Genomic DNA, 115,343 nt, shown 5'->3' with positions numbered 1-115,343 from the left:
TTCAATAACAGGGCTTGTTTTCTTTCTTTCCCTTACAAATTTCACGTGTTTTTTCTGTCTGTCAATTTTATATTCCATTAAGTTGTTGAATCTTGGCTTTCCGCTCTAAAAAATTCTGTATCTCCGTCACACTTTTGAGTACAATTCTTCGGTTAAATTCTACTCATAAATGATGAGCTAAAATGTTTGAAATCAATCCTATTAAAAACCGTCTGCAGGATGTGTCTGAACGCACAAATATCCTGAGGGGGTATCTTTGACTATGACGCTAGAAAAGAGCGTCTAGAAGAAGTAAACGCAGAATTAGAACAACCGGATGTATGGAACGAACCTGAGCGTGCTCAAGCGCTAGGTAAAGAACGTTCTGCATTGGAAGCAGTAGTAGAAACGATCGACCAACTTGACCAAGGTGTTGAGGATGTTGAGGGTCTATTAGAGCTTGCGGTTGAAGAAGAAGACCAAGAAACGTTTGACGAAATCGAACCAGAATTAGCAGAGCTAGAAGCTAAGCTAGAAAAACTCGAATTCCGTCGTATGTTTGCTGGCGATCACGACGCATCAGATTGCTACATCGATTTACAGTCAGGCTCGGGCGGTACAGAAGCTCAAGATTGGACTTCAATGATGTTGCGTATGTACTTACGTTGGGCAGATTCGAAAGGCTTCAAGACTGAAGTGATCGAAGTGTCTGATGGTGATGTTGCTGGCCTTAAAGGCGCAACGGTACGTATTTCTGGTGAATACGCTTATGGTTGGTTACGTACAGAGACAGGTGTTCACCGTCTAGTTCGTAAGTCACCATTTGATTCAAGTGGCCGTCGTCATACTTCATTTGCATCTGCGTTTATCTACCCAGAGATTGATGACAACATTACGATCGATATTAATCCTTCTGACTTACGTATTGACGTATACCGTGCCTCTGGTGCTGGTGGTCAACACGTAAACACCACGGAATCGGCGGTACGTATTACTCACGTTCCAACCAACACCGTGGTTCAATGTCAGAATGACCGTTCGCAGCATAAGAACAAAGACCAAGCGATGAAGCAGCTACGTGCTAAGCTTTTTGAACTTGAGATTCAAAAACAAAATGCTGAAAAACAAGCGAGCGAAGAAACGAAATCAGACATTGGTTGGGGCAGTCAAATCCGCTCTTACGTACTGGATGATTCTCGTATCAAAGATTTGCGCACCGGCATCGAAAATCGCAATACTCAAGCGGTTCTTGACGGTGACTTAGACAAGTTTATTGAAGCTAGCCTGAAATCAGGTCTGTAAGCTTCACCAACTATTAAGCTTTACCAATAATATTGGTAAAAATGCCTATATTTTCAAAAATATAGCTGTCCAAATTATAAAAGCAAGGTACATCTCTAATGACTGATGCTGTTCAAAACGAAAACGCACAAGAAGCTTCTTCACGTGAAGAGAACAAACTAATCGCTGAGCGCCGTAGCAAGCTGGATCACATCCGCTTGAACTGCAAAGCGAACGGTCACCCAAATGATTTCCGTCGCGAGCACCTAGCTGGCGATCTTCAAGCGGAATTCGGTGAGAAGACTAAGGAAGAGCTAGAAGAGCTTAACCACATCGTTGCGATCGCTGGTCGTATTATGGCGAAGCGTGGTCCATTCCTTGCGATTCAAGAAACTTCTGGTCGTATCCAAGCATACGCAGCGAAAGACGTTCAAAAAGTACTGAAAGAGAAGTACCAAGGCCTAGATATCGGTGACATCATCGGTGTTAAAGGTGCGCTTCACAAATCAGGTAAAGGCGATCTTTACGTGAACATGGAAGAGTTTGAACTGCTAACGAAAGCACTTCGTCCTCTGCCAGAGAAGTTCCATGGTCTAACTGACCAAGAGATGCGTTACCGTCAGCGTTACGTTGACCTAATCGTGAACGAAGACTCTCGTAACACATTCATCGTGCGTTCTAAGCTTGTGTCTTCAATCCGTAACTTCATGAGCTCAAAAGGCTACCTAGAAGTTGAAACGCCAATGATGCACGTGATCCCAGGTGGTGCAACAGCACGTCCTTTTATCACTCATCACAACGCACTAGACATCGACATGTACCTACGTGTTGCACCTGAGCTTTACCTTAAGCGTCTAGTGGTTGGTGGTTTTGACCGTGTATTCGAGATCAACCGTAACTTCCGTAACGAAGGTCTTTCTCCACGTCATAACCCAGAATTCACAATGATGGAATTCTACCAAGCGTACTCTGACTACAAAGATCTAATGGATCTAACGGAAGAGATGCTAAGCACAGCAGCGATGGACGTTCTTGGTTCTACTTCTATGCCTTACGGTGATGAAACGGTTGAGTTTGGTGGCACTTACGCTCGCATGAGCATGTTCGATGCAATCAAACACTACACGCCTGAAAATGCAAACATTCAAGCTCTGAGTGAAGATGATCTTCAAAACAGAGAATTGATGGTTAAAATTGCAGAAGAAGTGGGTCTGTACGTTGAGACATTCTGGACTTGTGGTCAGCTTCTTGAAGAGATCTTTGGTGAAACGGCTGAGCCTCAGCTAATTCAACCAACGTTCATCACGGGTTACCCAGCGGATATTTCTCCACTGGCTCGTCGTAGCGACAGCAACCCATTCTTCACAGACCGCTTTGAGTTCTTCATCGGTGGCCGTGAGGTAGCGAACGGTTTCTCTGAGCTTAACGATGCACAAGATCAAGATGAGCGTTTCAAAGCACAAGTTAACGCAAAAGACGCGGGTGATGACGAAGCGATGTACTACGATGCAGACTACATTACTGCACTAGAGCACGGCCTACCGCCAACTGCGGGTCAAGGTATCGGTATCGACCGTCTAGCTATGCTATTTACAAACACGCACACAATCCGTGACGTGATCTTGTTCCCGGCAATGCGTCCACAAGCGTAATTTTCGCTTACGGTTCGTCACAGATCATTTAATTGAAAAGCCACCTTCGGGTGGCTTTTTCTGTTTTATGACTTTAAAACCTTGCCTGTACCGCACTCTTGATTCGAAAAATCACTATTTCTGACATAGTCTTACTATTGAGACAAAAAATCTAAGATAGTCTCACTATTATACGTCTCGGCGCTGAATACGATCTCGTGGCATTTTGTCGAATTATCAGCATTAAACCTCGTATTAGTCTGATTTAAATAAAAATAGAATAAGGAAGAAGGATGGGAACTCAATTTAAGATGGATTCCTTACCAGGTTCTCTTATCGTCGTTGGTGGTGCGTACGAACCCTGGTTATCAGTGTTAGAACAAGTGGGTTGGCAGTGTACCCAGTGTGCAGATTTACGAAAAGCAGATGCCTTGATTGCTGACATTGGCCCATGTATTGGCATTGTGGATCTTAGCCATGATGAGTTTAGTCTCAATGGCATTGCTAACCTCGTGAGTAACAACAAACAGGTGAGGTGGCTCGCTTTTATCCGTGAATCGCAATTAAGCTCCGATACGATCTGCCAATTTATCGTTAACTTCTGTATCGACTTTTTCACGGCACCAATTCCTGACACTCAACTGCTCAGTACTATTGGTCATCAACTGGGCATGCTCAAGCTTGAGCAGAAAGTATGGCCAAATTACGGCATCAATAACAATATGGGCTTACTGGGCGACTCAGTAGCTGTGAAGCGCTTGAGAGACCAAGTAAAGCGTATTGGGCCGACAGATGTCAGTATTCTTATCTACGGAGAGAGTGGAGCCGGTAAAGAGACCATCGCACGTTCCATTCATCAAAACTCTTCACGATCGCAAAAACCATTTTTGACGGTCAATTGCCGTGCTTTGTCTGAAATGAGAATAGAGTCAGAGGTGTTTGGTATCTCTGCATTGGAAGGTGCTGCACCTTGCATGTTGCAAGAAGCCGATGGCGGAACCATCTTGCTTAACGATGTATTGGCAATGCCACGCAATCAACAACTGAACCTTTTACGCTTTTTACAAGAAGGCAAGATAGATACGGTGGAAGGACCTAAATCTATCGATGTGCGTATTTTGGCGGCGAACTCATCTGATATCGAAAAAGCCTTGATTGAGGGAGACTTCAATGAAGAGCTCTATCATTACATCAATGTACTGCGTATCCATGTTCCAAGTTTGAAAGAGCGTGTTAGTGATATTTCGGTTCTAGCGAATCACTTTTTACGAGAATACTCAAAAGAGTTTAACGCTCAAGCGAAAAGCTTTTCAGACGATGCTATCCGCTCGATGAATCGCTATCATTGGCCTGGTAACGTGCGCGAACTGATGAATCAGATCAAACGTGTTGTGTTGATGTCGGATACGGTGATCATTGAAGATCACCAACTCGATTTACCAAAACAGAATGATGAACGCCGCAGCTTGAAAAGCATTCGTGAGCGTTCCGAGCGCGACGCGTTACTGGTTGTCTTGGAATCTTACGGTGGGCAAGTTTCGTTGGCAGCTAAGGAACTCGGAGTATCACGAGCAACCATGTACCGTTTGCTGAACAAACACAGCCTGATTTCTGAAGGTGTTATTTAGATCTCTCAATCTCAATGACTCTGTTGGTTGGTACAAATTCAAGAGCCACGTCATCATGCGTGGCTTTTTTTTTGTATTCGTAAGTCGTCATTTGGCCGCTAGATCGCGAGTTAATTGCTGAGTCGTTCTTTAATATCTGAATTGCTAAGAGAGATATGCTGTGATTTTATATAATTATAGTGAATATGTTATATTTAAATGAATATGCAACTGATATTTCAGGTGAATGCATTGTTTTAAAAGTGTAAATCAATTAGCGGTTGAATTATATACTCACTTGGTTAGACTTTAACCGTGAAAGCAATGCTTTAACAAAGACTTAATTGCTTTTATATCCCATTTTTTTTTGGATTTTTTAGTTAGTTTGGAGGCGCAAATGAAACATTTCGATTTTATACAGCATATTTGCGCGTCGTTTGATCCGTGTACTGACATGGTGGCTGCTATGCCACAAATATCAGCCATGGCCGATCGAAACACCCAAGATAAACCTAACTAATAGATCCGTACCCTTATTTGGCTGCGGAAAAATAGCAGCTAAGTGAGAAGCCCTCATACTATCTAACACGCTATTTTTCCTCAGTTTATTCAACAACTGGAGAGTTATTATGCGTCACTCAGTCTATTTAAAACTAGCAACAGTCCTTATCCGTGCAGATCTTCGTCGTGAAGAACGTGAATGGCAACGAAAAGTTCGTCGAAGTTCATATGACCTACCTTGGTACAATACTCACTTATTGAGAGATATTGGCCTTGAAGCCGATGGTCGACCAATTGGTTTTTCTGAACCAGAAGTTGTCACTATTGAACGTCGAGTGCGTCATCTTCGCCGTGTCTTAAGTGCGCGAATACCGACGTAATCTGCGGGGTTGATAGCACCTTTCAACCCCCATTATGAGTAACAGTGATAGTTATGGCGTCGAAAGTACAAACTTTTGAACTAGAACTGGCCAAAAAAGAGAAGCACTTGCTTCTCTTTTTTGCTTTTTTAAGCCGTTATGTATGACTTTTTAAGTCGTTATCTAGCAAAGGAAAAGAGTTCTACTACTCTTTATAGAGCAAGGGAGGACGGCTATGCAAAAGCATCAATTAGACATGTGGTTACATGGAGAGCATAAAGACTCTTATCAAACACCGAAAGTGTACGTTATTGGTTGTTCTGATATCTCAGAATATTTACTAGCCGTAGAGTACAAGCATAAATTGGAGCCTGTTAAACAAGATGGCGAGCCGCTTCATTTTGGATCCTTGGATCAAGTGAAAGAGGAGTTACTTCGACTTGGTTTTGAAAAGGCCTATCTTCGTTTACACAACGCGTATGATGAGTTTGGTAATGAGCCAAGTCAAAGCTACTGTGATATTGAGCTGGCGCTCAAACCTCATTAGAGAGCGTTTGTAGCTAGAGGTTAATTCTAGTTACAGGCTGTTTGTAACATACTGATAGTTTTGTCTATCTATGCTAGATAAAAAGCTCTATGCGTAATGTGTCGTAAGCAGCTTATGAGTGAACTGAGTCCGTAAGTAAAAACCACGAGGTTTAGTCTTGATGGGTTTACCACTAGAACCATAAGCTTCCGTTAACACACGACTGTTTGCCGCTTTTGGGCGCAAATGCAGTGCTTCTCCATGCCTCGCAGTGATCTGTTCTACATTACCTAACACAATCAACTCCATCAGCTCTTCCCAGTCTCTTTTCAGGATCTCGTCTTCAGCCTTGCTTGGTGCCCATAGTAATGGCGACCCGACATGTCTTTCTGCCAACGGGATCTCTCGCTCGCCTTCAACAGGGATCCACAATACTTTAGACAATTTATTTCTAACGTGGCTAGTTTCCCATGTTATGCCTTGCACACCTATGAGCGGGGCGACACAAACAAACGTGGTTTCGAGAGGTTTTCCAGAATAACCAATCGGGATGCTTTTAAGCTCGATGCCTAGTTTGGCAAAGTCTTGTTCTGGCTTACTGCCAGCTGGCGCACCCAAATGCCATTCCAATAACTGCCCAACCCAACCTTTATCACGCTTAAGGTCGTTTGGTATTGCCATCTCGGCTTCATCGGCTAGCTCTTTAAAGGTCATTCCGGCAATAGCATACGCTCTGTCTAACAGCTCTTGTTGAGTTTGTGGTTCTGGTTTCATAATAAAAGGCATGATCAAAAAAACGATTTTACCAGAAGTTATCACCATATGACGACTGGTTAAGAAATGATCTCCTTATTAATAAAGGGATCAAACTCATGGTTATCCACAGGACATAAAGGTAATTAATTGAAATATTAATTTAGTGTATAAATGAACAGGGGTTTGTGGTGGATAAAATGCTTGCTAAATGGGGGGTAAAATGAATCTTTGCCTTGTCAGTGTGGATAAACACCGGAGTGGTTGATCTTTAACCACGCTCTGTTTTTAAAAGATCTTTTGTTTTTCAATGGTTCTTTAAATTGTAATTATATTGATTAATTCATTGATTTTAAATGATTTAAATCTGTTGGTTTTGATTTGTTACTTTAAGTGTTGATGAATCTATGGATTAAAAAAAACGATTGCGGGGAATTCTTCACATAGTTATTCACAGAAAAGGTGAATAAATGTGGTCTATGTCTCACTATTGTGTGGGTAACTAGAATTTGAGCAAAACTTATCCATATTCCTAGTTAATATTCATAAATATAGCGCTTATCACGTCACTAAGTTTGCTCCGATTGGGGATATGTGGAAAAATCAGAGTAATTAAAAATTTTGGATAGAGGTTGGCCAGTGATAGATGGCGATGGTTACCGATTAAATGTTGGTATTGTAATCTGTAACAACCATGGTCAGGTCTTCTGGGCTAAACGATACGGGCAACATTCATGGCAATTCCCTCAAGGGGGAATCGATGAAGGTGAAACTCCGGAACAGGCAATGTACCGCGAGTTGTATGAAGAGGTTGGCCTTACTAAAAAGGATGTAAAGATCGTCGCGACAAGTCGTCATTGGTTACGCTATAAGCTACCCAAACGACTGGTTCGGTGGGATTCTAAACCTGTCTGTATTGGACAAAAGCAGAAGTGGTTCCTTTTGCGCTTAGATTGCGATGAATCGCATATCAATATGCAGCGTGGAAGTACACCTGAGTTTGATGGTTGGCGTTGGGTGAGTTACTGGTACCCAGTTCGACAAGTTGTTTCTTTCAAGCGAGATGTTTACCGTCGAGCGATGAAAGAATTCGCATCTTTAGCAATGCCGTTTAAAGAGCGAAAAACAAAAGGAAAACGCAAATTGCGTAGAGGTTAAAGCATGCTCAGTCAACTAAGGGAAATAGTTGAACACGTATCAAGAGTTGAAGATGTGTCGACGGCTCTTGATATTTTAGTTAAAGAGACATGCAGTGCGATGCAGACGGAATGTTGCACCGTGTATTTGGCAAATAATGATATGCAGCGTCTTGAGTTGATGGCAACTCAAGGCCTGATCTTCAAAGGTAATAGTATTCACATTGGTTTTGACGAAGGCTTGGTTGGCCTTGTTAAGAGAAGTGCTGAACCTATCAACCTTGCACAAGCGTCTGCTCACCCTGCTTATAAGTTTTTTCCAGAGCTTGGAGAGAAGGTTTATCACTCTTTTCTAGGCACTCCGATTATCCATCGCAAGCAAGTGCTTGGCGTTTTGGTTATTCAACAAAAGTCCCCTCGTTTATTCAGTGAGATGGAAGAGTCTTTCCTTGTCACTCTCTCTGCACAGCTTGCGGTTATTGTGGCGCATGCCCAAACCCAAGGTCATTGGTTATTAGAACAACAAAAGTTGCCTGCGACGAAAGGTATCGCTGCGTCATCTGGCGTTGCGATTGGTGATTTGTGGTGGGACAACACGCAGCCTGAATTAACCGATGTTTATCCTGCATCTACGCTTAATGTTGAAAGAGAACATGAGTTGCTGGCAGTCGCCGTCGAGAATGCTCTCAATGACTTTAAGCGAATGCGCAAGCGCTTGGACAGCGAAATCAATAAAGACGCGTTGGCGATCTTTGACCTGTTTACTCACTTACTCAACGATCCCATGTTGCGCAAGGATCTTAAAAGCCAAATTCAGAAAGGCGATAAAGCCGATTGGGCATTAAGGCAAGTTGTTGAGAGTTACTCTAACCGTTTTGCTCGTATGTCTGATGTTTATCTTCGAGAGAGAGCGCAAGACATCCGAGAACTCGGACAAAGGCTGCTGTATTTCCTTCATAACTCTGAGCATGAACTCCGCACATTAGATAAGCCTATTATTCTGGTAGTCCGTGAATTAACGGCCTCTGTTTTAGCGTCGATTCCAAAAGAAAAGCTGTTGGCTGTCATTTCCTTAGAGGGGGCGGCGAACTCTCACGCGGCGATCTTATCTCGTGCTCTTGGCATTCCTTCTGTCATGGGAGTTAATCTCAACCTTGCTCAAGCGAATGGCAAGCAAGCCATTGTTGATGGGTATAGCGGTGAGATCTTTATTGAGCCGACTCAAAACTTACTCAGTGAATACCAAGGGCTGATTTTAGAAGAAGGCGAGCTCTCTTCTATGGTCAACCGAGAATTATACTTACCCGCAAAAACACAAGATGATCTACAGGTAGAGATTCTGCTTAATGCGGGTTTGAGTGCTGATACCAATATTGCGATTAACCAAGGGGTGGATGGCGTAGGCCTGTATCGAACAGAAATCTCTTTCTTATTACAACAAAGGTTCCCGTCAGAAGACGAACAGTTCAAGCAGTATCGTTCTGTGCTCGCGAGCTATCCGGAGAAGCAAGTTGTAATGCGTACACTCGATATAGGCGGTGATAAGGCGTTACCTTACTTCCCTATTGAGGAGGACAATCCGTTCCTTGGCTGGCGTGGTATTCGTTTTACACTCGATCACCCCGATATATTTATTATCCAGTTGCGTGCGATGTTACGTGCGAGTTGTGATAGTCAGAATTTGAGTATCTTGTTGCCGATGATCTCTAGCACTCAAGAACTGGATGATACAGTTCAACTCATCGAGCAAGCCTACGATGAAGTGTATGAGCTAGACAGTCGAGTTCGTATGCCGCGTATCGGTATCATGATTGAAGTGCCATCAATGCTTTACCTTCTTCCGCTTATTGCGGATAAAGTTGATTTCGTTTCGGTGGGCACCAATGACTTAACACAATATTTATTGGCGGTTGACCGGAACAATTCCCGCGTCTCTGATGTCTATGAATCCATGCACCCTGCAGTGATCATGGCATTGAAACACATCCATGATACTTGTAAGCAATATCAATTGCCTGTGTGTATATGTGGAGAGCTCGCGGGTGATCCAATGGGCGCATTGCTCTTGATTGGGCTAGGGTATGAGACGTTAAGTATGAATACCTCAAATGTCGCAAGGACTAAATATTTGATACGCCAGTCTAACCTGAGTGAATTGCAGGATTTAGCAAATAAGGCACTTTCAAAACCGTATGGTCGTGACATCTATAGTATGATGCTCAACTATTTCGAAGAGCATGAATTTACAGGCTTCATTCGAGCTGGTAAAAAATAGGATTTGACGTGTCATATGAACTAATAGGCTTGTTAGCAGGCCTTGGTGCTGTTGTTGGTGTTTTAGCGGGTTTGCTCGGCATTGGTGGTGGCTTACTAGTGGTTCCTGCCTTGCTATTTTTGCTTCCTAAAGCGGGTATTCCTCAAGAATTTGCTATGCAAATGGCATTGGCTACTTCGCTATCAACCATTATTGTTACGTCAGGATCATCTGCGATTAACCACTTAAAACTGGGGAACGTAGAGATATTTGTCGTCAAGTGGTTGATGCCGGGTGTGGTAGTGGGTGGTTTCCTGGGTTCTTTTGTAGCCGACGTTATTCCTGCTCAATATCTACCGAAAGTGTTTGGTGCGATCGTATTGGTGTTAGCGTTACAAATGCTATTGTCGATTCGTTCTACGAGTCAGAAAACGATGCCGAGCTCTGGGAAAACCATATTATGTGGTGGTGGTATTGGCTTGGTCTCAAGCTTAGCTGGTATTGGTGGTGGATCTTTATCTGTGCCTTTCCTTAATCATCATGGTGTGGAAATGCGTAAGGCCGTGGGTTCATCTTCGGTGTGCGGCTTTGTTATCGCTATTTCAGGAATGCTAGGGTTTATTTGGCATGGTTCATCTGTAGATGATCTTCCTGCGTATAGTTTGGGTTATGTTTATCTACCGGCTTTAGTCGCAATATCTTGTACTTCAGTTCTGACCACGCGAATTGGCGCTAAACTGGCCACTCAACTACCAACCCCCGTATTGAAGAAGTTCTTTGCGGTATTTTTAATGTTTATAGCGGCCACTATGCTGCTGTAGTGTCTTTTCTGTTAGCTATTGAGCTAACCGTTATTCAATTTAGATAGAGAGCCAAGTATGTCTCAGGGTTTTATCGAATTCCCAAATATCGATCCTGTTCTTATTGAACTAGGACCAATTTCAGTTCGTTGGTACGGCTTAATGTACCTTGTTGGTTTTATGTTTGCTCTTTGGCTAGCAAATCGCCGAGCTGATCAACCTGATAGCGGATGGACTCGAGAGCAAGTATCAGACCTATTATTTGCCGGCTTTCTAGGTGTCGTGCTTGGTGGTCGTATTGGCTACGTACTTTTCTATAACTTTGATCTTTTCTTAGCTGATCCGCTTTACCTATTTAAGGTGTGGACCGGTGGTATGTCTTTCCACGGTGGTTTACTTGGTGTGATCACCGCAATGTTTTGGTATGCCAAAAAGAACGGTCGTACCTTCTTTGGTGTCGCAGACATGATTGCACCATTAGTCCCATTTGGTTTAGGTATGGGGCGTTTAGGTAACTTCATGAACAGCGAACTATGGGGACGTGTCACTGATGTGCCATGGGCAATCGTGTTCCCGAATGGTGGTCCACTTCCGCGTCATCCATCTCAGCTTTATGAAATGGCGCTTGAAGGTATTGTGCTGTTCTTCATCTTAAACTGGTTTATCAAAAAGCCACGTCCTCTTGGTTCTGTATCAGGGTTATTCCTGGCAGGGTATGGTACATTCCGCTTCTTAGTTGAATACGTACGTGAACCTGATGCTCACCTAGGCTTGTTCGGTGGATTTATTTCTATGGGACAAATTCTGTCATTGCCGATGGTTATTATCGGTGTGCTGGTGATGGTTTGGGCATACAAGCGTGGTCACTACAAAGACGAATTACCACAACAAACGAAGTAAGGAATTGGTGTGAAACAGTATTTAGAACTCTGTCAGCGTATTGTTGACGAAGGTGTTTGGATTGAAAATGAACGAACAGGCAAGCGCTGCCTAACTGTGATCAATGCGGACCTTGAGTATGATGTTGGCAATAACCAATTCCCACTGGTAACAACACGTAAGAGCTTCTGGAAAGCGGCTGTTGCTGAACTGCTTGGCTATATTCGCGGTTACGATAATGCTGAAGACTTTCGCAAACTAGGGACTAAAACCTGGGATGCGAACTCTAACTTGAATGAAGCGTGGTTGAACAACCCTTATCGTAAGGGCGAAGACGACATGGGCCGTGTTTATGGTGTTCAAGGACGTGCATGGGCAAAGCCGGATGGTGGTCATATCGACCAACTGAAGAAGATTGTTGATGATTTAACGAACGGTATTGATGACCGCGGCGAGATCTTAAACTTTTACAATCCAGGTGAGTTCCATATGGGTTGTTTGCGTCCGTGTATGTACAGTCACCATTTCTCTTTGCTTGGTGACACTCTGTACCTAAATAGCACCCAGCGCTCTTGTGACGTGCCATTAGGCCTGAACTTCAACATGGTTCAAGTTTATGTGTTCCTAGCTATCATGGCGCAAATCACAGGCAAGAAAGCAGGTGTGGCTTACCATAAGATTGTTAACGGTCATATCTACGAAGACCAATTAGCGCCAATGCGTGACATCCAGTTGAAGCGTGAGCCCCTAGCGGCAGCGACATTCCATATTAACCCTGAGATTAAGTCTCTTGAAGACTTAGAAACATGGGTAACGATGGACGACTTCTGGATTGAAGGTTACGAATGCCACGAAGCGATTAAGTACCCGTTCTCCGTGTAATCTAATTTGCTTTGTTTGATTGAAAGGCTGCCTCTGTGCAGTCTTTTTATTTAGTAATGCTTAGCTTGCTTACTATTTGTAAAACCAATAGTCTTGGGTGATTATCTCTAACCACTGAACCATTATGACTCGCTCGCATTGCTTTATACTGCAACACGACTTTCCTATTTCTTTCTACCCTGACAAAAATCAGTTAGTGATTGATAGTGAAGAGATTCATTTAGAACCATTGCAAGCAAGATTGCTCAGCTATTTTATCGAAAATCGTGGGTTAGTGGTTAGCACGCAACAGATAGCTGCCGATGTGTGGCAAAGGACTCAAGTGTCTGACAATTTAGTCAGACAGGTCATCAGTTTGCTGCGCTGTCAGCTTCAGGATAAATCACGTCCATATAGCATCATTCAGACTATTCCTAAGCAAGGTTACCTGTTCGATATAGAAGTGACTCAGCCGAGCGTCGAATCCACTCCCGTTGAGGACGCCTCCCAACCTAAAGCTCTTGTTGCTAAGTCCAAAAAGAAAACCATCGCCCTGATTACAACTGCAGTCTTCTCGGTTGGCTTGATAGCAACTTGGGTATGGCAAACCAAAGTATCAACTAATGATACTGTCGGTATTGCCTCTTATCAAAGTGATGTAATTCCCGTTTATATCCATGATATTACGCTCGATTCTACGAATGAATATGAGATGTCAGAAAGCGTATACAACTATCTTTTCTATGGATTGAATTCGGCTAAAAATTTATCGGGTTACCACTTCTCTCAGCTTTCGAAACATAGCAAGCAATCACTTGCCAATAATGGTGTCGAACTCAAAGGTTGGCTCAAGAAAAAGGGCGGTGACTATGTACTGAGCGTGCTTATACAAAATAACCGCCAGCCTAATCAAAGTCAGAAAGTGGAAAAGAGATTTAGCCAAGATAACTTCTTCGATGCCATTGGGGATGTGATTCTTGAGATCAAAGCCATTATTGTACCAATGACCTCAGAATACGGCCTGGCAAACCATCGAGTGACTTCTATTGATAACTACGCTGATTGGAGTGTTATCTCAGAGGGAATATCGCTTTTTTACCAAGGTAAAGGTGGTCAGCCATTTGCGGACATTGCACTTCAACTGGGTGCGATTCAACAGCAAGGAAGAGACAATTATCTGGTCAATGCTTTACTGTCGTATTCGCAATCTCTGGCTTATTTGCAAAGTCATCAGCAGGAAGATCGCGAACAAGCATTACAATTAGCAAAGCAAGCATTTGAGATGAATCCGCGTTGTGATATCGCCAACCTTACATTAGGTCTTGCACTGTTAATCAACCAACATGCCAATCAAGCTTTCCCTTACCTCTCTTATGCAGCTGAAAGTACACCGAGCCCAATCAGCTTTTATTTGCTTAGTGTGGCTGACAAGCTATCGGATAATCCCAAGGGCTCGCAATACAACTATCAACGCTATACCGAAGTGAAAAAAGAGCATAGCGGCCAACTGTTTGATCTGATTGAATCTTTATAAAAAACAAACCTTTCCTAAACCTCGAAATACGCTTTGAAGCGAAGGTGTTGAGGAATCGCTGATAGCAACGGTATTGTCGTAATATTTCCTTGTGCCAACTGGTTTCCTACATGTTTGATTATTGTTTGGAATCAGACTCGATTGCCTTGCATCAAGCGTAGAAACATCGACTTCCACATACTGTTAACCAAATCATTAATTATTTGGGGTACACACATGTTGAAGAAGTTTGCTTTTCAGATCATTCCAATTCAGATCTTCTTATTCGTCTTTTGGTTCAAAAATGGCTTTATCGATAAAGTGATGGGCGTTGTACTTGGCTTTGTCACGCCAGATACCGCTTATGCTGGAGATACCTGGGCAGGTTGGAAAGGTTATATTGTAGGAACTTGGGACAAGAGCCAAATCGGTCATGCTCTACTGAGTCCAACATTCGATTTTATGTTCCCGATTCTGATTGCTTTGCAATGTGTTCCGTTTTTACTGGTTATTCGCTCGGTACTTGCCGGTGAGTTTATGGTTGGAAAAGAACGTCCATGGTTACTCTATGCTGCCTTTACCTCTCTGTTTGTGACCAGTTGTATGGCTTTCACGCAAACCATCACAGGCGCAAGCGACGGACAATATTTATGGCAATTTATCGGCTTTGGTATGGTTGCCATCATGTACCTTCGTAACGAGCAGGGTAAGTAAGCGGTCTTTAAATAATTGTTGAAGATGCGGATAATCGGGATGTGAGATACAGGGCACGAAGAGCTTATATAAGATAATGTTGAAAGCGATGCCTTTCGTTACTCTATTGGTATCACTTCGTATCTGTTTTTGCTCTTCGCCACTCGTTTACTCGCCCCCCTCATCTGTTTTGATGCCTGCTTTTAGAAAAGAAAAAGCCCGCAACCTAGGTTGCGGGCTTTACTATAAGCGATGTGTCTTGCTAGCGGTTAAGCTATCGAATTATTTAGCTATTAAGCCGTAAGTGCTAACACGGTACCAGGCAGTACAAGGAATACCGCAACAAGGTAACCAGCCACTACAGCTTTGTTTTTCACTGCCATGTCAGAAATAATATCAGATGCTTTCACAGGAAGTTCACGTAGGAACGGAATACCAAAGATGAATACCGTTGCCATGATGTTGAACACCAAGTGTACTAGAGCAATCTGTAGGGCGAATACTGCAAACTCACCAGATACTGCTGTTGCTGCTAATAGAGCGGTAATACAAGTACCGATGTTTGCACCCAAAGTGAAAGGATAAACGTCACGTACTTTTAGAACGCCAGAGCCTACTAGTGGAACCATCAAGCTTGTTGTTGTAGAAGAAGACTGAACAAGGATAGTAACGATAGAGCCAGAAGCGATACCGTGAATAGGACCACGACCGATTGCGTTCTTTAGAATCTCACGAGCACGACCAACCATTAGGCTCTTCATTAGCTTGCCCATTACAGTGATAGCTACGAAGATTGTTGCGATACCAAGAACGATAAGCATGATACCGCCTACAGTGTCGCCAAACGTTGATAGTGGCTCTTTAATCGCACTGACTACAGGTTTAGTGATTGGTTTGATGAAGTTTAGACCCCCCATACTCATATCACCTGTTGCTAGCATCGGTGATACTAACCAGTGAGAAATTTTCTCTAGAATACCAAATGCCATCTCTAATGGTAGGAAGATAGCGACAGCCAATAGGTTAAAGAAGTCGTGAATAGTCGCACTTGCGAAGGCACGCTTGAACTCTACTTTACAACGGACATGACCAAGGCTAACTAGCGTATTGGTTACGGTTGTACCAATGTTGGCACCCATGATCATTGGAATTGCTAGCTCAACAGGTAAACCACCTGCCACAAGGCCAACGATAATTGAAGTAACTGTACTTGATGATTGAATAAGTGCTGTTGCCACTAAGCCGATCATTAAGCCTGCAACTGGGTGTGAAGCAAATTCAAAAAGAACTTTTGCTTGTTCGCCTGTTGCCCATTTGAAGCCTGTACCTACCATTGAAACTGAAAGTAATAGTAGGTAAAGCATGAATGCCAAGTTAGCCCAGCGTAGCCAACGAGTAGAGCTCGAAATAGGCGCTGCTACAGTAGTAGCTTGGTTCATAATGTTTTCTCCATTGGACCGTTTAAGTCTGAGTGTGGTCTGTTTGTTTAATCTGAGCGTGATGTTAGAGGGGAAATATTTCAGTAATATTACATTTTGGTGTAGGTAAGACTTTTTTGTGATGATTTGCTGTTTAAATATTTTAATAGCAAATGTTGGTGATTTAAGTGACTGTTTTAGATGATCTTTATTGGTGATTTTAATGAGTGATATAGATCTTAAAAGTTAGAAAAAAATTGAAAATAATCGCCTTAATATTACATTATGAAATTACACACTTCGATAAAATAAGTGGTAATGGGTGTTTAGGTTAGGTTTTTCCGAGTTTGTTGAGTGGGAGTGTCATATTTGGTATAACAGGGTATCGACTCTTTCATTACGGCACATCTATGTCGCACCTCAACTATAACCACCTTTATTACTTCTGGATGGTTTGCAAACAAGGTTCTGTCACTAAAGCTGCAGAAGCTCTATTTTTAACACCACAAACGGTAACAGGTCAGATAAAAGCGTTAGAAGAGCGTATGGATGGCAAGTTAACTAAGCGGAATGGGCGCAGCGTTGAGCCGACTGAGCTGGGTCAGTTGGTATTTAAGTATTCAGACCGTATGTTTGGTTTGAGTTATGAAATGCTGGATATTGTGAATTACAGCCAACATTCAAATATTTTGTTTGATGTTGGCGTTGCGGATGCTCTGTCCAAAAGGCTCGTCAGCAAAGTTCTGATGTCGACCATCCCTTCAGATAACAGTATTCATTTACGCTGCTTTGAATCTACCCATGAAATGCTTTTGGAACAACTCTCTCAACATAAGCTTGATATGATCTTATCTGATTGTCCTGTTGATTCTAGCCAAAGCCCAGGCTTGTTTAGTAAAAAACTAGGCGAGAGTGGTATGAGTTTTTTCTGTTCAGGCAGTGTCGAAGACGTGAGTTTCCCCGCTGTATTAGAAGAAAGAAAACTGTTAATCCCGGGCAGCCGAACTTCTATGGGGCGTAAAGTTCTGCAATGGTTCGATAGACAAGGGCTTAAGCCTGATATTTTAGGTGAGTTTGATGATGCTGCATTGATGAAAGCCTTTGCTCGTTATCATCATGACGCCATTTTCTTAGCTCCCACACTCTATATGTCTGAAGTTGAAGAAGACACATCACTACAGTTGTTGGGTGGTATTGAAGAGTTAAAAGAGGAGTACTACGTCATATTTGCTGAGAGGATGATCCAACATCCAGCAGTAAAAAATGTATGTGACGCAGATTTTAGCAAATTGTTCGAGTGAGATTGTTTGTTAATGAATTGATATCGATTATCATAACCCTACCATATGCCGGAAATACTGATAGCCCGTAGTTGGCGTAAAGGTTGTAGGGAGCCAAACTATGAACTTAAAAGAGATGGAGAAGAACTCAGCACAAGCTGTGATTCTACTCAAAGCCATGGCCAACGAGCGTCGCTTACAGATCTTGTGCCTATTACATGGTACTGAGCTGTCGGTTGGGGAGTTGTGTGGTAAGTTGGAACTGAGTCAGTCTGCTTTATCTCAACACCTTGCGTGGTTGAGAAGAGATGGTTTGGTCGAAACTCGTAAAGAGGCTCAGACGGTGTATTACACATTGAGCAGTGAAGAAGTAAAAGCGATGATTAACCTACTGCATGGTATGTACTGCAAGTAGCTTGTTGCTGGTGGATTAGCTCATTTCCCATCAGAAATAAGGCCGGCACAAGGAAGTGTCGCTATTTATTAGTGAGAGTTAGACAATTATTAGTAAGACTTAGAAAAGTATTCGCCAAATTTTAGATATAAAAAAACCGGCCAAGGCCGGTTTTTACGTTTTGCGTTGTAATCAAATTTCTATTAAAGAGCTTTGATTGCAGCAGCGAAACGAGACTTATGACGTGCAGCTTTATTCTTATGAATAAGGCCTTTAGTCGCCATGCGGTCTAGAAGAGGTGTAACTTCTACAAGAGCAGCAGTTGCAGCTTCTTTATTGCCAGCTTCAATAGCTGCAATAGTTTTTTTCATGTAAGTGCGCATCATAGAACGACGGCTAGCATTGTGCTGGCGACGTTTCTCAGCTTGGATAGCGCGCTTCTTAGCAGATTTACTGTTTGCCAAGGGTCTAACTCCCAAAAACTTAGTTCGGTGACAATTTAAGGGCGAGGACTATCCCTCTTTAACTCTTAATTGTCAAATGATTTGTGCAAAAACCAATCGTAGCCAAAACAAATTTTGGTATGGAAAGGTTATCGCGGTTAAGATGGCGGGGATTCTAACAGCATTTTTAGACCAATGCTAATAATTATGCTTCTAAGGATAGGATAGTCTTTATCCTTGCTTGAAAGTAATCAACCAGTGTCAGAGGTTTTTGTGAGTAAACGACTATTAAAGTCAGGCCTGATTGTCAGTGCAATGACTTTTGTTTCCCGTGTGTTAGGGCTAGTACGTGATGTAGTAGTCGCAAATTTGATGGGGGCAGGAGCGAGTGCCGACGTATTTTTCTTCGCGAATAAAATTCCTAATTTTTTACGTCGACTTTTTGCCGAAGGCGCTTTTTCTCAAGCCTTTGTGCCGGTATTGACGGAATATCACGCCGCAGGTGATAAAGATAAAACTCGAGACTTGATAGCAAAGGTGTCCGGTACACTTGGGGTGTTGGTTTCCATTGTGACGGTGCTTGGGGTATTAGGCTCTGGAGTTATCACCGCAATGTTTGGCGCGGGGTGGTTTATCGACTGGCTTAATGATGGCCCATCAGCACCAAAATTTGAGCTTGCGAGCTTTATGCTCAAAATTACCTTTCCCTATTTGTGGTTTATTACCTTTGTTGCTTTGTCTGGTGCGATTCTCAATACATTAGGTAAGTTTGCTGTTTCTTCTTTTACGCCTGTGTTTTTGAACGTGATGATTATCGGCGCAGCATGGTTTATTTCTCCTAATTTGGAACAACCTGAAATTGGCTTAGCCATCGGTGTGTTTCTTGGGGGATTAGTCCAATTTCTTTTCCAAATGCCATTTTTGATAAAAGCGGGTGTATTGGTTAAGCCGAAGTGGGGTTGGAGAGATCCTGGCGTAGTTAAGATCCGCACCTTGATGATCCCAGCTTTGTTCGGTGTATCAGTTAGCCAAATCAACTTATTATTCGACACATTTATCGCCAGTTTCCTAGCGACCGGTTCAATCAGTTGGTTGTATTACTCAGACCGATTACTCGAATTCCCATTGGGGCTGTTCGGGATTGCGATTGCAACCGTGATTCTTCCAGCTTTATCCCGTAAACACGTCGATGCTCAAAATGAAGGTTTCTCCCAAACGATGGACTGGGGCGTACGCATGGTTTTGCTTCTAGGTATTCCTGCTATGTTGGGTCTCATCGTTTTAGCTAAGCCAATGTTGATGGTGTTGTTCATGCGTGGTGAGTTTTCCCCGCATGATGTGCATCAAGCGTCAATGTCGCTGGTGGCTTACGCGTCAGGTTTGCTTAACTTTATGCTAATCAAGGTATTGGCTCCGGGCTATTACTCTCGCCAAGATACCAAAACACCCGTTAAGTACGGCATTATCGCCATGGTCACCAATATGGTGTTCAACGCGATCTTTGCGTATTTCTATGGCTATGTCGGCTTGGCGATAGCGACAGCATTGTCCGCTTTCGTGAATATGGCGTTGTTATATCGTGGATTGCATCTTGCGGGTGTGTATCAATTATCTAAGACAACCTTGTTGTTTAGTGCCAAGTTGATTATCTCGGGTGTGGTGATGGTTGCGGCTATTTTATGGCAGTTGGATAATATGCAACAGTGGCTTGAATGGGGTTTCAGCCAGAGAGCTCTTACATTAACAGGCTTGATTGGACTTGGTGGCTTTGTTTATATTGTTTCGATACTGGTTTTAGGTATCCGAGTAAAACATTTAAAAGCAGCGACAGATTAATACTGATTAGTATATAATCCGTCGGTTTCACACAATAAATGATGTAAATAACAGGTTTTAGCTGATCATAATGGAACTGATCCGAGGTATACACAATATTAAAGCGCAGCATCATGGCTGTGTATTAACCATAGGTAACTTTGATGGTGTTCATTTAGGACATCAAGAGGTTCTGAGTCAGGTTTCTAAACAAGCTGCAGCACTAGGGCTCCCTTCTGTTGTCATGACGTTTGAGCCGCAGCCTATGGAGTTGTTTGCCCGAGGTAGAGCTCCGGCACGTTTAACTCGCTTACGAGATAAGTACGTGCAACTGAGCAAGCTAGATATCAGTCGCTTGTTGTGTGTTAATTTTAATCAGTATTTTGCCAGTTTATCCGCAGAAGCATTCATTAAGGATCTTCTGGTTGATAAGCTTGGTGTGAAGTTCTTAGTGGTTGGTGACGATTTTTGTTTTGGCAAAGGTCGTACCGGCAATTTTACCATGCTCAAACAAGCGGGTGAAAAATATGGTTTTGAGGTGGTCAGCACCCAAAGCTATTGCTTAAACCAATTACGAGTAAGCAGTACTGAGATACGAAATGCATTAGCGGTCGATGATTTGGCTGCCAGTGCTACCATGTTAGGGCGTGACTACAGTATTAGTGGTCGAGTGTCCCATGGTCGAAAACTAGGGAGAACTATCGGTTTCCCTACCGCTAACATTCCATTAAAGCGTTGTGTTTCTCCTGTGTCGGGAGTGTATGTTGTTGAAGCATTGGATATCGACGGTGTTCCTGTCGGTGGCGTTGCTAATATTGGACAACGACCAACGGTTAATGGCGTAAGGCAGCAATTAGAAGTGCACTTTTTTGACTTTAAAGCCAATTTATATGGTAAACAGTTAGAAGTACGACTTTTACACAAACTGCGCGACGAGATAAAATTTGAATCGTTCGACGCATTAAAGAATCAAATAGAATTGGATGCTGAAGCCGCAAGGGTGTGGCTGCTTCAGCTAAAGAATTAGTCGGATGATTCCACCGATTAACATAATGTCTAACTTCGCCCAATATAACGGAATTAAGAATCGATGAGTGATTATAAAGATACCCTGAACTTACCAGAAACAGGGTTCCCAATGCGCGGCAATCTGGCAAATCGTGAACCAGAAATGCTGAAGCGTTGGTACAAAGAAGATCTTTACGGCGAGATCCGTAAAGCAAAGAAAGGCAAAAAATCTTTCGTACTGCATGATGGCCCTCCATACGCGAATGGCGATATTCACATTGGTCACGCACTGAATAAGATTCTTAAAGACATTATTATCAAATCAAAGACCCTTTCTGGCTTTGATGCGCCGTACATCCCTGGTTGGGACTGTCACGGCCTTCCAATCGAGCTAATGGTTGAGAAGAAGAAAGGTAAGCCTGGTCAGAAGATTTCAGCAGCTGAATTCCGCGAAGAGTGTCGTAAGTACGCTGCGGGCCAAGTTGAAGGTCAAAAAGAGAGCTTCAAACGTCTTGGTATCATGGGCGAGTGGGATAAACCTTACCGCACTATGGATTTTGGCACGGAAGCGAACATCATTCGCTCTCTAGGTAAAATCGCAGACAAAGGCCACCTTCTTAAAGGTTTCAAACCTGTTCACTGGTGTACTGACTGTGGTTCTGCTCTGGCTGAAGCTGAAGTTGAATATAAAGATAAAGTTTCTCCATCTATCGATGTGAAATTTTCTGCAGCTGACGAAGCGGCTCTTCTAGAGAAATTTACTCTAGCTGAAGGCCACGCTGGTCAAGGCGAAATCTCTATCGTTATCTGGACAACAACACCATGGACTCTGCCGGCGAACCGCGCAGTATGTCTACGTGATGACCTTGAATACGTACTTATCCAAGTTGAAGCGAATGGCGAACAGCCAGCTCAACGTATCGTTGTTGCTTCTGAACTAGCAAAAGACGTTATGGATCGTGCAGGTATCGAGCACTTCCATAACCTTGGTTTTGCTACCGGTGCTGATCTTGAGCTTTCTCAGTTCAACCACCCGTTCTACGACTTTACTGTTCCTGCCGTTCTTGGCGATCACGTAACAACTGATTCTGGTACAGGTGTGGTTCACACTGCGCCTGGTCACGGTCAAGAGGATTTCGTGGTTGGTAAGAAATACAACCTAGAAATCGCTAACCCAGTAGGTTCAAATGGCGTTTACCTGCCAGATACTGAGCTATTCGCTGGTCAGCATGTATTCAAAGCGAACGATTCTGTTTTAGAAGTTCTAAAAGAGAAAGGTGCACTATTGCATCACCATGCTTACGAGCACAGCTACCCACACTGTTGGAGACACAAAACTCCAATCATCTTCCGTGCAACACCACAATGGTTCATCTCTATGGATCAAGCTGGCTTACGTGCGAAAGCACTAGAGTCAATCAAGAGTGTTGAGTGGTTGCCTGAATGGGGTCAAAGCCGTATCGAAGGTATGGTTGAAGGTCGTCCTGAGTGGTGTATCTCTCGTCAACGTACTTGGGGTGTACCTATTGCCTTATTCGTTCACAAAGAAACGTCAGAACTTCATCCAGAAAGCCCAGCTCTTATTGAAAAAGTAGCGAAGCTTGTTGAAGAGAAAGGCATTCAAGCTTGGTGGGATCTTGACGCTGCTGAACTTATGGGTGCAGAAGACGCTGATAAGTACGAAAAAGTTATGGATACGCTAGACGTATGGTTCGACTCAGGTGTAACGCACTTCTCTGTTGTGGATTCTCGTGAAGAGTACAACTTCCCGAATGAAGAAAGAACGCACAGTGCTGATCTGTACCTTGAAGGTTCTGACCAACACCGTGGCTGGTTCCAGTCTTCTTTGATTTCATCTATCGCGATGAAAGACGAAGCACCATACAAGCAAGTGCTAACGCACGGTTTCGTGGTTGACGGTAACGGCCGTAAGATGTCTAAATCTATCGGTAACGTTGTTGCTCCTAAAGATGTAACCAATAAGCTAGGCGCAGATATTCTACGTCTATGGGTTGCTTCTACGGATTACACTAACGAAGTTGCGGTTTCTGACGAGATCCTTAAGCGTTCTGCTGATGCATACCGTCGTATTCGTAACACGGCTCGTTTCTTCCTAGCGAACTTGAACGGTTTCAATCCTGAAACTGACCTAGTGCCTGCTGAAGAAATGGTAGCACTTGATCGCTGGGCTGTTGGCCGTGCTCAAGCTGCACAAGAAGAGATTGTTAAAGCATACGGTGAGTACAACACTCACGGTGTGACTCAACGTCTAATGCAGTTCTGTTCTATCGAAATGGGTTCTTTCTACCTAGATGTCATTAAAGACCGTCAGTACACAGCGAAGCAGGGCAGCCATGCTCAACGTAGCTGTCAAACGGCGCTTTACTACATTGTTGAAGCTCTCGTTCGTTGGATGGCGCCTATCATGTCGTTCACTGCAGATGAAATCTGGAACGAGATGCCAAGCTCTTTACCAACTGGAGAGCAGCGCGACACGTTTGTATTCACAGGCGAGTGGTTCGAAGGCCTATTTGGTCTTGCTGATGACGAAGAGCTAAGCAACGAATTCTGGACTGAAATCCAGTCAGTTCGTGGCGCAGTGAACAAGCTTCTTGAAGATGCTCGTAAAGAGAAAACGATCGGTGGCGGACTGCAAGCTGAAGTGACTCTATACGCTGACGACGCGTTAGCGGCTAAAATCAACAAGCTAGAAGATGAGCTACGTTTCGTACTTATCACATCAACTGCTGTTGTTAAGCCACTAAGCGAGAAATCTGACGTTGCTCAAGCGACAGACGTTGCAGGTCTATTCGTTGAAGTTGCAGCAACTGAAGCTGAGAAGTGTGACCGTTGCTGGCACCACACTCCAGATGTAGGCACAATTGAAGGTCACGAGAAAATTTGTGGTCGTTGTGTGTCGAACATCGACGGTGAAGGCGAAGTGCGTAAGTTCGCATAACGACTCAGAGAAAGACTGAACTTTTTGTAAAAATCATAGCCCCAGTATCAACTGGGGTTATTTTTAATTATAGGAAATGTGTTTAATCGAGTTGAGTGCTCATCCTCCCTTAACAAGGATGATTAAATGGGTACCGGCTTCGTAAATACTAGGAATAGAAATGAGTGAAGTTTCGTTAAAACAATCTGGCGTGCGTTGGTTATGGTTGGCTCTGCTGGTTTTCGTTGCAGATATCGGCATCAAACTTTTCGTCATGGACAACATGGGTTATGGCTGGGCAAATCGCATTGAGGTGCTGCCATTCTTTAACTTTTTGTATGTTCATAACTACGGCGCAGCATTTAGCTTCTTGAGTGACCAAAGTGGTTGGCAGCGTTGGTTGTTTACTGGTATCGCCTTTGCGGTAACGGGGATGCTGACTTACTGGATGAGTAAGTTACCTGCAGCTGAGAAGTGGAATAACATTGCTTACGCGATCATTATTGGTGGCGCTGTCGGTAACGTATTTGACCGAGTAGTACACGGCTTTGTTGTCGATTACTTAGATTTCTACTGGGGTACTTACCATTGGCCTGCGTTTAACTTAGCCGATATGGGAATCTGTATTGGTGCAGCGATGATCATCCTAGATGGTTTTCGTAAGAAAGACGAAAGCAAATAGCTTACTCTGAAGTGACGAGGTCTGAAGTTAGTCGACCTGAAGTCAGTAGTTCTGAAGTGAACTACTTTGAAATAGATGGCCTTAAAGTCAGTCTATGACTCACAGATTAGAATAGCCCTAAGCGCTGTCGGTTGATTCCGACGGCGCTTTTTTTTATGCTGCTCTTAATAAGGGAGCAAAACAGAATGCCCCCTCAAATAATAAAGAAATCTAAGGAAAGTAACGTGGCAGCAATTAAAAATGATTCAGCAGTAACTCTACATTTTACGATTAAAATGCAGGATGGTTCAGTTGCCGATAGCACGGAAAATATGGGCAAACCTGCAAAGTTCGTCATGGGTGATGGCAGCCTAAGTGAGAACTTTGAGCAATGCTTAATAGGGCTTGAGGCAGGCACTGAAAAATCGATTGAATTGAAAGCACAAGATGCCTTTGGTATGCCAAACCCTGATCACATCCATCATATGGATCGTGCAAAATTTGTTGGTGATTCTGAAGTGGAAGTTGGCACTATCATGGCATTCTCAAGCCCTGATGGTATGGAGATTCCTGGTATTATCACTGAGATTGCTGGTGATTCAGTGACCGTTGATTTTAACCACCCACTAGCCGGCCAAGACGTTACGTTTGACGTCAACATCTTAGCTGTGGACTAACTATTTTAGCGGTGGATTAACTATCTTAGCGTTAGAATAGCTATCTTGACGTCAGAATAGCTATCTGACGGTAGAATAACATCGCCTTACAGCTGTGATGTAACCCAGAGCTTCACTGTCTAGACGCTTCACTGTAGAATGCGAACCTCGCTGACAGCGAACTCTATAGAAACAACCTTAGTACCGCGGTAAATGATGAGCAATGAAATGAAAATAATGTTAGCTAACCCTCGTGGCTTTTGTGCAGGTGTCGATCGTGCGATCAGCATCGTAGAGCGCGCTCTTGAACTGTATCAGCCACCGATTTATGTTCGCCATGAAGTGGTGCATAACCGCTTTGTTGTTGAAGGGCTAAAGCAACGTGGTGCTATTTTTGTCGAAGAGTTAAGTGAAGTACCAGACGATAACATCGTGATTTTCTCGGCTCACGGTGTTTCTCAAGCGGTTCGTAAAGAAGCGAAAGAGCGCGAGTTAACGGTATTTGATGCGACGTGTCCTTTGGTGACTAAAGTTCATATGGAGGTAGCTCGTGCGAGCCGCAAACATATGGAAGTGGTACTGATTGGTCACGCTGGTCACCCTGAGGTTGAAGGCACTATGGGTCAGTACGCTAGCCAAACAGGTGGTATGTACTTGGTTGAAAGGCCTGAAGACGTACAGAGTCTAGTGGTGAACGATCCAAGTAATTTGCACTATGTTAGCCAAACAACACTATCCGTTGATGAGACGGCGGATGTAATTGAAGAATTACGTCGAGTGTTCCCTGATATTCAAGGTCCACGTAAAGACGATATTTGCTACGCGACTCAAAACCGTCAGGACGCAATTCGCGAAATGGCAAGTGAGGTTGATGTTGTGATTGTTGTAGGTTCTAAGAACTCATCTAATTCAACACGCTTAAAAGAGTTGGCTGAAAAGCTAGGCACACCAGGTTATCTAACGGATTGCCCAGAAGACATTAAGACTGAATGGGTTGAAGGTAAACAGAAAATTGGTGTGACTGCGGGTGCTTCTGCTCCTGAAGAGCTAGTAAATCAAATCTTAGATCGTATTCGTGAGTTAGGCGCAACTGAGGTTGAAGAAATTCAAGGTCGTGAAGAGAACATGTTCTTCGAAGTACCGAAAGAGCTACAGATTAAGCAAGTCGACTAATCACTATTGATTTGTGACAAGATCGATTCGTAAACACTATCGATTCGTAAACACTATCGATTTGCAAAAAGTAAAAAGCCAACGTTGATGCGTTGGCTTTTTTGATCGCGCTTTAGAACAAGGCGTCGAATTTCTAACAGGTTACTGGAGACCGAGCTGCTCTTTTAAGGCTTTTAGATAGCGACGACTGACAGGCACTTCAAAACCGGTCAGCGTGATGATCTCCGCTAACCCATTCTCTAACAGTTTGATCTCTTGGATCGATTTTATGTTGATCAAGTATTGTCGATGACAGCGGATTAAGTCGGTTTTTTCTTCCAAGATCTTTAGGGTTAACTGCGATGTTGCTGTTTGTGATGAGCTACGAACATGAACACCACTGATATCGGAATAAGCACACTCGACCGTTTGGCTTGCCATGATCACAATACGGTTATGGCCGATGCACGGGATTTGCTCCAAGTGACAGGGAGCAATCGCAGAGATATCTTGTTCCGGTGTTTTCTGGTTTTGTTTTATGACCTTGTTAAGACGACAAACACTCTTATTTAATCGACAGGGTTCAACTGGCTTAAGTAGGTAGTCAAAAGCATTATCCTCAAACGCTTGGATCGCATATTGGTCGTAGGCGGTCACGAATACCACGTAAGGCATCGTGTCTGGGTCAAGCATGCTTAGCAGTTCAATCCCGGTCACCTGAGGCATTTGAATATCCAAGTACACCACATCAGGTTTGAGTAGATTGATCTGTTTAAGTCCTTCAATCGCGTTGCTTGCTTGGCCAATCACTTCCACTTCTCCAGTTTCAGTGAGTAGTTCAATCAACTCTTCGCGAGCAAAAAGCTCATCGTCGACAACTAATGCTTTTAACATCCTACAATCTTCATGTTGATTCTATCCTTGCTGGATTCTTAGTTAGCTTCTTAAAATTATCTTGTAATAGGAATGATAAAGCTCATTCGAGTAAATTGCTGTGGTTGAGATTCTATTTTTAGTGCGGAATCTTGTCCAAAGAAATTAGTGAGTCGTTTATCAACAATCTCCATTCCCAAACCTGCATGGTCTTGAGACGGTTTCTGGTAAGTCCCTGCGTTATCTTCTACAACTAACTTGAATCCACCCTCGAAAGCTTCGCTATAGATCTTCACTTGGCCGGCTTCGAGCATATTTGAAATACCATGCTTGATGGCGTTCTCAACCAATGGTTGCAGGGTAAAGCTTGGCAGTTGAGCCTCATACAGTTGCGGGTCGATGTCCCATTCGATTTCTAATCGGTCAGTAAAGCGCGCTTTCTCTATGGTTAAGTAAGCATTCACATGTGCCAACTCATCTTTAAGTTTCACGGTGTTGATGTTCTGCTTTAGGTTACTTCTGAAGAAGTGAGATAGATGCTGAATCAACTCTCGTGCTTTATCTGGATCGCGACGTGTTACCGCACTGATGGTGTTAAGTGCATTGAACAAAAAGTGTGGGTTCACCTGTGCGTGCAGCAGCTTTATTTCAGCTTGGGTGAGTAGTGTTTGCTGCAGCTGATAGTTGCTGAACAGGATCTGGCTCGACAGCAGTTGAGCGATACCTTCACCCATCGACATATTGATGGTCGAGAATAGCTTCATTTTAGGCTCATACAGCTTGATGGTTCCTACTACTTCATTACCCGCGCGCAATGGAATAATCAGCGCAGAACCCAATTTACAATCTTGTGATAGGGAGCATTGGTATGGATTCTCTTTGCCATCGAGGTAGATGATGTCGTTCTGTTCCATCGAGGTAAGCGTGCTCTGTGATGAAATAGGCGTATTAGGAATATGGTGTTCATCGCCGATGCCGACGAAAGCGAGAATTTTTTCTCGGTCGGTTATCGCCACTGCGCCAACGTTGGTTTCTTCGTAAATTATCCGCACTATTTTTTGCGCGTTATCCGAATTGAATCCGCCATGCAAAATACCCACCGAACGCTCGGCGATGGTCAATGCGCGACGTGAGAAAGTCGCTGAATACTTCTCGAAGATGGTTTTTCGGTCTTGGATGATGCTCATGAACAGCGCTGCACCCACTGAGTTCGCGATGATCATTGGCGCGGCTATATCGGAGACTAGCGCATAGGACTGCTCAAATGGTTTTGCGACCGCTAGCAGAATCAGCATTTGAATGATTTCTGCAAAAAGGGTCACCGAGAACACAACCAATGGATTAAATAACTGGCTGGCTTTGTTCTTTCTGACGAGGTAAACGTGCAATAGACCACCAATCAAGCCTTCGGCCGTGGTTGATATTGCACAAGCTAAGTCAGTGAAGCCACCCAAAGAGTAACGATGGATACCGCCAGTAAAGCCGACGGCAAAGCCGACAACAGGACCGCCAAACAGGCCGCCCATCACGGCACCCATTGCTCGAGTGTTAGCTATTGCGTCGTTAATCTGCAATCCAAAATAGGTGCCCATAATACAGAACAGGGAAAATAGAACGTAACAGCTGACTTTATGACTTAAGCGCGAAGAGATGTTCAACAAAGGGAGAATTAGCGGGGTTTTACTTAGCATGTAAGCAATCACTAAGTAGACACAGGTTTGTTGCAGCAGAGAGAGAATGAGTTCCATATTTTCACCTATTGAGACGCTGGTTAAGTGTAAAGCTCATTGCGTGGTAACGGTAGCTTTGCTTGTGTTTTCATTGGGTATATCGAGTGGTTATTGCTTCTCAAGGCTGAGGTATCAATATTGATGTACTAATGTTGATGTACCCATGTTGAGATACAGTAAAGCCCATCACAGTGGATGGGCTTTAGTCTTATTTTCCAGGAATCACTGAGTGATTACCGGAGCAAGCGAAGTGTGTTTGGCTTGTTCTTTTGTCTTTCTATGAAGACGTGTCTCTTGCTATCAAGAGTCTGAAAGAACTAGGCGGTTTTGGTTACACCTTTTGCTTCTTTTTTTTCTTCTTCATCAGCAAGGTCGATATCGCCTTTGCCTTTTGAAATTTTGATAACGTAAGCCGCAACACCGAATGCACTCACCACACCGATGATGGTTGAAAGTTGCATTGGCAGACCGAAGCCCAGTTGGCTATTGTTCAGGATGAATGTGATACACACAGACGTCATGAAGATAGCTGGAACCGTGGTTACCCAGTGCAATTTATTGTGACGAAGTAGGTAAGCCGAAGCTGTCCATAGCATCATTACTGCTGTTGATTGGTTAGCAAAACCGAAGTAACGCCAGATGATACCGAAATCGACTTGAGTCAGAATGCCACCAAGAACGAACAATGGGAGAGCCATCAGTAGGCGGTTACGCAGTGTTTTCTGTTCCATGTTGAAGTATTCAGCAAGGATAAGACGGCTTGAACGGAATGCAGTGTCGCCAGAAGTGATAGGTAAGATAACCACGCCAAGGAAAGCAAGGATACCGCCAAATACACCCAGTAGGCCAAATGAAGCGCTGTAAACTACGTTACCAGGGCCACCGTTTGCAATCGCGTCAGATAGAGACTCAACTGAACCGAAGAATGACAGAGCAAGTGCACACCAAATTAGGGCGATGATGCCTTCACCAATCATTGCACCGTAGAATACGAAGCGACCGTTCTTTTCGTTTTCCATACAACGAGCCATCAGTGGTGACTGAGTTGCATGGAAGCCAGAGATAGCACCACAAGCGATAGTGATAAATAGAGCAGGCCAAAGCGGTAAGTCGTTAGGGTTCATGTTAGTGAACATGTCTTTCATCTCGAAGCCACCCATGATTTGGTGCTCGTCAGATAGACCAATCGCAGTGATTAGGCCAACAGACATAAAGATAAGCAGAGCACCGAACAGTGGGTAGAAACGACCAATAATTTTATCGACAGGGACAATCGTTGCGACGATGTAGTAGGCAAAAATGATAACAACCATGGTCGTTGTAGACATTACGAAATCAGTTTGGTCGTTCACTAGGGTAGTGATCATGCCTGCTGGAGCAGAAACGAATACCACACCAACCAGAAGCAATAGAACAATGGCAAAGATGTTCATAAAGTGTTTTGCGCCATTGCCTAGGTAACGTCCAGTGATGGTAGGAACTGAAGCGCCACCATTACGGATAGATAACATACCTGAGAAGTAGTCGTGTACTGCACCTGCGAAGATACAACCTAGCACGATCCAAAGCATTGCTGCTGGGCCGTAAAGCGCACCCATGATTGGGCCGAAGATTGGACCTACACCTGCAATGTTAAGCAGTTGAACTAGGTAAACCTTTGGCGTCGACATTGGAACAAAGTCCACGCCATCTTGCTTGGTATGGGCTGGTGTTTGACGCTTTTCATTGATACCGAAAATCTTTTCGATAAAGGCACCGTAAATAAAGTAGCCACCAATGAGTGCTGCAACACAGGTAAGAAACCACATCATAATTTGTTATCCCTGAATGTATTAATTAAGTCAGGGTGTATATTAAAGGAGTCGATGAGAAGAAACTTCCGCTATCAGAGTGAGTGGTCGAATAGTCAATTAAGTGGTGTTATAACTGATTGAGTGGTTTGTCATCTTTACGGAGTGGTTGATTCTTTGTATCGAACGGCTTATTTACCGAGTAGACAGGTTGATTGACCTAGCAGAGAGGTGGATAGAAGCTGTGAGCAGTAGGTTGCTGCTCTTGAGTGGTCTGTATCAGTCTCAAGCGGAGAACATGAGACAATGAGTGGACATCGACAAGCGTTCAGCGGAGAATCACCACAAAGGCAGCGCTTCGTCAGGAAGTGGTGAAGTAACAATATAAAGGATTGAAATGAAAAAAATAATAACACTATTCGCCGTAGCATTTAGCCTTGCAGGATGCAGCGCTAATGTTCAAGATTTAGCAGCAGAAGGTAACTGGCAAGAGATCGGTTATCGTGATGGTATTAAAGGTAACACTCAGCGTTCGTATTCAGATATGACCGAGCTTGGTGCTGTTGATCAAGCCAGTTACACAGAAGGCTACCACCTAGGTGTGACTGAATATTGTAATCCTAACCATGCTTATCAGATCGGCTTATCTGGACAGGTGTATGAAGGCGTATGTTCTGGTACGGAAGACGCTCAACGTTTCCGTATGGAATGGCAACGCGGTTGGGATGAGTTCTCAAACGACTATTAAGCTCACGCTAGCGATTTAAAAACTAAAACATAAAAAGACCAGTACCGAATGTGTACTGGTCTTTTTGTATGAAGTGAAAGTGATGGCCTAAATTCTAAATTCTAAATTCTAAATTAGAAGCTAAAAAAGTGAATCTAGATTACTGGTTATTCTCGACCGCTTTTCTCAAGAAACCATTTTGTTGATCAAGTTGAGCTTTCGCTAGTTCTAAATCCAGCCCTGTCAGAATCATCAAAATAGACAGCTTCACATCATAATTGGTGGTTTTAAGTGTCGAAACAGCAAGGGCTTTGTCGCATTCAGTTGCTTGGATAACGATACGAGCAGCACGAGCAACCAGCTTTTCATTGGTCGCTTTCACATCGACCATTAAGTTCTGATAACTTTTACCAATGCGAATCATGCTCGCAGTCGTTAGCATGTTGAGTACTAATTTTTGCGCGGTACCTGATTTTAATCGTGTTGAGCCGGTCAATGCTTCTGGGCCAACCACTGGACTTATCGCAATCTGAGCGATCTCTGCGATCGGAGAGCCTGGATTACAAGACAGCGCAACCGTCACCGCACCAATCTGATTAGCATAGTTGAGTGCACCTATTACGTAAGGTGTGCGACCACTGGCTGCGATGCCAACCACAACATCATTCTCTGAAAATTGAATCGCTTTCAGATCTTCAATACCGAGAGTCAGTGAGTCTTCTGCTCCCTCTTTGGCTTTCAAAATTGCTTCTGGTCCGCCTGCAATTAGGCCGATAACCATTTTGTCTGAAACACCAAAAGTTGGAGGACATTCTGAGGCATCTAACACGCCCAGTCGACCACTGGTGCCTGCGCCTATGTAAATCAGTCGGCCACCGTTTTGAAAGGCGTGAGCGATCTTATCAACGGCTTGAGCGATTTGTGGCAGCTCCACTTCGATCGCCAATGGAACTTGCTTGTCTTGTTGATTAATCTTTTCGACCACTTCGAGAGAGGTGAGTAGATCAATATCCATAGTGTCAGGGTTTCTCCCCTCCGAAACGAGGTGCGAGAGGGCTGATATGAGAGCATCGTTACTCATAATGATCCTTAAATGGTGATTCTAAAATGATGGTTCTAAAATTGTTTAGACAGCACTGCAAAGTCAGTATTGTTACTAAGATCACAGGGCTACTAAGTTAGTCCGCACGATAAAGAACGCCTAGAGAGGCTGCTCTACTTGCGCCAGTTACTTCTGGTAAATTGCTTGGCAGTTGATGTATGTGCCGTTGAGCAAGCCACGCAAAGGCCATGGCTTCCATATAGTCGGCATCAACGCCTTTGCTGGTGGTTGATTCAACCTCCCAGCTAGGAAGAAGCTCAGATAGTCTCTTCATCAATAGTGGGTTTCTCGTTCCACCCCCGCACACGTACAGCGCTGGCTGATTACCTAAGCGATAAGTTTCTACTTCATTGGCTATCGTTAATGCGGTGTATTCACAAAGCGTGCGCTGAACATCTTCTGCCGCAAGATCTTTAAATTCTGTTAACTGTTGCTCTAGCCAAGGTAGGTTGAACAGTTCTCTACCAGTACTTTTCGGTGGCATTTGAGATAGATAAGATTCATCTAACAGTTGTTTGAGCAAGCCATGGTTTAGTTGGCCTTTAAGTGCGAATTGCGCATCGCGGTCAAACTGCTCGCCAGTGTGTTTATCAACCCAAGCATCCATCAACATATTGCCCGGGCCTGTATCGTAGCCAAGTGTTGGTTGATTCGGTCTCAGCACTGAAATGTTAGAGATACCACCAATATTCAAGACCACGACAGAGCTGTCTTGCGGGTGAAAAATAGTATGGTGGAAGGCGGGTACTAGAGGAGCCCCTTGTCCGCCTAGTGCCATGTCTTTACGTCGAAAATCAGCGACTGTTTGAATCTGTGTTTTAGCGGCAATGATATTGGCATCACCCAACTGCATGGTAAATGGCGAATCACCCGTTGGCTGGTGGAACACCGTTTGGCCATGATTACCAATTGCAGTTACAGAAGATGCCGGAGTACCTGACTTTTGGATAAGTTGTAGAACCGCATCAGCAAACAGGTGGCCAAGCTGGTGGTCGAGTTCGCCAATGGCAATCAAATCGGTTTTCTGACCAATACAAACCTCAAGTAGGCGAGTTTTGATCTCGTTAGGCATCGGGAACTCATCATGAGCCAGTAATGTAATGCTCTCGTCTTCAATCGAGACCAATGCTGTATCAACGCCATCCATACTCGTCCCCGACATCACACCTATATATAACTCTGACTTCATTGTTCAGTTCCTAAATTAAGCGGGTGGATTTTTTGGCGAGCGATAACTTCTGCGCCATCCAAAGCATTACCTTGTATATTTAAGCTGCGATCTTGGATCGGTTGGGAAAGTTTAGTGCGGTAGTTCTGTCCTAAACTCCCTAAAAACATAATAGGTAAGCTGTTACTTTCTGAGCATGCTCGTGTAAGTGATTCTATGTGAGCAGCCCCTTGTTTAAAAATATTGTTGGCTGTTGGGCAGCTATGTTCTATGTCGACGAGCTTTCGTGCAAATAGAGCATAATCGGTTGCGTTAGCTTCGCCGATCCACTTTAGAATTTGGCTACGTTCGTTACCCGTTGTTCTCGTTACAAGCTGGCTCGTTTGAGACGATTGTTTTTGGTCAAACTCAGCGAGAGTTTGTTGAACCGCTCGAAACCCAAGCCAAGCGCCACCACCTTGATCGCCGACCGGAAAGCCCCAGCCACCAAATTGATGAGTTTTTTGTTGATTGTCTAATTGAATGGCAACTGAACCAGTACCAATTGCTATGCAGTTAACACCTTGCCCTACATTGGCACCAAATACAGATACTTCTGCATCGGTCGTCACATATAGGTGCGGGCAGTGGGCTAACGCGGATTGTAGTTTAGCTTTTAAATCCATATTTCCCGCACCAGCAACGCCAATCACAATATAGCACTGCTGTGATTTTATCTGGTTAACACTCAACATTTCATCAATATAATGAGTAAGTTGAGTTATCGCAGCTTCCCCATATAAGGTCAATGAAGTCGCAGCTAGAGTTCGCTCTTCAATGACACCTAATGTTGGCGTTATTTGCTTCAGTCTAATGGCGGTTTTTGTACCTCCGCCATCGACTGCTAAAGTATGGGTAATCATGGGTTAAACCGTTTGTAGTTTATTAACTTCTTGAGTTTGCTTGTTGCCTGATAGGCACACTATTAAGGATACCAAGGTGCCAATACAAAGTTGATAAGGGAAAGCCAATCGAATACCAACCCAATCAGTATTAATTACCCCCATCACACTATCCCAAACATAAGCTTGCATCAGCAGTGTGGTTAAGAAACCAGCCATTAGAGCCAGAGCTACTGAGGTTTCGTTACCGCGGTCTGTGAATATAGCGGTGAAGTAGACACCTAATAATCCTGTGTAGGCAAATACCATCACACTCAAAGCAAACGACAACAATGGCATGTCAGTGTACTGCTGCCAGTAGTAACACAGGATGCCCATGCTACCCAGAGCGACTGCTGCTACAGCCATACCAACGCGTCCTGCTTTTACGTAATGGAAGTCATCTTGTACTCCTTTACGAGCTTCTAACCAAGGCTTGTATATATCTTGAATAGCAACCGAAGACATTGAGTTCAAGCCAGAGTTTAGTGTCGAAAGGGCAGCTGCAACCACGCCAACGGTGACTAAGCCACGAAGACCTGCTGGCATTTCATTAAGTACGTAATACATGAAAATAGTGACGTTTTCGCCATTAAAGTTTTGTACTACTTCTTTGCTTTCAAAGCCCATCAGTTCAGGTCTTTGATAGAAGACATACAGCAATAAGCCGATTGACATAAATACGAGAACAACTGGAATCGAGAATATGATCGAGTTAATCATCGCCTTGGAACCTTGCTTCGCATCTTTACAGGTCAGGACACGTTGCGTCATGTCTTGATCAAGACCAAAGGCACCAATGTTTAATAATACAAAGCCAGTAATACATGCCCAGAAACTAAATGTGCCGGCAGGGCTAAAGTCTAGAGTAAAGTCTAACAATGTAAGCTTAGAAGGTAGCCCTTCACCAGGGTTCATTAACACTTGGGCTATTTGGTTAAAGTCTGCTGGGATTTGGCCTAACAAATAGATGATAACGGCAATGGCTGCACCAACATAAACTACAAGTTGAATAAGGTCGCTCCAGATAACCGAACGAATACCGCCCATGTAAGTGTAAGCAAGGCCAACAGCAACGAGGATCACAACAGAAGTTACAACGCTGCTAGGATCGATGTTGGTAAATAGAATCATAGATACCGCAATGGCAGCCATGTATAGGCGAGCGCCTGATGCAAACACTCTGCCGACTAAATACATGACACCTGCACGCTGTTTGGTCTTTTCACCAAAACGTACTTTTAGTAGTTCATAAACGGTAGAGACTTTGTTTTTGTAGAAGCGAGGTATCAACACCAATGCCACAAAAATGGCACCAATGATGCCGCCAATGTTGGTCGCTAGATAAGTGAGATCGCCACGGTAACTAGATTCTGGTCCACCTAAAAACGTCGCTGCTGATTGTGAAGTCGCCAGTACCGAGATAGCAACGACCCACATTGGCATCGAATTACCGCCTAAGAAATAGTCTTTGGTACTTGTGATTTTTGTTCGGCTGAAGTGCCAGCCTGTATACACGATGATAGCGAAATATATCGCGAATACCGCCCAGTCCAGCGAAGTAAATAGTGAATTCATAGCAGCTCCGTAGCATGAATAGAGTTGAGGGTGTTTATTATTATTTTTCCAGAATGTCAGTTTGAATAATGAGTTTCAAAATCTATTCCTTGGTGGAATAGTGAACAATGATTTTCTTTGACAGTGCTCCCAGAAGGGGGTGTTAGCTATTCCATACAACAGAATACAAAGGAATAATTATTCCAATGAAAATACAAAACTCGTTATGATAGCGAGGAGCTCGCAGAGGGAAGAATATTTAGTGAAAGGCATAGCGAAAGTAAAAGCGTTATTACCAAAGCTCTCCCCATCTGACACGCTGGTGGCTCGTTACGTATTGGATCATCCGCAACAGGTTAAGCAACTGTCTTCTCCTGAGTTGGCCAAAGCGGTGGGAGTAAGCCAGTCTACGATCGTAAAGTTTAGTCAGAAGCTCGGTTATAAAGGGTTTTCTGAAATGAAAATGAAACTCTACCAGAGTGATATGACTTATCAGCCAGTATCCCAGCGAGGAATACATGGCACTATCACCAGAAAAGATCCGCCTGAAATGGTGATGGATAAACTTCTTGCAAGTAAAACACAATCGCTTGAACGTACCGTGTTATTAAATGAGGGCGAACATTTAAGTAATGCCGCTGATTTACTGCACTTGGCGAATAAAGTACAGATTTTTGGGGTGGGTGCATCGTCTTTAGTTGCAAAAGATCTAGCCTATAAACTGATGAAGATCGGCCATGCAGTTAGCGCAGAGCAAGATGCACATATTCAAATCGCCAACGCGGCTTCTCTTTCTGAAAATGATGTGTTGGTTGCGATTTCTTATTCAGGAAAAACCAGAGAAGTGGTGAAAGTTGCTCAGTTGGCGAGATCGAAAAAGGCAAAGGTGATAGTTATTAGTCAGCTATTACCTTCGGTTTTGGACAAATACGCTGACATTAAACTGATCTCTTCGGCTGACGAAGATCATATTCGTAGTTCATCTATTACTGCTCGAGATAGTCAGCTTTTTATTACTGACTTGTTGTTCATTGCTTTAACTCAGCAAGAAGAGCAAGCCGACCAATTAATCGAACAAAGCAAATCTGCAGTAGCGGAATTTAAGCAATAAAAGGAAATCGTATGGGACCGTTGTGGGTTGATGTTGCAGGCTATGAACTGACAGCTGAAGACAGAGAAATTTTAGAGCATCCAACTGTTGGTGGCCTCATCTTATTTGCTAGAAATTACCACGATAGCAAACAATTATCTGCGTTAAACAAAGAGATCCGTAAAGTTGCAAAACGCCCAATTCTCATCGGTGTTGACCAAGAGGGTGGTCGAGTGCAGCGCTTTCGTGACGGTTTTTCAATTATCCCAGCCGCTCAGGAATTTGCGACAAAGAATAATGGTGAACAATTAGCAGAACAAGCAGGCTGGTTGATGGCGGCGGAGCTGATTGCCCATGATATCGACCTGAGTTTTGCGCCAGTATTAGACAAAGGGCACGACTGTAAAGCGATTGGTAGCCGAGCGTTCGGTGAAGATATTGATACCATCGTTCGCCACAGTAGTGCTTTTATTAAGGGCATGAAATCGGTTGGAATGGCGACTACAGGAAAGCACTTCCCAGGACATGGCGGCGTGATTGCAGATTCACACCTTGAAACGCCTTACGATCAAAGAGACGACATATTTGAAACCGATATGGCCATCTTCAAGGCGCAAATTGAAGCAGGAATATTGGATGCGATGATGCCGGCACACGTGGTTTTTTCTCATTATGATGATCAACCTGCAAGTGGCTCTGAGTATTGGTTGCAGAAAGTGTTGAAGCAACAGCTTGGTTTTAAAGGCTTGGTGTTCTCTGATGATTTGACGATGGAAGGTGCTGCCATTATGGGTGGTCCTGCTGATAGAGCGAAGGCGGCTTTGAATGCGGGTTGTGACATGGTGTTGATGTGTAATAAACGAGATGCACAAATTGAAGCTCTTGATCACTTAACGATTCAAGAGGTGCCTTTAGCCAACTCACTGCTTAAAAAACACAGCTTTGATTTACCGACTCTTCACTCGGATAGCCGATGGAAAGAGGCTTCAGAACAAATTAAGCGAATGTTAAACGCTGGGTGATAAATAAACACTCTATAAGTTTCAAGAGGGCGATATGAGAAATATCGCCTTTTTTGTATGTGTAAGTTGTGGTTTTGACCTATTTGTATCTCATAACGAGTTAAAGTATTGCTGTAAATTTATATTTACACTAAATGTTTTTTATTGTTTACACTTGCAATCGTTTTTGTAGCTGTTATTGTGTTTTTAAAGATTGTTAGCCCATGCAGATGCCTTGGGTGTAAAAATAAATATACAGGTTGAGTTATGCGGAAAAGTGAATTAAGCAATGTCAATATCATCGACGAACAGGTACTGATTACTCCAGAGGAGTTAAAAGCGAAATTACCTTTGAGCGATAATGCTCGTCGTTTTATTCAAGAGTCTCGTGAAACGATAGCAAATATCATTCATAAGAAAGATCACCGTATGCTAATCGTGTGTGGTCCATGTTCTATTCACGATATTGAAGCTGCGAAAGAGTACGCGAAACGTCTAAAAGCTTTATCTGAGCAACTTAGCGATCAACTGTATATTGTTATGCGTGTTTACTTTGAAAAGCCTCGTACTACTGTCGGTTGGAAAGGTTTGATCAATGATCCTCAGCTAGACGGTACTTTCGATATTGAGCATGGTCTGCATGTTGGTCGTGAGCTTTTAGTTGAGCTCGCTGAGATGGAAATCCCATTAGCGACAGAAGCACTAGACCCAATCAGCCCACAATACTTAGCCGATACATTCAGTTGGGCTGCGATTGGCGCACGTACTACTGAATCTCAAACTCACCGTGAAATGGCAAGTGGCCTTTCAATGCCAATCGGCTTTAAAAACGGTACAGATGGCAATTTGGGTACAGCAATTAATGCGATGCAAGCGGCTTCTTCTAGCCACCGTTTCATGGGGATTAGCCGTGAAGGCCAAGTTGCACTGCTAACGACTCAGGGTAACCCAAATGGTCACGTTATTTTACGTGGCGGTAAGCAGACTAACTACGATTCAGTATCAGTACACGAATGTGAGCAAGAGCTGGGTAAATCTAGCTTAGAGGCTGCGTTAATGGTCGACTGTAGCCACGCAAACTCTCGCAAAGATTTCCGACGTCAGACGTTAGTTGCTGAAGATGTGATTCACCAGATTCGTGAAGGCAATAATTCGATTATTGGCCTAATGATTGAAAGCCATATTAACGAAGGCAATCAATCTTCAGATATACCTCTGAATGAGATGAAATACGGTGTTTCTATCACGGACGCGTGTATCAATTGGGAGTCAACTGAGGCACTATTGAAGCATGCACATACGGAATTAGTCCCGTTCTTAGAGAACCGCTTGAAAGGTTAGTCAGGGTTTAAAATTTAAGTGCCTCATCTAATGGGGCATTTTAAGATCTGTTGCTAACGAACCTGCGCCAGGTGGGCTTAAAAATTAGCACGGGCTTATAGATGAGTAAGGAATAAAATGGCCGTTGAACTGAACGAATTACGCGACCAAATCGATGCTGTCGATAAACAAATGTTGGATTTACTGGCTCAACGTCTTGCTCTAGTAGAGAAAGTAGGCGAAGTGAAAAGCGAACATGGTTTACCTATTTATGTACCAGAGCGCGAAGCTGCGATGCTGGCATCTCGTCGTCAAGAAGCCGAGAAAATAGGGGTTCCACCGCAGTTAATCGAAGATATTTTGCGTCGTACTATGCGTGAGTCTTATGCCAGTGAGAAAGACTCTGGCTTTAAGTGCCTTAACCCAGAGTTGCGTTCAGTGGTTATCGTTGGTGGTAATGGTCAGCTTGGTGGTTTGTTTGGACGTATGTTCAAGCTTTCTGGCTACGAAGTGAAAATTCTCGGCAGCCAAGATTGGGATAAAGCCGATGAGATCTTAGATAATGCTGGCCTTGTGGTCGTTACGGTTCCAATTCACCTGACGGAAGGTGTGATTGCAAAACTAGGTAACCTACCAAGCGATTGTATTCTTTGTGATTTAACGTCGATTAAATCAAAGCCTCTACAAGCCATGATGAACATGCACCAAGGCCCGGTGGTTGGATTACACCCAATGTTTGGTCCTGACGTTCCAAGCCTTGCGAAGCAGGTGATTGTTTACAGTGATGGGCGTGGCTCTGAAAGCTACCAATGGTTACTGAATCAATTTGGTATTTGGGGCGCGAGCCTTTGCCAGATGGATGCTGCTGAACACGATCACGGCATGACTCTGATTCAAGCACTACGCCACTTCACCTCTTTTGCTTACGGATTGCACCTGAGTAAAGAGAACCCAAACATTGATCAGCTTCTGAAGCTAAGCTCGCCAATCTACCGATTAGAGATTGCAATGGTTGGTCGTCTGTTTGCTCAAGACCCGAACTTGTACGGTGATATCATTCTTTCTTCAGATGAGAATATTGAGATGATTCGACGTTTCCATAGTCGTTTCGGTGAAGCATTAGAAATCTTGGATGGGAAAGATAAAGCCAAGTTCGTTGATAGCTTTAATCAAGTCAGTGATTGGTTTGGCGACTACTCGCAGCAGTTCTTGCAAGAGAGCCAAAATCTTTTAAAGCAAGCACATGACTCGATTCATCGAGGCTAATCACTATTTGAAATCATAAAAAAAGAGCGACCTGATGGTCGCTCTTTTTTTATCTAATTCAGACTAAAAGTAATTGGCCTACTGTAGGCTAAAAGCGATTAGATCATAATAGGCCAAACCAACAGATCTTAACCATTAACAAATAGTTAGCCATTGACAACTAGTTAGTCGTGATAGGTTTTTTGCTCTCTTCACTCGATACCGTGTCGATGGTCGAGCTAATGTAAGGCACGTTAGTCAGGTTGATCTGCAAGCGAACCACATTATCAATCAGTTGAACCAGTGGACCCCACTTAACCTTTTTCTCTTTCTCGAACACGTAGTTGAAGTTTTCCGGTGTCCAGTCCATTAAGTATTGAGGGTTCAGTGAGCGACCAAGGAAGCGTACTTCATAGTGCAGGTGTGGGCCGGTAGAGTTGCCTGAGTTACCACAGCTTGCAATCACATCCCCTTTACTCACAAACTGACCGCTGCGAACTTTGAATTTTTGTAGGTGCGCGTAAGAACTCATGAAACCGAACGAGTGACGCATAGTAATAAAGTTACCGAAGCCTTTTTTACTTGGGCGTACCGTTTCAATGACTCCATCTGCGGGTGCTACAATATCTTCACCACGCTTACACGTTAGATCGATGCCAGTATGTACATGGCGTTTACCTGAAATAGGGTTAGTGCGGCTACCATAAGAAGAAGAGATACGTTGATAAGCCATCGGACTGTCGTTTGGAATCAAACGAAACATTGTCGCTCTTACTGCTGAATCGACTGCAGCCGCATCAATGCGATCTTCCAAAGAAATATCATCGGTAAGCAGTTCTTCATCAGCAAGACCAAGCACGGATTCCACATCAAATACACGCTTACCAAGTAATTGAATAGCGCCTTCTTTCTCAGTTAATGTTTGCGATAGAGAGTGGTTGGTTTCAACCTGTTCAGCATAAAGAAACTCGGTTTGTTCTTTTTCAACAATCAGTGTTTCAATTAACTGCTGTGCATCGCCCGCTTGCATTGCGAGCTCTTGTTTACCTTCGAAGTGCATGTATGCAGCTCCGCCAATTAACAGCGGTACTGAAAAAATCGCAGTGGTGCACAAGAGCACGGCTTTTCGGCCGAAGTAAAACGTCTGTTCCCCTTGGTTAGAGGGAATAGTAATGGAAATTTTTTTAGACATGGTTCTGTATTAACTAAATGCTTCTAATAGAAAAAGGGTAATGGAGATATTATTCCTTACCCAAATCGGTAAGGTGTTCAATCTCTCTATAAAGCAGTTCATCGTCGCCAACATTAAGCTCAACAAGGCGCTTAAGGTGGCTAATACTATCAATATCTAAATGCTCTATGCGTAAACGCATTGAGGTATTGATGGTAGAGACTATCGTTGCTTCTAACTGAATATTGATATCACTGTTGGTGAGCTTAAAGCTGACTTGAACAGGAGCATCGTGGCTGAGTTGCTGCCATTTATCACACTGAATGAGTAGACCATGAAGAGATAAGTCTTGTACCGAGCCGGATACATTTACTTGGCCTTGTGACAGTTCAGTCGGGACTTGGTAAACAACTCGTGAAAATTGACGTCTTTCAATCATAATTAATCTCTCTATATCGATGCGAAACGAGTAAGCCAGATATATCAAAGGCCGCTATTATTGCGGCCTTTGTTCAAAATGCAAGCGAATTTACTTAGTGATACGCTTGTACTTGATACGGTGCGGTTCTGCCGCTTGTGCGCCCAGAGTCTTTTTCAACCACTCTGTGTACTCAGTATAGTTACCTTCGTAGAAGTTAACTTGACCTTCATCACGGTAGTCTAAGATATGGGTCGCAATACGGTCAAGGAACCAACGGTCATGCGAGATAACCATTGCACAGCCAGGGAACTCAAGCAGCGCTTCTTCAAGTGCACGTAGAGTTTCGACATCAAGGTCATTGGTTGGTTCATCGAGTAGCAGTACGTTGCCGCCCGCTTTCAACAGTTTCGCTAGGTGAACACGGTTACGTTCACCACCAGAAAGCTGACCGATGATTTTCTGTTGGTCGTTGCCTTTGAAGTTGAAACGAGAACAGTAAGCACGTGCAGGGATTTCGAAGTTGTTGATCTTAATGATATCAGCGCCTTCAGAGATCTCTTGGAATACTGTTTTGGTGTCGTCCATGCTGTCACGGAACTGATCAACAGAAGCAAGCTTAACCGTTTCGCCTAATTCAACTGAACCTGAATCTGGCTGTTCTGCGCCGCTTAGCATCTTGAATAGTGTTGATTTACCCGCACCGTTGGCACCCACGATACCCACAATAGCGCCTTTAGGCATGCTGAACGATAGGTCGTCGATAAGAACGCGGTCACCAAATGACTTAGTTAGGTTCTTAACTTCAAGTACCTTGTCACCTAAACGCTCACCCGGCGGGATGAACAGTTCGTTGGTTTCGTTACGCTTCTGGTATTGGCCAGTCGTTAGTTCTTCAAAACGAGCCATACGAGCTTTAGACTTAGCCTGACGGCCTTTAGGGTTTTGACGAACCCACTCAAGTTCTTTCTCGATCGTCTTTTGACGTGCGCTTTCGCCTGATTTCTCTTGCTTCAGACGCTCATCTTTCTGTTCTAGCCAAGATGTGTAGTTACCTTCCCAAGGAATACCTTCACCACGGTCAAGCTCAAGAATCCAACCAGCAGCGTTGTCTAGGAAGTAACGGTCGTGGGTAATTGCCACAACAGTACCGCTGTAATCAACAAGGAAGTGCTCAAGCCAAGCAACTGATTCTGCATCCAAGTGGTTGGTTGGTTCATCAAGAAGCAGCATGTCAGGCTTCTCTAGAAGTAGACGACAGATCGCAACACGACGACGTTCACCACCGGATAGGAGTTCGATTTTCGCATCCCACTCAGGAAGACGAAGTGCATCAGCAGCACGCTCTAGAGCGGTCTCTAGGTTGTGGCCGTCTTTTGCTTGGATCAGCGCTTCAAGCTCGCCTTGTTCTTTAGCAAGAGCGTCGAAATCTGCATCTGGTTCTGCGTAAGCTGCGTAAACTGCGTCGATACGCTTAAGTGCGTCTGCAACATCAGAAACCGCTTCTTCTACGATTTCACGCACTGTTTTTGATTCGTCTAATACAGGCTCTTGCGGTAGGTAACCGACTTTAAGACCTTGTTGTGCACGAGCTTCACCATCAATATCAGTATCAATACCAGCCATGATACGTAGTAGGGTAGATTTACCTGAACCATTTAGACCCAAAACACCGATTTTAGCGCCAGGAAAAAAGCTAAGAGAAATGTCTTTAAGAATTTGACGCTTAGGTGGAACAGTTTTGCTCACCCGAGACATGGTATATACGTATTCAGCCATTGCCGATCGATCCTAATTTATTGTTCAAAATTGTCGGCTATTTTATACCAATATCCCCAAAGATGTTACTCCTAGGACAGAAAAGCCATTCTTGAACTAATCCTTACCTATTATTGTCACATTGGTCATTAAAACTATATTTAATAAGCTTCTGAGGCGAAGTGTTAAATATTAATAATATTTACACTCAAACTCTTTACATTTGATGTGATGTCGGGCGTAAATAGACTTCACGTATTCATACACGCACTAAGGAAAGAGCGAATGTTTTTCCGCATTGGTAATACGAAAATTGCTGTGGCTGCATCGGCAATTTTGTCTTCATTTTCACTGGCTCCGATGGCTATGGCTAACAATGCTTCCGAGCTTGAAATGCAGCGTGATGTTTATGACAGAGCGCAAGAGGTTTTAGACAATCGAGATCTAAAAGCTTACTCAGCGCTGCGCAACAAAATTCAAACATACCCTCTAACGCCTTACACTGATTATCGCGCCTTCTTATTAGGCTTAGGTGATCGCACACCTGCTGAAGTGGATGCCTTTATTGAAGAGAATAAAGCTCTGCCATTTTCGAATCGTATGCGCGCACCTTATCTGGATTCATTGGCCTCTCAAAAGCAGTGGCAGACGATCCTTGAATTTCAAACCCAAGAGCCTGTTGGTGAGAAATACCAGTGTATCTATTACCGAGCACATTATGAGCAAGGCAATCAAGAGCTTGCCTTCAAAGGTGCGAAACAGCTTTGGTTAAGTGGTAATGGTGTTGATGACGCCTGTGACCCGCTTTTTGAAGGGTGGGATGAAGCTGGCTTAAGAACGGATGAGCTGATACTAGAGCGAATGCTACTGGCATTTGATAAACGAAACGGCAAATTAATGACTTATCTGGTCAAGCAATTAGATCATGATGAGGCAATTGCTCAAGCCAAGCAGATGAAGGCGTTGTTCAACAAACCTGAAGATGTTCTCGCGTTTGCCAAGAAGCATCCTGCGAATGAATTTTACCAAGCTCAAACCGAATTTGGTTTCGAGAAGCTAGCAAGGAAATCAGCAAGCAGCGCTCAAGAGATTTTTAATGATGTTGTTAAAGCTCAAAAGTTATCTAAAGAAAAATCTCAAGAGTTAGCGGATTACCTTACGTTCCGTTTGATCAATACCGACTCTGAAGAGTTGATGGTATGGCGAGACAAAATGCTCGCGAGCTCATCAAAACAAGTATTGCTTGAGAGACGTGCTCGCTTAGCGATTCAACATGCAGATTGGACAGGGCTGAAAGAGTGGATTGCGCGCTTAGATGATAAACATCAAGCCTCGCTTCGCTGGCAATATTGGCAAGGTAGAGCTGAGATAGCGCTAGGTGATAACACTAAGGGTAACAAGCGACTGTCTGACATTTTGGGCCAGCGTAATTTCTACAGTGTCGCGGCGGCTAAGCAATTAGGTAAGCCAGTTAGCTATCCAACGTCGACACTTAAATACAATGCAGAAATGGTGAAGCCGTTCGACACCTCTTTGGTTCGTATTGGCGAGTTGATTGACCGAGACAAAATTGCGGCAGCTAAGAGTGAGTGGCGTTGGTTGTTAACCAATGCTGATAAAGATCAAAAATCAATGCTCGCCGCTCACGCAGCGACACAGCGTTGGAATCACTTTACGGTAACGGCCAGTATTTCAGCGAAGATGTGGGACAACATCGCTTTACGCTTCCCAGTAGCTCACAAGTGGTGGTTCAACTTCTACGCAGAAAAGCACGATATTGATCCAATTACCTTGATGTCACTGGCGAGACAAGAGAGTGCGATGGACTCAGAAGCTCGTTCTCCTGTTGGCGCGCGCGGCATCATGCAAATCATGCCAAAAACAGCTCAATATACGGCCAAAAAGCACCAAATCAAATATCAGGATAGCGATGATCTTTATGATGTCAGTAAGAATATTGAGATTGGTAGTCATTATCTCGATGGCTTGCTTGCTCAATACGACAACAACCGCATCTTTGCTTTTGCTGCATATAACGCAGGGCCAAGCCGTGTAAAACAATGGCGTTCACGAAGTGATGAAAAGTTAGATGCGTATGCTTTTATTGAAATGATTCCATTCAAAGAGACTCGAGGTTACGTTCAGAACATCTTGATGTTTGAGACTTATTATCGAGATATCTTAGGTGAGAAAGGGGCATTTTTGGCCCCTCATGAACTAAAAACTAAATACTAGCAGTTCGATGTTTTTTGTTTGAAACCGAGTGATATCAAAGGCCGTGAGTGTGAACCATTTCCACTTGCTGCCTTTTTGCATTGGATCAAAGTAAGTGTTTCGGTATAAAGTGTTAAACGCTTTCAATCGTTAAGCGGCTACTTCAAGCCAAAATTAAAAAGTAAGTGTAGAGATATGGCATCACAACCTGAATATGATAATTGGCAACAACTAATGGACTTGGTAAAAACAGCGGCTGAGAAAGATCAGCATGAGTTGTTGTTGACCATGATGATGACATCTGATGAGCGAGATGCTTTGGTTGCTCGAGTGAATATTCTTTGTGAGTTGATGAAAGGGGAAATGTCACAAAGACAAGTGAGCCAAATGTTAGGAGTGGGTGTTGCGACTATCACGCGCGGTTCAAATGAACTAAAGGCTAAATCTGAACAAGAGAAAGCCGCTATTTCTGGGTTGTTACTCAAGTAAGTGCTTAAAACAGTACACCTTAAGAATTCGATAAAAACGCTAACCATAAGTTAGCGTTTTTTGTTTCCGTATCACTCTCTATCTGTCGAATCTAAATGTTTGATAAAAAGACTTTTAATGAAAGCTAGATAGGGAAGTGTTCTGGGTTAACAAATGGGATCAGTGCTAAGATTAAAGCTTGGTGATACACAGAACTGCGAGAGAGTTGATTGTGTGTCAGTAAGCCAATTGCGCCGCCCTTTTGCTTTATGTTATCCGTTCCGAAGACTTCATCCATCACATCACCTAACTCATTCGCATGCTGGAGTTTATCAAGCACAACGGGTGGCAGCATCAAGCTTGCAGAGCGAGATTCGCCACGTTGACCATTTGCTTCAATTAGCATCCAAGCAAAGGTTACGTTGCCTTCAATTCCCGATTCTAATCCAACATGAAAGTCTGCATTTGGCAGCTCTTGGATCGCATTGTTAACGCGATTAAAAGCGCCTTGATAAGTTTCATCATTACTCATTGGTTGATCGGACACTCCGCTAGGAACGCTGATGCCTTTGAATGCAAATTCAGAATCAGGAAAAGCAGAGAGGAACGCACTTTTAACGGCGTTTATTTTAGCTGGGTTCAGCGATGCAATGACGACGGATTTCATGTGTTGGATTCTTTTTGTTGTCGATTAAATTGAGTTGATGTTGTCGGTACCATTCGTTCAGTTCTTCTAATGGCATTGGTTTACCGAAGTAATAGCCTTGCAGCATATCGCACTGCGCGTCTCGCAACCAGTGATGCATGCTTTCAGTTTCGATACCTTCAGCTGTGACCTTTTTGCCCTGAGCATGGCACAACCCGATAACCGGTTTTACTATGTTCTGGTTGTCTGTCTCAATCAAGGTATCTAAAAAGGCTTTATCCAATTTAATTTTCTGAGTTGGGTACTGCACCAGTTGAGTGATAGAAGTGTACCCAGAACCAAAATCATCAATAGCTAATCGATAGCCCATATGCGCGAGTTGGTTAAGCAGTGGAAAACCTTGTGAATTTGAATAAAAAGTTTCTGTTATTTCAAAATCAATCAAGCTTGGCGGGATTTGGTTAATATCGGCGTGCTCTTTGATGAAGTAAGCAAGATGTGTAGTTTCAATCCCAGCAGAAGATAAGTTTATCGACAACTGAACCGAGTGATCAAATTGAGCTTGGAGTCGATGAAAAGAAGCAAACGCATTCTGAATTACCCAACGATCAACCGGTTCGAATAACCCAGTTTGCTCAGCAATCGGAATGAATTCATCGGGTGGAACCAAACCAAGCTGTTTCGAATCCCAACGTAACAGCACCTCAACGCCAATAATATGGGTTCCGGTTGAATCCATATAAGGCATATAGACGAGCCTAAATTCATCATCAAAGTTCTTGTCTCTGAGAGCTCGTTCAATGTTTGCTTGGCGTTGAATCGTTTTGTCTAAATCTCGCGAATAATCAGCAAATTGGTTTTTGCCAGCACGTTTGGCCTGGTACATCGCTGTGTCAGCATGTGAGAGTAACTTCTCAATTGAATGGCCATCGTTAGGGTACGTAGCAATACCTATGCTGACCGTAATGGGAAAGCTTCCAGACTCGGTAACAAATCCTTTCTGCAGTGGGGTTAGTAAGTCATCAGAGAATCTATGAGCAATGTTTCCTCGACGAGTTGGAGCGTTAATATAGACAACGAACTCATCTCCTGAGAGCCTAGCTGGCATGCAATGGGCGTCGAATTCGGTTTTATAATGGGCACAAATATCGGAAATACGCTTGGCAAAAGAGACCAGTATTGAATCACCAATCTGATGCCCGTATTTATCGTTCACAAACTTGAAGTTATCTAGGTCAAAGTAAAGAACCCATGTTTCGGTGTTTGAGCTAGGCTTGGGAAGTGATTGTTGAACGAAGGTTTGAAATTGATGCCTATTGGCTATTTGAGTCAATTGATCATTTTCGGCCAAGAGCTTGGTTTGTTGGTAGGTATTATCTAGCTCTTGGTACATGTCATAAAAACGCTGTGATAGACGACCAAGCTCATCACGAGTACCTAAGCGTTCAATGTTTTTACGTTGCTTTTTTTCTACTTGTTGTAATTGTCGATCAAGCCGGGTTATCGGAGAAATAACGCTGCGAGACAAAAGCACGAGCAGTAAAATGACGGTAACAAAGGCTGATAGTGCAAATGATAAACTCAGCTTGTTCCAAATGGAATCTAGCTTGTTGTCTAATAGGAATTGTGCAGGGTCTACTGTGGCGTACAGTTCTGGCGCAAGCTTGACTGAGTGGGTGACGCCGCTGTCGAGAGATACCGCTATTGGTGTAAAGAACAGGCTTGTTTGATAGTCGAACTCTATTTGTTTTCTTAACGCATTAAACTTATCGAGAGAGACAGATACAACAACAAAAACATCATTGAGTGGATTACTTGTGGCTGGGGCGCCTGTTCTTTTATCTAGCATTTCATAGTGAACCAACATTCCTTCCCCTTGAGAGTTTTGGATATAGTTGGTACTTGATGTTGCTAATGTATCTTGGTAGTGCTGATCAACAAACTCTAAGATCTTGGCGTCAATCTGAGCTCGTACATCGCTGCTATTGTCAGCGTAATAATCGAGTTGGCGAGCACCATTGAGAATCGCCAGTCCAGTATAGCTTTCATCACCATCTTGTAAAAAACGTATGGCATCTCGAAGGTTACTGACGAGCTCAAGATCGCGAGATAGACTTTGTTCTGTAAGAAAGTACCGCTTTACCATATCACTTTGGGTCAAGGTGTAAGAGTAGCTATTGAGAAAGGCGCGAGACTGTCGAAAATGCCCGGCTAATTTTTCCATATTAAGCTGAAGTGCGTTGTCTTCGCGTTTGATGAAGCTGCTTTTCTGCGTGGAATAGATAATATAGTTAGAAGCCGCGGTACTGATCAGTATCACAGGGGTTATCAGTAATAATATTTTAGTACTTAGCTTCATAGTTAATGACAACACTATTTATAAATTAAGCGCATAAGTTTATGTTACTTAATGCTTACTCGCTATTAATTACACGTAGTTCGATGCGTTCCTGTGAAGGGGACTAGATTTTCGGTTTATTGTTATTAGCTCATGGAGTGAGTAACTAAGCTGGTTTGACGAGGCTAGAACGGTTTGATAGCGGAGAACACTCTGCTAACGAATAACCAGTTGAGATATAACAAAATATTTTTGTTTTTACTCAGCCTAATAATTATTACGTTAGCAGTGGTCTTATTTTAGTTGTTGGCCTATCGTAGGCTAAAGGCTAAAGGCTAAAGGCTAAAGGCTAAAGGCTAAAGGCTAAAGGCGTAATACTACGATAGCTTAACTTGAGTCGCCTTTATGTTCTCACTAGGGTAGCAGCCTAATACTTTCAGGTGACGAGTAATGGCCGTTAATTCAGTTATAGCTTGCTGCATATTATCTGAATCTAGGTGTGCTTCTAAATCGACATAAAACATCTCTTCCCAAGGATTACCCATGATAGGACGAGATTCCAGTTTGGTCATGTTGATGCCTAGACGTTGCAGAATGAGCAGTGTCTCGACTAAAGAACCTGCTTCTTGAGAGGTCGACATGATCAGTGTTGTTTTAGCTGGGATTTGAGTCGACACTTCAACAGGTTTACGAGCCACAACGATGAAACGAGTGTGATTCTCGGTTTGGTTTGCAATGTTGCCTTGAATTGCTTGTAGGCCGTATAGCTTACCGCTCGATGCATTACCAATCGCGGCCACATCATCGCCATCTAGCTCTTTAACTTTCTTCATTGCATCAGCGGTGCTCGCGCACGATTCAAGGCTTACACCTTTTAGGCGGCTCAAGAACTCGCTGCACTGCTGATGAGGTTGTGGATGCGAATAGAGTGTTTTGATGTTTTCTATACGGATATCACTTTTTGCGACAAGGCAATGTTCAATAGGCTGAGAAAGTTCACCAACGATGTAGAGTGTTGTGTGTTGTAAAAGGTCATATACCTCGTTAATTGACCCTGAACTGGTGTTCTCAATAGGCAGCACACCATAGTCAGCATGGCCAGACTCTACCGTCGATGCCACCTCTTTGAAGTGATTGCAGTTTAACTCAATTAACTCCATATTCTTGCGGCTGAAATACTCACGGCTTGCAAGGTGCGAGTATGATCCTTTAGAACCTAAGAATGCAACGCGAGCCAGAGGTTTACGGCTCTGTGGGTTCGCCAGATTTTGTAGGTATGACTGTTGCAGTAGAACGGAATCTTCGATGATGGTGTGAAACAGCTTAGTAATATACTGCGCATCCAATTCGTATTTATCTTTACCATTGTTAATTAGCTTAACCAATAGCTGTTGTTCTCGTACTGCATCACGAACAGGCTTTGATGTTTCTACCTTACTTTTAGCTACTTCGATACTTAGCTTACGACGCTCCGAAAGCAAACTCAGTAACTCGTCGTCTAAGTCATTTAGACGAAGGCGGATATCATCCAGTGAAATTGAATTGTCAGTCATAAATGTGTCCTTATAAAAAAGCCTCCCTAATGTGGGAGGCTTCTTGTTCGTTTTTGACTTGTTTCTCTAAAACGACTTAGCCTCCGGGTTTACGGAAGAAAAAAGAAGTCAAAAATAAACAAAGATTGAGTGTGCATAAAAAGTGATTGTTTTATGAATGTTTAAACACAATAAGCAAGCGAGCTACGAGCGTCAAGCAAAAAAATAGCGCCCTGAGGCGCTATTTTTTAATCTGTTATCTTTCCTTATTCCACTTCAGCTTCTAGCTCTTCAATTTCAGGCTTTTCAGCGCGACGCGCTTCTGGTTTATGACGTAGCTTGTTGAGTTGACGTTCTAGTTTTTGTTCTACTTCGTTGATAGCAACGTAAAGGTCGTCATGGGTGGATGAAGCAACAAGTTGTCCTTTTGGTACGGTTAGAACCGCTTCAAATTTCTTCTTCTTGTTTGGTTCTTCACTAAAGCTCGCTTGGCAGCCAATGATATCTACTTGCCATTTATCCAGCTTTTTAAATTTACTTTCTATGTGATCACGGATTGCAGAGGTAATGTCGATGTTTTTACCAGTGATGTTCATTTTCATAGAAGTTTTCCTCTGTAGTATCCCTCATGAGTTAACTTCAGATTACGACTTTTGGGAATAAAGAATGTGATATAGATCTTGTTTTGGTTGGGGGGGAGAGAACATTAAAATCAAATGTGATCTCACGCAAATCTTGATGCATTTTTGTAGGAAAACACTTGTTATCACTATGAAAGTCGATAAATTGGAGGCAAGGCTTCGCTAAAAATTAAACCAGTTTTTAGGGGCGCTTTACAGCCTTTTGAAAGTGCTTGATGAAAATTTACTCAATAAGATTATGTGATCTAAATCACTCTTGGTTTGTACTCTAATTAAATAACAAAAAGCCCACATAGGTTGTCTTATGTGGGCTTTTTGTTATTTCGTTATTTGTTATCTAAACACTGTGGATTGTGGCTCAATATGATTTTCTGAATTCGTACGTTAATCACTGGTTTGTAGTAACCGCGCCGTGCCATTTTCTCGGATGGCATCAATAGCCTGTAGCTGTTTATAAATAACGAAGTAGCGGTTGATGTTGGCGACGTAGGTCACTGGTTCTTTACTCACATACTTACGGGTAATAATTTCTACATTCTTGAACCAAATATTGGGGTTATAACCTTTTTTCTTGGCAATAGACCTCATCTTCCTAATCTTAGCCGGTCCGGCGTTGTAAGAAGCCAAAGTAAAATAGATTTGGTTGTCAGGAGATATTGCAGGGTCGTCAAAGTACCGATCTTTGATAAAGCGCATATATTTTACACCCGCGTGGATATTGTTATCCACTTTGTGAATGTTTTTAATATTGACGTTTTTGTCTTTGGCGGTGCTAGGTAGAACCTGCATGACACCAATCGCTCCACGGTGAGAAACTCTACTCTGATCGAGTCCTGATTCCTGAAAACCTTGGGCTGACATCATTAAAGGGTCGAATTCATACTTGCTTGAGTACTTCTCAAAGACGTCGGCTAACTTAGTGACTCTGTCGACTTTGTTTGGGTTGAGAGCTCGCCCTAACCAGCGAGTATTGTCGATATACTTTTGATATATCACGTTACCCAGTAAGGTGCCGCTTCGAGATGTTTTAACGTATTTATTGATCTCTTTTTTTAGGATTGGACTGTCTTTTCTTAAGGCCCAAGCAATACGACCATTCTCTCGTAAAGGAAAGTCGTCATGAACCTGAATGTTTTCCATTACATCAGTCCATAACTTCGCTTTGTGGCTATCGAGTATCGTGCCTTGTATATAGCCTTGGTTTACCAACTCAATTAGTTCGTAGTCTTGCAGTGATTCTTCGATAAAGTGGACGTGCAGAGGTGGTAAATCTAACGTGTTGAGTTCTTTATTCACCCGTTGCACACTCTCGAAATAGCTGGAGCTCGCGCGAATCCACACCTCTTTGCCGCTCAGTTGTTTGATTTCGGTAATAGGGGCTGATTTTTTCCCAGTGATAATGAGCTCTTTACCGTTTTTAATCATAGGATCTGAAAAATCGATCACTTGTAAGCGTTTATCGGTGACCGTTAAATTGGCAACGGCAACATCACCGTATCCAGATTCTAAAGAAGGAAGGAGGTCATCTCGCTGAACGGGGATGATTTGAACATTGAGATAGGGGTGCTTCTTGCGAAGACTTTTCTCAAAGTGGTAGAGCATTTCTGCCACGATACCTTTTGGCTTACCATCTTCTATGTAGTAAAAGCCGAGATCAGCCGACACCAATACTCTGACCGTTCCTTTGGTTTTGAGTACATCTAGGTCGCCCATGTAAGGCTTATTGCTTAATGGGGAAAGTTCTAACGCGTAGGGAAACTGGCTAAATAGCGCGATCCCAATAAATAATAACAACCTACTCACATCCACACTCCATGTTGATGTTTTGTTAAAAGTTACTTATTGAAGATACCGCGGAAAATGAGATTCATCAAGTTTACCAGATGAAGTTCAAAAAAAAGCGCGCTAAGAAATTAGCACGCTTTTTAAGTAATTATGTGAGTAGTTGATTAAGGCAGTTGGTTTAACTCAATCAACTTTTCTGTTCTTGAAACTGCATCTTCTAAGCCAAGTTTTTTGTAGGCTTCTAACTGTATTTCTAAAGATTTACGCGCAGCAATCGTGTCCGGGTAAGTCTTTTGCAGTTCTTGAGTTCGATTCACCGCCGCGATCCAAGCTTCACGTCTTAGGTAGAAATCCGCGGTTGCTAAGTCATACTCTGCTAGGCGGTTCTTAAGTGCGAACATGCGTTTTTGCGCATCTTCCGCATAAGGGCTGCTAGGAAAGCGTTCCAGTAGTCGCTTGAAGTCCGCAAACGCGAGTTTCACTGGCTCTGGATCTCGGTCACTACGGTCGATATTAAAAATGTCGTGCATGAAGTTACGGTCTTGTGCCATGTGCGTTAGGCCGCGCATGTAAAGTACCCAGTCTTGTTTTTCATGAGTTGGGTTTAAACGTAGGAATCGTGAAATGGTTGCAAGACCAAGTGCTAAATCATCATTTTTGTAGTACGCGTAAATTAGATCCAGTTGTACTTGTTCTGAATAGGCGCCAAATGGGTAACGAGAGTCTAGGGCTTCTAGCTTTTCGATTGCAGACAGCCAGCTACCACTCTGAAGTGATGCTTGAGCGTCAGAGTAGAGAACCGATGGTGGTACATCTGGCACTATCTCTTCACTGCTTGAACAACCAACCAAGAGTGATACGGCTAATAGACCCGATAAAGTAAGGTGTTTCATGTCAGGCGTCGATTCCTTGAATTAAATATTTCGTAAGCTTCCGTTACTTTCTAACCAGTAACAGATACAATGATGCAATTATTCTATTTTATCCATACTAATGGGTATTAGTCTCACGGTTTTTAAAAAAGTTCGATATGGCTCAGCAGATAACATTAACAGACACAGTAAAAAGCAGCCAGTTAGGTCAACGTTTAGACCAAGCTGTCGCTGAACTATTTACCGATTTCTCTCGCTCTCGTATAAAAGAGTGGCTTCTTGACGGCAAAATCCAAGTGGATGGCGAAGTTATCACTAAACCGCGCACTATAGTTTTGGGCGGTGAAGATATCATCTTACAAGCAGAACTTGCAGATGAAGAACGCTGGGAAGCACAAGATATTCCTCTAAACATTGTCTACGAAGATGATGACTTATTGGTTATCAATAAGCCTCGCGACCTGGTTGTACACCCAGGCGCTGGTACGCCGGATGGAACTATACTCAACGCGTTGCTTTTCCATTACCCTCAGATTGCAGAAGTACCTCGTGCAGGTATTGTGCACCGTCTTGATAAAGATACAACCGGTCTTATGGTTGTAGCTAAAACGGTTCCAGCTCAAACTCGCCTCGTGCGTGCTCTTGCTAAGCGTCGTATTACTCGTGAATATGAAGCAATTGCAATTGGTAAAATGACAGCGGGTGGTGTGGTAGAGAAAGGCATTAGCCGTCATGCTACTAAGCGTACCTTAATGGATGTCAATGAATTAGGTAAGCCTGCGGTAACTCACTATCGTGTTGCTGAGCACTTCCGCGAACATACTCGTATTCGTCTGCGTCTAGAAACAGGTCGTACTCACCAAATCCGTGTTCACATGTCATACCTTCAGCATCCGCTGTTAGGTGATATCGCATACGGTGGTCGTGCACGTATTCCAAAAGGTGCATCTGAAGAGCTGACGACAATGATTCGTTCTTTTGATCGCCAAGCGCTGCATGCTGTAATGCTTAAATTTGTTCACCCTATTACTGGTGAAGAAGTTGAGTTCCACGCACCTATTCCAAATGACATGGTTGTGATGGCAGAAGCATTACGTGTTGATGCTCGCGAAAATCACGAAGACGACATTTAATCATGTCAGTGATCATCCCTGACTGGAACGCTTCTCAAAACGTGAAGGCATTTGCTTCGACTCGTTTCGATGGTTTTTCTACTGGTGCGTATCAAGGGTTAAATCTCGGTATGCATGTTGGGGATGATGCTTCGCTTGTTGAAAGCAATCGAGCATGGCTAAAGCAACACGCTAATATGCCTACTGCTCCGGTATGGTTAAATCAAACTCACTCAACAGATGTCGTTACGGTTTTAGAACCTGTGATGAATGTTCTTGATGCGGATGGTACATATACCACTGCAAAGGGTGTTGTGTGTTCTGCGATGACAGCCGATTGTTTGCCTGTAATCCTTACTGATACTAAAGGTACTCAAGTCGCTGCAGTTCATGCTGGCTGGCGTGGTCTTGCTGGTGGCATTATTGAAAATGCAGTTGCAAAGTTTTCAAACCTTGATTCATCTAACCAGATTATTGCTTGGCTTGGCCCTGCGATAGGTAAAGAGGCTTTTGAGGTAGGTGAAGATGTGCTAGAAGCTTTTGTTCGTTTCAACCCTCAAGCGAAATTAGCATTTAAAGCTAAACCTGAACCTGGCAAGTGGTTGGCAAACATGTCTCAACTTGCGACCCAACGGCTACACAAAGTGGGTGTGACTTCAGTGACAGATTCGAATCTATGTACATATGCTGATTCTGACTCTTTTTATTCTTATCGTCGTGATGGTATTACTGGACGCCAAGCTACCTTTATTTGGTTAGAGTAACCTCTGACTAGCACAACCACTCATCCAGTTCATTTATATTTTCATATCACCTCTATTCTTCACCCTTATCCCTTGAAAATCTGCGTTACCGTATCCATCTTCTAACCATAAGATAAACATATCTAAGAGTAGGAAGGTTGGCATGCGTCTCGATCGATTCACTAGTAAATTCCAAATTGCGATATCTGATGCTCAGTCGCTCGCATTAGGTCGTGATCACCAATATATAGAACCTGTACACCTGATGGTGTCTTTGCTTAATCAAGATGGTAGTGCAATTCGTCCATTGCTCACCATGCAGAATATTGATGTGGTTCAACTGCGTTCTAAATTGAGTGAAATGTTGGACCGTGTGCCGAAAGTTAGCGGTATCGGTGGTGATGTTCAGCTTTCTAGTGCAATGGGAACGCTGTTCAACCTATGTGATAAAGTCGCGCAAAAGCGTCAAGACAGCTACATCTCCTCAGAAGTGTTCCTACTTGCAGCTGTTGAAGACAAAGGTCCTTTAGGTAAGTTGCTTAAAGAGCTAGGTCTTACCGAACAAAAGTTATCTCAAGCTATCGAGCAGGTTCGAGGGGGTCAAAAAGTCGATGACCCGAATGCCGAAGACAGACGCCAAGCATTAGAGAAGTTCACGATTGATCTGACTGAAAGAGCAGAGCAAGGCAAGCTTGATCCTGTGATTGGTCGAGACGATGAAATTCGTCGCACCATTCAAGTTCTTCAGCGTCGTACTAAAAATAACCCTGTCATTATCGGTCAACCTGGTGTGGGTAAAACTGCAATTGTTGAAGGTTTGGCGCAGCGTATTATTAATAACGAGGTGCCAGAAGGCTTAAGAGGCCGTCGTGTACTGTCGTTAGACATGGGTTCTTTGATTGCAGGTGCTAAATATAGAGGTGAATTCGAAGAGCGTTTGAAATCAGTTCTCAACGAATTGTCTAAAGAAGAAGGAAACATCATCCTCTTCATTGATGAAATTCACACTATGGTAGGTGCGGGTAAAGGTGAGGGCTCTATGGATGCCGGCAATATGCTGAAACCAGCATTGGCTCGCGGTGAACTGCATTGTGTCGGTGCAACGACGCTTGACGAATATCGTCAGTATATAGAGAAAGATCCTGCTTTAGAGCGTCGATTCCAAAAAATAATAGTGGATGAACCAACCGTTGAAGACACCGTGGCTATTCTTCGTGGTTTGAAAGAGCGCTATGAACTTCACCATCATGTCGAAATTACTGACCCAGCGATTGTAGCGGCGGCGACGTTATCTCATCGTTATGTTTCGGATCGTCAGTTGCCCGATAAGGCAATTGATTTGATTGATGAAGCAGCTTCGAGTATTCGCATGCAAATCGACTCTAAGCCTGAATCATTGGATAAACTAGAGCGTAAGATCATCCAACTGAAGATTGAGCAGCAAGCGTTAACTAACGAAAATGATGAGGCCAGTGAAAAGCGCCTTCGCACATTGCAAGCTGAGCTTTCTGATAAAGAACGAGACTTCGCAGAACTTGAAGAAGTTTGGAACGCGGAGAAGGCAGCATTGTCAGGTACTCAACATATCAAGTCAGAGCTAGAGCAAGCTCGCATGGATATGGACTTTGCACGACGTGCTGGTGATCTTAATCGGATGTCAGAACTTCAATATGGACGAATCCCAGAGCTGGAGAAGCAGTTAGATCTAGCGACTCAAGCCGAAATGCAAGAAATGACGCTGTTACGTAATAAAGTCACCGATGCGGAAATCGCAGATGTACTCTCTAAGCAAACGGGGATTCCTGTATCCAAAATGTTAGAAGCAGAGAAAGAGAAGCTTCTAAAAATGGAAGGTGTTTTGCATAAGCGCGTTATCGGGCAAGCGGAAGCTGTTGAAGTGGTATCGAATGCGATTCGTCGTAGCCGAGCTGGCTTGTCTGACCCAAACAAACCGATTGGTTCTTTTCTATTTCTTGGTCCAACAGGAGTAGGTAAAACTGAACTGTGTAAAACATTGGCTAACTTCATGTTTGATAGTGAAGATGCCATGGTACGTATAGATATGTCTGAGTTTATGGAGAAGCACTCTGTTGCTCGTTTGGTTGGAGCTCCTCCTGGTTATGTTGGATATGAAGAGGGTGGTTACTTAACCGAAGCGGTGCGTCGTAAACCTTACTCGGTAATTTTGTTGGATGAAGTGGAGAAAGCTCACCTAGATGTTTTCAACATTCTATTACAGGTTCTGGATGATGGGCGCTTAACTGATGGACAGGGTCGCACAGTCGACTTTAGAAATACGGTAGTAATCATGACATCAAATCTTGGTTCTGATCGTATTCAAGAGAACTTCAATACATTGGATTACCAAGGAATTAAAAATGAAGTGATGGAAGTTGTCGGTAAGCACTTTCGTCCGGAGTTTTTGAACCGAGTTGATGAAAGTGTTGTATTCCATCCATTAGGCCAAGAGCACATTCAATCCATAGCTTCTATTCAGCTTCAGTATTTAAGCAAACGAATGGAAGACAATGGGTATGAACTTGAAGTCTCCGACAAAGCGTTGAAGTTAATCGCTCAAGTTGGCTTCGACCCAGTTTATGGTGCTAGACCTTTGAAACGAGCAATTCAACAAAGTGTCGAGAACCCGCTAGCTAAAGCAATACTTGCGGGGAAAATAAATCCAGATAAGAAAGTTCAGCTTTTAGTGAACAACGATAGAATTATTGCTCATCAGTCATAACTAAAGTTTAGCGATAGGTACGATTAGTCGAAATTAAGACATAATCGTACCTATTTTGAACGCTTTGTGTGAATAGTGTCCGAACGATCGCCTGTGGCGGTTTTTTTTCATTTTTGGTCTTGTGTAAAAAAACATTCTCTCTATAATCCGCCTCCGTTGCCAGGGATAACCAAGTGGTTTGAACTAAGTAACAAGACGGTGATAAGCATTTAAGATGCTTTGAAAAATTAGCTGGAAAAAGTGTTTGACACTGGAACCCAATTCGCTAGAATGGCCGTCCACTTAGAGAGGCTCCTTACTAAAAGGAACGCTCAATAAGTAAAGCTCTTTAACAATTTAGACCTATCAATCTGTGTGGGCACTCGTTGATGAATATCAAAACGTTTTATCTTCCCTTTTTATTAAGAGAAGTAAAACAGTTACTTCGGTAACAAACTTGATTTCAATGAACTGAGTGACCAATACAAAATTAAGTTTACTTAATTTTGGCACAGTCAATTCATTACCATTCTGTTGGAATGGTAATAGCTTTAGAATTACATGTTCTTTGTTTATTTTCGAATAGGCGAATGAATATTAGTTTTGAAGTCAGTATTCGTTGAGTCACAAAATCTTAAATTGAAGAGTTTGATCATGGCTCAGATTGAACGCTGGCGGCAGGCCTAACACATGCAAGTCGAGCGGAAACGACACTAACAATCCTTCGGGGGCGTTAATGGGCGTCGAGCGGCGGACGGGTGAGTAATGCCTAGGAAATTGCCTTGATGTGGGGGATAACCATTGGAAACGATGGCTAATACCGCATAATGCCTACGGGCCAAAGAGGGGGACCTTCGGACCTCTCGCGTCAAGATATGCCTAGGTGGGATTAGCTAGTTGGTGAGGTAATGGCTCACCAAGGCGACGATCCCTAGCTGGTCTGAGAGGATGATCAGCCACACTGGAACTGAGACACGGTCCAGACTCCTACGGGAGGCAGCAGTGGGGAATATTGCACAATGGGCGAAAGCCTGATGCAGCCATGCCGCGTGTATGAAGAAGGCCTTCGGGTTGTAAAGTACTTTCAGTTGTGAGGAAGGGTGTGTAGTTAATAGCTGCGCATCTTGACGTTAGCAACAGAAGAAGCACCGGCTAACTCCGTGCCAGCAGCCGCGGTAATACGGAGGGTGCGAGCGTTAATCGGAATTACTGGGCGTAAAGCGCATGCAGGTGGTTCATTAAGTCAGATGTGAAAGCCCGGGGCTCAACCTCGGAACTGCATTTGAAACTGGTGAACTAGAGTGCTGTAGAGGGGGGTAGAATTTCAGGTGTAGCGGTGAAATGCGTAGAGATCTGAAGGAATACCAGTGGCGAAGGCGGCCCCCTGGACAGACACTGACACTCAGATGCGAAAGCGTGGGGAGCAAACAGGATTAGATACCCTGGTAGTCCACGCCGTAAACGATGTCTACTTGGAGGTTGTGGCCTTGAGCCGTGGCTTTCGGAGCTAACGCGTTAAGTAGACCGCCTGGGGAGTACGGTCGCAAGATTAAAACTCAAATGAATTGACGGGGGCCCGCACAAGCGGTGGAGCATGTGGTTTAATTCGATGCAACGCGAAGAACCTTACCTACTCTTGACATCCAGAGAAGCCAGCGGAGACGCAGGTGTGCCTTCGGGAGCTCTGAGACAGGTGCTGCATGGCTGTCGTCAGCTCGTGTTGTGAAATGTTGGGTTAAGTCCCGCAACGAGCGCAACCCTTATCCTTGTTTGCCAGCGAGTAATGTCGGGAACTCCAGGGAGACTGCCGGTGATAAACCGGAGGAAGGTGGGGACGACGTCAAGTCATCATGGCCCTTACGAGTAGGGCTACACACGTGCTACAATGGCGCATACAGAGGGCAGCAAGCTAGCGATAGTGAGCGAATCCCAAAAAGTGCGTCGTAGTCCGGATTGGAGTCTGCAACTCGACTCCATGAAGTCGGAATCGCTAGTAATCGTGAATCAGAATGTCACGGTGAATACGTTCCCGGGCCTTGTACACACCGCCCGTCACACCATGGGAGTGGGCTGCAAAAGAAGTGGGTAGTTTAACCTTTCGGGGAGGACGCTCACCACTTTGTGGTTCATGACTGGGGTGAAGTCGTAACAAGGTAGCCCTAGGGGAACCTGGGGCTGGATCACCTCCTTATACGAAGATAGTCACGATGAGTGTCCACACAGATTGATTAGGTTTAAAAAGTTAAGAGTAGAAATACTTTTCCAGATGGGGCTATAGCTCAGCTGGGAGAGCGCCTCGCTGGCAGCGAGGAGGTCTGCGGTTCGATCCCGCATAGCTCCACCATCTTTAAGTGTTTTTCTTTGAAAATATTTAAAAATGGTTCCCTTCTTTTAATAGAAGATGAATCAAGCTCTTTAACAATTTGGAAAGCTGACTGATTGATTTACTTACGAGTAATTCAATCAAATTTAAAAGTTCTCAATGTTTATCTTTCATTAGATAAACACAACAAACACATTCAAGTGTCTTGTATTCGAATCAATGTTTACATTGATTCACAATTGAGTCCGGCAAACAGTTATCAGGAATTAACCCTTCTTGATGACAACCAAAAACCTTGGTTAGTTGCCATACACTAAGACCCTTTCGGGTTGTATGGTTAAGTGACTAAGCGTACACGGTGGATGCCTTGGCAGTCAGAGGCGATGAAGGACGTAATAACTTGCGATAAGCCCAGATTAGGTAGTAATAACCTTTTGAGTCTGGGATTTCCGAATGGGGAAACCCACGTGCACAAGCACGTATCCTGTTGTGAATACATAGCAACAGGAGGCAAACCGGGGGAACTGAAACATCTAAGTACCCCGAGGAAGAGAAATCAACCGAGATTCCGAAAGTAGCGGCGAGCGAAATTGGATTAGCCCTTAAGCTTTTAATGATGCAGGTGAAGAGTCTGGAAAGTCTCGCAGTAAAGGGTGATAGCCCCGTAACCGACACATCATAATCAGTGAAAACGAGTAGGGCGGGACACGTGATATCCTGTCTGAATATGGGGGGACCATCCTCCAAGGCTAAATACTACTGACTGACCGATAGTGAACCAGTACCGTGAGGGAAAGGCGAAAAGAACCCCTGTGAGGGGAGTGAAATAGAACCTGAAACCGTGTACGTACAAGCAGTAGGAGCACCTTCGTGGTGTGACTGCGTACCTTTTGTATAATGGGTCAGCGACTTAATTTTAGTAGCAAGGTTAACCGTTTAGGGGAGCCGTAGGGAAACCGAGTCTTAACTGGGCGTACAGTTGCTAGGATTAGACCCGAAACCAGGTGATCTAGCCATGGGCAGGTTGAAGGTTGAGTAACATCAACTGGAGGACCGAACCGACTAATGTTGAAAAATTAGCGGATGACTTGTGGCTAGGGGTGAAAGGCCAATCAAACCTGGAGATAGCTGGTTCTCCCCGAAAGCTATTTAGGTAGCGCCTCGGACGAATACTACTGGGGGTAGAGCACTGTTAAGGCTAGGGGGTCATCCCGACTTACCAACCCTTTGCAAACTCCGAATACCAGTAAGTACTATCCGGGAGACACACGGCGGGTGCTAACGTCCGTCGTGGAGAGGGAAACAACCCAGACCGCCAGCTAAGGTCCCAAAGTATAGCTAAGTGGGAAACGATGTGGGAAGGCTCAGACAGCCAGGATGTTGGCTTAGAAGCAGCCATCATTTAAAGAAAGCGTAATAGCTCACTGGTCGAGTCGGCCTGCGCGGAAGATGTAACGGGGCTAAGCTATACACCGAAGCTGCGGCTACGTACCTTAGGGTATGTGGGGTAGGGGAGCGTTCTGTAAGCCGTTGAAGGTGGTCTGTAAGGGCTGCTGGAGGTATCAGAAGTGCGAATGCTGACATGAGTAACGATAAAGGGAGTGAAAAACTCCCTCGCCGGAAGACCAAGGGTTCCTGTCCAACGTTAATCGGGGCAGGGTAAGTCGACTCCTAAGGCGAGGCCGAAAGGCGTAGTCGATGGGAAACGGGTTAATATTCCCGTACTTCTTACAATTGCGATGGGGGGACGGAGAAGGCTAGGTGGGCCTGGCGACGGTTGTCCAGGTTCAAGTATGTAGGCGGGTGGTTTAGGTAAATCCGGACCACTACTAACGCTGAGATACGATGTCGAGCTACTACGGTAGTGAAGTCATTGATGCCATGCTTCCAGGAAAAGCCTCTAAGCTTCAGATTGTAAGGAATCGTACCCCAAACCGACACAGGTGGTCGGGTAGAGAATACCAAGGCGCTTGAGAGAACTCGGGTGAAGGAACTAGGCAAAATGGTACCGTAACTTCGGGAGAAGGTACGCTCTTATCAGTGAAGTCCCTTGCGGATGGAGCAGACGAGAGTCGCAGATACCAGGTGGCTGCAACTGTTTATTAAAAACACAGCACTGTGCAAAATCGTAAGATGACGTATACGGTGTGACGCCTGCCCGGTGCCGGAAGGTTAATTGATGGGGTTAGTCTTCGGACGAAGCTCTTGATCGAAGCCCCGGTAAACGGCGGCCGTAACTATAACGGTCCTAAGGTAGCGAAATTCCTTGTCGGGTAAGTTCCGACCTGCACGAATGGCGTAATGATGGCCACGCTGTCTCCACCCGAGACTCAGTGAAATTGAAATCGCTGTGAAGATGCAGTGTACCCGCGGCTAGACGGAAAGACCCCGTGAACCTTTACTACAGCTTGGCACTGAACATTGAACCTACATGTGTAGGATAGGTGGGAGACTATGAAATTGCGTCGCTAGATGTGATGGAGTCGTCCTTGAAATACCACCCTTGTAGTTTTGATGTTCTAACGTTGGTCCCTGAATCGGGATTACGGACAGTGCCTGGTGGGTAGTTTGACTGGGGCGGTCTCCTCCCAAAGAGTAACGGAGGAGCACGAAGGTGGGCTAAACACGGTTGGACATCGTGTGGTTAGTGCAATGGCATAAGCCCGCTTGACTGCGAGAATGACAATTCGAGCAGGTGCGAAAGCAGGTCATAGTGATCCGGTGGTTCTGAATGGAAGGGCCATCGCTCAACGGATAAAAGGTACTCCGGGGATAACAGGCTGATACCGCCCAAGAGTTCATATCGACGGCGGTGTTTGGCACCTCGATGTCGGCTCATCACATCCTGGGGCTGAAGTCGGTCCCAAGGGTATGGCTGTTCGCCATTTAAAGTGGTACGCGAGCTGGGTTTAGAACGTCGTGAGACAGTTCGGTCCCTATCTGCCGTGGGCGTTGGAAAATTGAAAGGGGCTGCTCCTAGTACGAGAGGACCGGAGTGGACGAACCTCTGGTGTTCGGGTTGTCATGCCAATGGCATTGCCCGGTAGCTAAGTTCGGAATCGATAACCGCTGAAAGCATCTAAGCGGGAAGCGAGCCTTGAGATGAGTTTTCCCTGGCACTATAAGTGTCCTAAAGGGTTGTCGTAGACTACGACGTTGATAGGCAGGGTGTGTAAGTGCTGCGAGGCATTGAGCTAACCTGTACTAATTGCCCGTGAGGCTTAACCATACAACACCCAAGGGGTTTTGTGGACTCAGATGTACCAGACCTTGAATGCGTTTGAAGAGAAATAACTTTTAAATAAGCTTTCCAGATTATTTTGCCTTCAGTTTTTAAAAAACTGAAAGTAAAAGCAAAATTTGCTTGGCGACCATAGCATTGTGGACCCACCTGATTCCATGCCGAACTCAGAAGTGAAACACAATAGCGCCGATGGTAGTGTGGGGTTTCCCCATGTGAGAGTAGGACATCGCCAGGCTTTAAATTAAATCTTTAGGTTGACCGACCTGGAGATATGGACGCTCACTTAGTGAGTTGACCACTGCGGAGTGGTAGTTCAGTTGGTTAGAATACCGGCCTGTCACGCCGGGGGTCGCGGGTTCGAGTCCCGTCCACTCCGCCACTTATTCAGAGTTTCAGCTCTTTAAAACTGAAAATAGGGGTGTAGCTCCAATTGGCAGAGCAGCGGATTCCAAATCCGCGTGTTGGGAGTTCGAATCTCTCCACCCCTGCCATATTTAAGGCTCTAGTCGAAAGACTAGAGCCTTTTTTGCTTTCTAGGATTTGATAAATTCAACAGTTACATCCGGTATAGAAAGAGTACCGAGCTAATATTGTCTTTATATTGAGTTCTGAAATGTTCGTCGTTTATCTCTTCCTGTTTGAAGTTTGAAGTTTGAAGTTTGAAAGCTCCCCAATTAACTAGCAATACCTCAATTCTCTTCGAAAAATCGAACTCGATATGCACCTATAGCTTAATGACGACTACTATAAATAATAGACATTGTTCACTTGGAATTGTTATGAGGTTATTTTGTACACTAGCCGCAATCTTTTGTTCGTTTTTTGTATTGGCAACCCCATGGGAAAAAGAGAAAAGCCCGACAAGAAACTCAACCTCATCAATCGGAAGTTATGCCAACGGGTGCCTTGATGGCGCACAGGCTTTGCCTATTGATGGGCAGGGATACCAAATTATTCGCCCTCAGAGAGAGCGCTATTACGGCCACTCTGAGGCGATTCAGTTTATTGAAAGGTTAGGTGTTACTACTGATGAAAAACTCAGCACCAATTTATTGGTTGGCGATATATCTCTGCCAAGAGGCGGACGTTTTTCTTCTGGCCATTCAAGTCATCAAACCGGGTTAGATATTGATATATGGTTGAGGTTAACAAGTAAGAGACTTTCAGTTAATGAGCTTGCTGTACCTAAACCTGTGAGTGTCGTGGATCTAACCAACTACAAGCTGCGTAAATCGAATTGGACTGATGATCACTTTCAAGTTATTCGCTATGCAGCGAAAGATGAAAAAGTGGTGCGTATTTTTGTTCATCCAATTATTAAACAAGCACTATGTGATCAAGAGAGTTTTGATTCCAATGATAGAGCTTGGTTAGGTAAAATCAGACCTTGGTGGGGCCACCACTCTCATTTTCATGTTCGTTTAAAGTGTCCTGAAGGTAGTCTGAACTGCGTAGCTCAAGCAAACCCACCTGAAGGTGATGGTTGTGGAGATGAACTGGCCAGTTGGGCTCCAAAGACCGTTCCTGTTCCTCCCCCTAAGAAAGTCGTTAAAAGTAAGAAAAAAAAGAAAGTTAAAGTGATGCCTAGTCAGTGCTTGGCCTTGATATCGAGTAAGTAATTGTGTTTATCGAGACTATTACAGTGAAATGCCACTGGTTTTCTCATCTCTGAAACTGGAGAAATGTCACACTTTTGTCTAGAGTTTATAAACACGTAATTAAGAACATCGTTTGATATTAAAAAAACAACAACGACAACAGTAGGAACAATGGCGAATTTGATAACGTTTGGTCAGGGATGGAGAGTTTTGGGGTGAAAGATACGGCTTATGTGCAGTTGTGAAATCAGAGTCTGATACCCGTCGATAGATAATTCAAGGATAAGACTATGACTATGATTTGTGCAAAGGAATTTTCAGAATGGTTACGACATAGGTTCAGTACGGAAAACTCAGGTATTTCTATCTCAAGAGATGATATTAATCAACTGACCGGTAGACAACGATTAGACCCTAGTTTCGTCAATGATGTGCACTATGAATTAATGCAGTATGGAATGGCATTTGTGACAGACACCAGTAGGGAAAACTTTTATCTTGTTCCTATAGCGCAATCGATAAATTGGCGAGAGCGACTCGAATATCAATTTGAAAAAGAGCTCTTCTGCAATATTTATCCAATTGGTAAATCGGGATAAAAAAAAGGTTCAACTTATGGTTAAGTTGAACCTTTTCTTTTTTAGGTCAAGCCTTGAATGATAACAAACTTCTCTAGTAGCTCATCGTCAGTTTCAATATGGTTTGGGTCAGTGATGATACATTTTGTAATAGGGCACACTGATTGACATGTTGGCTTCTCATAGTGACCTTTACACTCAGTACATAAATCAGGATCGATCTCAAAGATACTGTCGCCCATCGTGATTGCGCCATTTGGGCATTCTGGGTCACACATATCGCAGTTTATGCACTTGTCGGTAATTAACAGAGCCATATATTATTCTCAGCAAAAGTTTCGCAAGTAAAGGTTATTTACCTGATGCGTTACGTGTATCTTGGCCTGCGCTTAAGTTACGCATAAGTAAGCCGTACTCTAAATCCAAATCTGCTGGTACAGGGATAAATACGAAGTGGCCGTTACCTTTTGCATCGTCTACTGCTTCAGACTTACGGTTTTCCATTACTTCTAGTTTGAAAACAATGTTACCTTTTGGTGTCATCATCTCTAAGCTATCGCCTAATAGGAATTTATTCTTCACTTCTACTTCCGCTAAGTCGCCACGGCGCTTACCAGTGAACTCACCTACAAACTGCTGACTATCAGAGATCGAGTAGCCGTATTCATAGTTTTGGTATGAATCATGAGTATGACGACGTAAGAAGCCTTCAGTGTAGCCACGGTGAGCTAGGCTTTCTAGCGTACCCATTAGGCTTTCATCAAATGGCTTGCCTGCAACAGCATCATCAATGGCTTTACGGTAAACCTGTGCTGTACGCGCACAATAGTAGAATGACTTAGTGCGGCCTTCGATTTTAAGAGAGTGAACACCCATCTTAGTTAAGCGTTCAACGTGCTGAATCGCGCGAAGATCTTTAGAGTTCATGATGTAAGTACCATGCTCATCTTCAAACGCTGCCATTTTCTCTTCTGGCTTGTGTGATTCAGAAAGTAAAACGACTTCATCAGTTGGTTTGCCAAGGCCTAGTGTGTTGTCTGGGCGCTCGTCTTGAACTTCAATACCTTGAGTTTCTACTTCTTGAATAGCGACACCTGTAGGGTTTGCTTCAACGATCTGACCGTTTTCGTCTTCTTTCGCTGCTTCAGTTTTGTATTCCCAACGACAAGCGTTAGTACAAGTGCCTTGGTTTGGATCGCGTTTATTCATGTAACCAGAAAGTAGACAACGACCGGAGTAAGCCATGCATAGTGCGCCGTGGACAAAGATCTCAAGTTCTGTTTCTGGACAGTTTTCGCGAATCTCTTCGATCTCTTCAAGTGAAAGCTCTCGAGATAGGATCACACGTTCAACGCCTTGAGTTGACCAGAATTTTACGGTTGCCCAGTTTACTGCGTTTGCTTGTACAGAAAGGTGGATTGGCATTTCTGGGAATGATTCACGAACCATCATGATAAGACCTGGGTCTGACATAATCAGAGCGTCAGGGCCCATCTCTACAACAGGTTTAAGGTCGCGAATGAATGTTTTTAATTTAGAGTTGTGTGGCTGAATGTTACATACAACATATAACTTTTTGCCTTGAGCATGAGCTTCATCGATACCGATTTGTAGGTTTTCGTGATTGAACTCGTTGTTACGAACACGAAGGCTGTAACGTGGCTGGCCTGCGTAAACTGCATCTGCGCCGTAGGCGAATGCGTAACGCATGTTTTTAAGGCTTCCTGCCGGTGATAATAGTTCAGGTACAAATGGTTTTTGTGTAGTCATTGCTTCGTTCTCTAATCTGATCTCAAGTCAGGTTGATACCACCAAGTGATATCAAAGGGGCGCAAATTTTACGCTAAAATGAGTTTGGTTGATAGCCTTAAAGATAACAATGATATTAAGAATAGGGTGGAGAGATGGATATAAGCAGAAGTTTGAGGGAAGTAAGCTCAGATGCCATCGACATCTGAGCTTTGAGTATTACTGATTAAGCGTTAGGTTGAGTTAACCCGCCTAATGATTCAAATAGGTTTGGTAGGAAAACACTGAATTCACCACATAGCAGTGAGAAATCTGCATCAAAGCGCGCAGCTTGATCTTCGCGAGGAATGTCGTCGTTCTCATCTTTTAGTTCATCACTGAATTTCAGGCGTTTGATGCTGCCATCTTCAGCAAGAATAAACTCAATGCGATCTTGCCAGTTGATCAGAAGCTTAGTCACAACTTTGTTGGCTTCGATGTGGTTTTTAATCTCATCAGCTTCTAGTTCTTGTTTCTTAACTCGAACAATACCGCCGTCTTCTTGGATTGATTTAAGCTCGGCTTCATCAAGCATTGTAATACCCTTAGGAGTATCACCTGACTTAACCCACTCAGTTAACGTCGTATCAATCGCTTGCTCTGGAATAGCTGGTACTACTGGCAAGCTACCCATTGTTTTACGTAGTAATGCTAATACGTCTTCAGCTTTCTTGTAGCTGCTAGCATCAACCACAATAAAGCCTTCTTTCGGCATGATCAGCGCGTAAGTGAAGTTACTGCGGCTGAAAGCACGAGGAAGAAGGTCGATGATGATGTCTTCTTTTAGGCTGTCTTTTTCTTTCTTTTTCAGAGGAGTACCAGACTCTGCCTCAAGCGTTTCTACTTTTGCATTCAATGAATCTTTGATCACAGAAGCTGGAAGCATTTTCTCTTCTTTCTTTGCACAAATTAGAATGCGGTTTTCTGATACGTGCGTCATCATATCGCCGTGTCTACCCATCGCATTTACCCAGCCAAACTTCTGCTTGTCTTGACTACCACAAGGAGTAAAACGGAATTCTTCAAGTTGTTTCTCTAGCTGATCTGCGTTGAAATCAATATCACGGTTGAAGCGATAGACTAGGCAATTTTTAAACCACATAAATTTTTCTCATACCTTTTTAGAAGTGCTTCATGATATGAGATCTAACTTGATTTGTCCCTAGCTCTGTTCCAAAAGTTATAAAGTGAATTCTTTGAGACAGTTATATGAAAATTTGTTTTCAAAGGTCACAAAAGTGTCATAATTAACTCAGATAATGCAATGCGTTGATTACATACAAAGGCTATTCAATTATGTCGAGAAGGATTCTGGTCGTTGAGGATGAAGCACCTATTCGTGAGATGCTGTGTTTTGTTCTTGAACAAAAAGGCTACCAAGCAGTAGAGGCTGAAGATTACGATACAGCGGTAAACAAGCTATGTGAACCTTTCCCAGATCTAGTATTACTAGATTGGATGCTACCTGGTGGTAGCGGGATAAACTTTATCAAGCACATGAAGCGTGAAGAGTTAACTCGTAACATTCCTGTAGTGATGCTGACGGCTCGTGGCGAAGAAGAAGATAAGGTCCGTGGATTAGAAGTCGGCGCTGACGACTACATCACTAAACCATTTTCACCAAAAGAACTAGTAGCACGCCTCAAGGCGGTTATTCGTCGTGTCACGCCTACCGCATTGGAAGATGTTATTGATGTTCAAGGTCTTAAATTAGACCCTGTATCTCACCGCGTTACTGCAAGTGAAGGCCCTGTTGATATGGGACCGACCGAGTTTAAAATGCTGCACTTTTTTATGACTCACCAAGAGCGCGTATACAGCCGAGAACAGCTGCTGAACAATGTATGGGGTACTAACGTTTACGTTGAAGATCGTACTGTTGACGTACATATTCGACGCCTACGTAAGGCGCTTGAATCTGCAGGTCATGATAAGCTAATCCAAACGGTTCGCGGCGCGGGCTACCGTTTTTCTACAAAAGCTTAGTGTGGCTTCGCTACCCAGTTTACGGAGTCCTGAATGGTTGAAAAGTTAACCTGGAAAAAGCTAGCTTGGGAGCTGGCTTTTTTTTACGCACCTTGGGTTTTAGTCGGTTGGATATTCGGCTATTTACCATGGTTACTGCTCGCTGCTACGATTTTGCAGTTGGGATGGCATTTACACAATCAGATGCGGTTGTCCGCTTGGTTGTGGGATGAAAAGCGTTTAACACCACCTTCAGGCTCAGGAAATTGGGAATCTCTGTTTAACGGTATTTATCGTATGCAGCAGAGGCAGCGTCGCAAACGCAAAGAACTGACTAACCTAATCCGCCGTTTCAGAAATGGTGCTGAATCTCTACCCGATGCCGTTGTGGTATTTCGCGGTGAAGGCAATATCGTTTGGTGTAACAAGCTTGCTCAGTATTTGCTGGGGTTTCGCTGGCCAGACGACTCTGGGCAACCTATCTCCAACTTGATCCGCACGCCGGACTTCATCAAGTACCTAAATAAACAAGATTTCTCAGAGCCGTTAGAGATGCCATCGCCACTCAATGTGGAACGTATGCTTGAACTGCGTATCGTGCCGTACACTGAGGGCGAACACCTGATGGTCGTGCGTGACGTTACTCAACTTAAACAGTTGGAAGGTATGCGTCGTAACTTCTTTGCTAACGTTTCTCACGAGTTGCGTACTCCAATGACCGTACTTCAGGGCTACCTTGAAATGACGGAAGACCCAGACATGATCGTTGGGCCTATGTGGCCTAAAGCCCATGGCGTGATGACTGAGCAATTGAACCGAATGAACAGTCTGGTGAATCAGCTTTTAACACTGTCAAAAATTGAAGCTGCACCGATGCATGAGTTGGATGAAGTCGTCAATGTACCGGCTATGTTAGAAGTATTGGAGAAAGAGGCTGCAAGCTTAAGTGGCGATCGTGAACATAAGCTAGAGTTTGATATTGATAAGAGCTTACGAGTCTTAGCGGATGAAGATCAGCTAAGAAGCGCAATATCGAATCTAGTTTACAACGCAGTCAAATATACGCCACCGGGCGCTACGGTTAAGGTTCGTTGGTATCAAACTAGCCAAGGTGCATGTTTGGACGTATCAGACACCGGAGACGGAATAGAGCCACAACACCTGCATCGACTCACTGAGCGTTTTTATCGTGTTGATAAAGCTCGCTCACGCGATACGGGTGGTAGTGGTCTTGGGTTAGCGATTGTGAAGCATGCGCTTAGCCATCATGACTCACATTTAGAAATTCAAAGTGAAGTTGGCGTTGGTAGCCGATTCCATTTCACGCTTCCAAATAGACTAACCGTGTCATGAATACTTTAATACGCAGGATGCGTTTACCCGTTAGTTCATTATTATCGTTTGCTTTGGTTTATCCTAGTCATGCTGAACAGAGCATCGAATCGCTTCCTAATTATTCTAAGGTACCAGGTATTTCTGGGAGCTTATTGTCGGTAGGCTCGGATACTTTGGCGGGTATGACAACGTTATGGGTCGAAGAGTTTAAATCTTACTATCCGAATGTTAACGCTCAGGTTCAAGCTTCTGGTTCTGCAACGGCACCTCCAGCTTTAACTGAAGGTACAGCTCATCTTGGTCCTATGAGCCGACCAATGCGCCTAAGAGAAGTAGAAGCGTTCGAAAGAGAGCATGGCTATAAGCCAACAGCGCTCCGAGTTGCTATCGATGCTATCGGTCTGTTTGTGCACCGTGATAATCCAATTGAAGGGCTGAACTTTCGTCAGATTGACGGTGTTTTTTCTGAGACATTACGCTGTGGTGCGACTAAGCCACTAAATAACTGGCAAGCTCTAGGCGTTGATCAACCGTGGGCAAAACATCGCTTCCAACTATTCGGCCGTAATTCAGTTTCGGGAACCTATGGTTACTTCAAGCAAAATGCGTTGTGCGGAGGTGATTTCAAGAATCGAGTCAATGAGCAGCCTGGTTCTGCTTCAGTTGTTCAATCTGTCGCATCGTCCATCAGTGGGATAGGCTACTCGGGCATTGGTTATCGAGTAGCTGGCGTTAAATTAATTCCGATTGCAGAGAGAGGTTTGCAATATGTTGAGCCTACTCGAGCGAATATTTTGAGCGGTGACTATCCGTTATCTCGCTTTTTGTATGTCTATGTGAACAAGCATCCTGATAAACCACTTTCTCCTGTTGAGAGAGAGTTTCTTACTTTTGTGTTTTCAAAGCAGGGGCAAGAGCTTGTAGAAAAAGATGGTTACTTAGCGATACCGTCTGAGTTCGCAGAGCAAGAGTTAGCCAAGATCGGGCTCTAGCTCATTCTTTAAAAAATGGTATACAGTTTGCTGAATAGTAGGCTGTTTTTGTTTTAGTTGATTGTCTTTAAGTTAACTCTTCAGCTTAATTTTAATAACCACCCCGCATTTTCCCAACGCTGTTGCTCTTCTTTGAGTTCATAATCAAGCAATTGATTTTTGACTAACCAGTCAGTGCTATCCCCTTCTAAAGTCCATCTTTCCTCCTGCTCAATCGTTAATTTCACACTTGGTGTTGATGATTGATTTCGTTGTCGATTGATAAGGATAGCAAGTCTTAATATTCGAATTAGGAGCGTTACTTGTTTGGGTTTAAACAGAGATAACTCAGGTAACTCTTGTCGCTTAATTGCTTTTCTTTGATAGCGAACCAATACCGAGAGCAGACGTTGTTGTTCTGTATTAAAGCCGGGCATCGTCGTATGTTTGAGCAAATAAGCTGAATGGCGATGGTAACCTTGAAATGAAATACTTTGTCCTATTTCATGAAGCAGTGCTGACCAGCCAAGAAGATCAAATAATTCACGACTGACTTCGGTTTCTACCTGCGGTTTAATTTGTTTCAATAACGTAAGCGCTAGCTCTTTTACTTTTTCCCCATGAGCTAAGTCTATGTGGTAGCGTGAGATTAATGCCTCTGCGGTGCGCACTCGTATGTCGCAATTTTTAAACTTATCTTCCATATCATAAAGAACGCCTTCTCTTAAAGCGCCGTCAGAGAAGTGTAGCTCTTTGATATTTAGAGTATCCATTACTGCCGATAAAATGGTAACGCCAGCGGCAAACACCAGTTTTCTTTCATCGCTTAATCCTGAAAGACGAATTTCTTTTGATGAAGAAAACTCACTCAAATGATTTTTTAGATAACTCAGTCGTGCTGGTGTTATATAGCCATCACAAAAACCTAATCCTATAAGTACCTCTTTGATTGATTTCGTTGTGCCAGATGAACCAAAGGCGACATCCCAAGTCAATGAATGGTAGTCCTCAATCAAGGGAGTTAACAACTGAATAGCCGCGGAATAGGCGTTAGAAAAGTGTTGTGATGTGAGTTTTCCATCAATGAAAAAACGTTGAGTGAAGCTGACACACCCCATCGATAAGCTATGAGCGATTTTGGGTGTAAAGCCCTGTCCTGCTATTATTTCAGTACTTCCTCCTCCTATATCAATCACGAGCTTTGTTTTAGAGGCTATCTGGGTATGTTCTACGCCGTTATAGATAATCCGGGCTTCTTCTTGTCCTGAAATGATCTCTATAGGAAAGGGGAATATGGTCTTTGCTCGTTCCAAAAATTCTTTAGCATTCTTAGCTTTTCTTAGCGTGTGTGTGGCAACTACTCTGACATCATCAACCTCAAAGTCAGTGAGTCTTTCTGCAAAGAGTGTGAGGCATTCCAAACCTCTCTCGATCGCGTTTTTGGATAGATACTGATGTGCGTCCAGCCCATCCCCTAATCTCACTTTTTGCTTGTGTCGACTGACCAACTGTAAGTGTTGATCAAAAACTTGAGCGACCACCATATGGAAGCTATTCGAACCTAAATCGATAGCTGCAATACATCTTGGGCGTTTATCACCGATTAACTGCATGACTTTTTCTCTTGCTTGTATTTCTTACGAGCTTGTTTCTCACTATGTTTAATATAGTGGTAAGTGGCGAGTTGTGACGTTGAATAATCTAGGCGGTTAGATTGTGGCGGTAAATAAACGTTACTCATCGCTTGGTCAAGGCTCCGGGCTTTGTTGTAATCTTCAAAATGAAACTCAGTGATGTCGATAATAGTTTGCTTGATCTTTGGGTCTAAAATAGGGGCCGCCACCTCGATTCGGTGGTCAAAATTTCGTGTCATCCAGTCAGCTGAAGATATGTATACTTTGGGTTTTCCTGTGTTATGAAAGATCATCACTCTTGGATGCTCGAGAAAACGATCGACCACGCTAATGATCTCAATATTGTCACTGATGTTTGGGATCCCTGGAACCAAAGAGCACATACCACGAATGATCATTCTAATTTTCACATTCGCCTGACTGGCTTGATACAGTTTGTCGATGATACATCGGTCGACTAAGTTGTTTAATTTCAGAGTGATCGATGCTGGTTTGTTATCAGCCGCATTCTGTATTTCATTGTCGATTAACTGATAAAGCCGTTTTCGGGTATTTTTTGGTGACACAATAAGCAGTTTAAATTGTGATTTTTGATAAGGGTTCTCAATGTATTTGAAGACCTGTCTAACCTCTTGTGTTAACTCTTCATTTGCAGTTAATAAAGAAAAATCAGTGTAGACGCGAGCTGTCACTTCATGAAAATTACCCGTTCCAATATGAGCATAATGCTCCAGCGCTTTGCCGTTTTTTCTTTTGATGAGCAGTAGCTTGGAGTGAATCTTTAAACTTGGTATCCCATGGATCACTTTTACGCCAGCTTCTTGAAGAGTCTTAGTCCATTGAATATTGGCCTGTTCATCAAAGCGGGCTTGTAGTTCGACCACGACCGTCACTTTTTTACCATTATGTGCGGCATCAATTATTGAGTTGAGCAGCTTAGAACCTCGAGCTACCCGATAGATGTTTATTTTGATGACTGTGACCTTAGGGTCAAATGAGGCTTGCCTAACAAGTTCAGTAATGTGGTCAAAGGTGTGATAGGGGTAATGCAATAAGATATCGCGTGCTTTGATTGCTTCAAAATAGTTAGAGTACTGACTGAATTGCGCACATTTAATGGCTGAGAGCGGACGATTGATCAGATCATGTCGATTGAGGCTTGGGAACTCAGAAAAGTGTTTAAAGTTATGATAACGCCCACCCGCAATCACGTTATCATAATCTGATAGTTTGAGTTTGAGTCGTAAAAAACTTAGCATTTCAGCTGGCATTTCAGATTCATAAATGAGGCGAATTGGCAGTGCTGTGAGACGTTGCTCTAAACCTAACGACATCGCCTCTAGCAGGTTGTTGTTACTATTTTTTTGTCGTTCATCGTCTTTTTGCAGATCATAATCTGCATCGCGAGTCATTTTAATGGCAAAGCAGGTCAATGAATCGTAATCAAAGAACCCTTTTAATAGGTCGTCTAGACATAATCGAACTATATTATCTAATAAGATCAAAGTTGTACGTTGTGAATCTGAAGACTCTGGAAGCTTAACAAAACGAGGGAGTTCTTCAGATGGGATCTCTAACAGTGCATATTGAGAAGAGTCGTGACGGTTGATGTCGATGGCAAAATAGCTCTGGTCATCTTTTAGGATATTGAGTAACAGACTATCTTCGTTTAACAACAAAGGGGTTAAGTGGGGGAGTACTTTTTTCTTAAAATACTTCCTAACCCATTCACTTTGTTCCGCGCTGATTTGCTGTTCATTGACCAGAAAAATACGGTTACGTGCTAATTCTAACAATAAATCGTTGTACAGTTCATTGAAGCGAACGTCTAGTTCACCAGCTTTATCCTGCATTCGAGCTAGCAAGGTTTTGGGGGAGTTTGTTGATGTTGGTGGATCTTTAAACAAGATCTTACGTTTTATGTCAGCAAATCGGACTTTGTAGAATTCATCGAGATTTTTGGAGTAAATGCCTAAAAAGCGAATCCTTTCAATCAATGGAACAGATTTATCAGCCGCTTCTTGCAGTACCCTTTCATTGAAAGATAACCAGCTAAGTTCTTTTGTGACATAGTCTTTTTCCATCGTCATGCTTAATCCTAGAATGCTGGTTGTCGAGGGTGTAATTTTAATTTAGAACGATACGATTCACAAAATTCGTGATCTTATTTTGAGAAATAGGGTTAACAAACTTGTTATTAGTTTCAGTTGTTTAACGTTACTTGTAATATAACTGTCATCTAAAGTACATATTATGTCAGTAGCTAAAAAAAGGTAGATAAACAGATGGCTTCATCCCAATTTTCATTGAAAGAGCGCGACAAAAAAAGATGGTTGAAAGATCGTCTCGTCCGTTTTTCAGTGACATGCGGTGGCGTCAGCGTTTTAGCTGCTTTGGTTTTGATCTTTGTTTACTTGGCGATGGTCATTTTACCCGTATTTTCTGATACTGGCTTAGAGACGGACCAAGCCGTTAAAACCGTTGGTGTGGAAGAGCCTATCGCTTTATCTGTTGATGAATACGGCCAACATGCATTTACCATCGAAAAATCTGGTTTGGTGCAATTTTGGGATTTAGATTCTCAAAAAGCACATTCTTACTTTGAGCGCACTGTCTTAACCAATCCAATTGCCTTCTCTCGAAATACCCCTTCTGAAAATTGGTTCGCCTTTGCTGATAGCGCAAGCAACATGACTTTCTTCTACCCAGAGTATAGTGCGCCTGTGCTGCAAAAGGGCAATGAAGCTGAGCCGAAAATCGAGCAAATCAAGTTACCTGAACCATTTTTAAATAGTGATTCATCAAATGGTGCTGTGATCGATAAGTTCTCATTTTCTAAAAATAGACATGACATCACGGTTGCTGCTCAGTTAACTGACCAACGAGTTGTCGTTAAGTGGTATCAACGTGATCTCGCGGGTGAATATGTTTTGAAGAAGAGCCAATGGTTATCGGATAAGCTAGGTTTGCAACAACAATTATTAGTCACGCCTGATGGACAAACTCTATACCTCCGCTCTCAATCTGACTTGGCTGTTTTGAAACTCTCGAATACTGGTTTTAATGTTCGAGAAGTCATTGACCTTAGTTTGAGTGATGCAAAGCATGCCGTAAAAAGCATCGATTTATTATCGGGCGCCTACTCCCTACTGGTAACTCATCAGGATGGACAAGTTTCTCAATGGTTTGATGTACTGAAAGATGAACAGCGTAGTCTGACTCATATTCGAGACTTTCAGCTAGCTGAAGAAGTGCAGTTTATTTTGCCTGATACTTATCGGAAAGGTTTCTACAGTTTCTATAAGAATGGCACAATACAAAGTCACTATACGACCAGTGAAAAGCTCTCTCTATTTGAACGGGCATTCGATAAATCACCACAGTTAGCAGCGATGTCTGCCAATGAATTGCATTTGGCGACGCTTATCGATGACAAAATCAGTGTTGCTAAGGTCGACAATGAATACCCACAGATTTCATTTTCAGCGCTTTGGCAAAAAGTCTGGTATGAAAGTTATCCAGATCCTCAATATGTTTGGCAATCAACGTCTGCTAATGATGATTTTGAAGAGAAATTCAGTTTAGTCCCTATCACTTTTGGCACCATCAAAGCGGCTCTATTCGCCATGATGTTTGCAGTACCAGTTGCTGTGCTCGGGGCCATTTATACTGCCTACTTTATGTCTCCGCGAATGAGAAGAGTAGTGAAGCCTTCGATTGAACTGATGGAAGCCTTACCAACCGTTATTATTGGTTTCTTGGCCGGGCTTTGGTTTGCCCCAATCGTTGAAACCCATTTAACGGCTGTCTTTTCATTGATGGTCTTGCTGCCATTAAGCACATTATTGACTGGGTTTGTTTGGTTCTGTTTACCGAAGATGGTGACGAGTCACTTCTCTAATGGTTGGCATGCGCTGATATTGATACCTGTTTTGGTTATTACTGTTGTTACAGTGTTTGCTGGTGGCAACAGTATTGAAGCTTTATTATTTGATGGTGATATTCGAACTTTCCTTGCAAGTTATGGCATCGACTTTGACCAACGTAATGCCTTAGTGGTTGGTTTCGCTATGGGCTTTGCGGTTATTCCTACGATTTTTACCATTGCAGAAGATGCCATTTTCTCAGTACCAAAACACTTGTCAGATGGTTCATTAGCTTTAGGTGCGACTGCGTGGCAGACCCTTATTTATGTCGTGTTATTGACGGCCAGTCCCGGTATTTTTTCAGCGGTCATGATGGGGCTAGGGCGAGCCGTTGGCGAAACCATGATTGTCTTAATGGCTACAGGTAACACACCAATTCTCGATTGGAATATTTTGGAAGGGATGAGGACATTATCGGCAACGATTGCCGTTGAACTACCAGAATCAGAGGTGGGTGGGTCTCATTTCCGCTTGTTGTTCCTAGCGGCACTCTTACTGTTTATTTTCACGTTCGCGGTTAACTCTGTTGCGGAGTGGGTAAGGCAAAGATTGAGAGATAAATATCGTGCTCTGTAGTTTTGGTGCATTATCTCGTTATTTTATTGAATCTCATTATTTTGCTGAGGTAATTGAGATCTGTGTTTGTGCATGTCATGACAATGGTGACAGCTTTGTTGATATCGACACAGTCCAAGGTAGGTGGCGATGAACAAGCTTAAATCATTAATATCTTGGGTTAAGTCGGGCTCTCCGTGGATCTGGTTAACCGGTGGTGCAGTGAGCATTAGTATGCTCTCTGTTCTTGGTTTAATGTTGTTGATTGGTTGGAAAGGGTTAACCTATTTCTGGCCAGCGCCGTTGTACCAGTGGCAAGTCGACTCTAAAGACTTATCGTTAGTTGTCGATCTTGACGAAACGGTGTCAAAGCAAGATGTACTAATCGGTCAGTTGTATGAACGAAAATACATACCGATAGAGCAGGTGCCACAAGCTCATGATCTTTTATCGTCAGAAAATATTTCGACTGGATTAATACAGCGCTTAAGTATCAAAGTTGCAAACAGAGAGCTCTATCCTGCTGATTTCGTTTCTATATTAGACGTTAATTTGCTTGAGCCAACCACACCCTCTGGATGGGCTGTGATTGAGCGCAGTCGTGGTGGGTATTTCTTTGGTAAACCTGTTGGTTTTAAAACGGCTTCCGGAACCTTCAACTCGAACATTGATCAAAAGCTTGAAGACGGTTTGGCGTTTGCCTACACACTACGGGAAGAAACGTCTCGCGTTGTAAACCAAGAAATACGTAATGTTAGCTGGCAGTTGGAAAACTTGCGTTTGGAAAAGCGTAAGCTTGAACTTAATGAGTCGGTGAGTGATGACTATCTTAAAACGTATACAGAAACCAAACTCGAATTAAATCGCCAATTAGATGAAGCAGAAGTAAAGCTAGAGCATCTTAGAACGCAGTTGAATGTGGAAAGCTTGCTGGTGGAAGATATGACAGGCGAGCAGGTTGAAATACCACTCAGTCATATATTGGATTATTGGTATCCCAATAAGATGTCTTACCCTGAAAAGGTTGCTCATTGGGGTAAACAAGTTTGGAAATTCTTATCTGAAAATCCTCGAGACTCAAATTCAGAAGGCGGCGTCTTCCCTGCAATTTTTGGTACTGTGTTACTTGTCATACTGATGTCGATTGTGGTGATGCCTTTAGGCGTTGTTGCTGCTATCTACCTACATGAGTACGCGAAAAGTAATGCATTGACCCGTTTAATTCGTATTGCCGTGATCAATTTGGCGGGTGTTCCTTCGATCGTATATGGCGTTTTTGGTTTAGGCTTTTTTGTTTATACCATTGGTGGCTCTATCGATAGCTTGTTTTATGCAGAGCGATTACCCGCTCCAACATTTGGTACTCCTGGATTACTCTGGTCGGCACTGACTTTGGCCGTATTGACGCTTCCAGTGGTGATAGTGACAACAGAAGAAGGTTTGACGCGAATTCCTAGCGCGGTGAGACATGGTTCTTTGGCGCTTGGTGCAACTCAATTTGAGACGCTATGGCGTATAGTGTTACCGATGGCAAGCCCTGCAATTATTACTGGTTTAATATTAGCGATTGCTAGAGCCGCAGGTGAAGTGGCCCCATTGATGTTAGTGGGGGTTGTTAAACTTGCATCAAGTTTACCTGTTGATAGTCAGTTCCCATACATCCACTTAGATAGAAAGTTCATGCATTTAGGCTTTCATATCTACGATGTTGGTTTTCAGACTTCTAATATCGAAGCGGCACGACCTTTAGTGTATGCGACTTCATTTTTACTGGTTACGGTGATCGTTGGCTTGAATTTAACAGCCATTAATATCCGTAATAACTTGCGTGAAAAATACCGAACCTTAGGACAAGATTAAATGTTCTCAATTAATGAAACCTTGGGTTACCAAGCACCACTAGATGTTCATAACCTAACTGAGGAGCAAACCGCTATCTCAATTGAAGGGTTGAATCTTTATTATAAAGAAAGCCAAGCACTCGATGATATCTCAATGCAGATCCCGAAAGGGCAAGTGACAGCTTTCATCGGCCCTTCTGGATGTGGTAAGTCGACCCTATTACGCTGTATTAATCGTATGAACGATTTAGTTGAAGGCTGTAAGGTTTCAGGGAAAGTAAAACTTCATGGTAAAAATGTGTATCACCCTAAGGTCGATGTGGCGACATTGAGACGTCGTGTCGGCATGGTATTCCAACGCCCCAACCCTTTCCCTAAGTCTATCTATGAGAATGTGGTTTACGGCTTGAGACTCCAAGGTATGAGTAACAGTCGAGATCTTGATGATGCGGTTGAACGTTCACTACGTGCAGCGGCGTTATGGGACGAAGTTAAAGACAGGTTACATGAAAATGCATTTGGCTTGTCAGGCGGTCAACAGCAACGTTTAGTCATTGCACGCGCAGTGGCGATTGAGCCAGAAGTTCTATTGTTAGATGAACCGACATCGGCATTGGATCCTATTTCCACGTTGACGATTGAAGAATTGATCAACGATCTGAAAACACAGTACACAGTGGTTATCGTTACTCATAACATGCAGCAGGCTGCTCGCGTTAGTGATCACACTGCGTTTATCCATATGGGAAAATTGATCGAGTACTCAGATACTGACTCAATCTTTACGTCGCCATTGAAAAATCAAACAGAAGACTACATAACAGGTCGGTATGGTTAACAGGTATAGCTAACGTTTTAATCGGAGCCACCTAGAGCTAAGTCACTCTGAAATAAACGGCTTTATTCATTTCTTTTAAGGAGCTGACATGCATTTTGGTCGCCACATCTCAGGACAGTTTAATGTCGAATTAGAATCTATCCGTACACACGTATTAACCATGGGTGGATTGGTAGAGCAGCAGTTGTCCTTTGCGATGCAAGCTCTGCATAAAGATGACGCGGAACTGGCCAAAAAAGTAATTCGTGACGATCATAAAGTTAATGCAATGGAAGTATCTATTGATGAGGCATGCACTCGTATTATTGCCAAACGTCAGCCTACAGCGAAAGATCTACGTTTGATAATGGCGATCATCAAAACCATTACCGACTTAGAACGGATTGGCGATGTTGCCTCTAAAATTGCTCAAGGCGCGATTGAGATCCCTTCGACCAAAGAACAAAAATTTCATGTGTCGTTAGAGCCTCTTTGCCGTCAGGCTATCACCATGCTTCATCAGGTATTGGACGCGTTTGCCCGAATGGATGTTGATGCTGCGGCTGAGGTTCATAAGCTTGATGACAAATTGGATGCTGAATATGAAGCGGTGATTCGCCAATTGATGACTTACATGATGGAAGATCCAAAGAACATCCCCAACATTTTACAAGTAATGTGGTCAGCTCGTGCGATTGAGCGAGTAGGTGATCGTTGCCAAAATATCTGTGAGTACATTATCTATTTTGTGAAGGGAAAAGATGTACGTCACCTTGGCGATCAAAGCCTAGATGACGCGCTCAAATAGAACTTACCTTTAGAAGCTAATGATGGCACCTAGGTTGAGGTTGACGGTCGTATCGTAAGGCACAAAGGTCTTATTGTGGTCAAAAATATTCATATCAAAGCCAGCACGTAGCCCGAGCATCGGTGTCGCTTGATAAACGTAAGCTCCACCAAGGCTTAAACCATGCGCTGTCTTCTCTTCTATTTCACCTGAACGCGTTTTCGTACCGTCATAGCTGGCCATTCCGATCTCAGCTTGAAAACCGTGAATTTTATTTCGCCCAAACATATTTTGAATACCAACACGGTAAGCATCCACTGTTTCGTCATAGCGACTGCTGTCATACCAAAGGTGGGAGTAGCTTAAGTACAGTGTACCCAAGTTTGCCACATCAGTAATACCAGCTTGTATTCCAAAGCCATGGTAAGCGCCGATTTTTACTTCAGGAGATAGGTGAAGGCCGTTTGAAAATGCAGATGTTGAAAATAAAGCGGAAGCTAAAAGGAGTGTTTTTAATTTCATGGTACTACCGAGGTAAATTCAGCTCTCCTTAGCATTAGATCGATCCATGTATAAACCCAGTGAAGTAACTGGACAATGCGTAATACTATATTGGCTTAGAGGGACTGAGCTAATTCGTATTGGTTATATCGGTGATAATACCTGCTTATTGGTGCGCAATGATTGCTTTGTTCACAACCCAAACAGATCGTGAACAAAGTGTTTATTTGGTGGAAAGTAGAACTTAGAACTTATATCCGACAGTAAAAGATAACTGATCGATGTCATAGTCATCCATCATGATGAAATTGAAGCGTAGGTCGGTATAAAGGCCGAAATCAAGATTTGCTCTAACTCCGGCGCCAAGTAGTAGCGAAGTATTGTTGTCCTTGATACTTCTACTTTCGTTAGGTGTACTTAACGTAATTTTTTCCTCTACACGAGCAAGACCAATGGCACCGTATGGTTTTATATCAAAGCCATTAAGGAAGAATGCATAGCCGATGTCAGTGTCTATTTTGATGGTTGAAACTTTAGTTTCGTAACCATAGCCTTCATAGTTTTCATCGTCTTTACTTGTATCGGATGAAATGTTCACACCAAAGATTCGGTTGATGTCATAACCATATTCGAGCTTTAACCCGTTACCTAGATCGCTTCGAGAAAAATCAGAATCTAGGTGATCGACTTCACTAGAAACAATACCGAAACCAATACGATGTCCAGAATAGTCTTTCTGAGCATAAGCTGATGAAGCAGAAGTAATTGCGATAACGGTTAGTGCTGTAGTTAATAATTTCATATAAATAACGCTCTTAATGTTTAATTATTGCATCCTTATATTTGATTGACTCCCTGTCGATGGAGTGAATATTAAACAGTGTTATATTTTTAAGCTAAATAGGTTCTCGTATATCTGTAATAAGCATTACTTATTAATCTGTTGTAATAGCGCATCTTTGATTACATCGAAAAGCCAAGATATTAAAGGGTTGTTACGATTTTTTGTGTGTATATGGCTGTAAACGCTTATGTTTTTATATTTGGTATCAAGATTTACATCTATAGCCCGCAGTGTTGGATAGTTATCTATGGGGAATAGGTTGGAATGAGGCATGTACATATCGGAATTCGCCACGACATCGATGATAGCCATCAACATTTCGGAGCGGAAGCCAATACTGTGTGGAATTGAACGTGATTCTAATATGTTGGCCGCATGGCTAAAACTGTCGTTCCAGCCGGGAGATATCATTGATGCTATTTCAAAACCTGCTAATTCTTCAGGACTCACTGAAGCTTGTTTAATTGGGTGATCTTTTCTTACAAATAATCGGCCTGTAATCTCAACCAGTTTTTTTACATAGATCTCTTTTGATGTAAAAGGGAGCTCGTAAGCCACGCCTAGCAGAACCTCTCCTTTCTGTATATCTTCACAAGATGAAGTAGACCAGCTTACTAGCTCGAGTTTCGAGTTTGGCGCTTGGCTCATGAGTTCTTTGTATAAGGTGCCGGATAAGCAAGCGAGTACCACAGGAGATAGCGCGATCTTTATAGGGTAGTCAATGTCGTTGGGATCAAATTTATTGGATGCATTCACTGCCGTCATCAAGCCATCAAAGTGAGGTGTTATCTCATTGATGAGTTGCTCACTGAACGAGGTAGCTTGCAATCCTCCATGAACCTTTACGAAAAGGTCATCGTTGAAGTGGTGTCTTAGCTTTTGTAGGGCTTGGCTAACCGCAGGCTGAGAAACGAATAAACGCTCCGCAGCCTTTCTGGTGTTTTTTTCTTGATAAACGATGAGGAATGTTCGTAACAGGTTTAAATCAAGAGTACTGAATAAGTCTTTAGCCATATCTATCCGTGAAAAGTTTACTGCACTATTAAACCTAATATACGTTAGCGGGATAGATTAGTCAGTGAGGTTATCTTAGATTTTTGTTAATGGCTATTGCTCTTAAATAGCTAGGGCGGCTCTCATATCGGATATTTTTCTAGCATCAGTTACCGGGATTTGATAATCATCAACGTTATCGTTACCCATTTGAGCACTAGAGCTCTTTTCCATTCGGCTCGGTCTTGTCGATTTACCTGAAAGATGAAGTGCAGGCACTTGGGTATTGTTTCGAATAATCTTAGCATTTGTTGCGTTGACGCCAGCCCCAGCCATGATATCGATTCTTCCATCGGCTTGTTTGACCATATCAGCTAATACATGGATTCCTTGCTCTGCATTGGCAGCAAGCCCTGACGTTAGGATCCGTTCACAGCCGAGCGCTATGACCTGTTCTAAAGCAACTTGGTAATCGGTACATTGATCAATGGCTCTGTGAAACGTAATTCCTAAGTTCAACGAGTGAGCCTTGTCTGCCAGTTGCAGCATTTTTGGCATATCAATACTTCCGTTCGGTGCTAATACGCCCAGAACCACTCCATTCAACCCAGCACTTGAACAAGCTTCAATATCTTCAAGCATACAGATCACGTCATCATCGTCGAAAATGAAGTCACCTTGTCTTGGTCGTATCATCGCGTAGACAGGAACGGACGAAATTTTTGCCGCTTGCTTCATCATACCGAAGCTAGGAGTTAATCCGCCAAGTGCTAATGACGAGCAAAGCTCGATTCTATTTGCGCCACCCGACAGTGCGTTGTGTAGGGATTCTAAATTATCGATACAGACTTCAATTTCGATGTTCATCATATTTGCTCATTTAAAGAGATACTGACTAAATAATAGCAATCTAGGTATGATTTTGAATAGGTGTTAGCAGAGGGAAATAGGGGTAAAGTTTTGCTTGGTCGCTACCCCAATTCACTTTCAGGTAGGGGAGTGGTGAGGTCGTGTAAAAACAAAAAGCCCGAAGCGTTAACTTCGGGCTTTTAATAGGACTTTACTTCTTAACTGATTGGCGGTGCGCTTTGCGCTATTAGCTTATGCTTTATTTCTCTTTATAGAGAGTCTTCCAACCATTAACCCGTGTTGAGTTCGGGCTTAAGAGGTAATTACTTGCTTAGGTCGTCAGCGTGCTCAGATAGGAACGCTGCAACACCTGTTGGTGATGCGTCCATACCTGCTTTGCCTTCTTCCCATTGTGCAGGACAAACTTCACCGTTCTTCTCGTGGAAGTTTAGTGCGTCTACCATGCGTAGCATTTCGTCGATGTTACGACCTAGTGGAAGATCGTTAACTACTTGGTGACGTACAAGGCCGTCAGCGTCGATTAGGAAAGAACCACGGAAAGCAACGCCTGCTTCTGGGTGCTCAACATCGTATGCTTTGCAGATCTCGTGCTTAACGTCAGCAATTAGAGGGTATTTAACTTGACCGATACCGCCATCAGCGATAGCAGTGTTACGCCATGCGTTGTGAGAGAATTGTGAATCGATAGAAACACCAATTACTTCAACGCCTTTAGCTTGGAAATCTTCTAGACGGTTGTCGAAAGCGATTAGCTCTGAAGGACAAACGAAAGTGAAGTCTAGTGGGTAGAAGAAAACTACCGCTTTCTTACCTTTAGTGAATTCTGCGAAGTTGAAGTTATCAACGATCTCGCCGTTACCTAGAACAGCTGCTGCAGTAAAATCAGGGGCTTGACGACCTACTAGTACCATTTGGAATCTCCTAAAAAATTAGTTGGCCCAACACATCTTTGTTTGGGCTCCGTTTCTACGGGACAAACTATAGTACAATCGGTACTATAGAAAAAAGCGAATTAAATAGATTAAGTTAATCGAAAAAAGCGATGAGCTTGTTCTTTGTTCAGTCCTTAGGTCTGCTGACCTTTGCCCAACTTATCCTACTCATATTACAGAGTAATTTCATGAATAAATGGCCAAGTCTTAAGCAACTTTATTATCTCGTTACTCTTCATGAAACTCGCCATTTTAGCGATGCTGCTGATCGCTGTTTCGTCAGCCAATCCACGCTAAGTAAAGGTATTCAAAATCTCGAAGAGCTTATCGGTTGTCCTCTCTATGAGAAGAAAGATAAAAAGAGCCCATTAGTATTTACGCAAGCGGGTGAGCTGGTGGTTAAGCACGGGCGAGAGCTACTGGCGAAAGGGCAAGATCTGGTTGAGCTCGGAAATTTATGTAACGGAGACGCGATGCAAGGGCAGCTACGAGTAGGGTGTATTCCTACAATAGCGCCATTCCTTCTGTGTGATTTGGTTCAAGAAGTTAACCAACGCTTTCCACAGTTAAATTTGCTGTTACGTGAAGACACAACAACTAACTTATTAGCAGCGCTGCGTCATGGTGAGTTGGATGTTTTGATTTTGGCTTTGCCTGTCGATATCGACAACATGGAGAGCCAAGTTGTTGGGCAAGACCCATTCAGAATGGTGATCAGTCGCAATCAAGCAGATGGCATTCGTGTTCCAATTAAATACGATGACTTACCAGATGAGTCTGTATTTTTGTTGGAGAATGAGCACTGCTTAACCGAGCACGCGGTATCAGCCTGTAAGCTAACCGACAAAGAGAAGATAAACCCGTTCACCGCCACAAGCCTACATACATTGGTACAAATGGTGGCGAATGGTTTAGGAACTACCTTTATTCCACAAATGGCGATCGATCATGGTTTGCTGGAAAATCAAAACCTAGTGGTGATCGATCCTCCAGGCCAACAGGCGTACCGAGATATTGGTCTGGTGTGGCGCCCGAGCTCTTCGCGTCTCGAGACATTCCATCAATTAGCGGATGTAGTTTCGGAATTGCTTTAAAAAGCTGAGCAATAAAATAAAAAGAGCAGCTATTTGGCTGCTCTTTTTATTTGTTCATTTGAGAAGAAAAACGCCACAAATAGTGGCGTTAGAAGCTTATTTATCTATTTTACTATAACGTTAGATTTTGAAAAAACTCAGTAAGTCTTTTTGTTTCACAGCTAATGAAGACAGCTCTTCACTCGCTTGCTTGCTTTGTTCGATTCCTGAAACATTTTGGTGAACGATATCAAAGGTCAAAGAAACATTTTGTGAAATATCCTGTGTTACTCCTGATTGCTCTTCAGATGCTGTTGCTACTTGTGTATTCATATCTGAAATCAGGCCAACAGACTCCGTTATTGATGCGAATGCCGTTCTAAGCTGTTCGCTGTAATGACGCGACTCGACGGCTAACGATAGGTTAGATTGCATGAACTGGTTGGCATCTTTTGCTTGTGCTTGAAGTCGAGAGATTATCTCTTGAATATCGACAGTTGATTGTTGCGTTTTAGCGGCCAGAGAACGAACTTCATCAGCAACGACAGCAAAACCACGCCCTTGCTCACCAGCTCGTGCGGCCTCAATGGCTGCGTTGAGTGCTAGCAAGTTCGTTTGTTCAGAGATGGAGTTGATCACTTCAATAACAGTACCGATCTCTACCGAGTACTCTTGCAGTTGATTGACGATATTTGATGTCTCTTCGATTGAGTCTTCAACCTTGCGAGATATATCATCTGAGGCATCGAGTGAAACGCCGCCCTTTTTAACATTGGAAGTTGCACCAGTTGCCGCGTTCTCAGCACTAGCTGCATTATGGCTAACCTCATTCGCAGTACTAGAAAGCTCATTGATGGCCGTTGCTATTTGCTCCATTTGGCTCAGTTCTTGTTGAGCGTTCCCTTCTGTTTGACTCATCACGGCCGTTAACTCGACTGAAGCCGCTGAAACATTGTCTGAAATTTGGTGGAAGCCATCGATGATACGACGTAGTTCTTGGCGCATCTCTAAAATGTTTGCGTATATACCCGTTTCTTTGCCTGTTATTGGAATCTGTTTTGAAAGGTCACCGGAAGCGACTTCCTCTACAATTGCTTGAATGTCGCTAGGCTCTCCCCCTACGACTTTCCAGACGCTACGATAAATCGAGATGGCAATGCCAAGGGCAATCGCGATAACAATAATTGAAAGCACACCTAAGATAAATTGAGCGTTTGAAAATCGTTCAACCATGCTTGGTCCGACAGAGTCTTGTTTTGACTTGGTAGAGAGCTTTATTTCTTCAATTGTTTTCGCCGCATTGCTACCAGCAATATCAAGGGTTCCAGAAACGATGTTGTTTCGTTCCTTTATCGTGTTAACAACTTCTGAAAAAGTGACTCGGTAGGTTTTAAAGGCATTATTAAAATCAGCTAAGTAACGAATTTGCTCGGCTGACATCAATTGAGATTCTATGGTTTCTACGAGAAATGTGGCGGATGCAAACTCTTTTTGAGCTCGTTGAGCATCTTCTATTTTGTTGCTAGTCAAAAATTTAGAAGCATACAATCGTGATAACAACACATGTTGTTGAAGTTGCCCTGAACTGACAGCAACTTCTAAATCTTCTTCAGCAGAAGCTTGCATCATCAAGTTAGTCACTGCTTGTCGCATCTTAAGACCTGATGGGTCCAAGTTTTCTTTAACTAAGTTGTTCCTAGTATTAACCAGTTGTACAACCTGGTTAAAGCCCTGGCTGTATTGTTTAAGCTGCTTCTCTATCGCTAAAAACTCATTTTTATGTAGGTCGTCAATATGAGCGTCCAATACTTCGTCAATCAACTGAATTGATGTTGTGATGCGCTTATTGAGCTCTGAAGCATGCGATGCAACAGGGTTCTTTATATATTTTAATGCTGATAAACGAGCTTCCAATATGTTGGCTTGGATTCGGCCAGTGGATACACTGGTTAATGCAAGAGAACGATAGGTATTAAACCCATGACTAGATTGATAAAAGCGCAATGAAGCAACGACTGAAATAACCAAAATTAGCGCAAGAATCACGCCAAAACCCAAGGACAGCAATTTCTTTAAACTCATAAGTATCATTCCCAGAAAGGCAGTTTGTTTTTATTGTTAACAAATTTTTACATTATCCAAACGATAGATATATCAATAAATCTAATTAGAGTCTTACATTCTCATATGTAAGAACAATAAGTCAGATAGGTTTGTTGAGATGCTCATTTTTTGGAACAGGTCTCTAAGAAGAAATGAAGGGTGTGGTGAGTTTCACAGTGAATATGTGAGAGTTGGGGCATGTAAAGAGCCTTGGATTGAAAGGCTCTAGGGGGTTAGCGGGTAAAACAACCTTGATTAACCTTCTATTTCTTCCGGTTCTACTTCTTCTTGTAGTTCGAGTAAGTTGATCGCTATCGTGACGAAATCACTGTCGGTGATAATGCCTACTAATTCGTGATCATCTACGACAGGCAAACAGCCCACTTTGTGTTTCTGCATATAAACAGCTGATTCTTTCAATCCTGCTCGTGGTTCTACAGACATTACGCTTTTGTGCATGATGTCGTTGAGCGGTGTAGCAAGAGTAAATGATTGAGCTTGTGGGATGTTTTGCAGGCTAGACTCTTGAGCGGCAAGAACGTCTCGTTGTGTGACGACGCCTAATAGTTTCCTGTCGGCATCAACAACTGGGATGTGGCGGATATCAAGCGCTTCCATCATGTGCTTAGCATCGGCCAGTGAATGTGAGCGCAATAGAGTATGAGGGTTGCGAGTCATCATATCTTCAACCTTGATCATACGAACCTCCTTATTTTTTTATTTGTTGCTATTACTATAGTTTTTTATCTGAAAAATAACTGAGATCTAACGCATTTTCGGGTGAGTTTTATGCAACTAATTATCGAAATTAAAGCGTCTAATCTGTAGCATTATTTAACGCCTCTTTACAATAATCCGTTGTCGTAAACCTTGCTATTGCGGCTCGTGTGCCTATACTAGCCCACTGCGAAATTTTTAGTCGTGTTTGCTATCTGTTTACGGCAACGTTTACTTACCGTAACGATTTATTAGCGACAACGATTTATTATTAGCCAACGGCACAAATCTCATCAACTAAGACAAGACTAGACACATGCAAGTTTCAGATTTTCACTTTGACCTACCAGATGAACTTATTGCTCGCTACCCTCAAGAAGAGCGTACAGCAAGCCGCCTGCTTAAATTGGACGGCAATAATGGCAACCTAACTGATGGTTCGTTTAAAGACGTTTTAGACTTGGCTGAGCCAGGCGACCTTGTCGTTTTCAATAACACTCGAGTTATTCCTGCTCGCGTATTTGGTCGCAAGGCATCAGGCGGTAAGCTTGAGGTACTGGTTGAGCGAATGCTCGATGAGAAAAGTATTTTAGCGCATGTTCGTTGTTCTAAATCACCTAAGCCCGGCACTAAGCTGTTCCTTGGTGAAAATGATGAATATGAAGCTGAAATGGTGGCGCGTCATGACTCGTTATTTGAAATTCATTTCACCTCAGATCAAAGCGTTTTAGAGATTCTTAACAGTGTTGGTCACATGCCACTGCCTCCTTACATCGACCGTCCTGATGAAGATGCAGATAAAGAGCGCTACCAGACCGTCTATAATGAAAAGCCAGGTGCCGTTGCTGCGCCAACTGCGGGTCTTCATTTTGATGACAAGCTGATGGCAGACATGAAGGCAAAAGGCGTCGAATTTGCTTACGTGACACTTCACGTAGGTGCGGGCACATTCCAACCTGTAAAAGTGGATAACATCAACGATCACCACATGCATGCTGAGTACGTTGAAGTACCGCAAGAAGTGGTTGATGCCGTTGCAGCAGCAAAAGCTCGCGGCGGACGCATTATCGCTGTCGGCACAACATCAGTTCGCTCCCTAGAAAGTGCAGCGCAAGATGCATTAAAGAAAGGCACTGAATTAGTTCCTTTCTTTGGCGATACTGAAATTTTCATCTTCCCTGGTTACGAATACCAGTTGGTAGATTGCTTAATTACTAATTTCCACTTACCAGAATCAACATTGATTATGTTGGTGAGTGCATTTGCTGGTTATGACCATGTGATGGGCGCATACGATCACGCAGTGAAGAGCGAATATCGTTTCTTTAGCTACGGCGACGCAATGTTCATCAATAAGAAAACGAGCTAATTTAAGCAGGTTATAAACGATATAAGCAGAATTTACGGGTGCTAGCAGTAAGCTAGGAGTCGGGCAGGGTGTCTGTCTAATCTCTCGCAAGGAATACGCGACCGCTCCTCATAGAACTCGCTGAACTTATGTTTAGCTTAAGGTTCTGAATTATCAGTCAGATTGTTTCTCTGGCATATTGGAGGCTTCGTGAAATTAAAATACGAACTTAAAAAAACAAACAGCGGCGCACGTCGTGGTCAACTTCAGTTTGAACGTGGTAGCGTTGAAACACCAGCATTCATGCCTGTAGGTACTTACGGTACTGTAAAAGGTATGACGCCTGAAGAAGTAAAAGACACAGGTGCCGAAATTCTACTAGGTAATACGTTCCACCTGTGGCTACGCCCTGGTCAAGAAATCATGAAACTGCACGGTGATTTACACGACTTCATGAACTGGAAAGGTCCTATCCTGACTGATTCAGGTGGCTTCCAAGTATTCAGCTTAGGTGCTACGCGTAAGATCACTGAAGAAGGTGTACATTTCCGTAACCCTGTAAACGGTGACAAGATTTTCATGGACGCTGAGAAGTCGATGGAAATCCAAAAGGATCTAGGTTCAGACATCGTAATGATCTTTGACGAATGTACGCCTTATCCTGCGACGCATAAAGAAGCAAAAGACTCGATGGAGATGTCTCTTCGTTGGGCTCAGCGTTCACGTAACCACTTCGACAAGCAAGAAAACCCTAACTCACTGTTTGGTATCGTTCAGGGTGGCGTATACGAAGACCTTCGTGATGTATCCGTTAAAGGCCTAACAGAAATTGGTTTTGATGGTTACGCTGTTGGCGGCCTAGCAGTTGGCGAACCAAAAGAAGACATGCACCGTATTCTTGAGCACACGTGTCCTCAACTACCTGAAGACAAGCCTCGCTACCTAATGGGTGTAGGCAAACCTGAAGATTTAGTTGAAGGTGTTCGTCGTGGTATCGACATGTTTGACTGTGTAATGCCAACGCGAAATGCACGTAACGGCCACCTGTTTGTAACTGAAGGTGTGATCAAGATCCGTAATGCGAAGCATAAAACCGATACAACACCACTAGATTCAGATTGCGACTGTTACACTTGTAAGAACTACAGCAAGTCGTACTTACATCATTTGGATCGTTGTAACGAAATCCTAGGTGCTCGACTGAACACGATTCATAACCTGCGTTTCTATCAACGAATCATGTCCGATATTCGTCAGTCTATCGATGAAGATCGTTTTGAAGAGTTCGTTGCAGAGTTCTATGCAAGAATGGGGCGTGAAGTCCCACCACTAGGTAAAGAATCTTAGTATTTCTTTTTTTGCGAGCCCCATCTCTCTTCCGAGAGTTGGGGCTTGAAAATAAAGGGGTGCAACCCAATTAGACAAACAATTACGAAAATATAATAGAGGATGTTTTAAATGTTTATTTCTCAAGCTCACGCAGCAGTAGAAGGTTCACCAGCAGGCGGCGGTTTCGAAATGCTTATCATGCTAGGTATGTTTGCTGTGATCTTCTACTTCATGATCTACCGTCCACAAGCTAAGCGTGTTAAAGAGCACAAGAACCTAATGTCTTCTATGGGCAAAGGTGATGAAGTTCTTACGAGCGGCGGCCTGATTGGTAAGATCACTAAGATTGCAGAAGATAGCGATTACGTTTCTATCGAACTGAATCAAAACAATGAAGTAGTGATCAAGAAAGACTTCGTTACAGCTGTGCTACCAAAAGGCACTCTGAAATCTCTATAAACAGCTAGAGGATCCTCGCTGTGCTAAACCGTTATCCGTTATGGAAGTATTTGATGGTGGCGTTTGCCGTTGCTATCGCTGCGTTGTACGCACTTCCAAATATATACGGTGAAGATCCGGCAGTTCAAGTTACAGGGGCGCGCGGCGCCTCTGTAGATCTGTCTACGCTGGATGCTGTCACCGATGCTCTTGAAGCCAAGAGCCTTTCTACAAAATCCGTTGCTCTAGAGAACGGTTCCATTCTTGTTCGCTTTAACGATACAGATACGCAAATTAGTGCTCGTGATATCATCACAGAAGCACTAGGTGATGACGTTATCGTTGCTTTAAACCTAGCGGCTTTGACTCCTGATTGGCTTGAATCTATTGGTGCTGCACCAATGAAACTGGGTCTTGATCTACGTGGTGGTGTTCACTTCTTAATGGAAGTGGATATGGATGCCGCGATGGAGAAGCTAGTTGGCCAACAAGAAGAAGCTTTCCGTAGCGAACTTCGTGAAGAAAAAATCCGTTACCGTGCTATTCGTCCATCAGGTAAAGATGCGGTTGAAGTGATTCTACGTAACGAAGAGCAGCTTGCTGAAGCGAAATCGCTACTGCAATCTAAACACCAAGATATGACATTTGTAGATTCTGAATCTAATGGTCGTTTCTCTTTGGTTGCTAACTTCACTGAAACTCGTCTTCAAGAAATCCGAAACTACGCTGTAGAGCAAAATATTACCATTCTACGTAACCGTGTTAACGAACTTGGTGTAGCTGAACCTTTGGTTCAACGTCAAGGTGCTAGCCGTATCGTAGTGGAATTGCCAGGTGTTCAAGATACCGCTCGCGCTAAAGAAATTTTAGGTGCTACAGCGACTCTTGAGTTCCGTGAAGTAGACAGTAGTGCCGATTTGGCTGCTGCAGCTTCTGGTCGAGCTCCTGCTGGTAGCGAAATCAAGCAAGACCGCGATGGTCGTCCTGTGGTTCTTAAGAAACGCATTATCTTAGGCGGTTCTAGTATTACAGATGCGAGCTCTAGTGTTGATGAATATGGTCGTCCGCAAGTTAACATCTCGCTAGACAGCGAAGGTGGTAGCAAGATGTCTACATTCTCTCGTCAAAATATCGGTAAGCTAATGGCAACCGTATTTGCAGAGTACAAAGACAGTGGCCGTAAATCACCTGAAGGTAAGGTTATCTTAACCAAGCATGAAGAAGTGATTAACCAAGCGACCATTCAATCTGCTCTTGGCCGTAACTTCCGTATTACGGGTATCGACTCAACCGCTGAAGCTCATAACTTGGCACTTCTACTGCGTGCTGGTGCATTGATTGCGCCTATCTCGATTGTAGAAGAGCGTACGATTGGTCCATCTATGGGTCAACAAAACATCGACATGGGTATCATGGCAATGGTTTGGGGTATGGCTGCAGTAATGTTATTTACGCTGCTTTACTACCGTACTTTCGGTCTGATTGCGAACGTCGCTTTGATGGCGAACTTGGTATTGATTATCGGTGTTATGTCGATGATTCCAGGCGCAACAATGACGCTACCAGGGATTGCCGGCATCGTATTGACGGTCGGTATGGCAGTCGATGCTAACGTTCTTATCTTTGAGCGTATACGTGAAGAACTTCGAGATGGACGTAGTCCTCAACAAGCGATTCACCAAGGTTATGCAAACGCATTTAGCACAATCGCCGATGCCAATATCACCACTCTACTGACAGCCATTATTCTATTTGCTGTAGGTACAGGTGCGATTAAAGGCTTCGCGGTAACGTTATCAATCGGTATCTTAACTTCAATGTTTACAGCTATTATCGGAACACGTTGTATCGTGAACCTGATGTATGGTGGCAAACGCGTTAAGAAACTGTCGATCTAAGGCTAGGAATTAATATGTTTCAGATTCTAAAAGCAGAAAAAATGATCGACTTTATGCGTTGGTCAAAGGTTGCCTTTTTATTCTCTATCTTGATGATTGGTACTGCTATCTTTACCCTAACAACGAAATCGTTGAATTGGGGTCTAGATTTTACCGGCGGTACTCTGATTGAAGTGGGATTTGAGGAACCAGCAAACCTACCTGATATCCGTAGTGCACTAGAAGCGGAAGGTTTCGGTGATGCAACGGTACAGAACTTTGGTTCTGCGCGTGAAGTAATGGTTCGTTTACGTCCGCGTGACGGTGTTGCTGGCGAAACGCTTGGTAACCAGATCCTATCTGCGATTAAAGATGGTACTGGTGAGCAAGTTGAGATGCGCCGTATTGAGTTCGTTGGTCCAAATGTGGGTGACGAACTAACAGAAGCTGGTGGCCTTGCTATCATTGTTTCGCTTATTTGTATCTTGATTTACGTGTCGGTGCGATTTGAATGGCGTTTGGCTGCAGGTGCAGTATTAGCACTAGCGCACGATGTTATTATCACACTAGGTGTGTTCTCTCTAATGCAAATTGAGGTGGATCTAACCATCGTAGCAGCCTTGCTAACGGTCGTCGGTTACTCCCTCAACGATACCATAGTGGTATTTGACCGTATTCGTGAAAACTTCCGTAAGATGCGTAAGGGTGAAGCGCCTGAAGTACTGAACAACTCAATCACACAAACATTGAGCCGTACATTGATCACTTCTGGCACAACCTTGTTCGTAGTTATCGCACTGTTCGTTCAGGGTGGCGCTATGATTCACGGTTTCGCGACTGCACTTCTATTGGGTATTACGGTTGGTACGTACTCTTCTATCTACGTTGCATCTGCACTAGCTATGAAGTTGGGTATTACACGTGAGCACCTGATGCCACCACAAGTGGATAAAGAAGGTGAAGAGTTTGACGAAATGCCTTAAGCCTTGGCTTAATCAGTTTCGATAAACCAAAAAAACCGCTAGGCAACTAGCGGTTTTTTTATATCTGCATTTTATAGGTAAGCTTGTGCTATCTAAGGGGCTTTTCAGCATTTACCAATCCGTAAAATACTATCAAGTGGGGGGCAAAATGCAACTGATAGGGTAAGTGATTTGTGCTCATTGTAACTAACCGTCGTCTTGCTCGTATCGCAGATACAAAAAAGCCCCGCGATAGCGAGGCTCTTCATTAAATTTTTTGCCCTTAACTAAAGAGCATTAACGTAAGGTCTGAATTACTTCAGCATACCTTCGTTAGAGTTCTCGCGAACGTGCTTAAGAATAGACTTAACACCACGTGCACTTGAAGCAACAACATTACCAGACGTCATGTAGTCAGTGCCGCCAGCAAAGTCAGTCATGATAGCGCCAGCTTCACGAGCGATTAGATCGCCAGCTGCTAGATCCCATGGCTTAAGGCCTAGTTCTAGGTAACCGTCAACACGGCCAGCTGCTAGGTAACATAGGTCAAGTGCTGGAGAGCCAGTACGACGGAAATCAGCACAATCTACGAATAGAGCTGAGATGATTTTCATGAAAGATTCAGAGTGTTGTTTTTGCTTGAATGGGAAACCAGTCGCTAGAACAGTACCTTGAAGGTCTTTAAGTTGGCTAACACGCATACGAGCGTTGTTAAGTTGAGCGCCAGAGCCACGTTGAGCTGTGAATAGCTCGTTTAGCATTGGGTCATAAACACAAGCAACTTCTGTACGACCATTCATGCGAACAGCGATAGATACAGAGAAGTGAGGGAAACCTTTTACAAAGTTGTTGGTGCCATCTAGTGGGTCAACGATCCATTGTACGTCAGAGTCTTTACCTTCAGTCAGGCCTGATTCTTCAGAAATAATGCTGTGCTCTGGGTAAGATGATTTGATTGTCTCAATGATCATGTACTCAGCTTCTTGAGCAATGTTAGTAACGTAATCGTTGTTACCTTTTAGAGATGATTCGATCTTATCAGTTGTTTCTAGAGATTTAGCAATATGGTTGCCAGCTTTACGCGCAGCGCGTATCGCAATGTTTAGCATTGGATGCATATGGTTTTTCCCACAAGATGTTAAAGAACAGTTTAAAGCGGCGGCGAGTATACCAAAGTTTCCCCAAAAGGGAAGTGGTTATTTTTTGAACTCTTGATTTCACATTCCGCGAAGGGTCTGACCATTTTACTTTGCTATGTGTTAATATCTCGCGATTATTTTTAAAGTGGTGTCATATAGCATGTTAGACAATGTAAAAGTCGTTCTGGTTGGTACGTCTCATTCAGGGAATATCGGATCAGCAGCTCGCGCAATGAAAGTGATGGGTTTGAGTCAATTAGTTCTTGTTGACCCTCAATGTGAAGTTGACGAGCAGACCTTAGCACTGGCTGCTGGTGCAGGTGACATCGCAGAAAACGCAACTATTGTGTCTACACTGGATGAAGCAGTAAAAGACTGTGGTTTGGTGGTTGGTTCAAGTGCTCGTTCTCGTACGCTTGAATGGCCAATGCTTGAGCCGCGTGAATGTGGACAAAAGTTTGCAGTTGAAGGTCAGAAGCATCCTGTGGCATTAGTGTTCGGCCGTGAGCGTACAGGCTTAACCAATGATGAGCTTCAGAAGTGTCATTTCCACGTATGTATCCCCGCTAACCCAGAGTACAGCTCATTAAATCTAGCAATGGCAGTACAGACACTGAGCTATGAAGTTCGCGTGGCACACCTTGATATGGTGGCTAGCCAGTACCAACCGCAGCAACAAGATGACTACCCTCGTCACGAAGAACTAGAAATGTTCTATGAACACCTTGAAAAAGTGATCATTGATACCCAATTTATCTCTAAGGAGAAGCCGGGTCAGGTGATGAACAAGCTGCGTCGTTTATTCAGCCGATCTCGTCCAGAACTACAAGAGATCAATACTCTACGTGGTATTTTGACTTCAATTGAGAAGAGCAAAAACAACAAATAAAGCCCATACTATTGTTAGGGCTAAATACCTGACTAAAATAGTCAACTAAATACTTGACCAATTTAGTCGGGTATGGGAAGATTCCAACCACATAAACAATGTGGATACGGTGTGATATGAAACTTACATCTAAAGGAAGATATGCGGTAACAGCTATGCTAGATGTAGCACTGCATTCGCAAAAAAGCCCAGTTCCTCTGGCTGATATTTCAGAGCGACAAGGCATCTCGTTATCTTACTTAGAACAGCTATTTTCTAAGTTACGTAAAGCTGGCTTAGTTGCTAGTGTTCGCGGCCCTGGTGGTGGTTACCGTTTAGGTGCAGAAGCGAGCGACATTGCTGTCGGAACTGTTATTGCTGCAGTAGACGAATCAGTCGATGCAACCAAGTGTCACGGTCGAGCAGATTGCCAAGGTGGCAGTCGTTGTTTAACTCACACCTTATGGCGTGATTTGAGCTCCCGAATTAGCAGCTTCTTAAACGACATTACGCTCGGTGAGCTAATGAAAGATAACGAAGTTTTACAGATTTCTGATCGTCAAGATATCGATCTTGCGGTTAATAATGGTTTTGCACATAAAAATACGAGCACTACAACGATTAGTGCAGCACCTCGCGGTGTTAATGCCCGCTCTTAGCGGTCAGTTTTTACATTGGAGTAGAAAATGAAACTGCCTATTTACTTTGACTATTCAGCTACATGTCCAGTCGATCCACGTGTTGCTGAAAAAATGGTTCAGTGCATGACGATGGACGGTAACTTCGGTAACCCTGCATCTCGTTCACACCGTTACGGCTGGCAGGCAGAAGAATCAGTAGATAATGCTCGTGAGCAAATTGCCGATCTACTAAATGCAGACCCACGTGAAATTGTTTTCACGTCAGGTGCTACAGAGTCAGACAACCTTGCTATCAAAGGTGCAGCGCACTTTTACGAGAAGAAAGGTAAGCACGTAATCACGTGTAAAACAGAACATAAAGCGGTTCTTGATCCATGTCGCCAACTAGAGCGTGAAGGTTTTGAGGTTACTTACCTTGAGCCTGAAGCTAACGGCATCATCGATCTAGACAAGCTACAAGCTGCAATGCGTGAAGATACAGTTCTTGTTTCTATCATGCACGTGAACAACGAGATTGGTGTAATCCAAGATATCGCTGCAATCGGCGAGTTATGTCGTTCACGCAAGATCATCTTTCACGTTGATGCGGCTCAGTCTGCGGGTAAAATCCCACTAGACGTAAAAGAGATGAAAGTAGACCTTATTTCATTTTCTGCACACAAAGCTTATGGCCCTAAAGGCATTGGTGCTTTGTACGTTCGTCGTAAACCTCGTATTCGCCTAGAAGCGCAAATGCATGGTGGCGGTCATGAACGTGGTTTCCGTTCTGGTACGCTTGCTACTCACCAAATTGTGGGTATGGGCGAAGCTTTTGCTATCGCTAAACAAGACATGCAGAAAGATTACGATCACGCACTGGCTCTTCGTGAGCGCCTACTTAAAGGTGTTCAAGATCTAGAAGCTGTAACCGTAAACGGCGATTTAGACCAACGTGTACCACACAACCTAAACGTGAGCTTCGCTTTCGTTGAAGGTGAGTCTCTGCTTATGTCTCTAAAAGACCTAGCGGTATCATCAGGTTCTGCATGTACATCAGCAAGCCTAGAACCTTCATACGTTCTACGAGCTCTTGGTCTAAACGATGAACTGGCACACAGCTCAGTACGTTTCTCATTCGGCCGTTTTACAACGGAAGAAGAAATCGACTACGCGATTGCACAAATCCGTGTAGCGGTAAACAAATTACGTGACATGTCTCCTCTATGGGATATGTATAAAGAAGGGATTGATTTGAACACTGTTGAGTGGGCTCATCACTAATCTCACGGAAATAGAGGATTCGAGGTAACTATCATGGCATATAGCGAAAAAGTAATTGATCACTACGAAAACCCACGTAACGTAGGTTCGTTTGATAAAGAAGACCCAAGTGTAGGTAGCGGCATGGTTGGCGCACCTGCTTGTGGTGACGTAATGAAACTGCAAATCAAAGTATCTGCAGAAGGTATTATTGAAGACGCGAAATTCAAGACTTACGGTTGCGGTAGCGCAATCGCTTCTAGCTCACTAGTCACTGAGTGGGTTAAAGGTAAAAGTATTGATGAAGCTGCTGCTATTAAAAACTCTGAAATCGCAGAAGAGCTTGAGTTGCCACCAGTGAAAGTTCACTGTTCAATTCTTGCTGAAGATGCAATCAAAGCAGCGGTGGCGGATTACAAAAAGAAGCACTAATCGCTTCTATACCGTAATCACGTCGACAAAATAAGTAATATTTGGGAGCACCCTTTGTGCTCCCCCTGAGTTCTCAATTTATATAAACACAAGGTTGTAGTATGGCCATCACCATGACAGATACGGCAGCAAGCCGAGTTCAAGCTTTCCTAGATAACCGTGGTAAAGGTCTCGGATTACGCTTAGCAGTAAAAACTACTGGCTGTTCAGGTATGGCGTATGTACTGGAATTCGTTGACGAGCTTAACGAAGAAGACGAAGTGTTTGAGCATTCAGGTGTTAAGGTCATCATTGATCCAAAGAGCTTAGTTTACCTAGACGGTACTGAGCTTGATTACGTAAAAGAAGGCCTAAATGAAGGTTTTGAATTCAACAACCCTAACGCGAAAGGCGAATGTGGTTGTGGTGAGAGCTTCAATGTATAAACGCCTCAATCGTTGAGCGTTTATAGTGAGCGAAGAATAAAATTAGGCTCTAAATAAAGAGCCTAAACTTAGGACCACCGTTACATGAATCATTTCGAATTATTTGGGCTACCACTTCAGTTTCAACTGGATGGTAGCCTTCTTTCTTCTCAGTTTAGAGATCTGCAACGCCAATTCCACCCTGATAAATTTGCCATTGCTTCTGAGCGTGATCGCTTGTTAGCTGTGCAAAAAGCAGCGCAAATCAATGACGCGTATCAGGTGTTGAAGAATCCAATCAGTCGTGCTGAATATCTGTTAGTACAACATGGTGAGGATATTCGTGGTGAACAGCAGACCATGCAAGATCCCATGTTCTTGATGGAACAAATGGAATTGCGTGAAGAGCTTGAAGAGATCGCAGACAGTTCTGATCCAGAAGATGCGCTATTTGCATTTGAAGGAAAGGTTAGCAAAATGTATAAACAACAATTAAGCGCTATCCAACAAGAACTCGACAGCGAAGCTTGGTTAGAAGCAGCAGACCGAGTAAGAAAGCTTAAGTTTATTGCAAAATTAAAGAATGAAATCGGGTTAGTTGAAGATCGTTTGATCGGCTAGTTCGAATAACAAGGACACATCCATGGCACTACTTCAGATTGCAGAACCAGGGCAAAGCGCCGCTCCTCATCAGCACAAGCTTGCTGTGGGTATTGATTTAGGAACAACAAACTCATTGGTTGCGTCAGTGCGCAGTGGTGAGGCGAACACGCTTGTTGATCAACAAGGTCGCAGTATTCTTCCTTCCGTTGTTCATTATCAGTCTGAATCCTACACGACTGGCGATGAAGCTCGTGCAAAAGCGCAAACTGATCCTAAAAATACCATTATCTCAGTTAAGCGATTAATCGGTCGTTCACTGTCAGATATTCAACAGCGATACCCGTCTCTGCCATATCAGTTTGAAGAAAGTGATAATGGTTTACCTGTGATTCGCACAGAGCAAGGTAACAAGAACCCAATCCAAGTATCTGCCGATATCCTGCGAGCGCTTGGCCAACGTGCTGAGTCTACGTTAGGTGGTGAGCTAGCGGGTGCTGTAATTACTGTTCCTGCGTACTTTGATGATGCACAACGTGCAGGAACTAAAGACGCGGCTCAACTTGCGGGTCTTCACGTGTTACGTCTTCTTAATGAACCTACTGCGGCAGCGATTGCTTACGGTTTGGATTCAGGCAAAGAAGGCGTGATTGCGGTTTATGACCTGGGCGGTGGTACGTTTGATATTTCTATATTGCGCCTGTCTAAAGGTGTCTTTGAAGTACTCGCAACCGGTGGTGACTCTGCATTAGGCGGCGACGATTTTGACCATTTGATTGCAGAGCATTTCCTAGAACAGATGGGCTTCTCAGAGCTAACCGCAGAACAGAACCGTATTCTTCTAGACGCCGCGACAGAAGCTAAGATTGGCTTGTCTGAAGCTGAAAGCGTTGATGTTGAAGTGCTGGGTTGGTCTGGCTCGTTAACTCGTGAAGAGTTTGAAGAGATCATCAAGCCGCTGGTTAAGAAAACTCTGCTTTCGTGTCGCCGTGCACTGAAAGATGCGGAAGTTGACGCGGACGAAGTTCTAGAAGTAGTTATGGTTGGCGGTTCAACTCGTACATTACTTGTACGTGAAATGGTGGGTGGCTTCTTTGGTCGTACTCCATTAACCAGTATTAACCCTGATGAAGTGGTTGCGATTGGAGCATCGATTCAAGCGGATATCTTAGTTGGTAATAAGCCTGATTCTGAGATGTTGCTATTGGATGTTATCCCTCTGTCACTTGGTATCGAAACCATGGGCGGCTTGGTAGAAAAAATCATCCCTCGTAACACCACGATCCCTGTGGCTCGCGCACAAGAATTTACTACGTTCAAAGACGGTCAAACTGCAATGACAGTGCACACCGTGCAAGGCGAACGTGAAATGGTGGACGACTGTCGTTCATTGGCTCGATTTGCTCTGAAAGGCATTCCGCCTATGACAGCAGGTGCTGCGCATATTCGTGTTACTTACCAAGTAGATGCTGATGGCCTGCTATCGGTTACTGCGATGGAGAAGAGCACTGGCGTTCAAGCCGAAATCCAAGTTAAGCCTTCTTACGGTCTAAGTGACAACGAAGTCGCAAACATGCTGAAAGACTCAATGACGTTTGCAAAAGAAGACATGCAAGCGCGTGCTCTTGCTGAGCAGCGTGTAGAAGCGGATCGCGTTATTGAAGGCCTTATTGCTGCAATGCAGGCTGACGGCGACGAGTTGCTTGATGAACAAGGAAAACAACAACTTGTTCAAGCGATTGAAGCACTGATTGAAGTGCGCAATGGCGACGATGCAGATGCCATTGAACTAGAAATTAAAAATACCGACAAAGCGAGCCAAGACTTTGCTTCTCGTCGTATGGATAAATCAATTCGTGCTGCACTGTCAGGTCAGTCAGTCGACAATATTTAATAGTTAGAGAATAGATAAACATGCCAAAGATTATTGTTTTACCTCACGAAGATCTATGTCCAGAAGGCGCTGTATTAGAAGCAAAAACTGGTGAGACGGTTCTTGATGTTGCATTGAAGGCCGGTATTGGTATTGAACACGCATGTGAAAAGTCGTGTGCATGTACAACATGTCACGTTGTGATTCGTGAAGGTTTTGATTCTTTAGAAGAGAGTGATGACCTAGAAGACGACATGTTGGATAAAGCATGGGGCCTAGAGATGGAATCTCGTCTTGGTTGCCAAGCTAAAGTAGCTGATGTTGATCTTGTTGTAGAAATTCCAAAGTACACATTGAACCTAGCTTCTGAAGAGCACTAAGAACTTATCTACAGTCATAGCTTATGCGGTTATGGCTGAGACAACCATTACTTAGACAATTATGTTAAGAAAACTGGCCTAGAATATAGATCATAAAGGTGACCAAGCGTCGCTGATAAATATAAGGAAGTGTTATGAGCTTGAAGTGGATTGATTCGCGAGATATCGCAATTGAGCTATGTGATTTGTATCCAGATACTGATCCTAAAACGGTACGTTTTACCGATCTGCATCAATGGGTGCTAGACCTTGAAGAGTTTGATGACGAGCCTAACCACTCGAATGAAAAAATCTTAGAGGCTATTATTTTATGCTGGATGGATGAGATGGATTAACTCTCTTGTTCTATGATTTGGCCGTTGGTTGGAATTTATCCAATATAAAACGCAGCCAAGTTAACAATTCTTACTAAAAAAAGCGGACCTTATGGTCCGTTTTTTATCAAAATGACATTTTACTCCTACATAATGTTAACATCAGTGCGCTAATAAAAAACAATCAGAATCACTTAATCAAGGTGGTTCATGACAAGGAGAAATCATGTCTACACAGATGTCAGTATTTTTAAGTCAAGAAGCTGCCCAGCCTCAGTGGGGAGCTAGAGCTATTTTATCGTTCTCTGAATTAGGAGCGACAATTCACATTAGTGAAGGCCACGATTTAGGTGCGGTTCAACGTGCTGCTCGTAAGCTTGACGGACAAGGTATCGCATTCGTTTCACTTTGTGGTGAAGGTTGGGATCTAGAAAGCGTTTGGGCTTTTTACCAAGGCTACCGTGGACCAAAGAAAAAGAATGCATTGGAATGGGATGCACTTTCGGAAGCTGACCAAGCAGAGCTAGAAGCTCGTATTCGCGCGACTGATTGGACTTGTGACATTATCAACAAAACCGCTGAAGAAGTGGCACCTCGTCAACTAGCGACGATGGCTGCTGAGTTCATCAAGTCAGTGGCACCAGCGGGCACTGTTAAAGCGAAAATCGTTAAGGATAAAGATCTACTAACCGAAGGTTGGGAAGGTATCTACGCGGTAGGCCGCGGCTCTGAGCGCACATCTGCCATGCTTCAACTTGACTTTAACCCAACTGGCGATGAAAACGCTCCAGTATTTGCTTGTCTCGTGGGTAAAGGTATTACTTTCGACTCAGGTGGTTACAGCATCAAGCCTGGTCAATTCATGACAGCAATGAAGGCTGATATGGGCGGCGCAGCAACCATCACTGGTGGTTTAGGCTTGGCAATTGAACGTGGTTTAAACAAGCGTATCAAGCTTATCTTATGCTGTGCAGAGAACATGATCTCTGGTCGTGCATTGAAACTGGGTGACATTATTACCTACAAAAATGGTAAAACTGTTGAGGTAATGAACACCGATGCGGAAGGTCGTTTGGTATTGGCTGATGGCTTGATGTTCGCGAGCGCACAAAATCCAGAATTGATCATCGATTGTGCAACGCTAACAGGCGCGGCTAAAAATGCACTAGGTAATGATTACCACGCGCTATTAAGCTTCGACGATGAGTTGTCTCACCAAGCTCTAACGGCGGCAAACCAAGAGAAAGAAGGTCTATGGCCACTGCCTCTTGCTGATTTCCACCGTGGCATGTTGCCTTCGAACTTTGCTGATCTTTCAAACATCAGTTCTGGTGACTACACACCGGGTGCAAGTACCGCTGCTGCATTCCTTTCTTACTTTGTAGACGACTACAAAAAAGGTTGGGTTCACATGGACTGCGCGGGTACTTACCGTAAGTCATCTAGTGATAAGTGGGCTGCAGGCGCGACCGGTATGGGTGTTCGCACGCTGGCTCGTCTTCTTATCGACCAAGCAAAATAATAATAAGGGTGAGCGGTATCAGAATGCCGCTTATTCGTAAACTAAGATCGAATGATCTCAGTAATTTCAGTATTTAATAACAAAAAAATGAAGTGAAGGAATCCCTATGGCTCTAGAAAGAACGTTCTCAATTGTTAAGCCAGATGCAGTTAAGCGTAACCTTGTTGGTGAAATCTACCACCGCATTGAAAAAGCAGGTCTAGAAATTATTGCTGCTAAAATGGTTAGCCTTACTGAAGAACAAGCAAGTGGCTTTTACGCAGAGCATGAAGGCAAAGAGTTCTTCCCAGCTCTTAAAGAGTTTATGACTTCTGGTCCTATCATGGTTCAAGTGCTTGAAGGCGAAAATGCTATCGCTCGTTACCGTGAATTAATGGGTAAAACAAACCCAGAAGAAGCAGCATGCGGTACTATCCGTGCTGATTACGCAATCAGCATGCGTTACAACTCAGTACACGGCAGCGATAGCCCTGAGTCTGCAGCTCGCGAAATCGAATTCTTCTTCCCAGAATCTGAAATTTGCCCACGCCCAGCTCAATAACTGGCACTGCAAATGACTTTAAAGGCTTCACTTCGGTGAGGCCTTTTTCGTTTCGATACTTTGTTGAATAACAGGTGGAGTATCGAAGCGAAATCCTTGATACCTAGCTCTTCGGCTTTGGGATCACGACTACTTTTGTTAGTCACATTCTTGTAGTGATGATTGGCGAGTTGTTGCTGAGTATTAGCGTCACTCCCGATAGCGGCAAAGGAGTGTAATAGGGGAGCTCTCTCTTTGAATTGGTCAAATTTAAGCGTTCAAATATGGGTGATTGAATTTTAATCACTTAAGTTTGAATGTCTTAATAAACTCAGGGTTTTACAGTGCTTGTTGAAGTTGCGTAAAGCCTGTACAATTCGCGCCCTTAATTATTGTTCCGTCATTGAGAGGCATCATGACCACAGCTAAAGTCAATCTACTCGATTTTGATCGTAAAGGTCTTCGTAAATATTTCATAGAAGAACTGAATGAGAAAGCATTTCGAGCAGAGCAAGTGATGAAGTGGATTTATCACTTCGGTGTCGATGACTTCGAACAAATGAACAACATCAATAAAAAATTGCGCGAGAAACTGCAGCACCGCTGTGAAATTGTTGCACCGATTGTATCTGACGCTCAGCACTCTGCAGACGGTACAATTAAATGGGCAATGAAAGTGGGTGACCAAGACGTAGAAACGGTATACATCCCTGATGGCGACCGTGCGACGCTGTGTGTATCTTCGCAAGTTGGTTGTGCGCTTGAATGTAAGTTCTGCTCTACAGCTCAACAAGGCTTCAACCGTAATCTGAAAGTTTCAGAGATCGTAGGTCAAATTTGGCGTGCCGCACGTGAAATTGGTTTAGAGAAAGAAACAGGTCGCCGCCCAATTACAAACGTAGTAATGATGGGTATGGGTGAGCCTCTACTTAACATGAAGAACCTAATACCATCATTGGAAATCATGCTTGATGATCTAGGCTTCTCACTTTCTAAACGTCGTGTGACGGTATCAACGTCAGGTGTTGTATCTGGTCTTGATCAAATGACTGATAACATCGATGTAGCATTAGCTATTTCTCTCCACGCTCCGAACGATGCGCTGCGTAGCCAAATCATGCCGATCAATGACCGTTGGGATATCCAAGACTTCCTAGCTTCGGTTCGTCGTTATATTGCATCTTCAAATGCGAATCGCGGTAAAGTAACGGTTGAGTACGTTCTATTGGATCATGTGAATGATGATATGGACCACGCTCGTGAACTTGCTGAGCTAATGAAAGAAACGCCATGTAAGATCAACCTGATTCCATTTAACCCTTACCCAGGGTCGCCTTACAAGAAGCCAAGCAATTCTCGAATTGATCGCTTCCAAAAAACGTTGATGGAATACAACTACACAGTAACGGTTCGTAAAACTCGTGGTGATGACATTGATGCCGCATGTGGCCAGTTAGTAGGTGATGTTATTGACAGAACCAAGCGTACCAAAATTCTGAAAGCCGCTTCAGAAGCGAACCTGATTGCAGGTGGTGTAATTGAAGTAAAAGCGGTATAAAACGCGATTTGAATATAAACAAGCCAGAAGTATAACTTCTGGCTTGTTGCTTTTATGGCGTGTAGTTTTCCAAAATTTGGACTTCTTCCCCATGCTTTCTTACATTTTTCGTCAAATTTTGGACAAAACCATGAGCTGACGGTAAATTTTGTTTAAAGTGTTTTTGCCTTGCAATGGCATTAGCTTATGATTAACAAATCTTAAATTAATTTAAGTGCTCGCTTGTTACCCTCATCAATATGTCTATTTAGGTTGGCTACTTGATAAACTAGCTTCCTGAGAACATTGTTCATAACAATATGACTGATGTTCGTCTTTAAGGGTTGATGATTTAGGTAACAGGAAAAATTCCACATAAAGTGGGTTGCTAGATTGAGCTTAAACGACAATAAAAAACGCTCTCATCGACCTACGATAATACTTTAGAAGTTCACACTCTATGAACACAGAACACGATACACAGACACAAGAAACAGTTGCTCCAACTTTGGAAGCAGGAACTCTGCTTAAAAACAAACGTGAATCTCTTGGTTTAACACAAAAGCAGATCTCTGATCGCTTGAAGCTTCGCGTTACTCTGATTCAGCAAATTGAAGAAAATCAATTCGAGACAGATCAAGTCGCGACGTTTATGCGTGGCTATATTCGCTCATACGCGAAATACGTCAATCTTGATGAGAAAGTGGTTTTGAATGCGCTTCACCATACTGGTGATGCTCAACACCAAGAGCAAGAAATGCTGAGTTTTTCTCGAAAGACAAAAACTGAAAAGCACAACAGTCGCATTATGATCCTCACTTGGAGCATCTTTGCCGTTATTGTGGGTATCTCTTCATTGTGGTGGTGGCAGAATCAACAACAAGACACCTTATCGCAATCTTTAATTAATACTGAAAGCTCAGAAGAGCTAGTGGTAGAAGAGTCGCTTGATCCTGAGTTAACTTCATTAGAAGTTATTGAAGCCGAGCAAAACACAGAGACATCTCTTGTTACTGAAAATGCTGATGACCTTACTGTAGATAGTGCTACTGAAGCTTCAAGTTCTCTCGAGCCAGTTGAACTTGTTGAAGAAGTACAAGAGTCTGAAAATGTTGCCTCAGTTACGGCTGATCCTGAGACTGTGGTTTCTGCATCTGTCGCCAACGAGCTAACTATGCAGTTCTCTTCAGATTGTTGGATCCAAGTGAAAGATGCTTCTGGCAAGACTTTGTCTACTGGTATTAAAAAAGCAGGTCAGACACTCAATCTTTCAGGAACAACACCATATAAAGTGATTCTGGGTGTGCCTGAAGGCGTATCGATGACATTTGCAAGTGAACCTGTCGACCTTTCTGGGTATACTTCAGGCAAAGTAGCTAGAATAACCTTACCTTAGAGTTAATATGCAACACGAATCTCCTATTATTCGTCGCAAATCAACCCGTATTTATGTGGGTGATGTGCCGATCGGTGATGGTGCACCTATTGCTGTGCAATCCATGACCAACACAAGAACAACAGACGTCGCCGCTACCGTTGCTCAGATTCGAGCTTTGGAAAAAGTTGGCGCTGATATCGTTCGCGTATCTGTACCAACTATGGATGCCGCTGAAGCGTTTAAGCTAATCAAACAGCAGGTATCTATTCCTTTGGTTGCTGATATCCATTTCGATTACCGTATCGCTCTTAAAGTGGCTGAATATGGTGTGGACTGTCTGCGTATCAACCCTGGCAACATCGGTAACGAAAGTCGTATCCGCTCAGTTGTTGATTGTGCTCGCGATATGAATATTCCGATTCGTATTGGTGTTAACGGCGGCTCTCTTGAAAAAGAGATCCAAGAGAAATACACAGAGCCAACAGCCGAAGCGCTTGTTGAATCAGCAATGCGTCACGTAGATATCTTAGACCGTCTGAACTTTGATCAATTTAAAGTCAGCGTTAAGGCTTCTGATGTATTCCTAGCCGTAGGCTCTTACCGTTTGCTGGCTAAACAGATTGATCAACCTCTGCACCTTGGTATTACTGAAGCGGGCGGTGCTCGTGCCGGTTCTGTGAAGTCAGCTGTAGGCTTAGGCATGTTATTGTCTGAAGGTATCGGTGATACGCTGCGTATCTCGTTAGCGGCTGATCCTGTTGAAGAGATTAAAGTTGGCTTTGATATTCTTAAATCTTTGCGCATTCGCTCACGTGGCATCAACTTCATTGCGTGTCCGAGCTGTTCTCGCCAAGAATTCGATGTTATCAACACCGTTAACGCCCTTGAAGAACGCTTAGAAGACATAGTGACTCCAATGGACGTCTCTATCATCGGTTGTGTCGTTAACGGCCCTGGTGAAGCTGAAGTGTCTCACTTAGGCCTTGCGGGTAGTGCACGTAAGAGTGCCTTCTACGAAGATGGCAAGCGTCAGAAAGAGCGTTTTGATAACAATGATCTTGTCGACAAGCTTGAAGCTAGGATCCGAGCGAAAGCATCGGTGCTTGATAAAGCAAATCGCATTGACGTAGAAAACTTAGAAGATTAATAAAACGCGATGAGGTGTGTTTGTCTATTCGAACCTACACCTGGTCGTGAGAAATTACGGAATAAATACTGTGGCTAAAAATATCCAAGCAATTCGAGGCATGAACGACTGCCTTCCAACTCAATCACCACTGTGGCAGAAAGTAGAAAGCGCAGTTAAAAGCGTGGTGAGTGCCTACGGTTACAACGAAGTACGTATGCCTATCGTTGAAGAAACGAACCTATTTAGCCGTGCGGTTGGTGAAGAGACAGACGTTGTTTCTAAAGAGATGTACACCTTTGATGACCGCAATGGCGATAGCCTAACGCTGCGTCCAGAAGGTACAGCTGGTTGTGTACGTTCATGTATTCAAAACAGCCTTATCAACCGTGATGAACAGCGCCTATGGTACATGGGTCCAATGTTCCGTCACGAGCGTCCTCAAAAAGGTCGTTACCGTCAATTCCACCAATGTGGCGTTGAGGTGTTTGGCCTAGACGGTCCAGACGTAGACGCTGAGCTTATTATGATGACGGCACGTCTATGGCGTGAACTTGGCATCGATAAACACGTTCGCCTCGAGCTGAACTCAATCGGTTCTCAAGAAGATCGTGTGAGCTACCGTACAGCGTTAGTGGCTTTCCTTGAGCAACACATTGATGTGTTAGATGAAGACTGCAAACGTCGCATGCACACTAACCCATTACGTGTACTTGATACTAAGAACCCGGATGTTCAAGCTATCTTAGGTGACGCACCTCGACTATCTGAATATCTAGGTGAAGAATCAAAGCAACATTTTGCTGGTTTGTGTGAACTTCTTGACGCGGTTGGTATCGAATACCAAGTTAATGAGCGTCTAGTACGTGGTCTTGACTACTACAACCGCACAGTATTTGAGTGGATTACAGACAGCCTAGGCGCGCAAGGTACAGTATGTGGCGGTGGCCGCTATGATGGTCTTGTTGAGCAACTAGGTGGTAAAGCAACGAATGCTGTTGGTTTCGCTATGGGCTTAGAGCGTCTGGTTCTTATGATGGAAACGCTAGAGCTAACAGAAGTTCGCCGTAGCGTTGATGTATATATGGTTGCAGCTGGCGAAGGTACGATGATCGCAGGCATGCAGTTAGCAAATCAATTGCGCGACACCGTTGAAGGCGTACGTGTGATGAACCACTTCGGTGGTGGTAACTTCAAGAAGCAATTCAAACGTGCTGACAAAGTAGGTGCTGTTGTGGCGTTAGTACTTGGTGAGAACGAAGTTGCTGACAATACCGTTGTACTAAAAGATTTGGTTGGCGGCGTGCAAGAAACCGTGTCTCAAGCGGAAGTTGCAGAGAAAGTTGCTGCGCTAATCTAATTAGCTATTGAGCAAACGCTCATAATGAATATTAACGTCAGCCACATGCTGGCGTTTAAAGAATTAAAGAGGACAGGAAGTGGAACTTTACGATAGCGAAGAGCAACAGGTTGAAGCCATTAAAGATTGGTGGAAAGAGAACGGTAAAGCCGTAATCTTTGGTGCGGTTATTGGTTTAGGTGGTCTATTTGGCTGGCGCTATTACCAAGATTCAGTAGTTGAAGCACGTGAAGCAGCTTCTGAAAGCTATACCTCTGTAATTTCAGCTCTTGAAGCTAAAGGCGTTGATGCTCAATCTGATATTCAAGCTTTTATCGACGCAAACAAAGATGCTGAGTATTCAGTACTTGCTGCAATGCAACTAGCAAAAGCACAGGTACAAGCCGGTGAACTCGCAGCGGCACTTGAACAGCTTGAGTGGGCAAAATCGGCAACTAAGGATGCGGCACTAGCGCCACTACTTACATACCGTGTTGCACGCATCAAAGCTGAACAAGGTGAATTTGATGCAGCATTGACTGATCTTGCTGCAATGACAGATGAATCTTGGAAAGGCCGTGTTGCTGAACTTCGTGGCGATATCTCACTTCGTAAAGGCGATACAGACGCAGCATACAGTGCTTATACAGAAGCACAGCAAGCTGTTGATGCTAGCCAAACGCTTCAAATCAAACTTGACGACCTAGCTAAATAAGGCGCTTTGAATGAAGAAGATGTTTCCCAAAGCAGCGTTGTGTGCGATTGCTCTTGGCCTATTGGCTGGCTGTGCGGGTGAAGAAGACACAGTAATCATGGCTCCAGTACCAACAGTTAACAGCGAGTTCACTCCTAAACAGGAATGGTCTACGTCGGTTGGTGATGGTGTTGGTCACTACTTTTCAAAGCTGACGCCAGAACTGGCTTACGACAAAGTGTTTGTTGCAAGCCGTGAAGGTTTAGTTAAAGCACTTGATCCTGAAACAGGTAAAGAGTTATGGAAAGTCGACCTTGAAAAAGACGTACTGGCTCGCTTATCTGGCGGCTTAACGGCAGCCTACGGTAAAGTGTTTGTTGGTTCTGAAAATGGCGAAATGATCGCTTTAGAAGAATCAACAGGTGAAGAGTTATGGCGCGTTTCAGTAAATGGTGAGGTGCTTGCATCCCCAGCGACTGAAAACAACATGGTACTTATTCATACTAGCCGCGGCATGATGATCGCATTAGACCAAGAGACCGGCGAGCAAAAGTGGACGATCAGTACTGAAGTCCCAAGCCTAACACTTCGTGGTGACAGTACACCTGTTGCTGTTTCGGGTGGTGTTTTCTGGGGAACGGCAAATGGTCGACTGGCTGCTGCTATCGTTGACCGTGGTCAGCTTATTTGGCAACAGCCAGTAGGTACGCCAAAAGGCGCAACGGAAATTGATCGCTTAGTTGATGTTGATGCATCTCCAGTTGTTCTTGGTGGCACGCTGTATACCGTTGGTATTAATGGTCAGTTGATTGCAATTGATCTTCGTTCTGGCAAACCTATCTGGAAACGTAACTATTCGTCAGCGATTGACCTCGCGAGCGATGGTAGTCGTTTGTTTGTGGTTACAGATAAAGACCATGTGGTTGCTGTTGATGCGCGTAGTGGTACTGAACTTTGGAGCACTCCATTGTTAGAAAACCGCTTATTAACTGCTCCTGCTATTATTAACGGCTATGTTGTTGTGGGTGACACTGAAGGTTACCTGCACTGGTTAGAACGTTCATCGGGTAAGTTTGTTGCTCAACAGTTAGTCGATGATAGCGGCTTTGCGGTTGCACCAATTGAACTGCCTGAAGGCTACTTAGTGACGACTCGCAATGGCGATGTAAAGAAACTAACGATTAGCCAATAAAAGCGTGATATAATTCACAGTCGGCTCCTGGTTGGTAACAGCTAGGAGCCGTTTTGTTGTTTAAAATTAATAAATCGTGTGGTTATAGGTAAGAGTTTTAACTTGAAAACAAGTGCTTACCTATAACTACATTTATAGAAGAAATTGTAGAGGTTGTTATGGTACCTGTTGTTGCTCTAGTAGGGCGTCCGAACGTAGGTAAATCTACGTTATTTAACCGATTGACTCGAACTCGTGATGCATTGGTTGCGGATTTCCCTGGCTTAACGCGTGACCGTAAATACGGTCATGCTCATTTTAGCGAGCATGACTTTATTGTTATTGACACTGGTGGTATCGACGGTACCGAAGAAGGTGTTGAAACTAAAATGGCTGAACAGTCGCTAGCAGCGATTGATGAAGCTGATGTCGTTCTATTTATGGTAGATGGCCGCGCTGGTCTAACGCCTTCGGACGTTGCTATCGCTAAGCACCTTCGTCAACTAGAAAAGCCTTCAATGCTAGTCGTAAACAAGGTTGATGGTATCGACCCTGATGCTGCAAGTGCTGACTTCTGGCAACTAGGTGTAGAAGACATGTACCAAATCGCTGCAGCGCACGGTCGTGGTGTAACAGCGTTGATTGACCTTGCTCTTAACCCGTTCGCAGAAGCTCTAAAAGCTGAGAATGGCGAAGTAAGCGATTTGACTGAGTTTGAAGACGAAGAAGAAGAGCAAGTTGATTTCACTGAAGAAGAAGCAGAAGAAGAATTCAAGCGTCTTCAAGATCAACCAATCAAGCTAGCGATCATTGGCCGCCCTAACGTAGGTAAATCAACACTAACTAACCGTATTCTTGGTGAAGAGCGTGTGGTTGTTTACGATATGCCAGGTACAACTCGTGACTCTATTTATATTCCAATGCAGCGTGATGAGCGTGAATACGTTCTAATCGATACTGCTGGTGTTCGCCGTCGTAAGAACATCAACGAAACTGTTGAGAAGTTCTCGGTTGTTAAAACACTGAAAGCGATTGAAGACGCTAACGTTGTTTTACTGCTTATTGATGCTCGAGACAACATTTCTGATCAAGACTTAAGCTTGTTGGGCTTTGCGTTGAATGCTGGTCGTTCTATCGTAATTGCAGTAAATAAGTGGGATGGTCTAGACAGCGATGTTAAAGATCGCGTTAAGAAAGAACTAGACCGCCGTTTAGGTTTTGTTGATTTTGCTCGTATTCACTTTATCTCTGCACTTCACGGTACAGGTGTTGGTCACTTGTTTGAGTCTGTTCAAGAAGCTTACAAGTCAGCGACAACGCGTGTTGGTACTTCTGTACT

Annotated in this window: 95 protein-coding genes, 3 tRNA genes, 3 rRNA genes and 1 other annotated feature (1 of these 102 only partly in view); of the genes, 69 read left to right on the top strand and 32 right to left on the bottom strand. The window is 43.5% G+C overall.

Annotated features, from left to right (window positions below; translation table 11 throughout):
* Positions 1-182 precede the first annotated feature (182 nt).
* The 5 genes from prfB (at position 183) to OCV36_RS13265 (ending at position 5,905) form a co-directional block, all read left to right on the top strand.
* Positions 183-1,281, top strand: a protein-coding gene (prfB, locus tag OCV36_RS13285) for a peptide chain release factor 2 (protein WP_099426155.1) whose coding sequence is annotated in 2 segments (ribosomal slippage) — positions 183-257 and positions 259-1,281 — 1,098 coding nt in all. Because the reading frame shifts where the segments join, the coding sequence is not laid out codon by codon here.
* 98 nt (positions 1,282-1,379) lie between these two features.
* Positions 1,380-2,912 carry a lysine--tRNA ligase gene (gene lysS / locus OCV36_RS13280; protein WP_017072865.1) on the top strand — a complete coding sequence of 511 codons (1,533 nt, stop codon included), beginning with the start codon at positions 1,380-1,382 and terminating at the stop codon, positions 2,910-2,912.
* A gap of 272 nt (positions 2,913-3,184) precedes the next feature.
* Complete coding sequence (vpsR, locus tag OCV36_RS13275) at positions 3,185-4,519, top strand: cyclic-di-GMP-binding transcriptional regulator VpsR (protein WP_017072866.1); 1,335 nt, start codon at positions 3,185-3,187, stop codon at positions 4,517-4,519.
* A 608-nt stretch (positions 4,520-5,127) separates the two neighbouring features.
* A complete protein-coding gene (locus OCV36_RS13270) occupies positions 5,128-5,379 on the top strand; it encodes a DUF1127 domain-containing protein (protein ID WP_135458733.1) in 252 nt (83 codons plus the stop codon).
* Positions 5,380-5,593: 214 nt separating this feature from the next.
* Entirely contained in the window at positions 5,594-5,905 is a 312-nt protein-coding gene (locus OCV36_RS13265; RefSeq protein ID WP_004735016.1) for a DUF6482 family protein, read from the top strand.
* 87 nt (positions 5,906-5,992) lie between these two features.
* Here OCV36_RS13265 and mutH read toward each other — a convergent pair whose 3' ends face one another.
* Positions 5,993-6,658, bottom strand: coding sequence for a DNA mismatch repair endonuclease MutH (mutH, locus tag OCV36_RS13260; protein ID WP_102550912.1), 666 nt, complete (start codon positions 6,656-6,658; stop codon positions 5,993-5,995).
* Positions 6,659-7,276: 618 nt separating this feature from the next.
* On the opposite strand from mutH, the gene rppH reads away from it, so the two are divergent.
* The 7 genes from rppH (at position 7,277) to OCV36_RS13225 (ending at position 14,794) form a co-directional block, all read left to right on the top strand.
* Complete coding sequence (rppH, locus tag OCV36_RS13255; protein ID WP_009848435.1) at positions 7,277-7,795, top strand: RNA pyrophosphohydrolase; 519 nt, start codon at positions 7,277-7,279, stop codon at positions 7,793-7,795.
* A gap of 3 nt (positions 7,796-7,798) precedes the next feature.
* Positions 7,799-10,048: a phosphoenolpyruvate--protein phosphotransferase gene (gene ptsP / locus OCV36_RS13250; RefSeq protein WP_017072869.1), complete on the top strand. Its 2,250-nt coding sequence runs from the start codon at positions 7,799-7,801 to the stop codon at positions 10,046-10,048.
* Positions 10,049-10,056: 8 nt separating this feature from the next.
* Positions 10,057-10,848: a sulfite exporter TauE/SafE family protein gene (locus tag OCV36_RS13245; RefSeq protein WP_017072870.1), complete on the top strand. Its 792-nt coding sequence runs from the start codon at positions 10,057-10,059 to the stop codon at positions 10,846-10,848.
* 57 nt (positions 10,849-10,905) lie between these two features.
* Positions 10,906-11,727, top strand: coding sequence for a prolipoprotein diacylglyceryl transferase (gene lgt / locus OCV36_RS13240; protein ID WP_135458735.1), 822 nt, complete (start codon positions 10,906-10,908; stop codon positions 11,725-11,727).
* A 9-nt stretch (positions 11,728-11,736) separates the two neighbouring features.
* Positions 11,737-12,588 (top strand): thymidylate synthase, encoded by an 852-nt coding sequence (locus tag OCV36_RS13235; RefSeq protein ID WP_065207250.1) that lies wholly within the window; start codon positions 11,737-11,739, stop codon positions 12,586-12,588.
* A 124-nt stretch (positions 12,589-12,712) separates the two neighbouring features.
* On the top strand, positions 12,713-14,101 hold the full coding sequence (locus OCV36_RS13230) for a winged helix-turn-helix domain-containing protein (RefSeq protein WP_135458738.1): 1,389 nt from the start codon (positions 12,713-12,715) through the stop codon (positions 14,099-14,101).
* A gap of 216 nt (positions 14,102-14,317) precedes the next feature.
* The gene (locus OCV36_RS13225; RefSeq protein ID WP_065207252.1) at positions 14,318-14,794 is read left to right on the top strand and encodes a hypothetical protein; all 477 of its coding nucleotides are present in this window, start codon (positions 14,318-14,320) and stop codon (positions 14,792-14,794) included.
* Positions 14,795-15,066: 272 nt separating this feature from the next.
* Here the strand turns inward: OCV36_RS13225 and OCV36_RS13220 are convergent, their stop codons facing one another.
* A complete protein-coding gene (locus tag OCV36_RS13220) occupies positions 15,067-16,212 on the bottom strand; it encodes a Na/Pi symporter (RefSeq protein WP_135458740.1) in 1,146 nt (381 codons plus the stop codon).
* A 389-nt stretch (positions 16,213-16,601) separates the two neighbouring features.
* On the opposite strand from OCV36_RS13220, the gene nhaR reads away from it, so the two are divergent.
* Positions 16,602-17,492 carry a transcriptional activator NhaR gene (gene nhaR / locus OCV36_RS13215; RefSeq protein ID WP_017072875.1) on the top strand — a complete coding sequence of 297 codons (891 nt, stop codon included), beginning with the start codon at positions 16,602-16,604 and terminating at the stop codon, positions 17,490-17,492.
* Positions 17,493-17,592: 100 nt separating this feature from the next.
* Positions 17,593-17,886, top strand: coding sequence for an ArsR/SmtB family transcription factor (locus tag OCV36_RS13210; protein ID WP_009848443.1), 294 nt, complete (start codon positions 17,593-17,595; stop codon positions 17,884-17,886).
* A 182-nt stretch (positions 17,887-18,068) separates the two neighbouring features.
* On the opposite strand, the gene rpsT is transcribed toward OCV36_RS13210, so the two are convergent.
* Positions 18,069-18,329 (bottom strand): 30S ribosomal protein S20, encoded by a 261-nt coding sequence (gene rpsT, locus OCV36_RS13205; RefSeq protein ID WP_012603273.1) that lies wholly within the window; start codon positions 18,327-18,329, stop codon positions 18,069-18,071.
* 252 nt (positions 18,330-18,581) lie between these two features.
* Here rpsT and murJ point away from each other — a divergent pair, with 252 nt between their 5' ends.
* The 6 genes from murJ (at position 18,582) to ispH (ending at position 26,559) form a co-directional block, all read left to right on the top strand.
* Positions 18,582-20,144, top strand: coding sequence for a murein biosynthesis integral membrane protein MurJ (murJ, locus tag OCV36_RS13200; protein WP_135458743.1), 1,563 nt, complete (start codon positions 18,582-18,584; stop codon positions 20,142-20,144).
* 70 nt (positions 20,145-20,214) lie between these two features.
* The gene (ribF, locus tag OCV36_RS13195) at positions 20,215-21,150 is read left to right on the top strand and encodes a bifunctional riboflavin kinase/FAD synthetase (RefSeq protein ID WP_017072877.1); all 936 of its coding nucleotides are present in this window, start codon (positions 20,215-20,217) and stop codon (positions 21,148-21,150) included.
* 63 nt (positions 21,151-21,213) lie between these two features.
* Positions 21,214-24,090 (top strand): isoleucine--tRNA ligase, encoded by a 2,877-nt coding sequence (gene ileS, locus OCV36_RS13190; RefSeq protein WP_135458744.1) that lies wholly within the window; start codon positions 21,214-21,216, stop codon positions 24,088-24,090.
* A gap of 160 nt (positions 24,091-24,250) precedes the next feature.
* Positions 24,251-24,751, top strand: a complete 501-nt coding sequence (lspA, locus tag OCV36_RS13185) for a signal peptidase II (protein WP_010434837.1) — start codon at positions 24,251-24,253, stop codon at positions 24,749-24,751.
* A gap of 224 nt (positions 24,752-24,975) precedes the next feature.
* Positions 24,976-25,407 (top strand): FKBP-type peptidyl-prolyl cis-trans isomerase, encoded by a 432-nt coding sequence (fkpB, locus tag OCV36_RS13180; protein WP_135458746.1) that lies wholly within the window; start codon positions 24,976-24,978, stop codon positions 25,405-25,407.
* 195 nt (positions 25,408-25,602) lie between these two features.
* Positions 25,603-26,559 (top strand): 4-hydroxy-3-methylbut-2-enyl diphosphate reductase, encoded by a 957-nt coding sequence (gene ispH, locus OCV36_RS13175; RefSeq protein ID WP_135458772.1) that lies wholly within the window; start codon positions 25,603-25,605, stop codon positions 26,557-26,559.
* Between the two features lie 141 nt (positions 26,560-26,700).
* Here the strand turns inward: ispH and btsR are convergent, their stop codons facing one another.
* From btsR to OCV36_RS13160, 3 genes are all read right to left on the bottom strand, one after another.
* Positions 26,701-27,432 (bottom strand): two-component system response regulator BtsR, encoded by a 732-nt coding sequence (gene btsR, locus OCV36_RS13170; RefSeq protein ID WP_017072881.1) that lies wholly within the window; start codon positions 27,430-27,432, stop codon positions 26,701-26,703.
* Positions 27,433-27,488: 56 nt separating this feature from the next.
* Positions 27,489-29,159, bottom strand: coding sequence for a sensor histidine kinase (locus OCV36_RS13165; RefSeq protein WP_135458748.1), 1,671 nt, complete (start codon positions 29,157-29,159; stop codon positions 27,489-27,491).
* Between the two features lie 299 nt (positions 29,160-29,458).
* Complete coding sequence (locus OCV36_RS13160) at positions 29,459-30,952, bottom strand: carbon starvation CstA family protein (protein WP_135458750.1); 1,494 nt, start codon at positions 30,950-30,952, stop codon at positions 29,459-29,461.
* Between the two features lie 376 nt (positions 30,953-31,328).
* Between OCV36_RS13160 and OCV36_RS13155 the strand changes: the two genes are divergently transcribed.
* Positions 31,329-31,679: a DUF2799 domain-containing protein gene (locus OCV36_RS13155; protein WP_017072884.1), complete on the top strand. Its 351-nt coding sequence runs from the start codon at positions 31,329-31,331 to the stop codon at positions 31,677-31,679.
* Between the two features lie 139 nt (positions 31,680-31,818).
* Here OCV36_RS13155 and murQ read toward each other — a convergent pair whose 3' ends face one another.
* The 4 genes from murQ to OCV36_RS13135 form a co-directional block, all read right to left on the bottom strand.
* Positions 31,819-32,739, bottom strand: a complete 921-nt coding sequence (gene murQ, locus OCV36_RS13150) for an N-acetylmuramic acid 6-phosphate etherase (protein ID WP_135458752.1) — start codon at positions 32,737-32,739, stop codon at positions 31,819-31,821.
* A gap of 97 nt (positions 32,740-32,836) precedes the next feature.
* Positions 32,837-33,949 carry an anhydro-N-acetylmuramic acid kinase gene (locus tag OCV36_RS13145; RefSeq protein WP_135458754.1) on the bottom strand — a complete coding sequence of 371 codons (1,113 nt, stop codon included), beginning with the start codon at positions 33,947-33,949 and terminating at the stop codon, positions 32,837-32,839.
* Positions 33,946-34,830 (bottom strand): BadF/BadG/BcrA/BcrD ATPase family protein, encoded by an 885-nt coding sequence (locus tag OCV36_RS13140; RefSeq protein ID WP_135458756.1) that lies wholly within the window; start codon positions 34,828-34,830, stop codon positions 33,946-33,948. The genes OCV36_RS13145 and OCV36_RS13140 overlap by 4 nt, the downstream gene beginning before the upstream one ends.
* A gap of 3 nt (positions 34,831-34,833) precedes the next feature.
* Positions 34,834-36,426 (bottom strand): sodium:solute symporter, encoded by a 1,593-nt coding sequence (locus OCV36_RS13135; RefSeq protein ID WP_017072888.1) that lies wholly within the window; start codon positions 36,424-36,426, stop codon positions 34,834-34,836.
* A gap of 241 nt (positions 36,427-36,667) precedes the next feature.
* On the opposite strand from OCV36_RS13135, the gene OCV36_RS13130 reads away from it, so the two are divergent.
* The 4 genes from OCV36_RS13130 to tyrA all read left to right on the top strand — a co-directional run bounded on the left by OCV36_RS13130 (position 36,668) and on the right by tyrA (position 41,082).
* The gene (locus OCV36_RS13130) at positions 36,668-37,516 is read left to right on the top strand and encodes a MurR/RpiR family transcriptional regulator (RefSeq protein WP_017072889.1); all 849 of its coding nucleotides are present in this window, start codon (positions 36,668-36,670) and stop codon (positions 37,514-37,516) included.
* Positions 37,517-37,527: 11 nt separating this feature from the next.
* Complete coding sequence (nagZ, locus tag OCV36_RS13125) at positions 37,528-38,517, top strand: beta-N-acetylhexosaminidase (RefSeq protein ID WP_135458759.1); 990 nt, start codon at positions 37,528-37,530, stop codon at positions 38,515-38,517.
* Positions 38,518-38,763: 246 nt separating this feature from the next.
* Entirely contained in the window at positions 38,764-39,837 is a 1,074-nt protein-coding gene (locus OCV36_RS13120) for a 3-deoxy-7-phosphoheptulonate synthase (RefSeq protein WP_135458760.1), read from the top strand.
* A gap of 117 nt (positions 39,838-39,954) precedes the next feature.
* Complete coding sequence (tyrA, locus tag OCV36_RS13115) at positions 39,955-41,082, top strand: bifunctional chorismate mutase/prephenate dehydrogenase (protein WP_017072892.1); 1,128 nt, start codon at positions 39,955-39,957, stop codon at positions 41,080-41,082.
* A gap of 160 nt (positions 41,083-41,242) precedes the next feature.
* On the opposite strand, the gene OCV36_RS13110 is transcribed toward tyrA, so the two are convergent.
* The 3 genes from OCV36_RS13110 to ettA all read right to left on the bottom strand — a co-directional run bounded on the left by OCV36_RS13110 (position 41,243) and on the right by ettA (position 44,429).
* A complete protein-coding gene (locus OCV36_RS13110) occupies positions 41,243-42,253 on the bottom strand; it encodes a M23 family metallopeptidase (protein ID WP_135458762.1) in 1,011 nt (336 codons plus the stop codon).
* A 49-nt stretch (positions 42,254-42,302) separates the two neighbouring features.
* Positions 42,303-42,671 (bottom strand): PilZ domain-containing protein, encoded by a 369-nt coding sequence (locus tag OCV36_RS13105; protein WP_102550905.1) that lies wholly within the window; start codon positions 42,669-42,671, stop codon positions 42,303-42,305.
* A gap of 90 nt (positions 42,672-42,761) precedes the next feature.
* Complete coding sequence (gene ettA / locus OCV36_RS13100; protein WP_017072895.1) at positions 42,762-44,429, bottom strand: energy-dependent translational throttle protein EttA; 1,668 nt, start codon at positions 44,427-44,429, stop codon at positions 42,762-42,764.
* Positions 44,430-44,693: 264 nt separating this feature from the next.
* On the opposite strand from ettA, the gene sltY reads away from it, so the two are divergent.
* Entirely contained in the window at positions 44,694-46,643 is a 1,950-nt protein-coding gene (gene sltY, locus OCV36_RS13095; protein ID WP_135458765.1) for a murein transglycosylase, read from the top strand.
* A gap of 174 nt (positions 46,644-46,817) precedes the next feature.
* Positions 46,818-47,111, top strand: coding sequence for a trp operon repressor (trpR, locus tag OCV36_RS13090; protein WP_010434864.1), 294 nt, complete (start codon positions 46,818-46,820; stop codon positions 47,109-47,111).
* Positions 47,112-47,235: 124 nt separating this feature from the next.
* Here the strand turns inward: trpR and yjjX are convergent, their stop codons facing one another.
* The 6 genes from yjjX to OCV36_RS13060 all read right to left on the bottom strand — a co-directional run bounded on the left by yjjX (position 47,236) and on the right by OCV36_RS13060 (position 54,925).
* Entirely contained in the window at positions 47,236-47,757 is a 522-nt protein-coding gene (gene yjjX / locus OCV36_RS13085) for an inosine/xanthosine triphosphatase (protein WP_017072897.1), read from the bottom strand.
* On the bottom strand, positions 47,720-50,095 hold the full coding sequence (locus tag OCV36_RS13080) for a putative bifunctional diguanylate cyclase/phosphodiesterase (RefSeq protein WP_135458768.1): 2,376 nt from the start codon (positions 50,093-50,095) through the stop codon (positions 47,720-47,722). The genes yjjX and OCV36_RS13080 overlap by 38 nt, the downstream gene beginning before the upstream one ends.
* A 356-nt stretch (positions 50,096-50,451) precedes the next feature.
* Positions 50,452-51,627 carry a prephenate dehydratase gene (gene pheA, locus OCV36_RS13075; protein WP_017072899.1) on the bottom strand — a complete coding sequence of 392 codons (1,176 nt, stop codon included), beginning with the start codon at positions 51,625-51,627 and terminating at the stop codon, positions 50,452-50,454.
* A gap of 12 nt (positions 51,628-51,639) precedes the next feature.
* Positions 51,640-51,762, bottom strand: a sequence feature (Phe leader region).
* Between the two features lie 110 nt (positions 51,763-51,872).
* Positions 51,873-52,208, bottom strand: a complete 336-nt coding sequence (gene hpf, locus OCV36_RS13070) for a ribosome hibernation-promoting factor, HPF/YfiA family (protein WP_017072900.1) — start codon at positions 52,206-52,208, stop codon at positions 51,873-51,875.
* 423 nt (positions 52,209-52,631) lie between these two features.
* On the bottom strand, positions 52,632-54,056 hold the full coding sequence (locus OCV36_RS13065) for an MltF family protein (RefSeq protein WP_017072901.1): 1,425 nt from the start codon (positions 54,054-54,056) through the stop codon (positions 52,632-52,634).
* Between the two features lie 140 nt (positions 54,057-54,196).
* A complete protein-coding gene (locus tag OCV36_RS13060) occupies positions 54,197-54,925 on the bottom strand; it encodes an outer membrane protein assembly factor BamD (protein WP_017072902.1) in 729 nt (242 codons plus the stop codon).
* A 137-nt stretch (positions 54,926-55,062) separates the two neighbouring features.
* Here OCV36_RS13060 and rluD point away from each other — a divergent pair, with 137 nt between their 5' ends.
* The 11 genes from rluD (at position 55,063) to OCV36_RS13005 (ending at position 67,242) form a co-directional block, all read left to right on the top strand.
* Positions 55,063-56,037: a 23S rRNA pseudouridine(1911/1915/1917) synthase RluD gene (gene rluD / locus OCV36_RS13055; protein WP_017072903.1), complete on the top strand. Its 975-nt coding sequence runs from the start codon at positions 55,063-55,065 to the stop codon at positions 56,035-56,037.
* 2 nt (positions 56,038-56,039) lie between these two features.
* A complete protein-coding gene (gene pgeF / locus OCV36_RS13050) occupies positions 56,040-56,780 on the top strand; it encodes a peptidoglycan editing factor PgeF (protein WP_017072904.1) in 741 nt (246 codons plus the stop codon).
* A gap of 142 nt (positions 56,781-56,922) precedes the next feature.
* Positions 56,923-59,499, top strand: coding sequence for an ATP-dependent chaperone ClpB (gene clpB / locus OCV36_RS13045; protein ID WP_135458770.1), 2,577 nt, complete (start codon positions 56,923-56,925; stop codon positions 59,497-59,499).
* 615 nt (positions 59,500-60,114) lie between these two features.
* A 16S ribosomal RNA gene (locus OCV36_RS13040) occupies positions 60,115-61,669 on the top strand.
* A 77-nt stretch (positions 61,670-61,746) separates the two neighbouring features.
* Positions 61,747-61,822: transfer RNA gene (locus OCV36_RS13035), tRNA-Ala, on the top strand.
* 314 nt (positions 61,823-62,136) lie between these two features.
* Positions 62,137-65,030, top strand: a 23S ribosomal RNA gene (locus OCV36_RS13030).
* Positions 65,031-65,164: 134 nt separating this feature from the next.
* Positions 65,165-65,280, top strand: a 5S ribosomal RNA gene (gene rrf, locus OCV36_RS13025).
* Together the 16S, 23S and 5S rRNA genes with 3 tRNA genes alongside form the textbook arrangement of a ribosomal RNA operon.
* A gap of 67 nt (positions 65,281-65,347) precedes the next feature.
* Positions 65,348-65,424: transfer RNA gene (locus OCV36_RS13020), tRNA-Asp, on the top strand.
* Positions 65,425-65,459: 35 nt separating this feature from the next.
* A tRNA-Trp gene (locus tag OCV36_RS13015) sits at positions 65,460-65,536 on the top strand.
* A 288-nt stretch (positions 65,537-65,824) separates the two neighbouring features.
* A complete protein-coding gene (mepA, locus tag OCV36_RS13010) occupies positions 65,825-66,664 on the top strand; it encodes a penicillin-insensitive murein endopeptidase (protein WP_135455575.1) in 840 nt (279 codons plus the stop codon).
* Between the two features lie 269 nt (positions 66,665-66,933).
* A complete protein-coding gene (locus OCV36_RS13005) occupies positions 66,934-67,242 on the top strand; it encodes a hypothetical protein (protein WP_017074085.1) in 309 nt (102 codons plus the stop codon).
* 41 nt (positions 67,243-67,283) lie between these two features.
* On the opposite strand, the gene OCV36_RS13000 is transcribed toward OCV36_RS13005, so the two are convergent.
* The 3 genes from OCV36_RS13000 to rdgC form a co-directional block, all read right to left on the bottom strand.
* Positions 67,284-67,538 carry a YfhL family 4Fe-4S dicluster ferredoxin gene (locus OCV36_RS13000; protein ID WP_004735061.1) on the bottom strand — a complete coding sequence of 85 codons (255 nt, stop codon included), beginning with the start codon at positions 67,536-67,538 and terminating at the stop codon, positions 67,284-67,286.
* Between the two features lie 34 nt (positions 67,539-67,572).
* Complete coding sequence (gene trhP, locus OCV36_RS12995) at positions 67,573-68,991, bottom strand: prephenate-dependent tRNA uridine(34) hydroxylase TrhP (protein WP_017074086.1); 1,419 nt, start codon at positions 68,989-68,991, stop codon at positions 67,573-67,575.
* Between the two features lie 205 nt (positions 68,992-69,196).
* Complete coding sequence (gene rdgC, locus OCV36_RS12990) at positions 69,197-70,111, bottom strand: recombination-associated protein RdgC (RefSeq protein WP_017106505.1); 915 nt, start codon at positions 70,109-70,111, stop codon at positions 69,197-69,199.
* A 194-nt stretch (positions 70,112-70,305) separates the two neighbouring features.
* On the opposite strand from rdgC, the gene phoB reads away from it, so the two are divergent.
* From phoB to OCV36_RS12975, 3 genes are read left to right on the top strand one after another with little or no spacing between them, the layout of a single operon-like run.
* Positions 70,306-70,995 (top strand): phosphate regulon transcriptional regulator PhoB, encoded by a 690-nt coding sequence (phoB, locus tag OCV36_RS12985; RefSeq protein WP_004735064.1) that lies wholly within the window; start codon positions 70,306-70,308, stop codon positions 70,993-70,995.
* 33 nt (positions 70,996-71,028) lie between these two features.
* Positions 71,029-72,327, top strand: coding sequence for a phosphate regulon sensor histidine kinase PhoR (gene phoR, locus OCV36_RS12980; protein WP_135455573.1), 1,299 nt, complete (start codon positions 71,029-71,031; stop codon positions 72,325-72,327).
* Positions 72,328-72,344: 17 nt separating this feature from the next.
* On the top strand, positions 72,345-73,301 hold the full coding sequence (locus tag OCV36_RS12975) for a PstS family phosphate ABC transporter substrate-binding protein (RefSeq protein ID WP_135455590.1): 957 nt from the start codon (positions 72,345-72,347) through the stop codon (positions 73,299-73,301).
* Between the two features lie 80 nt (positions 73,302-73,381).
* Here OCV36_RS12975 and ppx read toward each other — a convergent pair whose 3' ends face one another.
* Both ppx and ppk1 read right to left on the bottom strand, forming a co-directional pair.
* On the bottom strand, positions 73,382-74,893 hold the full coding sequence (gene ppx / locus OCV36_RS12970) for an exopolyphosphatase (RefSeq protein WP_135455571.1): 1,512 nt from the start codon (positions 74,891-74,893) through the stop codon (positions 73,382-73,384).
* A complete protein-coding gene (gene ppk1, locus OCV36_RS12965; protein WP_135455588.1) occupies positions 74,884-76,998 on the bottom strand; it encodes a polyphosphate kinase 1 in 2,115 nt (704 codons plus the stop codon). The genes ppx and ppk1 overlap by 10 nt, the downstream gene beginning before the upstream one ends.
* Before the next feature lie 201 nt (positions 76,999-77,199).
* Here ppk1 and OCV36_RS12960 point away from each other — a divergent pair, with 201 nt between their 5' ends.
* From OCV36_RS12960 to phoU, 4 genes are all read left to right on the top strand, one after another.
* Positions 77,200-79,416 carry an ABC transporter permease subunit gene (locus tag OCV36_RS12960; RefSeq protein ID WP_135455569.1) on the top strand — a complete coding sequence of 739 codons (2,217 nt, stop codon included), beginning with the start codon at positions 77,200-77,202 and terminating at the stop codon, positions 79,414-79,416.
* A 129-nt stretch (positions 79,417-79,545) separates the two neighbouring features.
* Positions 79,546-81,255 (top strand): phosphate ABC transporter permease PstA, encoded by a 1,710-nt coding sequence (gene pstA, locus OCV36_RS12955; protein WP_017074092.1) that lies wholly within the window; start codon positions 79,546-79,548, stop codon positions 81,253-81,255.
* On the top strand, positions 81,256-82,074 hold the full coding sequence (gene pstB / locus OCV36_RS12950; protein WP_017074093.1) for a phosphate ABC transporter ATP-binding protein PstB: 819 nt from the start codon (positions 81,256-81,258) through the stop codon (positions 82,072-82,074).
* Between the two features lie 88 nt (positions 82,075-82,162).
* Positions 82,163-82,861 carry a phosphate signaling complex protein PhoU gene (gene phoU / locus OCV36_RS12945; protein WP_004735072.1) on the top strand — a complete coding sequence of 233 codons (699 nt, stop codon included), beginning with the start codon at positions 82,163-82,165 and terminating at the stop codon, positions 82,859-82,861.
* 9 nt (positions 82,862-82,870) lie between these two features.
* On the opposite strand, the gene OCV36_RS12940 is transcribed toward phoU, so the two are convergent.
* The 5 genes from OCV36_RS12940 to OCV36_RS12920 all read right to left on the bottom strand — a co-directional run bounded on the left by OCV36_RS12940 (position 82,871) and on the right by OCV36_RS12920 (position 86,959).
* Positions 82,871-83,362: a hypothetical protein gene (locus tag OCV36_RS12940; RefSeq protein WP_135455567.1), complete on the bottom strand. Its 492-nt coding sequence runs from the start codon at positions 83,360-83,362 to the stop codon at positions 82,871-82,873.
* Positions 83,363-83,585: 223 nt separating this feature from the next.
* The gene (locus OCV36_RS12935; protein WP_135455565.1) at positions 83,586-84,143 is read right to left on the bottom strand and encodes a porin family protein; all 558 of its coding nucleotides are present in this window, start codon (positions 84,141-84,143) and stop codon (positions 83,586-83,588) included.
* 126 nt (positions 84,144-84,269) lie between these two features.
* Positions 84,270-85,199, bottom strand: coding sequence for a LysR family transcriptional regulator (locus OCV36_RS12930; protein ID WP_135455563.1), 930 nt, complete (start codon positions 85,197-85,199; stop codon positions 84,270-84,272).
* A 102-nt stretch (positions 85,200-85,301) separates the two neighbouring features.
* A complete protein-coding gene (locus OCV36_RS12925; RefSeq protein WP_135455586.1) occupies positions 85,302-86,045 on the bottom strand; it encodes a copper homeostasis protein CutC in 744 nt (247 codons plus the stop codon).
* A 305-nt stretch (positions 86,046-86,350) separates the two neighbouring features.
* Positions 86,351-86,959 carry a peroxiredoxin C gene (locus OCV36_RS12920; RefSeq protein ID WP_004735077.1) on the bottom strand — a complete coding sequence of 203 codons (609 nt, stop codon included), beginning with the start codon at positions 86,957-86,959 and terminating at the stop codon, positions 86,351-86,353.
* Positions 86,960-87,168: 209 nt separating this feature from the next.
* Here OCV36_RS12920 and OCV36_RS12915 point away from each other — a divergent pair, with 209 nt between their 5' ends.
* Positions 87,169-88,074 (top strand): hydrogen peroxide-inducible genes activator, encoded by a 906-nt coding sequence (locus OCV36_RS12915; RefSeq protein WP_016767129.1) that lies wholly within the window; start codon positions 87,169-87,171, stop codon positions 88,072-88,074.
* 120 nt (positions 88,075-88,194) lie between these two features.
* Here the strand turns inward: OCV36_RS12915 and OCV36_RS12910 are convergent, their stop codons facing one another.
* Both OCV36_RS12910 and OCV36_RS12905 read right to left on the bottom strand, forming a co-directional pair.
* Positions 88,195-90,135 carry a HAMP domain-containing methyl-accepting chemotaxis protein gene (locus OCV36_RS12910; protein ID WP_017095410.1) on the bottom strand — a complete coding sequence of 647 codons (1,941 nt, stop codon included), beginning with the start codon at positions 90,133-90,135 and terminating at the stop codon, positions 88,195-88,197.
* A gap of 276 nt (positions 90,136-90,411) precedes the next feature.
* Positions 90,412-90,855, bottom strand: a complete 444-nt coding sequence (locus tag OCV36_RS12905) for a CBS domain-containing protein (protein ID WP_135455561.1) — start codon at positions 90,853-90,855, stop codon at positions 90,412-90,414.
* Positions 90,856-91,189: 334 nt separating this feature from the next.
* On the opposite strand from OCV36_RS12905, the gene queA reads away from it, so the two are divergent.
* From queA to secF, 5 genes are all read left to right on the top strand, one after another.
* Complete coding sequence (gene queA / locus OCV36_RS12900; protein ID WP_102550969.1) at positions 91,190-92,242, top strand: tRNA preQ1(34) S-adenosylmethionine ribosyltransferase-isomerase QueA; 1,053 nt, start codon at positions 91,190-91,192, stop codon at positions 92,240-92,242.
* Between the two features lie 189 nt (positions 92,243-92,431).
* Complete coding sequence (gene tgt, locus OCV36_RS12895; RefSeq protein ID WP_004735086.1) at positions 92,432-93,568, top strand: tRNA guanosine(34) transglycosylase Tgt; 1,137 nt, start codon at positions 92,432-92,434, stop codon at positions 93,566-93,568.
* A 111-nt stretch (positions 93,569-93,679) separates the two neighbouring features.
* Positions 93,680-94,009, top strand: coding sequence for a preprotein translocase subunit YajC (yajC, locus tag OCV36_RS12890; RefSeq protein WP_017074104.1), 330 nt, complete (start codon positions 93,680-93,682; stop codon positions 94,007-94,009).
* A gap of 20 nt (positions 94,010-94,029) precedes the next feature.
* Positions 94,030-95,886 carry a protein translocase subunit SecD gene (secD, locus tag OCV36_RS12885; protein ID WP_017074105.1) on the top strand — a complete coding sequence of 619 codons (1,857 nt, stop codon included), beginning with the start codon at positions 94,030-94,032 and terminating at the stop codon, positions 95,884-95,886.
* 14 nt (positions 95,887-95,900) lie between these two features.
* Positions 95,901-96,848 carry a protein translocase subunit SecF gene (gene secF, locus OCV36_RS12880; protein ID WP_017074106.1) on the top strand — a complete coding sequence of 316 codons (948 nt, stop codon included), beginning with the start codon at positions 95,901-95,903 and terminating at the stop codon, positions 96,846-96,848.
* A 293-nt stretch (positions 96,849-97,141) separates the two neighbouring features.
* Here secF and suhB read toward each other — a convergent pair whose 3' ends face one another.
* Positions 97,142-97,945: an inositol-1-monophosphatase gene (suhB, locus tag OCV36_RS12875; protein WP_017074107.1), complete on the bottom strand. Its 804-nt coding sequence runs from the start codon at positions 97,943-97,945 to the stop codon at positions 97,142-97,144.
* 181 nt (positions 97,946-98,126) lie between these two features.
* Here suhB and trmJ point away from each other — a divergent pair, with 181 nt between their 5' ends.
* The 18 genes from trmJ to der form a co-directional block, all read left to right on the top strand.
* Complete coding sequence (gene trmJ, locus OCV36_RS12870) at positions 98,127-98,855, top strand: tRNA (cytosine(32)/uridine(32)-2'-O)-methyltransferase TrmJ (protein ID WP_102550967.1); 729 nt, start codon at positions 98,127-98,129, stop codon at positions 98,853-98,855.
* Positions 98,856-98,971: 116 nt separating this feature from the next.
* On the top strand, positions 98,972-99,493 hold the full coding sequence (gene iscR / locus OCV36_RS12865; RefSeq protein WP_017074109.1) for a Fe-S cluster assembly transcriptional regulator IscR: 522 nt from the start codon (positions 98,972-98,974) through the stop codon (positions 99,491-99,493).
* Positions 99,494-99,520: 27 nt separating this feature from the next.
* Positions 99,521-100,735, top strand: a complete 1,215-nt coding sequence (locus OCV36_RS12860; protein WP_017074110.1) for an IscS subfamily cysteine desulfurase — start codon at positions 99,521-99,523, stop codon at positions 100,733-100,735.
* 33 nt (positions 100,736-100,768) lie between these two features.
* Entirely contained in the window at positions 100,769-101,146 is a 378-nt protein-coding gene (gene iscU / locus OCV36_RS12855; RefSeq protein ID WP_004735094.1) for a Fe-S cluster assembly scaffold IscU, read from the top strand.
* Between the two features lie 101 nt (positions 101,147-101,247).
* Positions 101,248-101,571 carry an iron-sulfur cluster assembly protein IscA gene (iscA, locus tag OCV36_RS12850; RefSeq protein ID WP_004735095.1) on the top strand — a complete coding sequence of 108 codons (324 nt, stop codon included), beginning with the start codon at positions 101,248-101,250 and terminating at the stop codon, positions 101,569-101,571.
* A gap of 84 nt (positions 101,572-101,655) precedes the next feature.
* Complete coding sequence (gene hscB / locus OCV36_RS12845) at positions 101,656-102,171, top strand: co-chaperone HscB (RefSeq protein WP_017074111.1); 516 nt, start codon at positions 101,656-101,658, stop codon at positions 102,169-102,171.
* Between the two features lie 22 nt (positions 102,172-102,193).
* Positions 102,194-104,044 (top strand): Fe-S protein assembly chaperone HscA, encoded by a 1,851-nt coding sequence (gene hscA / locus OCV36_RS12840; protein WP_135455559.1) that lies wholly within the window; start codon positions 102,194-102,196, stop codon positions 104,042-104,044.
* A gap of 20 nt (positions 104,045-104,064) precedes the next feature.
* A complete protein-coding gene (gene fdx / locus OCV36_RS12835; protein ID WP_017074113.1) occupies positions 104,065-104,403 on the top strand; it encodes an ISC system 2Fe-2S type ferredoxin in 339 nt (112 codons plus the stop codon).
* Positions 104,404-104,537: 134 nt separating this feature from the next.
* Positions 104,538-104,738 carry a Fe-S cluster assembly protein IscX gene (iscX, locus tag OCV36_RS12830; RefSeq protein WP_004740335.1) on the top strand — a complete coding sequence of 67 codons (201 nt, stop codon included), beginning with the start codon at positions 104,538-104,540 and terminating at the stop codon, positions 104,736-104,738.
* A 205-nt stretch (positions 104,739-104,943) separates the two neighbouring features.
* A complete protein-coding gene (gene pepB, locus OCV36_RS12825) occupies positions 104,944-106,239 on the top strand; it encodes an aminopeptidase PepB (protein ID WP_135455557.1) in 1,296 nt (431 codons plus the stop codon).
* A 106-nt stretch (positions 106,240-106,345) separates the two neighbouring features.
* On the top strand, positions 106,346-106,780 hold the full coding sequence (gene ndk, locus OCV36_RS12820) for a nucleoside-diphosphate kinase (RefSeq protein WP_017074115.1): 435 nt from the start codon (positions 106,346-106,348) through the stop codon (positions 106,778-106,780).
* Between the two features lie 394 nt (positions 106,781-107,174).
* Positions 107,175-108,317, top strand: a complete 1,143-nt coding sequence (locus OCV36_RS12815; RefSeq protein WP_135455555.1) for a bifunctional tRNA (adenosine(37)-C2)-methyltransferase TrmG/ribosomal RNA large subunit methyltransferase RlmN — start codon at positions 107,175-107,177, stop codon at positions 108,315-108,317.
* Positions 108,318-108,756: 439 nt separating this feature from the next.
* A complete protein-coding gene (locus tag OCV36_RS12810) occupies positions 108,757-109,692 on the top strand; it encodes a RodZ domain-containing protein (RefSeq protein WP_135455554.1) in 936 nt (311 codons plus the stop codon).
* A 7-nt stretch (positions 109,693-109,699) separates the two neighbouring features.
* A complete protein-coding gene (gene ispG, locus OCV36_RS12805) occupies positions 109,700-110,821 on the top strand; it encodes a flavodoxin-dependent (E)-4-hydroxy-3-methylbut-2-enyl-diphosphate synthase (RefSeq protein ID WP_017074118.1) in 1,122 nt (373 codons plus the stop codon).
* Between the two features lie 70 nt (positions 110,822-110,891).
* A complete protein-coding gene (hisS, locus tag OCV36_RS12800) occupies positions 110,892-112,160 on the top strand; it encodes a histidine--tRNA ligase (protein WP_017074119.1) in 1,269 nt (422 codons plus the stop codon).
* A gap of 79 nt (positions 112,161-112,239) precedes the next feature.
* Positions 112,240-112,854, top strand: coding sequence for a YfgM family protein (locus OCV36_RS12795; RefSeq protein ID WP_135455552.1), 615 nt, complete (start codon positions 112,240-112,242; stop codon positions 112,852-112,854).
* Positions 112,855-112,864: 10 nt separating this feature from the next.
* Positions 112,865-114,025 (top strand): outer membrane protein assembly factor BamB, encoded by a 1,161-nt coding sequence (bamB, locus tag OCV36_RS12790; protein ID WP_017074121.1) that lies wholly within the window; start codon positions 112,865-112,867, stop codon positions 114,023-114,025.
* 158 nt (positions 114,026-114,183) lie between these two features.
* Positions 114,184-115,343, top strand: partial view of a ribosome biogenesis GTPase Der gene (gene der / locus OCV36_RS12785; RefSeq protein WP_102550960.1) — the 5' portion only. 322 nt of this gene lie beyond the right edge of the window; 1,160 of the gene's 1,482 nt are visible here — the first part of the coding sequence; it begins with the start codon at positions 114,184-114,186; its stop codon lies off the right edge, out of view.

It is taken from the genome of Vibrio echinoideorum (assembly GCF_024347455.1).
GTDB lineage: Bacteria > Pseudomonadota > Gammaproteobacteria > Enterobacterales > Vibrionaceae > Vibrio > Vibrio echinoideorum.
This window is presented reverse-complemented; position numbering and strand designations above follow the sequence as displayed.

Bases quoted from the DNA above. Each gene is read 5' to 3' on its own strand.
- OCV36_RS12925 (WP_135455586.1), bottom strand. From the start codon at position 86,045: ATGAACATCGAAATTGAAGTCTGTATCGATAATTTAGAATCCCTACAC.
- murQ (WP_135458752.1), bottom strand. From the start codon at position 32,739: ATGAGTAACGATGCTCTCATATCAGCCCTCTCGCACCTCGTTTCGGAG.
- OCV36_RS13225 (WP_065207252.1), top strand. From the start codon at position 14,318: ATGTTGAAGAAGTTTGCTTTTCAGATCATTCCAATTCAGATCTTCTTA.
- OCV36_RS13005 (WP_017074085.1), top strand. From the start codon at position 66,934: ATGACTATGATTTGTGCAAAGGAATTTTCAGAATGGTTACGACATAGG.
- iscX (WP_004740335.1), top strand. From the start codon at position 104,538: ATGAGCTTGAAGTGGATTGATTCGCGAGATATCGCAATTGAGCTATGT.
- OCV36_RS13265 (WP_004735016.1), top strand. From the start codon at position 5,594: ATGCAAAAGCATCAATTAGACATGTGGTTACATGGAGAGCATAAAGAC.
- tyrA (WP_017072892.1), top strand. From the start codon at position 39,955: ATGGCCGTTGAACTGAACGAATTACGCGACCAAATCGATGCTGTCGAT.
- ptsP (WP_017072869.1), top strand. From the start codon at position 7,799: ATGCTCAGTCAACTAAGGGAAATAGTTGAACACGTATCAAGAGTTGAA.
- OCV36_RS12935 (WP_135455565.1), bottom strand. From the start codon at position 84,143: ATGAAATTATTAACTACAGCACTAACCGTTATCGCAATTACTTCTGCT.
- rluD (WP_017072903.1), top strand. From the start codon at position 55,063: ATGGCTCAGCAGATAACATTAACAGACACAGTAAAAAGCAGCCAGTTA.
- OCV36_RS12860 (WP_017074110.1), top strand. From the start codon at position 99,521: ATGAAACTGCCTATTTACTTTGACTATTCAGCTACATGTCCAGTCGAT.
- nagZ (WP_135458759.1), top strand. From the start codon at position 37,528: ATGGGACCGTTGTGGGTTGATGTTGCAGGCTATGAACTGACAGCTGAA.
- trpR (WP_010434864.1), top strand. From the start codon at position 46,818: ATGGCATCACAACCTGAATATGATAATTGGCAACAACTAATGGACTTG.
- pgeF (WP_017072904.1), top strand. From the start codon at position 56,040: ATGTCAGTGATCATCCCTGACTGGAACGCTTCTCAAAACGTGAAGGCA.
- OCV36_RS13080 (WP_135458768.1), bottom strand. From the start codon at position 50,095: ATGAAGCTAAGTACTAAAATATTATTACTGATAACCCCTGTGATACTG.
- hscB (WP_017074111.1), top strand. From the start codon at position 101,656: ATGAATCATTTCGAATTATTTGGGCTACCACTTCAGTTTCAACTGGAT.
- sltY (WP_135458765.1), top strand. From the start codon at position 44,694: ATGTTTTTCCGCATTGGTAATACGAAAATTGCTGTGGCTGCATCGGCA.
- OCV36_RS12930 (WP_135455563.1), bottom strand. From the start codon at position 85,199: ATGGCTAAAGACTTATTCAGTACTCTTGATTTAAACCTGTTACGAACA.
- hpf (WP_017072900.1), bottom strand. From the start codon at position 52,208: ATGAAAATGAACATCACTGGTAAAAACATCGACATTACCTCTGCAATC.
- lysS (WP_017072865.1), top strand. From the start codon at position 1,380: ATGACTGATGCTGTTCAAAACGAAAACGCACAAGAAGCTTCTTCACGT.
- OCV36_RS12960 (WP_135455569.1), top strand. From the start codon at position 77,200: ATGGCTTCATCCCAATTTTCATTGAAAGAGCGCGACAAAAAAAGATGG.
- suhB (WP_017074107.1), bottom strand. From the start codon at position 97,945: ATGCATCCAATGCTAAACATTGCGATACGCGCTGCGCGTAAAGCTGGC.
- OCV36_RS12910 (WP_017095410.1), bottom strand. From the start codon at position 90,135: ATGAGTTTAAAGAAATTGCTGTCCTTGGGTTTTGGCGTGATTCTTGCG.
- phoR (WP_135455573.1), top strand. From the start codon at position 71,029: ATGGTTGAAAAGTTAACCTGGAAAAAGCTAGCTTGGGAGCTGGCTTTT.
- yjjX (WP_017072897.1), bottom strand. From the start codon at position 47,757: ATGAAATCCGTCGTCATTGCATCGCTGAACCCAGCTAAAATAAACGCC.
- rdgC (WP_017106505.1), bottom strand. From the start codon at position 70,111: ATGTGGTTTAAAAATTGCCTAGTCTATCGCTTCAACCGTGATATTGAT.
- ribF (WP_017072877.1), top strand. From the start codon at position 20,215: ATGGAACTGATCCGAGGTATACACAATATTAAAGCGCAGCATCATGGC.
- iscA (WP_004735095.1), top strand. From the start codon at position 101,248: ATGGCCATCACCATGACAGATACGGCAGCAAGCCGAGTTCAAGCTTTC.
- nhaR (WP_017072875.1), top strand. From the start codon at position 16,602: ATGTCGCACCTCAACTATAACCACCTTTATTACTTCTGGATGGTTTGC.
- ettA (WP_017072895.1), bottom strand. From the start codon at position 44,429: ATGGCTGAATACGTATATACCATGTCTCGGGTGAGCAAAACTGTTCCA.
- OCV36_RS13220 (WP_135458740.1), bottom strand. From the start codon at position 16,212: ATGAACCAAGCTACTACTGTAGCAGCGCCTATTTCGAGCTCTACTCGT.
- iscR (WP_017074109.1), top strand. From the start codon at position 98,972: ATGAAACTTACATCTAAAGGAAGATATGCGGTAACAGCTATGCTAGAT.
- OCV36_RS12975 (WP_135455590.1), top strand. From the start codon at position 72,345: ATGCGTTTACCCGTTAGTTCATTATTATCGTTTGCTTTGGTTTATCCT.
- OCV36_RS13000 (WP_004735061.1), bottom strand. From the start codon at position 67,538: ATGGCTCTGTTAATTACCGACAAGTGCATAAACTGCGATATGTGTGAC.
- clpB (WP_135458770.1), top strand. From the start codon at position 56,923: ATGCGTCTCGATCGATTCACTAGTAAATTCCAAATTGCGATATCTGAT.
- yajC (WP_017074104.1), top strand. From the start codon at position 93,680: ATGTTTATTTCTCAAGCTCACGCAGCAGTAGAAGGTTCACCAGCAGGC.
- lgt (WP_135458735.1), top strand. From the start codon at position 10,906: ATGTCTCAGGGTTTTATCGAATTCCCAAATATCGATCCTGTTCTTATT.
- ispH (WP_135458772.1), top strand. From the start codon at position 25,603: ATGAGCAATGAAATGAAAATAATGTTAGCTAACCCTCGTGGCTTTTGT.
- fdx (WP_017074113.1), top strand. From the start codon at position 104,065: ATGCCAAAGATTATTGTTTTACCTCACGAAGATCTATGTCCAGAAGGC.
- OCV36_RS13270 (WP_135458733.1), top strand. From the start codon at position 5,128: ATGCGTCACTCAGTCTATTTAAAACTAGCAACAGTCCTTATCCGTGCA.
- OCV36_RS13230 (WP_135458738.1), top strand. From the start codon at position 12,713: ATGACTCGCTCGCATTGCTTTATACTGCAACACGACTTTCCTATTTCT.
- lspA (WP_010434837.1), top strand. From the start codon at position 24,251: ATGAGTGAAGTTTCGTTAAAACAATCTGGCGTGCGTTGGTTATGGTTG.
- mepA (WP_135455575.1), top strand. From the start codon at position 65,825: ATGAGGTTATTTTGTACACTAGCCGCAATCTTTTGTTCGTTTTTTGTA.
- OCV36_RS12905 (WP_135455561.1), bottom strand. From the start codon at position 90,855: ATGATCAAGGTTGAAGATATGATGACTCGCAACCCTCATACTCTATTG.
- iscU (WP_004735094.1), top strand. From the start codon at position 100,769: ATGGCATATAGCGAAAAAGTAATTGATCACTACGAAAACCCACGTAAC.
- trhP (WP_017074086.1), bottom strand. From the start codon at position 68,991: ATGACTACACAAAAACCATTTGTACCTGAACTATTATCACCGGCAGGA.
- OCV36_RS13135 (WP_017072888.1), bottom strand. From the start codon at position 36,426: ATGAATTCACTATTTACTTCGCTGGACTGGGCGGTATTCGCGATATAT.
- OCV36_RS13105 (WP_102550905.1), bottom strand. From the start codon at position 42,671: ATGATTGAAAGACGTCAATTTTCACGAGTTGTTTACCAAGTCCCGACT.
- OCV36_RS13060 (WP_017072902.1), bottom strand. From the start codon at position 54,925: ATGAAACACCTTACTTTATCGGGTCTATTAGCCGTATCACTCTTGGTT.
- OCV36_RS12940 (WP_135455567.1), bottom strand. From the start codon at position 83,362: ATGAAATTAAAAACACTCCTTTTAGCTTCCGCTTTATTTTCAACATCT.
- pepB (WP_135455557.1), top strand. From the start codon at position 104,944: ATGTCTACACAGATGTCAGTATTTTTAAGTCAAGAAGCTGCCCAGCCT.
- OCV36_RS13210 (WP_009848443.1), top strand. From the start codon at position 17,593: ATGAACTTAAAAGAGATGGAGAAGAACTCAGCACAAGCTGTGATTCTA.
- secF (WP_017074106.1), top strand. From the start codon at position 95,901: ATGTTTCAGATTCTAAAAGCAGAAAAAATGATCGACTTTATGCGTTGG.
- phoB (WP_004735064.1), top strand. From the start codon at position 70,306: ATGTCGAGAAGGATTCTGGTCGTTGAGGATGAAGCACCTATTCGTGAG.
- ndk (WP_017074115.1), top strand. From the start codon at position 106,346: ATGGCTCTAGAAAGAACGTTCTCAATTGTTAAGCCAGATGCAGTTAAG.
- ppk1 (WP_135455588.1), bottom strand. From the start codon at position 76,998: ATGGAAAAAGACTATGTCACAAAAGAACTTAGCTGGTTATCTTTCAAT.
- OCV36_RS12815 (WP_135455555.1), top strand. From the start codon at position 107,175: ATGACCACAGCTAAAGTCAATCTACTCGATTTTGATCGTAAAGGTCTT.
- OCV36_RS13160 (WP_135458750.1), bottom strand. From the start codon at position 30,952: ATGATGTGGTTTCTTACCTGTGTTGCAGCACTCATTGGTGGCTACTTT.
- trmJ (WP_102550967.1), top strand. From the start codon at position 98,127: ATGTTAGACAATGTAAAAGTCGTTCTGGTTGGTACGTCTCATTCAGGG.
- queA (WP_102550969.1), top strand. From the start codon at position 91,190: ATGCAAGTTTCAGATTTTCACTTTGACCTACCAGATGAACTTATTGCT.
- mutH (WP_102550912.1), bottom strand. From the start codon at position 6,658: ATGAAACCAGAACCACAAACTCAACAAGAGCTGTTAGACAGAGCGTAT.
- OCV36_RS12810 (WP_135455554.1), top strand. From the start codon at position 108,757: ATGAACACAGAACACGATACACAGACACAAGAAACAGTTGCTCCAACT.
- pstB (WP_017074093.1), top strand. From the start codon at position 81,256: ATGTTCTCAATTAATGAAACCTTGGGTTACCAAGCACCACTAGATGTT.
- hscA (WP_135455559.1), top strand. From the start codon at position 102,194: ATGGCACTACTTCAGATTGCAGAACCAGGGCAAAGCGCCGCTCCTCAT.
- OCV36_RS13155 (WP_017072884.1), top strand. From the start codon at position 31,329: ATGAAAAAAATAATAACACTATTCGCCGTAGCATTTAGCCTTGCAGGA.
- OCV36_RS13120 (WP_135458760.1), top strand. From the start codon at position 38,764: ATGCGGAAAAGTGAATTAAGCAATGTCAATATCATCGACGAACAGGTA.
- OCV36_RS12915 (WP_016767129.1), top strand. From the start codon at position 87,169: ATGAATAAATGGCCAAGTCTTAAGCAACTTTATTATCTCGTTACTCTT.
- OCV36_RS13145 (WP_135458754.1), bottom strand. From the start codon at position 33,949: ATGAAGTCAGAGTTATATATAGGTGTGATGTCGGGGACGAGTATGGAT.
- phoU (WP_004735072.1), top strand. From the start codon at position 82,163: ATGCATTTTGGTCGCCACATCTCAGGACAGTTTAATGTCGAATTAGAA.
- pstA (WP_017074092.1), top strand. From the start codon at position 79,546: ATGAACAAGCTTAAATCATTAATATCTTGGGTTAAGTCGGGCTCTCCG.
- ispG (WP_017074118.1), top strand. From the start codon at position 109,700: ATGCAACACGAATCTCCTATTATTCGTCGCAAATCAACCCGTATTTAT.
- OCV36_RS13110 (WP_135458762.1), bottom strand. From the start codon at position 42,253: ATGTCTAAAAAAATTTCCATTACTATTCCCTCTAACCAAGGGGAACAG.
- OCV36_RS12920 (WP_004735077.1), bottom strand. From the start codon at position 86,959: ATGGTACTAGTAGGTCGTCAAGCCCCTGATTTTACTGCAGCAGCTGTT.
- vpsR (WP_017072866.1), top strand. From the start codon at position 3,185: ATGGGAACTCAATTTAAGATGGATTCCTTACCAGGTTCTCTTATCGTC.
- bamB (WP_017074121.1), top strand. From the start codon at position 112,865: ATGAAGAAGATGTTTCCCAAAGCAGCGTTGTGTGCGATTGCTCTTGGC.
- OCV36_RS13165 (WP_135458748.1), bottom strand. From the start codon at position 29,159: ATGGAACTCATTCTCTCTCTGCTGCAACAAACCTGTGTCTACTTAGTG.
- btsR (WP_017072881.1), bottom strand. From the start codon at position 27,432: ATGTTAAAAGCATTAGTTGTCGACGATGAGCTTTTTGCTCGCGAAGAG.
- pheA (WP_017072899.1), bottom strand. From the start codon at position 51,627: ATGACTGACAATTCAATTTCACTGGATGATATCCGCCTTCGTCTAAAT.
- ppx (WP_135455571.1), bottom strand. From the start codon at position 74,893: ATGCAGTTAATCGGTGATAAACGCCCAAGATGTATTGCAGCTATCGAT.
- ileS (WP_135458744.1), top strand. From the start codon at position 21,214: ATGAGTGATTATAAAGATACCCTGAACTTACCAGAAACAGGGTTCCCA.
- OCV36_RS13140 (WP_135458756.1), bottom strand. From the start codon at position 34,830: ATGATTACCCATACTTTAGCAGTCGATGGCGGAGGTACAAAAACCGCC.